The sequence below is a fragment of the Kosakonia pseudosacchari genome, assembly GCF_015167415.1.
GTDB lineage: Bacteria > Pseudomonadota > Gammaproteobacteria > Enterobacterales > Enterobacteriaceae > Kosakonia > Kosakonia pseudosacchari.
The window spans coordinates 346,029-461,371 of record NZ_CP063425.1 but is presented as its reverse complement, the minus strand read 5'-3'; the positions used below and the strand labels follow the sequence as shown (position 1 = coordinate 461,371).

At 53.7% G+C, this 115,343-nt stretch carries 99 protein-coding genes, 4 tRNA genes and 2 pseudogenes (2 of these 105 cut by a window edge); 57 read left to right on the top strand and 48 right to left on the bottom strand.

Annotated elements, in window-relative coordinates; genetic code table 11:
• Positions 1-328, bottom strand: partial view of a tRNA (adenosine(37)-N6)-threonylcarbamoyltransferase complex ATPase subunit type 1 TsaE gene (gene tsaE / locus IP581_RS02110; RefSeq protein WP_017459175.1) — the 5' portion only. Its footprint begins 134 nt before the window's first position; the window shows 328 of its 462 coding nt (coding positions 1-328); it begins with the start codon at positions 326-328; the stop codon falls past the left edge of the window.
• Positions 321-1,847 (bottom strand): bifunctional ADP-dependent NAD(P)H-hydrate dehydratase/NAD(P)H-hydrate epimerase, encoded by a 1,527-nt coding sequence (gene nnr / locus IP581_RS02105; RefSeq protein ID WP_193821644.1) that lies wholly within the window; start codon positions 1,845-1,847, stop codon positions 321-323. The genes tsaE and nnr overlap by 8 nt, the downstream gene beginning before the upstream one ends.
• Here nnr and queG point away from each other — a divergent pair.
• Complete coding sequence (gene queG, locus IP581_RS02100) at positions 1,846-2,985, top strand: tRNA epoxyqueuosine(34) reductase QueG (protein WP_086872998.1); 1,140 nt, start codon at positions 1,846-1,848, stop codon at positions 2,983-2,985. The genes nnr and queG overlap by 2 nt on opposite strands.
• A gap of 269 nt (positions 2,986-3,254) precedes the next feature.
• Here the strand turns inward: queG and IP581_RS02095 are convergent.
• The 4 genes from IP581_RS02095 to orn form a co-directional block, all read right to left on the bottom strand.
• Positions 3,255-3,330, bottom strand: a tRNA-Gly gene (locus IP581_RS02095).
• Positions 3,331-3,403: 73 nt separating this feature from the next.
• A tRNA-Gly gene (locus IP581_RS02090) sits at positions 3,404-3,479 on the bottom strand.
• A 63-nt stretch (positions 3,480-3,542) separates the two neighbouring features.
• Positions 3,543-3,618 (bottom strand) — tRNA-Gly (locus IP581_RS02085).
• Between the two features lie 256 nt (positions 3,619-3,874).
• Entirely contained in the window at positions 3,875-4,420 is a 546-nt protein-coding gene (gene orn, locus IP581_RS02080) for an oligoribonuclease (RefSeq protein ID WP_193821643.1), read from the bottom strand.
• Positions 4,421-4,514: 94 nt separating this feature from the next.
• Between orn and rsgA the strand changes: the two genes are divergently transcribed.
• The 3 genes from rsgA (at position 4,515) to mscM (ending at position 9,996) form a co-directional block, all read left to right on the top strand.
• Entirely contained in the window at positions 4,515-5,570 is a 1,056-nt protein-coding gene (gene rsgA, locus IP581_RS02075; RefSeq protein WP_176519706.1) for a small ribosomal subunit biogenesis GTPase RsgA, read from the top strand.
• Positions 5,571-5,670: 100 nt separating this feature from the next.
• Positions 5,671-6,639 (top strand): archaetidylserine decarboxylase, encoded by a 969-nt coding sequence (asd, locus tag IP581_RS02070; RefSeq protein ID WP_193821642.1) that lies wholly within the window; start codon positions 5,671-5,673, stop codon positions 6,637-6,639.
• Between the two features lie 24 nt (positions 6,640-6,663).
• Positions 6,664-9,996, top strand: coding sequence for a miniconductance mechanosensitive channel MscM (gene mscM, locus IP581_RS02065; RefSeq protein ID WP_193821641.1), 3,333 nt, complete (start codon positions 6,664-6,666; stop codon positions 9,994-9,996).
• Positions 9,997-10,049: 53 nt separating this feature from the next.
• On the opposite strand, the gene epmA is transcribed toward mscM, so the two are convergent.
• Positions 10,050-11,027, bottom strand: coding sequence for an elongation factor P--(R)-beta-lysine ligase (gene epmA / locus IP581_RS02060; protein ID WP_097401610.1), 978 nt, complete (start codon positions 11,025-11,027; stop codon positions 10,050-10,052).
• 307 nt (positions 11,028-11,334) lie between these two features.
• Here epmA and frdA point away from each other — a divergent pair, with 307 nt between their 5' ends.
• From frdA to blc, 5 genes are all read left to right on the top strand, one after another.
• Positions 11,335-13,125 carry a fumarate reductase (quinol) flavoprotein subunit gene (gene frdA, locus IP581_RS02055; protein ID WP_193821640.1) on the top strand — a complete coding sequence of 597 codons (1,791 nt, stop codon included), beginning with the start codon at positions 11,335-11,337 and terminating at the stop codon, positions 13,123-13,125.
• Complete coding sequence (locus IP581_RS02050; RefSeq protein ID WP_086873004.1) at positions 13,118-13,852, top strand: succinate dehydrogenase/fumarate reductase iron-sulfur subunit; 735 nt, start codon at positions 13,118-13,120, stop codon at positions 13,850-13,852. Before frdA ends, IP581_RS02050 begins: the two co-directional genes overlap by 8 nt.
• A 10-nt stretch (positions 13,853-13,862) precedes the next feature.
• On the top strand, positions 13,863-14,258 hold the full coding sequence (frdC, locus tag IP581_RS02045) for a fumarate reductase subunit FrdC (RefSeq protein WP_086873005.1): 396 nt from the start codon (positions 13,863-13,865) through the stop codon (positions 14,256-14,258).
• A gap of 10 nt (positions 14,259-14,268) precedes the next feature.
• Positions 14,269-14,628 (top strand): fumarate reductase subunit FrdD, encoded by a 360-nt coding sequence (frdD, locus tag IP581_RS02040; protein ID WP_193821639.1) that lies wholly within the window; start codon positions 14,269-14,271, stop codon positions 14,626-14,628.
• An 84-nt stretch (positions 14,629-14,712) separates the two neighbouring features.
• Positions 14,713-15,243 (top strand): outer membrane lipoprotein Blc, encoded by a 531-nt coding sequence (gene blc, locus IP581_RS02035; protein ID WP_193821638.1) that lies wholly within the window; start codon positions 14,713-14,715, stop codon positions 15,241-15,243.
• Here blc and sugE read toward each other — a convergent pair.
• Positions 15,240-15,557 carry a quaternary ammonium compound efflux SMR transporter SugE gene (gene sugE / locus IP581_RS02030; protein ID WP_097401612.1) on the bottom strand — a complete coding sequence of 106 codons (318 nt, stop codon included), beginning with the start codon at positions 15,555-15,557 and terminating at the stop codon, positions 15,240-15,242. The two genes, blc and sugE, sit on opposite strands and share 4 nt — an antisense overlap.
• A 266-nt stretch (positions 15,558-15,823) precedes the next feature.
• Here sugE and IP581_RS02025 point away from each other — a divergent pair, with 266 nt between their 5' ends.
• A complete protein-coding gene (locus IP581_RS02025) occupies positions 15,824-16,426 on the top strand; it encodes a helix-turn-helix transcriptional regulator (protein ID WP_086873008.1) in 603 nt (200 codons plus the stop codon).
• Between the two features lie 29 nt (positions 16,427-16,455).
• On the opposite strand, the gene ecnB is transcribed toward IP581_RS02025, so the two are convergent.
• From ecnB to efp, 3 genes are all read right to left on the bottom strand, one after another.
• Complete coding sequence (gene ecnB, locus IP581_RS02020; protein WP_020456213.1) at positions 16,456-16,602, bottom strand: lipoprotein toxin entericidin B; 147 nt, start codon at positions 16,600-16,602, stop codon at positions 16,456-16,458.
• Positions 16,603-16,708: 106 nt separating this feature from the next.
• Entirely contained in the window at positions 16,709-16,840 is a 132-nt protein-coding gene (locus IP581_RS02015) for an entericidin A/B family lipoprotein (RefSeq protein ID WP_017459192.1), read from the bottom strand.
• Between the two features lie 59 nt (positions 16,841-16,899).
• Positions 16,900-17,466, bottom strand: coding sequence for an elongation factor P (gene efp / locus IP581_RS02010; RefSeq protein ID WP_017459193.1), 567 nt, complete (start codon positions 17,464-17,466; stop codon positions 16,900-16,902).
• A gap of 40 nt (positions 17,467-17,506) precedes the next feature.
• Here efp and epmB point away from each other — a divergent pair, with 40 nt between their 5' ends.
• Entirely contained in the window at positions 17,507-18,535 is a 1,029-nt protein-coding gene (gene epmB, locus IP581_RS02005; RefSeq protein ID WP_193821637.1) for an EF-P beta-lysylation protein EpmB, read from the top strand.
• A gap of 72 nt (positions 18,536-18,607) precedes the next feature.
• On the opposite strand, the gene IP581_RS02000 is transcribed toward epmB, so the two are convergent.
• The 4 genes from IP581_RS02000 to IP581_RS01985 form a co-directional block, all read right to left on the bottom strand.
• Positions 18,608-20,245: a methyl-accepting chemotaxis protein gene (locus IP581_RS02000; RefSeq protein ID WP_193821636.1), complete on the bottom strand. Its 1,638-nt coding sequence runs from the start codon at positions 20,243-20,245 to the stop codon at positions 18,608-18,610.
• Between the two features lie 332 nt (positions 20,246-20,577).
• Complete coding sequence (locus IP581_RS01995) at positions 20,578-20,931, bottom strand: DUF4156 domain-containing protein (protein ID WP_086873011.1); 354 nt, start codon at positions 20,929-20,931, stop codon at positions 20,578-20,580.
• Between the two features lie 373 nt (positions 20,932-21,304).
• Positions 21,305-22,951 (bottom strand): chaperonin GroEL, encoded by a 1,647-nt coding sequence (groL, locus tag IP581_RS01990; RefSeq protein WP_193821635.1) that lies wholly within the window; start codon positions 22,949-22,951, stop codon positions 21,305-21,307.
• 44 nt (positions 22,952-22,995) lie between these two features.
• Positions 22,996-23,289, bottom strand: a complete 294-nt coding sequence (locus IP581_RS01985; protein WP_007372708.1) for a co-chaperone GroES — start codon at positions 23,287-23,289, stop codon at positions 22,996-22,998.
• Between the two features lie 241 nt (positions 23,290-23,530).
• On the opposite strand from IP581_RS01985, the gene yjeH reads away from it, so the two are divergent.
• Complete coding sequence (yjeH, locus tag IP581_RS01980) at positions 23,531-24,787, top strand: L-methionine/branched-chain amino acid transporter (RefSeq protein ID WP_193821634.1); 1,257 nt, start codon at positions 23,531-23,533, stop codon at positions 24,785-24,787.
• A 36-nt stretch (positions 24,788-24,823) separates the two neighbouring features.
• On the opposite strand, the gene IP581_RS01975 is transcribed toward yjeH, so the two are convergent.
• Positions 24,824-25,294 carry an FxsA family protein gene (locus IP581_RS01975; protein ID WP_017459199.1) on the bottom strand — a complete coding sequence of 157 codons (471 nt, stop codon included), beginning with the start codon at positions 25,292-25,294 and terminating at the stop codon, positions 24,824-24,826.
• A gap of 337 nt (positions 25,295-25,631) precedes the next feature.
• On the opposite strand from IP581_RS01975, the gene aspA reads away from it, so the two are divergent.
• The 5 genes from aspA (at position 25,632) to IP581_RS01950 (ending at position 31,189) form a co-directional block, all read left to right on the top strand.
• Positions 25,632-27,068: an aspartate ammonia-lyase gene (gene aspA / locus IP581_RS01970; RefSeq protein ID WP_020456206.1), complete on the top strand. Its 1,437-nt coding sequence runs from the start codon at positions 25,632-25,634 to the stop codon at positions 27,066-27,068.
• 112 nt (positions 27,069-27,180) lie between these two features.
• Positions 27,181-28,482: an anaerobic C4-dicarboxylate transporter gene (locus IP581_RS01965; protein ID WP_097401617.1), complete on the top strand. Its 1,302-nt coding sequence runs from the start codon at positions 27,181-27,183 to the stop codon at positions 28,480-28,482.
• Positions 28,483-28,566: 84 nt separating this feature from the next.
• The gene (cutA, locus tag IP581_RS01960) at positions 28,567-28,890 is read left to right on the top strand and encodes a divalent cation tolerance protein CutA (protein ID WP_086873015.1); all 324 of its coding nucleotides are present in this window, start codon (positions 28,567-28,569) and stop codon (positions 28,888-28,890) included.
• The gene (locus IP581_RS01955; protein ID WP_193821633.1) at positions 28,866-30,566 is read left to right on the top strand and encodes a protein-disulfide reductase DsbD; all 1,701 of its coding nucleotides are present in this window, start codon (positions 28,866-28,868) and stop codon (positions 30,564-30,566) included. Before cutA ends, IP581_RS01955 begins: the two co-directional genes overlap by 25 nt.
• A 47-nt stretch (positions 30,567-30,613) precedes the next feature.
• Complete coding sequence (locus IP581_RS01950) at positions 30,614-31,189, top strand: transcriptional regulator (RefSeq protein ID WP_193821632.1); 576 nt, start codon at positions 30,614-30,616, stop codon at positions 31,187-31,189.
• On the opposite strand, the gene IP581_RS01945 is transcribed toward IP581_RS01950, so the two are convergent.
• A complete protein-coding gene (locus IP581_RS01945) occupies positions 31,186-31,791 on the bottom strand; it encodes a LysE family translocator (RefSeq protein WP_193821631.1) in 606 nt (201 codons plus the stop codon). The genes IP581_RS01950 and IP581_RS01945 overlap by 4 nt on opposite strands.
• 38 nt (positions 31,792-31,829) lie before the next feature.
• Positions 31,830-32,675: an AraC family transcriptional regulator gene (locus IP581_RS01940; RefSeq protein ID WP_193821630.1), complete on the bottom strand. Its 846-nt coding sequence runs from the start codon at positions 32,673-32,675 to the stop codon at positions 31,830-31,832.
• A gap of 183 nt (positions 32,676-32,858) precedes the next feature.
• Between IP581_RS01940 and IP581_RS01935 the strand changes: the two genes are divergently transcribed.
• Positions 32,859-32,934, top strand: a tRNA-Phe gene (locus tag IP581_RS01935).
• Between the two features lie 158 nt (positions 32,935-33,092).
• On the opposite strand, the pseudogene IP581_RS01930 reads toward IP581_RS01935, so the two are convergent.
• Positions 33,093-34,192: pseudogene (locus IP581_RS01930) on the bottom strand (IS3 family transposase).
• A gap of 656 nt (positions 34,193-34,848) precedes the next feature.
• Between IP581_RS01930 and IP581_RS01925 the strand changes: the two are divergent.
• The 5 genes from IP581_RS01925 to IP581_RS24075 all read left to right on the top strand — a co-directional run bounded on the left by IP581_RS01925 (position 34,849) and on the right by IP581_RS24075 (position 40,187).
• On the top strand, positions 34,849-36,417 hold the full coding sequence (locus tag IP581_RS01925) for a hypothetical protein (protein ID WP_193821629.1): 1,569 nt from the start codon (positions 34,849-34,851) through the stop codon (positions 36,415-36,417).
• A gap of 388 nt (positions 36,418-36,805) precedes the next feature.
• Positions 36,806-37,921 (top strand): DegT/DnrJ/EryC1/StrS family aminotransferase, encoded by a 1,116-nt coding sequence (locus IP581_RS01920; protein ID WP_193821628.1) that lies wholly within the window; start codon positions 36,806-36,808, stop codon positions 37,919-37,921.
• Positions 37,899-38,867 carry a glycosyltransferase family 2 protein gene (locus IP581_RS01915; RefSeq protein ID WP_228007806.1) on the top strand — a complete coding sequence of 323 codons (969 nt, stop codon included), beginning with the start codon at positions 37,899-37,901 and terminating at the stop codon, positions 38,865-38,867. The genes IP581_RS01920 and IP581_RS01915 overlap by 23 nt, the downstream gene beginning before the upstream one ends.
• Positions 38,857-39,798 (top strand): WxcM-like domain-containing protein, encoded by a 942-nt coding sequence (locus tag IP581_RS24025; RefSeq protein WP_193821627.1) that lies wholly within the window; start codon positions 38,857-38,859, stop codon positions 39,796-39,798. The genes IP581_RS01915 and IP581_RS24025 overlap by 11 nt, the downstream gene beginning before the upstream one ends.
• A 14-nt stretch (positions 39,799-39,812) precedes the next feature.
• Positions 39,813-40,187 carry a GtrA family protein gene (locus tag IP581_RS24075; RefSeq protein WP_193821626.1) on the top strand — a complete coding sequence of 125 codons (375 nt, stop codon included), beginning with the start codon at positions 39,813-39,815 and terminating at the stop codon, positions 40,185-40,187.
• 1,067 nt (positions 40,188-41,254) lie between these two features.
• On the opposite strand, the pseudogene IP581_RS24070 reads toward IP581_RS24075, so the two are convergent.
• A pseudogene (locus IP581_RS24070) lies at positions 41,255-41,537 on the bottom strand (transposase); the annotation flags it as partial.
• A gap of 286 nt (positions 41,538-41,823) precedes the next feature.
• On the opposite strand from IP581_RS24070, the gene IP581_RS01900 reads away from it, so the two are divergent.
• Entirely contained in the window at positions 41,824-42,435 is a 612-nt protein-coding gene (locus IP581_RS01900; protein WP_193821625.1) for a DUF2238 domain-containing protein, read from the top strand.
• A 78-nt stretch (positions 42,436-42,513) separates the two neighbouring features.
• Positions 42,514-43,467 (top strand): nickel/cobalt transporter, encoded by a 954-nt coding sequence (locus IP581_RS01895; RefSeq protein WP_097401621.1) that lies wholly within the window; start codon positions 42,514-42,516, stop codon positions 43,465-43,467.
• Positions 43,468-43,502: 35 nt separating this feature from the next.
• Here the strand turns inward: IP581_RS01895 and proP are convergent, their stop codons facing one another.
• Complete coding sequence (gene proP / locus IP581_RS01890) at positions 43,503-45,005, bottom strand: glycine betaine/L-proline transporter ProP (RefSeq protein ID WP_086873021.1); 1,503 nt, start codon at positions 45,003-45,005, stop codon at positions 43,503-43,505.
• A 654-nt stretch (positions 45,006-45,659) separates the two neighbouring features.
• Here proP and kdgT point away from each other — a divergent pair.
• Positions 45,660-46,658 carry a 2-keto-3-deoxygluconate transporter gene (gene kdgT / locus IP581_RS01885; protein WP_086873022.1) on the top strand — a complete coding sequence of 333 codons (999 nt, stop codon included), beginning with the start codon at positions 45,660-45,662 and terminating at the stop codon, positions 46,656-46,658.
• 211 nt (positions 46,659-46,869) lie between these two features.
• On the opposite strand, the gene IP581_RS01880 is transcribed toward kdgT, so the two are convergent.
• Both IP581_RS01880 and crfC read right to left on the bottom strand, forming a co-directional pair.
• Positions 46,870-47,748, bottom strand: a complete 879-nt coding sequence (locus IP581_RS01880; RefSeq protein ID WP_086873981.1) for a diguanylate cyclase regulator RdcB family protein — start codon at positions 47,746-47,748, stop codon at positions 46,870-46,872.
• The gene (gene crfC, locus IP581_RS01875; protein ID WP_193821624.1) at positions 47,745-50,099 is read right to left on the bottom strand and encodes a clamp-binding protein CrfC; all 2,355 of its coding nucleotides are present in this window, start codon (positions 50,097-50,099) and stop codon (positions 47,745-47,747) included. Before crfC ends, IP581_RS01880 begins: the two co-directional genes overlap by 4 nt.
• A gap of 599 nt (positions 50,100-50,698) precedes the next feature.
• Between crfC and IP581_RS01870 the strand changes: the two genes are divergently transcribed.
• From IP581_RS01870 to IP581_RS01810, 13 genes are all read left to right on the top strand, one after another.
• Complete coding sequence (locus tag IP581_RS01870) at positions 50,699-51,034, top strand: zinc ribbon domain-containing protein YjdM (protein ID WP_017459520.1); 336 nt, start codon at positions 50,699-50,701, stop codon at positions 51,032-51,034.
• 92 nt (positions 51,035-51,126) lie between these two features.
• Positions 51,127-51,573: a VOC family metalloprotein YjdN gene (gene yjdN / locus IP581_RS01865; RefSeq protein ID WP_193821623.1), complete on the top strand. Its 447-nt coding sequence runs from the start codon at positions 51,127-51,129 to the stop codon at positions 51,571-51,573.
• A gap of 169 nt (positions 51,574-51,742) precedes the next feature.
• On the top strand, positions 51,743-52,468 hold the full coding sequence (phnF, locus tag IP581_RS01860; RefSeq protein ID WP_193822629.1) for a phosphonate metabolism transcriptional regulator PhnF: 726 nt from the start codon (positions 51,743-51,745) through the stop codon (positions 52,466-52,468).
• Entirely contained in the window at positions 52,469-52,921 is a 453-nt protein-coding gene (gene phnG, locus IP581_RS01855; RefSeq protein ID WP_193821622.1) for a phosphonate C-P lyase system protein PhnG, read from the top strand. It begins immediately after the preceding gene.
• Positions 52,918-53,502 (top strand): phosphonate C-P lyase system protein PhnH, encoded by a 585-nt coding sequence (gene phnH, locus IP581_RS01850; RefSeq protein WP_193821621.1) that lies wholly within the window; start codon positions 52,918-52,920, stop codon positions 53,500-53,502. Before phnG ends, phnH begins: the two co-directional genes overlap by 4 nt.
• Entirely contained in the window at positions 53,502-54,566 is a 1,065-nt protein-coding gene (locus tag IP581_RS01845) for a carbon-phosphorus lyase complex subunit PhnI (protein ID WP_086873975.1), read from the top strand. Before phnH ends, IP581_RS01845 begins: the two co-directional genes overlap by 1 nt.
• Positions 54,559-55,407, top strand: a complete 849-nt coding sequence (locus IP581_RS01840; RefSeq protein WP_193821620.1) for an alpha-D-ribose 1-methylphosphonate 5-phosphate C-P-lyase PhnJ — start codon at positions 54,559-54,561, stop codon at positions 55,405-55,407. The genes IP581_RS01845 and IP581_RS01840 overlap by 8 nt, the downstream gene beginning before the upstream one ends.
• Entirely contained in the window at positions 55,404-56,162 is a 759-nt protein-coding gene (gene phnK, locus IP581_RS01835; RefSeq protein ID WP_193821619.1) for a phosphonate C-P lyase system protein PhnK, read from the top strand. Before IP581_RS01840 ends, phnK begins: the two co-directional genes overlap by 4 nt.
• A 10-nt stretch (positions 56,163-56,172) precedes the next feature.
• A complete protein-coding gene (gene phnL, locus IP581_RS01830) occupies positions 56,173-56,859 on the top strand; it encodes a phosphonate C-P lyase system protein PhnL (RefSeq protein ID WP_193821618.1) in 687 nt (228 codons plus the stop codon).
• Positions 56,856-57,992, top strand: a complete 1,137-nt coding sequence (phnM, locus tag IP581_RS01825) for an alpha-D-ribose 1-methylphosphonate 5-triphosphate diphosphatase (RefSeq protein ID WP_097401630.1) — start codon at positions 56,856-56,858, stop codon at positions 57,990-57,992. Before phnL ends, phnM begins: the two co-directional genes overlap by 4 nt.
• Complete coding sequence (gene phnN, locus IP581_RS01820; protein WP_193822628.1) at positions 57,989-58,540, top strand: ribose 1,5-bisphosphokinase; 552 nt, start codon at positions 57,989-57,991, stop codon at positions 58,538-58,540. Before phnM ends, phnN begins: the two co-directional genes overlap by 4 nt.
• A 60-nt stretch (positions 58,541-58,600) precedes the next feature.
• Positions 58,601-59,359, top strand: a complete 759-nt coding sequence (phnP, locus tag IP581_RS01815; RefSeq protein WP_193821617.1) for a phosphonate metabolism protein PhnP — start codon at positions 58,601-58,603, stop codon at positions 59,357-59,359.
• 212 nt (positions 59,360-59,571) lie between these two features.
• Complete coding sequence (locus IP581_RS01810) at positions 59,572-59,907, top strand: low molecular weight protein tyrosine phosphatase family protein (RefSeq protein WP_017459508.1); 336 nt, start codon at positions 59,572-59,574, stop codon at positions 59,905-59,907.
• A gap of 5 nt (positions 59,908-59,912) precedes the next feature.
• Here IP581_RS01810 and yjdP read toward each other — a convergent pair whose 3' ends face one another.
• Together yjdP and IP581_RS01800 are read right to left on the bottom strand one after the other, a co-directional pair.
• Complete coding sequence (gene yjdP, locus IP581_RS01805; RefSeq protein ID WP_086873968.1) at positions 59,913-60,227, bottom strand: DDRRRQL repeat protein YjdP; 315 nt, start codon at positions 60,225-60,227, stop codon at positions 59,913-59,915.
• Between the two features lie 80 nt (positions 60,228-60,307).
• Positions 60,308-62,872, bottom strand: a complete 2,565-nt coding sequence (locus tag IP581_RS01800) for an ATP-binding protein (RefSeq protein ID WP_193821616.1) — start codon at positions 62,870-62,872, stop codon at positions 60,308-60,310.
• A gap of 125 nt (positions 62,873-62,997) precedes the next feature.
• Here IP581_RS01800 and IP581_RS01795 point away from each other — a divergent pair, with 125 nt between their 5' ends.
• Genes IP581_RS01795 through IP581_RS01770 form a run of 6 tightly spaced genes read left to right on the top strand, consistent with a single transcriptional unit; the run spans position 62,998 to position 69,111 of the window.
• Positions 62,998-64,521 (top strand): sugar ABC transporter ATP-binding protein, encoded by a 1,524-nt coding sequence (locus tag IP581_RS01795; RefSeq protein ID WP_086873966.1) that lies wholly within the window; start codon positions 62,998-63,000, stop codon positions 64,519-64,521.
• Positions 64,514-65,515, top strand: a complete 1,002-nt coding sequence (locus tag IP581_RS01790; RefSeq protein WP_086873965.1) for an ABC transporter permease subunit — start codon at positions 64,514-64,516, stop codon at positions 65,513-65,515. The genes IP581_RS01795 and IP581_RS01790 overlap by 8 nt, the downstream gene beginning before the upstream one ends.
• A gap of 40 nt (positions 65,516-65,555) precedes the next feature.
• Positions 65,556-66,497, top strand: a complete 942-nt coding sequence (locus IP581_RS01785) for an ABC transporter substrate-binding protein (RefSeq protein WP_086873964.1) — start codon at positions 65,556-65,558, stop codon at positions 66,495-66,497.
• A 51-nt stretch (positions 66,498-66,548) separates the two neighbouring features.
• Positions 66,549-67,235: a D-lyxose/D-mannose isomerase gene (locus tag IP581_RS01780; RefSeq protein WP_086873963.1), complete on the top strand. Its 687-nt coding sequence runs from the start codon at positions 66,549-66,551 to the stop codon at positions 67,233-67,235.
• An 11-nt stretch (positions 67,236-67,246) separates the two neighbouring features.
• Positions 67,247-68,107, top strand: coding sequence for a ketose 1,6-bisphosphate aldolase (locus IP581_RS01775; protein ID WP_193821615.1), 861 nt, complete (start codon positions 67,247-67,249; stop codon positions 68,105-68,107).
• Complete coding sequence (locus tag IP581_RS01770) at positions 68,107-69,111, top strand: carbohydrate kinase family protein (RefSeq protein ID WP_193822627.1); 1,005 nt, start codon at positions 68,107-68,109, stop codon at positions 69,109-69,111. The genes IP581_RS01775 and IP581_RS01770 overlap by 1 nt, the downstream gene beginning before the upstream one ends.
• A gap of 40 nt (positions 69,112-69,151) precedes the next feature.
• On the opposite strand, the gene IP581_RS01765 is transcribed toward IP581_RS01770, so the two are convergent.
• Complete coding sequence (locus IP581_RS01765; RefSeq protein ID WP_097401635.1) at positions 69,152-69,883, bottom strand: response regulator; 732 nt, start codon at positions 69,881-69,883, stop codon at positions 69,152-69,154.
• 256 nt (positions 69,884-70,139) lie between these two features.
• Here IP581_RS01765 and fdhF point away from each other — a divergent pair, with 256 nt between their 5' ends.
• Entirely contained in the window at positions 70,140-72,287 is a 2,148-nt protein-coding gene (fdhF, locus tag IP581_RS01760) for a formate dehydrogenase subunit alpha (RefSeq protein ID WP_086873959.1), read from the top strand.
• A gap of 35 nt (positions 72,288-72,322) precedes the next feature.
• Here fdhF and IP581_RS01755 read toward each other — a convergent pair whose 3' ends face one another.
• Genes IP581_RS01755 through IP581_RS01740 form a run of 4 tightly spaced genes read right to left on the bottom strand, consistent with a single transcriptional unit; the run spans position 72,323 to position 75,617 of the window.
• A complete protein-coding gene (locus IP581_RS01755) occupies positions 72,323-73,057 on the bottom strand; it encodes a class I SAM-dependent methyltransferase (protein ID WP_193821614.1) in 735 nt (244 codons plus the stop codon).
• Positions 73,035-73,745 carry a methyltransferase domain-containing protein gene (locus tag IP581_RS01750; protein ID WP_193821613.1) on the bottom strand — a complete coding sequence of 237 codons (711 nt, stop codon included), beginning with the start codon at positions 73,743-73,745 and terminating at the stop codon, positions 73,035-73,037. The genes IP581_RS01755 and IP581_RS01750 overlap by 23 nt, the downstream gene beginning before the upstream one ends.
• Before the next feature lies 1 nt (position 73,746).
• On the bottom strand, positions 73,747-74,640 hold the full coding sequence (locus tag IP581_RS01745; RefSeq protein WP_228007805.1) for a DMT family transporter: 894 nt from the start codon (positions 74,638-74,640) through the stop codon (positions 73,747-73,749).
• Complete coding sequence (locus IP581_RS01740) at positions 74,637-75,617, bottom strand: sulfite exporter TauE/SafE family protein (RefSeq protein WP_228007804.1); 981 nt, start codon at positions 75,615-75,617, stop codon at positions 74,637-74,639. Before IP581_RS01740 ends, IP581_RS01745 begins: the two co-directional genes overlap by 4 nt.
• Positions 75,618-75,702: 85 nt before the next feature.
• On the opposite strand from IP581_RS01740, the gene IP581_RS01735 reads away from it, so the two are divergent.
• Positions 75,703-76,410, top strand: a complete 708-nt coding sequence (locus tag IP581_RS01735) for an ArsR/SmtB family transcription factor (RefSeq protein ID WP_228007803.1) — start codon at positions 75,703-75,705, stop codon at positions 76,408-76,410.
• Positions 76,411-76,589: 179 nt separating this feature from the next.
• Here IP581_RS01735 and gltP read toward each other — a convergent pair whose 3' ends face one another.
• Positions 76,590-77,903 carry a glutamate/aspartate:proton symporter GltP gene (gene gltP / locus IP581_RS01730; RefSeq protein ID WP_086873953.1) on the bottom strand — a complete coding sequence of 438 codons (1,314 nt, stop codon included), beginning with the start codon at positions 77,901-77,903 and terminating at the stop codon, positions 76,590-76,592.
• Between the two features lie 684 nt (positions 77,904-78,587).
• Between gltP and acs the strand changes: the two genes are divergently transcribed.
• The 4 genes from acs to IP581_RS01710 all read left to right on the top strand — a co-directional run bounded on the left by acs (position 78,588) and on the right by IP581_RS01710 (position 84,202).
• Complete coding sequence (acs, locus tag IP581_RS01725) at positions 78,588-80,546, top strand: acetate--CoA ligase (RefSeq protein ID WP_086873952.1); 1,959 nt, start codon at positions 78,588-78,590, stop codon at positions 80,544-80,546.
• 247 nt (positions 80,547-80,793) lie between these two features.
• Complete coding sequence (locus IP581_RS01720) at positions 80,794-81,108, top strand: DUF485 domain-containing protein (protein ID WP_025263759.1); 315 nt, start codon at positions 80,794-80,796, stop codon at positions 81,106-81,108.
• A complete protein-coding gene (gene actP / locus IP581_RS01715) occupies positions 81,105-82,754 on the top strand; it encodes a cation/acetate symporter ActP (RefSeq protein WP_086873951.1) in 1,650 nt (549 codons plus the stop codon). The genes IP581_RS01720 and actP overlap by 4 nt, the downstream gene beginning before the upstream one ends.
• 152 nt (positions 82,755-82,906) lie before the next feature.
• The gene (locus IP581_RS01710) at positions 82,907-84,202 is read left to right on the top strand and encodes a Gfo/Idh/MocA family protein (protein WP_193821611.1); all 1,296 of its coding nucleotides are present in this window, start codon (positions 82,907-82,909) and stop codon (positions 84,200-84,202) included.
• A gap of 30 nt (positions 84,203-84,232) precedes the next feature.
• Here the strand turns inward: IP581_RS01710 and IP581_RS01705 are convergent, their stop codons facing one another.
• Together IP581_RS01705 and IP581_RS01700 are read right to left on the bottom strand one after the other, a co-directional pair.
• Positions 84,233-84,922 carry an LrgB family protein gene (locus tag IP581_RS01705; protein WP_193821610.1) on the bottom strand — a complete coding sequence of 230 codons (690 nt, stop codon included), beginning with the start codon at positions 84,920-84,922 and terminating at the stop codon, positions 84,233-84,235.
• Positions 84,915-85,325, bottom strand: coding sequence for a CidA/LrgA family protein (locus IP581_RS01700; protein ID WP_193821609.1), 411 nt, complete (start codon positions 85,323-85,325; stop codon positions 84,915-84,917). Before IP581_RS01700 ends, IP581_RS01705 begins: the two co-directional genes overlap by 8 nt.
• Before the next feature lie 100 nt (positions 85,326-85,425).
• Here IP581_RS01700 and IP581_RS01695 point away from each other — a divergent pair, with 100 nt between their 5' ends.
• A complete protein-coding gene (locus tag IP581_RS01695) occupies positions 85,426-86,319 on the top strand; it encodes a LysR family transcriptional regulator (RefSeq protein WP_193821608.1) in 894 nt (297 codons plus the stop codon).
• A gap of 48 nt (positions 86,320-86,367) precedes the next feature.
• Here IP581_RS01695 and IP581_RS01690 read toward each other — a convergent pair whose 3' ends face one another.
• The 4 genes from IP581_RS01690 to soxR all read right to left on the bottom strand — a co-directional run bounded on the left by IP581_RS01690 (position 86,368) and on the right by soxR (position 91,230).
• Entirely contained in the window at positions 86,368-88,014 is a 1,647-nt protein-coding gene (locus IP581_RS01690; RefSeq protein ID WP_065369873.1) for a Na+/H+ antiporter, read from the bottom strand.
• A 172-nt stretch (positions 88,015-88,186) separates the two neighbouring features.
• Positions 88,187-89,536, bottom strand: coding sequence for a guanine/hypoxanthine transporter GhxP (gene ghxP / locus IP581_RS01685; RefSeq protein ID WP_086873947.1), 1,350 nt, complete (start codon positions 89,534-89,536; stop codon positions 88,187-88,189).
• Between the two features lie 299 nt (positions 89,537-89,835).
• Positions 89,836-90,504: a glutathione S-transferase family protein gene (locus tag IP581_RS01680; protein ID WP_193821607.1), complete on the bottom strand. Its 669-nt coding sequence runs from the start codon at positions 90,502-90,504 to the stop codon at positions 89,836-89,838.
• A 267-nt stretch (positions 90,505-90,771) separates the two neighbouring features.
• Entirely contained in the window at positions 90,772-91,230 is a 459-nt protein-coding gene (soxR, locus tag IP581_RS01675) for a redox-sensitive transcriptional activator SoxR (RefSeq protein WP_017459479.1), read from the bottom strand.
• Between the two features lie 81 nt (positions 91,231-91,311).
• On the opposite strand from soxR, the gene soxS reads away from it, so the two are divergent.
• Entirely contained in the window at positions 91,312-91,635 is a 324-nt protein-coding gene (gene soxS, locus IP581_RS01670; protein WP_017459478.1) for a superoxide response transcriptional regulator SoxS, read from the top strand.
• Between the two features lie 7 nt (positions 91,636-91,642).
• Here the strand turns inward: soxS and IP581_RS01665 are convergent, their stop codons facing one another.
• Together IP581_RS01665 and IP581_RS01660 are read right to left on the bottom strand one after the other, a co-directional pair.
• Entirely contained in the window at positions 91,643-93,214 is a 1,572-nt protein-coding gene (locus tag IP581_RS01665) for an EAL domain-containing protein (protein ID WP_097401641.1), read from the bottom strand.
• 346 nt (positions 93,215-93,560) lie between these two features.
• Positions 93,561-94,961 (bottom strand): GGDEF domain-containing protein, encoded by a 1,401-nt coding sequence (locus IP581_RS01660; protein ID WP_193821606.1) that lies wholly within the window; start codon positions 94,959-94,961, stop codon positions 93,561-93,563.
• A gap of 527 nt (positions 94,962-95,488) precedes the next feature.
• Between IP581_RS01660 and IP581_RS01655 the strand changes: the two genes are divergently transcribed.
• Positions 95,489-95,770, top strand: coding sequence for a YjcB family protein (locus IP581_RS01655; RefSeq protein ID WP_086873943.1), 282 nt, complete (start codon positions 95,489-95,491; stop codon positions 95,768-95,770).
• Between the two features lie 304 nt (positions 95,771-96,074).
• Here IP581_RS01655 and IP581_RS01650 read toward each other — a convergent pair whose 3' ends face one another.
• From IP581_RS01650 to IP581_RS01630, 5 genes are all read right to left on the bottom strand, one after another.
• A complete protein-coding gene (locus IP581_RS01650) occupies positions 96,075-97,196 on the bottom strand; it encodes a hypothetical protein (RefSeq protein ID WP_193821605.1) in 1,122 nt (373 codons plus the stop codon).
• Positions 97,197-97,281: 85 nt separating this feature from the next.
• Positions 97,282-98,103 carry an ABC transporter permease gene (locus IP581_RS01645; RefSeq protein WP_086873941.1) on the bottom strand — a complete coding sequence of 274 codons (822 nt, stop codon included), beginning with the start codon at positions 98,101-98,103 and terminating at the stop codon, positions 97,282-97,284.
• Positions 98,103-98,933, bottom strand: coding sequence for an ABC transporter permease (locus tag IP581_RS01640; protein WP_193821604.1), 831 nt, complete (start codon positions 98,931-98,933; stop codon positions 98,103-98,105). Before IP581_RS01640 ends, IP581_RS01645 begins: the two co-directional genes overlap by 1 nt.
• Positions 98,934-98,995: 62 nt before the next feature.
• On the bottom strand, positions 98,996-100,144 hold the full coding sequence (locus IP581_RS01635) for an ABC transporter substrate-binding protein (RefSeq protein WP_228007802.1): 1,149 nt from the start codon (positions 100,142-100,144) through the stop codon (positions 98,996-98,998).
• Positions 100,135-101,166 (bottom strand): ABC transporter ATP-binding protein, encoded by a 1,032-nt coding sequence (locus IP581_RS01630; RefSeq protein ID WP_193821603.1) that lies wholly within the window; start codon positions 101,164-101,166, stop codon positions 100,135-100,137. Before IP581_RS01630 ends, IP581_RS01635 begins: the two co-directional genes overlap by 10 nt.
• A 152-nt stretch (positions 101,167-101,318) precedes the next feature.
• Between IP581_RS01630 and IP581_RS01625 the strand changes: the two genes are divergently transcribed.
• Genes IP581_RS01625 through IP581_RS01615 form a run of 3 tightly spaced genes read left to right on the top strand, consistent with a single transcriptional unit; the run spans position 101,319 to position 103,874 of the window.
• Entirely contained in the window at positions 101,319-102,077 is a 759-nt protein-coding gene (locus IP581_RS01625; RefSeq protein WP_193821602.1) for an MBL fold metallo-hydrolase, read from the top strand.
• Entirely contained in the window at positions 102,074-103,096 is a 1,023-nt protein-coding gene (locus IP581_RS01620; protein WP_193821601.1) for a LacI family DNA-binding transcriptional regulator, read from the top strand. The genes IP581_RS01625 and IP581_RS01620 overlap by 4 nt, the downstream gene beginning before the upstream one ends.
• A 10-nt stretch (positions 103,097-103,106) precedes the next feature.
• On the top strand, positions 103,107-103,874 hold the full coding sequence (locus IP581_RS01615; RefSeq protein ID WP_193821600.1) for an inositol monophosphatase family protein: 768 nt from the start codon (positions 103,107-103,109) through the stop codon (positions 103,872-103,874).
• Between the two features lie 23 nt (positions 103,875-103,897).
• On the opposite strand, the gene IP581_RS01610 is transcribed toward IP581_RS01615, so the two are convergent.
• From IP581_RS01610 to IP581_RS01595, 4 genes are all read right to left on the bottom strand, one after another.
• Complete coding sequence (locus IP581_RS01610; RefSeq protein ID WP_193821599.1) at positions 103,898-104,245, bottom strand: cupin domain-containing protein; 348 nt, start codon at positions 104,243-104,245, stop codon at positions 103,898-103,900.
• Positions 104,246-104,509: 264 nt separating this feature from the next.
• Positions 104,510-108,754, bottom strand: coding sequence for a SpvB/TcaC N-terminal domain-containing protein (locus IP581_RS01605; protein WP_193821598.1), 4,245 nt, complete (start codon positions 108,752-108,754; stop codon positions 104,510-104,512).
• A 51-nt stretch (positions 108,755-108,805) separates the two neighbouring features.
• The gene (locus tag IP581_RS01600) at positions 108,806-110,983 is read right to left on the bottom strand and encodes a Tc toxin subunit A-related protein (RefSeq protein WP_193821597.1); all 2,178 of its coding nucleotides are present in this window, start codon (positions 110,981-110,983) and stop codon (positions 108,806-108,808) included.
• Positions 110,944-115,343: the 3' portion of a neuraminidase-like domain-containing protein gene (locus IP581_RS01595; RefSeq protein WP_193821596.1), read on the bottom strand. 1,003 nt of this gene lie beyond the right edge of the window; only the last 4,400 of its 5,403 coding nucleotides appear in the window; the start codon falls outside the window, past its right edge; it ends in the stop codon at positions 110,944-110,946. The genes IP581_RS01600 and IP581_RS01595 overlap by 40 nt, the downstream gene beginning before the upstream one ends.

Below are 115,343 nucleotides of genomic sequence, written 5' to 3'. Positions count from 1 at the left end.
GCCACTCGACCAGGCAAATCGCATCGTTGGCAAAATAATCACGGATCCCCATAAATTCCAGCTCCTCCGGGTCCGCAAGGCGGTACAAATCGAAGTGGTACACCATTAATTTATCGAGGGTGTAAGGTTCAACCAATGTATACGTTGGGCTTTTGACATTACCGTTATGGCCTAAAGCCTGGAGAAATCCCCGGCTAAAGGTGGTTTTACCTGCACCAAGATCGCCATATAAATAAATCACTGTCGCGCCGTCACAGGCCTGCGCCACACGCTTGCCGAGATCCAGTGTTGATTGCTCGTCAGGTAAAGGAATAACTCGATTAATCATCTTCTGTTTCAATTACATCCGGGTTAACAACACGCAGCAGCGTGCTAAAAAGATCGGTTGCCAGCATGCCTCGCTGGCCGTGCTGCACCGCCAGACGATCCGCCGCCGCGCCGTGTGCGACACACCCGGCACAGGCTGCGTCATACAGGCTCAATTTTTGCCCCAGTAGCGAACCGATAATGCCCGACAGCACATCGCCCATTCCGCCACTTGCCATTCCGGCGTTGCCGGCATCAATAATGCCCGTTTCGCCTTCGTCGCTCGCGATAACCGTACCCGCACCTTTCAGCACGACAATACCTGCGTAACGTTTTACCAGACGCCGGGCGGAAAGTAAGCGGTCGCTTTCAATTTCTGCCACGCTACAGTTAAGCAGGCGAGCGGCTTCGCCGGGGTGCGGCGTCAGAACGCGATTGTGACGTTTATCGGGATTGATTGCCAGAAGGTTCAACGCATCCGCATCCCATAACATCGGTTTGCGAAAATTTTCCACTTTCTGTAGCGCCTTTTTACCCCACTCCTGTTGCCCAAGACCGGGGCCAATCACCACCACGTCCGCCCATGCAAGGCTCTCATCCAGCGACTCGGCGGTGAGTTCGTGCACCATCAATTCCGGGCGCGCGGTAATAATGGGCACGATATTCTCACTACGCGTGAGTACCCGCACCAGGCCGGCTCCTGTGCGCAACGCGGCTTCTCCCGCCATGCGCACCGCGCCTGCCGTTCCGTGATCGCCACCGATAATCACCAGCCGCCCGAAATCGCCTTTATGCGAAGTGGGCCGCCGTGGCGTAAACCACTGTGTAAGTAGGCTGCCATCAAAACGGGAAATTGATGTTTGCTGGCCAGAAAGCCAGGCGTCAAGCCCTAAGGCATGGTGATGTAATTGACCAACTACATCGCGCGCTTTGCCCGTTAGCAAACCCGGTTTAAGGGCGATAAACGTCACCGTATGACGCGCCTGCATCACCGCACCTGCGGCCGCGCCGGTTTGCGCATTCAGGCCAGAGGGAATATCCAGTGCCAGCACAGGAGCCGGGTGCGCATTGGCATGATCAATTAGCGCCGCCACATCATCGCGCGGCGCACTGGTCAGCCCGGTGCCAAGCAGCCCATCAATAATGAGATCAACCTGTTCCGGCCACAGAACATCAGCCGCATGGATCTCGCCGCCGGCGTTGAGCCACGCATCGCGCGCCTGCACTGCCTCTTCCGGCAGCGGTTTGTTGCCTTCCAGCGCCAGCAGCGTCACGGAAAGCCCCGCCGCCGCCGCTAAACGCGCCACCACATAGCCGTCGCCACCGTTATTGCCGTGACCACAAAGCACAAGCCAGCAGCGCGCATCGGGAAAATGTTCTCGCGCAATGTTGAACGCCGCTTCTCCCGCGCGTTGCATCAGTTCATAAAGCGTGATACCAAGGCTATCCGCCGCCTCTTTTTCAGCGCGCTTGAGGTCCTCAGCAGGCCAGACAGAGTGTGGTATACTTGCTGCGATTTTCTTCATTGTATGGTCCGTCATGTCAGAGCCCCTCGATCTCAATCACTTAGCGCAACAAATCAAACAGTGGGGCACTGAACTAGGTTTTCAGCAGGTCGGTATTACTGATACCGATCTCAGCGCCAGCGAACCTGCGTTACAGGCATGGCTGGACAAACAATATCACGGCGAGATGGAGTGGATGGCGCGTCACGGCATGATGCGCGCCCGCCCCCATGAGCTTCTCCCCGGCACACTGCGCGTTATCAGCGTGCGAATGAACTACCTTCCCGCGCAAGCGGCCTTCGCCAGCACGTTGAAAAACCCGGCGCTCGGGTATGTCAGCCGTTATGCGCTGGGCCGCGATTACCATAAGCTGCTGCGCAACCGGTTAAAAAAGCTCGGCGAGTTAATTCAGCAGCAATGTGCTTCGCTGAATTTTAGACCTTTTGTCGATTCCGCGCCCATTCTTGAGCGCCCACTGGCGGAAAAAGCCGGGCTTGGCTGGACAGGTAAGCACTCACTTATCTTGAGCCGCGACGCGGGCTCGTTCTTTTTCCTTGGCGAGTTATTGATCGATCTACCGCTACCCGTCGACCAACCGGTGGAAGAAGGCTGCGGTCGCTGTGTGGCCTGCATGACCATCTGCCCGACCGGCGCGATTGTCGAACCCTATACGGTCGATGCCCGGCGCTGCATTTCTTATCTCACCATTGAGCTGGAAGGCGCTATCCCTGAAGAGTTTCGTGCGCTGATAGGTAACCGGATTTACGGCTGTGACGATTGTCAGTTGATCTGCCCGTGGAACCGTTTCTCTCAGTTGACCGAAGAAGAGGATTTCAGCCCGCGTAAAGCGCTGCACGCGCCAGCGTTGATTGAGCTGTTCGGCTGGACCGAGGCGTATTTTTTGAAAATCACTGAAGGTTCGGCCATACGCCGTATTGGGCACCTGCGCTGGCTGCGGAATATTGCCGTCGCGCTGGGGAATGCGCCGTGGGATATCGCCAATATTCAGGCGCTCGAAAAACGCCTTGGTGAGCACCCACTTCTCGACGAACACATACAGTGGGCGATTGCGCAGCAAATTGAGAAGCGTAATGCCTGCGTCGTGGAAGTCCAAACCTCGAAAAAACAACGGCTGGTGCGGGTGGTTGAAAAAGGTCTGCCGCGCGACGCCTGAGCCATCCACAGCTTGTGAATAAAATTAAAAACACATTACGATTCAACGCGCCCAAAATCGTCAAGCGATCGCGTTAACAGTTTGCAATGTTATTTTCTTTCTATTTTTCAATGCACTAAAAACAAATCATTTACTTACCGAAGTAATGGATGGGTTGCGAATGAAAGGTGAGCCTGTGGATAAGTCTGTTCACAAACGTTTAGCGAAGACAATAAAAAACGTCCCCAACGAGGAAATTCCCTGTGGATAATTTATTGGATTTGAAAATTTGGAGCGGGAAACGAGACTCGAACTCGCGACCCCGACCTTGGCAAGGTCGTGCTCTACCAACTGAGCTATTCCCGCATACTTATCTGGTTTGGCTTGCTTGCCGTCACCAGTAAATCTGGATGGTGCGTGCCTTTCGGCATTTCAAATTTGGAGCGGGAAACGAGACTCGAACTCGCGACCCCGACCTTGGCAAGGTCGTGCTCTACCAACTGAGCTATTCCCGCATATTTATCTGGGTTCAACGTCAATGCCGAAGCCAGTAAATCTGGATGGTGCATTTCAAATTTTGGAGCGGGAAACGAGACTCGAACTCGCGACCCCGACCTTGGCAAGGTCGTGCTCTACCAACTGAGCTATTCCCGCTTATCATCGATTTTTCAGTAACTTGCTTTCGCTTTTCACTAAAATTTCGTGATGCCGTGTTGCACATTTCTGTGTCTTCACGGGAGGCGCATTATACGAGAAATCCTTCCTGCTGCAAGCCCCCGAAAGCAAATTTTCGCTTTTTTTGTTCAAGTGCCGATTTAATCGACAAAACGCGCATTTTTCCGGCAAAATCGCGCCACGAGTGGCTTACAGAGCCGAAGCGAAAAATTTCCGGCTCCGCGTCGCTGACGCATTACAGCTTAATAAAATGTTCGCGATAGTAAGCCAGTTCCGCCACCGATTCGCGAATATCATCCAGTGCCTGATGGGTGTTCTGCTTTTTCAGCCCTTCCAGCACTTCCGGTTTCCAGCGACGCGCCAGCTCTTTCAGCGTGCTGACATCAAGGTAACGATAATGGAAATAGGCTTCGAGTTCCGGCATGTACTTAAACAGAAAGCGGCGATCCTGGCCGATACTGTTACCGCAAATCGGCGATTTCCCCGCTGGTACCCACTCTTTCAGGAACGCAATGGTCGCCAGTTCTGCCGCACGGTCATCCAGTTGGCTGGCCTTCACGCGTTCCACCAGTCCACTGCCGGTGTGCGTACGTACGTTCCAGTCATCCATCAGCGCTAATTGCGCGTCGGATTGGTGGACTGCAATTACCGGGCCTTCCGCCAGAATGTGGAGGTTTGCATCGGTCACCAGCGTCGCGATTTCAATAATGCGATCGCGCTCGGGATCTAACCCCGTCATTTCAAGATCGATCCAAATGAGGTTGTTTTCATTTGCGCTCATGCTATTTTCCACCCTTCTCGCGTAACTATATTCATCTAAAATTGCGTGTATCATAGTCGTTTTGCCCATCCGGGGCGACCAGGAGCCAGCACGATTGAGTAAAAATAAACTCTCCAAAGGCCAGCAGCGCCGCGTCAATGCGAACCACCAGCGCCGACTAAAAACGTCTGCGGAGAAAGCTGACTACGATGACAACCTGTTCGGTGATCCGTCCGAAGGGGTGGTGATCAGCCGCTTTGGCATGCACGCCGATGTGGAATCCGCCGATGGCAAAGTGCATCGCTGCAACATACGCCGAACTATCCGCTCGCTGGTCACCGGTGACCGCGTGGTGTGGCGTCCGGGTAAAGAGGCGGCGGAAGGTGTCACCGTGAAAGGTATCGTTGAAGCGGTCCATGAGCGCACCTCGGTGCTCACGCGCCCCGACTTTTACGATGGCGTCAAACCGATCGCGGCAAATATCGACCAGATCGTCGTGGTTTCCGCCATCCTGCCGGAATTATCGCTCAATATCATCGACCGCTATCTGGTAGCGTGTGAAGCCCTGCAGGTTGAGCCGTTGATTGTGCTGAACAAAATTGATCTGCTGGATGACGAAAGCATGGCCTTCGTTAACGAGCAGATGGATATCTATCGTGGGATTGGCTACAAAGTGCTGATGGTTTCAAGCCATACGCAAGACGGGCTGGCACCGCTTGTCGAAGCGTTGACCGACCGCATAAGCATCTTCGCGGGTCAGTCCGGTGTGGGGAAATCGAGCCTGCTCAATGCGTTGCTTGATTTTCAGGAAGATCAAATTCTCACCAACGACGTTTCTGATGTCTCTGGCCTCGGCCAGCACACCACGACCGCGGCGCGGCTTTATCATTTCCCGCATGGCGGCGATGTGATTGATTCACCGGGCGTTCGCGAGTTTGGCCTCTGGCATCTCGAACCGGAACAAATCACCAACGGTTTTGTCGAATTCCATGACTATCTTGGTCATTGCAAATACCGCGACTGCAAGCATGATACTGATCCAGGTTGCGCCATCCGCGAGGCGGTAGAGAAAGGCGAAATTGCCGAAAGTCGGTTTGAAAACTACCACCGCATTCTTGAGAGCATGGCGCAAGTAAAAACGCGTAAAAGCTTTTCTGAATCTGATGACTGACAACTACGCTAAGCGTCGCTAAAATCGTCCCCCATTTTCAAAGACCCCGGTGCTTGCGCGCCGGGTCAGGAACGACAAAAACAATAGCCTGGAGGCTACCTTGTTAAATTCATTTAAACTTTCGCTTCAATACATTCTGCCGAAACTGTGGCTCACTCGCCTGGCGGGCTGGGGCGCAAGCAAACGCGCAGGCTGGTTGACCAAACTGGTTATCGATCTGTTCGTGAAATACTACAAGGTCGATATGAAAGAAGCGCAGAAGCCGGACACCGCCAGCTACCGCACTTTTAACGACTTTTTCGTCCGCCCACTGCGTGACGAAGTACGCCCGCTCAACACCGATCCGAACGTACTGGTGATGCCGGCAGACGGCGTCGTCAGCCAGCTTGGCACCATCGACAATGACAAAATCCTGCAGGCCAAAGGGCATAATTACAGCCTGGAAGCGCTGCTGGCGGGCAACTATCTGATGGCGGATCTGTTCCGTAACGGTAGCTTTGTCACCACCTATCTCTCGCCGCGCGACTATCACCGCGTGCATATGCCGTGCAACGGCATCCTGCGCGAGATGATTTACGTGCCGGGCGATCTCTTCTCCGTGAACCATCTGACGGCGCAGAACGTGCCGAACTTGTTTGCACGTAACGAACGCGTGATCTGCCTGTTTGATACCGAGTTTGGCCCGATGGCGCAAATTCTGGTCGGCGCAACGATTGTCGGCAGCATCGAAACCGTATGGGCAGGCACCATCACGCCGCCGCGCGAAGGCATTATCAAACGCTGGACCTGGCCTGCTGGTGAAAGTGAAGGTGCGGTTGCGTTGCTGAAAGGTCAGGAGATGGGCCGCTTTAAACTCGGTTCCACGGTAATTAACCTGTTTGCGCCGGGCAAAGTGAATTTGGTCGAGCAGTTACAGAGCCTGTCAGTGACCAAAATTGGCCAGCCGCTGGCGGTTTCCACCGAAGCTTTCGCGCCTGTGGATGCACAACCGGCACCGCTGCCGGAAGCGGAAATTAAAGCCGAGCATGACGCCAGCCCGCTGGTAGACGACAAGCAAGACGAAAGCTAAGCCTTAACCATTCTGGAGACTGATGTGCGCCTGATTATCGTTTTTCTGATGGCCTGGTGCCTCAGCCTGGGGGCTATCGCCGCAACCGCCCCCGATGCCCGACAAATCGCTCAGGAGCTGGAGCAAGCCAAAGCGGCGAAAAACACGCCGGATCAGGCGGAAACCGTCGAGGTGCTCCAGGCCGCGCTAAACGCGCTCGAAGAACGTAAAGGTTCGCTCGAGCGCGCCAGGCAATATCAAGACGTCATTGATAACTTCCCCAAACTCTCCCGAACGCTGCGCGCACAGCTGGATAACCTGCGCGACGAACCGAAACCCGTTCCAGCGGGCATGAGCAGCGATGCGCTAAACCAGGAGATCCTGCAAGTCAGCAGCCAGTTGCTGGAGAAAACCCGTTTAGCGCAGCAGGAGCAGGAGCGCGCCCGGGAAATCAGCGATTCGCTAAGCCAGCTACCGCAGCAGCAAACCGACGCGCGCCGCCAGGTCACCGAAGTTGAACGCCGCCTCGGTGCGCAAAACAGCAATACCCCGCTGGCTCAAGCGCAAAACTTTGGCGCGCAGGCGGAATCCGCGAAACTGAAAGCCCTGGTCGATGAACTGGAATTGGCGCAGCTATCGGCGAATAACCGTCAGGAGCTGGCGCGCATGCGTTCCGAGCTGGCGCAAAAGCAGAGCCAGCAACTCGACGCCTATTTGCAGGCGTTGCGTAATCAACTTAATAGCCAGCGCCAACGCGAAGCGGAACAGGCGCTGGAAAGCACCGAATTACTGGCCGAAAACAGCGCTAATTTACCGGCGGGAATTGTCGAGCAGTTCCGCATTAACCGCGAGTTGTCGCAGGCGCTAAACCAGCAGGCGCAGCGCATGGATCTGGTGGCCTCACAGCAGCGCCAGGCCACCGGGCAGACATTGCAGGTTCGTCAGGCGCTGAATACCCTGCGCGAACAATCGCAATGGCTTGGCGCGTCCAATATGCTCGGTGAAGCGTTACGCGCGCAGGTCGCTCGTCTGCCAGAGATGCCAAAACCGCAGCAGCTTGATACCGAAATGGCGCAGTTGCGTGTGCATCGCATGCGCTATGAAGATCTGTTGAATAAGCAGCCGCAGCTGCGACAAATCCGCCAGGCGGATGGCCAGCCGCTAACGGCTGAGCAAAACCGTATTCTGGAAGCGCAACTGCGCACCCAGCGCGAGCTGCTGAATTCGCTATTGCAGGGCGGCGATACGCTTATCCTTGAACTCACCAAGCTCAAAGTTTCCAATAGCCAACTGGAAGACGCGCTAAAAGAAGTGAATGAAGCGACGCACCGCTATCTGTTCTGGACGGCGGATGTCAGCCCGATCTCCTTCGCCTGGCCAATCGAGATCGTGCAGGATCTGCGTCGCTTGCTGTCGCTCGATACCATCAGTCAGTTGGGCAAAGCCAGCGCCATGATGCTCACCAGCAAAGAGACGCTATTCCCGCTGTTTGGTGCCTTGCTGCTGGTGGGCTTTAGCATTTACTCCCGCCGTCACTTCACACGCTTTCTGGAACGTTCCAGCGCGCGCGTGGGCAAAGTGACGCAGGATCACTTCTGGCTCACCATGCGTACGGTGTTCTGGTCGATTCTGGTCGCGTCGCCGCTGCCGGTATTGTGGAAAACGCTCGGCTATGGCTTGCAGGAAGCCTGGCCCTACCCGCTGGCAGTGGCGATTGGCGATGGCGTGACCGCCACTGTGCCACTGCTGTGGGTGGTGATGATCTGCGCTACGTTCGCCCGTCCGACCGGCTTATTTGTCGCCCACTTCGGCTGGCCGCGTAACCGCGTGGCACGGGGAATGCGTTATTACCTGATGAGCATCGGTTTTATTGTGCCGCTGATCATGGCGCTGATCATGTTTGATAACCTTAACGATCGTGAGTTCTCCGCGTCGCTGGGGCGGCTCTGTTTTATTCTGATTTGCGGGGCGCTGGCGATCGTGACGCTAAGCCTGAAGCGTGCCGGGATCCCGCTGTATGTTGATAAAGCGGGTAACAGTGACAATATGCCCAACCACTTGCTGTGGAACCTGTTACTCAGTGCGCCTCTTGCGGCGATTCTGGCCGCCTGCGTGGGTTATCTGGCCACGGCGCAGGCGCTGCTGGCGCGTCTGGAAACCTCGGTCGCCATCTGGTTCTTGCTGCTGGTGGTCTATCACATCATTCGTCGCTGGATGCTGATCCAGCGCCGCCGACTGGCCTTTGAACGCGCCCGCCACCGCCGCGCGGAGATCCTCGCCCAGCGCGCCCGTGGTGAAGAAGAGGCTCCGCATCACACCAGTACCGAAGGCACTGCCGAGGTGGATGAGCCGGAAGTCGATCTGGATGCTATCAGCGTACAATCGCTGCGCCTGGTGCGTTCGATCCTGATGCTGATCGCTCTGCTGTCGGTGATTGTGCTGTGGTCCGAAATCCATTCCGCGTTTGGCTTTCTGGAAAATATCCCGCTGTGGGATGTCACCTCAACGGTACAAGGCGTGGAAAGCCTGGAGCCCATCACCCTCGGCGCGGTGCTGATCGCCATTCTGGTGTTTATTATCACAACCCAACTGGTGCGTAACCTCCCCGCGTTACTTGAACTGGCGCTGTTACAGCATCTGGATCTGGCGCCGGGTACGGGTTATGCCATCACCACTATCACCAAATACCTGCTGATGCTGTTTGGCGGGCTGGTAGGCTTCTCGATGATCGGCATTGAGTGGTCAAAATTACAGTGGCTGGTGGCAGCACTCGGTGTCGGGCTCGGTTTTGGTTTGCAGGAGATTTTCGCCAACTTTATCTCTGGCCTGATCATCTTGTTTGAAAAGCCGATCCGCATTGGCGATACGGTGACCATCCGCGATTTGACCGGCAGTATCACCAGGATCAATACCCGCGCGACCACCATCAGCGACTGGGATCGCAAAGAGATCATCGTGCCGAACAAAGCGTTTATCACCGAGCAGTTTATTAACTGGTCGTTGTCAGATTCGGTCACGCGTGTTGTGCTGACGGTACCGGCGCCGGCCGACGCCAACAGCGAAGAAGTGACGCAGATTCTTTACACCGCCGCTGAACGCTGTTCGCTGGTGATTGATAACCCGGCGCCGGAAGTGTTCCTTGTAGATTTACAACAGGGGCTGCAACTGTTTGAGCTGCGAATTTATGCGGCGGAAATGGGGCATCGCATGCCGTTACGCCACGAAATCCACCAGCTGATTCTGGCGGGCTTCCGCGAACACGGTATTGATTTGCCGTTCCCACCATTCCAGATGCGTCTGGAGAGTCTTGATGGCAAACGCACGGCAAGAACGCTGACGTCCTCAGGCAAAAGCAGCCGCCCGGCGGGCAGTTTGTAAGCCAACAAAAAAGGCGCCTCAGGCGCCTTTTTTACGGTTTACTCATCGGGTCATCAGGCCCGGTCGACGGTAAACGCAATCACGTCCGCCAGGCTTTCAGCCTGCAGTGCCAGCATTACCAGACGATCAACGCCCAGCGCGACACCAGAGCAATCCGGCAGACCAGCTTTGAGTGCTTCCAGCAGGTTTACATCCACGGGTTGCTGCGGTAAACCGCGCGCGGCACGTTTGCGATTATCCTGCTCGAAACGTTGCTGCTGTTCGCGGGCATCGGTCAGCTCATGGAAACCGTTCGCCAGCTCAATCCCTTTGAAATAAACCTCAAAACGCTCTGCAACGCGGTGATCTTCTGTGCTGATCTGCGCCAGCGCCGCCTGGCTTGCCGGGAAGTGGTACACGAAGGCCGGACGATCTTTACCGATCTGCGGCTCCACGCCCATGGTGAACAGTAATTGCAGCAGCGTGTCCCGGTCTTCTTCTGTATCGGCGATATTGCTCAGATCAAGCTTCGCCGCCGCTTCACGCAGCTGGGTTTTATCGGCGGAGAGTGGGTCGATTTCCAGATAGCGCTGGAAAGCCTGCTGGTAAGAGAGCGATTCCGCAGGCTGGCACTCCAGAACTTGCTGGAGCAAATCATCCACTTCATTCATCAAGCGATACATATCGTAGTGCGGGCGATACCACTCAAGCATGGTGAATTCAGGGTTGTGATGACGGCCCATCTCTTCGTTCCGAAAGCTTCTGCACAGCTGGAAAACCGGACCACAACCCGCTGCCAGCAGGCGTTTCATGTGGTATTCCGGGCTGGTCATCAGATAGAGATTAAGCCCCTGAGAGTGGCCTGGACCAACAAAACGGGTTTCGAACGGGAACAGGTGAATATCTGTCACCGTTGCCTGGCTCATACAGGGCGTTTCCACCTCAAGCACACCGCGATCGGCAAAGAAACGGCGAATTTCCGCCATAATTGCCGCGCGTTTCAATAGATTGGGGATGGATGCGCTCGGCTGCCAGGTTGCCGTCTCGCTCATGGTACTTTCTCCGATTTCAGACAAGGGCACGAAGTCTACCCGCATCGATCCGCAGAGACAAATTTTGCGCAAAATAATTTCATTAATGTCGTCTATAACTAGAAGGGTAAACATTTAATGGTGATATCAATCAAGATCGATGACATATCACCGCATAGAACAGCAAAAAAATCGAACGCATCAAATTTCCCCCGAATCTCTACGGTTATACTGCCCTTACCCAAAAAGGAGCAGTGGAACATATCCGCAACTACCTTGAGCGCTTCTGGCTTATCGTTGCGGAACAACAATAATCTGGAGGAATGTCGTGCATACCTTTCAAGCCGATATCGCTGTGATTGGCGCAGGCGGAGCGGGATTACGCACCGCGATCGCTGCGGCGCAAGCCCACCCCAACGCCAAAATCGCACTGATTTCAAAAGTCTATCCCATGCGCAGCCACACTGTTGCTGCGGAAGGCGGCTCTGCCGCCGTCGCCCAGGATCATGACAGCTTCGAGTACCATTTCCACGATACCGTTGCTGGCGGTGACTGGCTCTGCGAACAGGATGTCGTTGACTATTTTGTGCATCATTGCCCGACAGAGATGACCCAGCTTGAACAGTGGGGCTGTCCGTGGAGCCGCCGTCCTGACGGAACGGTCAATGTGCGCCGCTTCGGCGGGATGAAAATCGAACGCACCTGGTTTGCCGCCGATAAAACCGGCTTCCATATGCTGCATACCCTGTTCCAGACATCCCTTCAGTTCCCACAAATTCAACGTTTCGACGAGCATTTCGTACTAGATATCCTGGTCGATGACAACCATGCCCGTGGGCTGGTGGCCATGAATATGATGGAAGGTACGCTGGTGCAGATCCGCGCCAATGCGGTGGTGATGGCAACGGGCGGCGCGGGTCGCGTTTACCGTTACAACACCAACGGCGGCATTGTCACCGGCGACGGTATGGGCATGGCGCTTGCGCACGGCGTGCCGCTGCGCGATATGGAGTTTGTGCAGTATCACCCGACCGGCCTGCCCGGCTCCGGCATTCTGATGACTGAAGGTTGCCGCGGTGAAGGCGGGATCCTCGTCAACAAGAACGGCTACCGCTATTTGCAGGATTACGGCATGGGCCCGGAAACCCCGCTTGGCGAGCCGAAGAACAAATATATGGAGCTTGGCCCGCGCGACAAAGTGTCGCAGGCTTTCTGGCACGAGTGGCGCAAAGGCAACACCATCTCCACGCCGCGTGGCGATGTGGTGCACCTCGATTTACGTCATCTCGGCGCGAAGAAAATCAACGAACGTTTGCCATTTATCTGCGAGCTGGCGAAAGCCTATGTTGGCGTCGATCCGGTCAAAGAGCCGATTCCGGTACGTCCAACCGCGCACTACACCATGGGCGGTATCGAAACCGATCAAAACTGCGAATCCCGTATCAAGGGTCTGTTTGCCGTGGGTGAGTGCTCTTCTGTCGGCCTGCATGGCGCAAACCGTCTGGGTTCGAACTCGCTGGCGGAACTGGTGGTGTTTGGCCGTCTTGCCGGCGAACGCGCTATGGAACGCGCCGCAACCGCAACCGAGGCCAATGACAGCGCGCTGAACGCACAAGCCGCCGACGTGGAAAAACGCCTGAAAGCGCTGGTGAATCAGGACGGCACCGAAAGCTGGGCGAAAATCCGCGATGAAATGGGTGAATCCATGGAAGAAGGTTGCGGCATCTACCGCACGACGGAGCTGATGCAGAAAACCGTGGATAAGCTGGCGGAGTTGCAGGAGCGCTTTAAACGCGTGCGTATCACCGATACCTCCAGCGTCTTCAACACTGATGTGCTTTACACCATTGAACTGGGCCACGGCCTGAATGTCGCCGAATGTATGGCGCACTCCGCGCTGGCACGTAAAGAGTCTCGCGGTGCGCATCAGCGTCTGGACGAAGGCTGTACCGAGCGCGATGACGTTAACTTCCTCAAGCACACGCTGGCGTTCCGCGGTGCCGATGGCGCGCCCCGTCTGGAGTACAGCGACGTGAAGATCACCACGCTGCCGCCAGCAAAACGCGTCTACGGTGCTGAAGCTGAAGCGACCGAGAAGAAGGAGACGAACAATGGCTGAGTTGAAGAATCTGAAAATCGAGATTGTCCGTTACAACCCGGAAGTGGACAACGCGCCGCACAGCGCTTTTTACGATGTGCCCTACGATGAAGCCACTTCGCTGCTTGATGCGCTGAACTATATCAAAGATAACCTCGCGCCGGACCTGAGCTACCGCTGGTCGTGCCGTATGGCGATTTGCGGCTCTTGTGGCATGATGGTGAACAAAGTGCCGAAACTCGCCTGTAAAACCTTTTTGCGTGATTACGAGAAAGGGCTGAAAGTCGAAGCTCTGGCCAACTTCCCGATAGAGCGCGATTTGGTGGTCGATATGACCCACTTTATCGAAAGCCTCGAAGCGATTAAGCCCTACATTATTGGTAACACGCGCACGCCGGATCAGGGGCCTAACAAGCAAACGCCGGCGCAGATGGCGAAGTATCACCAGTTCTCTGGCTGTATCAACTGCGGTTTGTGTTATGCCGCTTGCCCGCAATTCGGCCTTAACCCGGAGTTTATCGGCCCGGCAGCAATTACGCTGGCGCATCGCTATAACCTCGATAGCCGCGATAAAGGTAAGAAAGAGCGCATGGGGCAACTCAACAGCCAGAACGGCGTGTGGAGCTGTACGTTTGTCGGTTACTGCTCGGAAGTCTGTCCGAAGCATGTCGATCCGGCCGCCGCTATTCAGCAGGGCAAGGTAGAGAGCTCGAAAGACTTTCTTATCGCCACCCTGAAACCACGCTAAGGAGTGCATTATGACGACTAAACGCAAAGCCTGGGTACGTCCCATGCCATCAACCTGGTGGAAAACCCTGCCGTTTTATCGCTTCTATATGCTGCGTGAAGGAACGGCGGTTGCGGCGGTCTGGTTTAGCCTCGAACTGATCTTCGGTCTTTTTTCGCTGAAACATGGGCCGGAAAGCTGGGCAGGGTTTGTGCATTTTCTGCAAAACCCGATTGTGCTGATCCTCAACCTGATCGCGCTGGCGGCAGCACTGCTGCACACCAAAACCTGGTTTGATCTGGCGCCGAAAGCGCAGCTCATTATTGTTAAGGGCGAAAAATTGGGTCCAGAGCCGGTTATTAAAGGGCTTTGGGTGGTAACGGCAGTGGTCACCGTGGTGATCCTGTTTGTCGCACTGTTCTGGTAAGGAGGCCAACGTGATTAACCCGAATCCAAAACGTTCTGACGAACCCGTTTTCTGGGGATTATTTGGCGCTGGCGGTATGTGGGGCGCGATTGTTACACCGGTTATCGTGCTGTTGATTGGCGTGCTGTTGCCGCTGGGATTCTACCCCGGCGACGCACTCGGCTACGATCACGTGCTGGCATTTGCGCAAAGCTTTATTGGCCGCGTTTTTATCTTTTTGATGATTGTATTGCCGGTGTGGTGCGGTCTGCATCGTATACACCACATGATGCATGATTTGAAAATCCATGTTCCCAGCGGTAAATGGGTGTTTTATGGCCTTGCGGCCATTCTCACCGTCGTTACCCTGATCGGTGTTTTATTTCTTTGATACCAGTCGCTCTCCTGCGTAAGCGGGAGAGCAAATTTCCCGCCAGCGTCTATACCCTAAAGAAAGATCTGGAAGGAAAATCTCATGCGCCTGATGCTGCTTGTCGTGACTGTTATCGCTGCGCTGTACATCTCCGGCTGTAGTTCTCCCACTCCTCCTGACGGCGTGACCGTCGTACAGAATTTCAATACGCAACGCTATCTGGGTAAATGGTACGAAATTGCCCGCTTTGACCACACCTTTGAGCGCGGGCTGGAAAGGGTCACCGCCACGTATAGCCTGCGCGACGATGGCGGTTTGACGGTAGTGAATCGTGGTTACAACACAGAACGCGGTATGTGGCAGCAAGCCATCGGCACCGCGTATTTCACCGGCGACCCACGCACCGCCGCGCTGAAAGTCTCCTTCTTCGGCCCCTTCTATGGCGGCTATAACATCCTCGCGCTGGACAATGACTACCGCTACGCGCTGGTTTGCGGGCCGGACCGCGACTATCTCTGGATACTGTCCCGCACGCCAACCCTTCCGGCAGACGTAAAACAGCAGATGCTGGACATCGCGGCCCGGCAGGGGTTTGCCGTGGAAAAACTGCTATGGATTAACCAGCCCCATTAGTGGGCGCTGAGTTTCAATCCGATAATCCCGGCGACAATCAGACAAAGGCTGAGGATACGCGCCAGGCTCGCAGATTCGCCGAGCAGCACAATGCCGGCGACGGCGGCGCCGACTGCGCCAATACCGGTCCAGATGGCATACGCCGTGCCCACCGGTAATGTTTTCATCGCCCATGACAGCAGCACAACGCTTGCGATCATCGCCGTCACGGTAATGATGCTTGGTGTTAACCGGGTAAAACCGTGGGTATATTTCAGGCCGATAGCCCAAACCACTTCAAGAAGACCTGCAATAAGAAGAATTAACCAGGACATTTTTGGCTCCCGTGCGGGGCCGTCCCCATTGTGAATGAGCACAAACGGGTCGTCCCGTTCGGCGTGTGAAGAGAGGCAAATTTTGCCGATTTTGGCTCGTTATTTCAATATTTTTGTTGTAGCTCAATTTCAGGCGCTTTAAAGCGAGAAATAGCCACTGTTCGCAACGGAATTCCGGCATTTATCCACCATATCTACCCCCTATGATAAATCCGCTCTCCTGAATTCAGGACGTTGTGCGCCACTCTCTGACTGCGAAGAAAAATATGTTCAAGATTCTCGTGATTGACCGCTGTTACTTCACCCGCACAGGGATGGAATCCTGGCTCAATCAACCCGATTTGTTCCCCGCTTCCTTCCTGGTAACCGCGTTGCATAACCTGATGCTCGCCAAAGAACATATTGTGCAGTGGCAGCCGGACCTGGTTATTGCCGATCTTCACGGATTCAAGAATGAAATCCATCATATTCAACAACTTGCGTCGTTTTTCTCCGTTTGTAGCGATCCCACGCAAGTGATGTTGTTAGAATCTGGCGAAGATGCGCAATTGTCAGAATTTTGCGCGCAGTTTGCCATTCAGGCGACGCTGTTGAAAACAGAACCGCTGGAAAAGCTGGCGAAAATTATCGACGCAATGGTGCTGGCGCGCCCAATCCGTGCAATACCGAAAATCGCTACCCCGCTGCTGACAAAGCAGGAAGAAAAAGTGCTGACGCTGTGGATGGAAGGGAATAATAACCAGGCGATTGCCAATAATCTCAGCATTAACGGTAAGACCGTTTACACCTACAAGCGCAATATCAGAATGAAACTGGGGATGGGAAACCGCTTTACACCGTTCTTATCACTGCCGGAAAACTCAAACTAACGGTACGGCAAGCGCCGTACCGACAGTGATTACTGTTGCGCTTTTGATGCCGCGCCAGAAATCGCGTTACCGCCATCGGAGATATCTTCTCCCACACCACGCGTGGTGTTACAGGCCGTCAGGACTGAGGAAAGAACCAGAACAGAAAAGATCGCAGCAATTGTCTTCTTAACCATAATATCTTCCTTTTGTAGCCAATATTGTTTGTGTATAGCCACTTAAGCATAGACAAAATCCGGGAAGGTTACCGGAACGGAAGCATTTTTAGGAAGAGAGGAAGTTTTAGTTCGCTGCGCGAGAGATGACATGACCCAGGCTTTGGATATCTTCACCAACGCCACGGGCGGTATTGCAACCGGAAAGCAGTGCGCAACTGATAAGAAGTAGAGAGAGGAATTTCGTCAGACGTTTCATATCATCCCTGCCTGCAAAGTTCGACGGCGTAGCACGGTGCTACGCCGACGTCGTGAGGATTATTTCACGCGAGATACGTATTCGCCAGAGCGAGTATCTACTTTAATCACTTCACCAATCTGCACAAACAGCGGAACTTTAACCACTGCGCCAGTGCTCAGGGTCGCCGGTTTGCCGCCGGTACCTGCGGTGTCACCTTTCAGACCTGGATCGGTTTCAATAACTTCCAGCTCAACGAAGTTCGGCGGCGTAACAGCGATAGGCTGGCCGTTCCACAGCGTTACGATGCACTCAGCCTGATCCAGCAGCCATTTTTCGCTGTCGCCAATGGCTTTCGCATCAGCGGAAAGCTGTTCGAAGGTTTCGTTGTTCATGAAGTGCCAGAACTCACCGTCGTTGTACAGGTAAGTCAGGTTCATATCGACAACATCCGCGCCTTCTGCAGAATCAGTGGATTTGAAGGTTTTTTCTACACGCGTACCGGTCAGCAGACGACGCAGTTTAACGCGTGCGAAAGCCTGGCCTTTGCCTGGTTTAACGAATTCGCTGGCTTCAACCGCATAAGGTTCGCCGTCCATCATGATTTTAAGACCGGCACGAAAATCGTTGCTATAGTAAGTCGCCATAAGGCCCTCTGAAATTGTTAACTGGTAGCTAAGCCACAAAATGGCGCATATTGTAACCCTAAAAACCCCATCCAGAGAAGATTGGTTAATACAACTTGCCGATGTAATCACCGATCCGGATGAACTGTTACGTTTTCTAAAGATAGACACTGATGAAAATTTAATCGCTGGCGGGGCGGCAAAACGCCTGTTTCCGCTGCGTGTCCCCCGCGCATTCGCCGCGCGCATGCAGCCGGGGAATCCTCATGATCCTCTTTTGCGTCAGGTACTTACTTCCCAGGAAGAGTTCATTGCCGCGCCAGGTTTCAGCACCGATCCGCTGGAAGAACAGAGCAGTGTCGTACCCGGTTTACTGCACAAATATCGCAATCGTGCGCTGCTGCTGGTGAAAGGCGGTTGCGCGGTAAATTGTCGTTATTGCTTCCGTCGCCACTTTCCTTATGCCGATAACCAGGGCAACAAACGCAACTGGCAAGGCGCGCTGGACTATATCGCGGTGCACCCGGAACTGGATGAGATCATTTTTTCCGGCGGCGATCCGCTAATGGCAAAAGATCATGAACTGGACTGGCTGCTTAGCCAACTGGAAGCCATCCCGCATATCAAACGTCTGCGCATTCACAGCCGTCTGCCAATTGTGATTCCGGCGCGGATCACCGATACGCTAAGCGCGCGTTTTGCGTGCTCATCGCTGCAAATTTTGCTGGTGAACCACATCAACCACGCACAGGAAATCGGTGATGATTTTCGCCATGCGATGGCGCAACTGCGTCAGGCCAATGTCACGCTGCTGAATCAGAGCGTGCTGTTGCGCGGCGTGAATGATAATGCGCAAACGCTGGCGGATTTAAGCAATGCGTTGTTCGATGCGGGTGTAATGCCCTATTACCTGCATGTGCTGGATAAAGTGCAGGGTGCGGCGCACTTTATGGTCAGTGATGATGAGGCGCGCACGATTATGCGTGAGCTGCTGACATTGGTTTCAGGTTATATGGTGCCGAAACTGGCCCGTGAGATTGGTGGTGAACCCAGTAAAACGCCGCTCGATCTGCAGCTTCGTCAGAGCTAAAAAAAACGGCTACGCGATGAGAGCAAACGTAGCCGCGAAACAGACGAGCCTACAGCGGCTCGTCGCTAAAACTTAAAAGGTTTCCCACCCATCATCTCCGCCACCCGCCACTGCCGGGCGCGGCTGTCTGACGGGCAACACTGAAGACCTCACGACAGCCGGTTGTTGACCGGGCAAACGGAAGACATCAACCAGCTGTTGCAGTTTGGTGGCTTGATCTTCGAGGCTACCGGCCGCCGCAGACGATTCCTGAACTAACGCGGCGTTCTGCTGGGTGGTGGTATCCATTTCGGACATCGCCTGGGCAATCTGCGAAATGCCGCGGTTTTGTTCGTCGGAGGCTGCAGCGATTTCCTGCATCAAATCTTTCACCTGCAGCACCGAGTTTACAATGCCGTTCATGGTTTCACCCGCCAGGTCTACCTGCCGCGAGCCCTCTTCAACAAAGGTGACCGACTCGCTGATCAGCGCTTCAATCTCTTTTGCCGCCTGCGCGCTACGCTGGGCTAATGAGCGCACCTCACCAGCTACCACAGCGAAACCTCGCCCTTGATCCCCGGCTCTTGCCGCTTCAACGGCCGCATTAAGCGCCAGAATGTTGGTCTGAAAAGCGATGCCGTTAATGACCGACGTAATTTCCGAAATACGTTTGGAACTATCCATAATATCTTTCATACGGCTGATGGCAGTCCCAACGACGCTCCCACCTTGCGAAGCGGTATCAGAGGCGGTAAGAGCAAGCTGGCTGGCCTGATGCGCGTTTTCCGCGTTCTGTTTAACCGTGGAGCTTAACTCTTCCATACTGGCGGCAGTTTCAACCACAGCGGCGGATTGCTGCTCGGTACGCGCCGAAAGTTCATTGTTGCCTAAGGCTATCTCATTGGCGGCGGTATTCACGGAGCCGGAAGCGGCACGTACCATTGCCAGCGATTCAGCCACGCGCTCAACAAGATTATTAAATGCACTGACTGCCTGCCCAATTTCGTCCAAACGCCCGGTCGGTAACGCATGGCTGAGATCCAGTTTTTCGCTGATAGTGACCATGCCATCTTTCATACCGTTCAGTCGACGTTTGATATTCAGCACGGTAAACAGTCCGAACAAACCCAGAATGAGGGTAGCGGCAATCGTCGCCGTTAACGAAAGAACCATCGCCCGGGAAATTAAATTGTCACTGTCTTCAACAGCCTTAGCGACTAATGATGAGTTGTACGCCACTTGCTCAGCAAAATCATTAATTAACAGCGCAATATTATCTGCGACAACCCCACCTTTCTGCATTGACTTAATAATGGCAACGCGGTCATTACTTTCTGAGACTTTAAAATACTGGTCCATTACAGAACGGAATTTTTCTAAATCACTTAATGTTTTATTAGATAAATCCTGATCATGTTGGTCAGAAACAAGATCTTTAAGGTAACCCTGGTGCATGGCGTAGAGATCGTCATACAATTTTGTTGCATTCTGTTTTATTTCGGCCATCCCGGCGGGATCGTCCGTCAGACCATGTAAAAAGAGCTGCCCGCGAACTTTTAAGATCTGCATTGTCTCTTTATTCATTGCATCCAGGCTGGGTAAGGTATTTTCCTGAAAATAATTTTGTGACTCACCAATTTTAGAGAGCGAAAGTATAGCGATAACATTAGTGCCGATGAGGCTTAAGATCAGTAACGAGAAAGCAAGTAACAATCTCTTTGTAATATTCATTAGTAACTCCCGACACCATCATGCATAAAATATATTGTTAAATTATACAGTCCCTCGTTTTTTGTCCTGAGATGAGTATCGGCAAGTCGTAATATTACTTTAGTCACCAATGCATTTTTTGGTGAAAAATATATCCAAACCTGTGAATATAATCACATTGGATAAATCTTAAGAAAACTTAATATTCAGGGTGATAGAACAGTTAATTAGCAGAGGAATTATATTCACGCTTATTCATACTTAAATAATTAGAAGCCACCTGTTGAGAATGAAAGCGAGATTATTTTAGATAGTCGTGCCCCGCCATTACTGACGGGGCACAATTAAATATATCAGTTCGGGCATTTATACACTTGTGCATTCATTTCGCTGGCGGTCGGCACGAAGCTCGATAAGAAGCCTTGTGTTGGGCTTGAGACGCTGTACAACACGTTACCGCCCATCGCCGCTGCCTGGTTACGCAATGCATTCGCTGCACCGCGCATTGAACCGCCCTCCTCACCATGCTGACCAGAGAGCCAGTTGCTCTGTGAACCCGTGGCGGTGCCGAGATACTGGCAGGTTGCCGCCGGCTTCTCCTCGACAAAGCGAACGCTCTGCCCGCCGCTAGTCAATTCATTACTGCTGCTACACCCTGCCAGCAACAGCGAGGCGCCAATAATCCCTGCTAAATGTTTTACGTACATGTTATTCCCCATAATCAATGAGCTGGACGCATGTCGCCCGTGTGTAAACCTTATACTAAAAAGATGACCAAAAGAAAAATGCCGCCATCTCAGGCCGCACAAATTGGGGAAAATAGTGAAAAAAGGCGCGGTGCGAAGTGTAATAATCCGACGTCACAGAAAGGGGCAGTGATTACGCCACAAAAAGGCATATCAACCTCCTTAACAGGTGCTGCAGCCCATTCCATTAAAACCAAAGACAATGGCAGAACCATGACCTGATGCTGATCGCATCCGCAAATCGTGGTTTTAAGTTAAAAAAAAGAGCGGGCCGAAGCCCGCTCTTTTTGGTTGAACTCGCGCCAGGTTGCCCTGAACGCGCGTTCGGCAGCAATTACATCATGCCGCCCATACCGCCCATGCCGCCCATACCACCGGCAGCACCTAAGTCCGGCGCATCGCCTTTCGGCAGGTCGGTCACCATGCACTCGGTGGTGATCATCAGGCCAGCGACGGAGGCCGCGTACTGCAGAGCAGAACGGGTCACTTTAGTCGGATCCAGGATACCCATGTCGATCATGTTGCCGTACTCTTCGGTCGCCGCGTTGTAACCGTAGTTACCGTCGCCTGCTTTCACAGAGTTAGCGACGACAGACGGCTCTTCACCGCAGTTCAGCACGATCTGACGCAGCGGAGCTTCCATTGCGCGCAGCGCAACTTTGATACCCACGTTCTGATCTTCGTTCTGGCCTTTCAGCTCGGCAAGTTTGCTGGCTACGCGAATCAGCGCCACGCCACCGCCTGCTACCACGCCTTCTTCAACGGCAGCACGGGTCGCGTGCAGCGCATCTTCAACGCGGGCTTTTTTCTCTTTCATTTCAACTTCAGTTGCTGCGCCAACTTTGATAACGGCAACGCCGCCAGCCAGTTTCGCTACACGCTCCTGCAGTTTTTCACGGTCGTAATCAGAAGTGGCTTCTTCGATCTGCTGACGAATCTGCGTCACACGGCCCTGAATTGCCGCTTCTTCACCCACGCCATCAATGATGGTGGTGGTGTCTTTGTTGATCACAACGCGTTTAGCCTGGCCCAGATCTTCCAGAGTCGCTTTTTCCAGTTCCATACCGATTTCTTCAGAAATCACGGTACCACCGGTCAGGGTTGCGATGTCCTGCAGCATAGCTTTACGGCGGTCGCCGAAGCCAGGTGCTTTAACCGCAGCCACTTTCACGATGCCGCGCATGGTGTTCACCACCAGCGTTGCCAGTGCTTCGCCTTCCACATCTTCAGCGATGATCAGCAGCGGCTTGCCTGCTTTTGCAACGGCTTCCAGAACCGGCAGCATTTCGCGGATGTTGGAAACTTTTTTATCAGCCAGCAGGATGAACGGGCTTTCCAGTTCTACTGCGCCAGTTTCCGGCTTGTTGATGAAGTAAGGAGAGAGGTAACCGCGGTCAAACTGCATACCTTCAACCACGTCCAGTTCGTCCTGCAGACCGGTACCGTCTTCAACGGTGATCACGCCTTCTTTACCGACTTTGTCCATCGCCTCGGCGATCAGTTTACCTACCGTTTCGTCGGAGTTAGCGGAGATAGTACCAACCTGCGCAATCGCTTTAGAGTCAGAGCACGGAACGGACAGTGCTTTCAGCTCTTCAACCGCAGCAGCAACAGCTTTGTCGATACCACGTTTCAGATCCATCGGGTTCATGCCCGCAGCAACGGCTTTCAGGCCTTCGGTGATGATGGACTGCGCCAGTACGGTTGCAGTGGTGGTACCATCGCCCGCAGCGTCGTTCGCTTTGGAAGCGACTTCTTTCACCATCTGCGCCCCCATGTTTTCGAACTTATCTTCCAGTTCGATTTCACGTGCTACAGAAACACCATCTTTGGTGATGGTCGGTGCACCGAAAGATTTATCCAGAACCACGTTACGGCCTTTCGGACCGAGGGTAACTTTCACTGCATCTGCCAGAACATTCACGCCGCGCAGCATTTTTACACGAGCGTCATTACCGAATTTTACGTCTTTAGCTGCCATTTTCTTTATTCCTTAAATTCGTTCAGTTTCGTTCGCGCGCGCTGTTACGCTTCCACAATTGCCAGAATGTCGCTTTCGGACATGATCAGCACTTCTTCGTTGTCGATCTTCTCAGCCTTCACACCGTAACCATCGTTGAAAATCACGATATCACCCACTTTCACGTCCAGCGGTTGCACAGTACCGTTTTCCAGGATGCGGCCCTTACCGACAGCGATGATTTCGCCACGCGTTGATTTACCTGCCGCAGAACCGGTCAGAACGATACCGCCAGCAGATTTAGACTCAACTTCTTTACGTTTGACGATCACACGATCATGTAACGGACGAATACTCATTGATAGCTCTCCTTTGAGAAAGTCTTTATCAGTTATGGATGACGCCGGGCCACAAACGGTTATCCGGCTGGTGACCTGAGAGATGGGGTTGGCTTGTTCCCCCTTCAAGGGGGAACAACAAAAAAAATTTGCGAAAGTCTATCCGCGCATAAGCCACCATTGCTGACAGGGGCTGCGGCAACCATCAGCAAAACTGATTGTGATACCATCGACGCTCCCGACGATAAGCAGACAAAAGACAATGAGCGGATTAAAACAAGAGCTGGGGCTGGCTCAGGGCATTGGGTTACTTTCCACCTCCTTACTGGGCACCGGCGTGTTCGCCGTTCCGGCGCTGGCCGCACTGGCGGCGGGTAACAGCAGCCTGTGGGCATGGCCGTTACTGATTCTGCTCGTGTTCCCGGTCGCCATTGTTTTTGCCGCGCTGGGCCGCCACTTTCCCAGCGCGGGCGGTGTGGCATATTTCGTCGGGATGGCCTTCGGCGCGCGTCTTGAACGGGTAACGGGCTGGCTGTTTCTCTCAGTTATCCCGGTCGGATTGCCCGCCGCGCTGCACATTGCCGCGGGTTTCTGGCAAGGCATGTTTGGCTGGCAGGGGCCACAATTATTGATGACCGAGCTGGGTACGCTGGCGCTGATTTGGCTGCTCGGTACACGAGGCGCAGGTTCCAGCGCGAATCTGCAATCGATTATCGCCGGGCTGATCGTGGCGTTAATTGTGGCTATCTGGTGGCGCGGCGGCATTAGCTTCAACGATATTCCCTTTCCGCCGATCTCACAGGTACCCGTTTCGGCGATGTCGTCCTCGCTGGCGGTGATGTTCTGGTGTTTTGTTGGGCTTGAAGCCTTCGCCCATCTGGCCTCTGAATTCAAAAACCCCGAGCGGGATTTTCCTCGCGCACTGATGATTGGCCTGCTGCTGGCAGGCTCGGTTTACTGGGCGTGTACCGTGGTGGTGTTGCATTTCGATGTCTGGCGCGCCCAGGGGGCAGCGGCGTCGCTGCCGGTGATTGTCGTCGAGTTGTTTGGTAATCACGCGCTGTGGATTGCCTGCATTATTGGCTACCTGGCCTGTTTCGCCAGCCTGAATATCTATATCCAGAGTTTTGCCCGGCTGGTGTGGTCGCAGGCAGCGTACAAACCGGATAGCGCACTGGCGAAGCTCTCAAAACGCCAGTTGCCCTTGAATGCGCTGAACGCGGTAATCATCTGCTGCATGTTCTGCACGCTGGCGATTTACGCCTTCAACATTCATCTCGATACGCTGATCATCTACGCGAACGGCATTTTCATCATGATTTATCTGCTGTGCATGCTGGCGGGCTGCCGCTTGTTGCAAGGGCGATTTAAGGCACTGGCGGTACTCGGCAGTGCGTTATGTTTGCTGCTGTTGATCATTCCCGGCTGGAAGAGTCTTTACGCGGTTTTTATGCTGTTGGCATTGTGGCTGCTGCTGCCAAAACGGCGCACAACGTCGATGCATTCCACTCAGCCATAGCATAAAAAGAAGCCCGGCATCACCGGGCGTCAGAAATTAGCGATCGTCTTTATTATCCAGACGATCGCGCTGATCGTCTTTACGTTGATATTCGCCTTCAAAGGTCTGCCCATCTGAACCGCCTGCGCCAAAGCCGCCGCCCGGCATCCGCGAAAAACGCAAATGCGGCATCAGTTTCAGCGTCAGGTGCTTTTGCACTGGCGGCAGCAGTAACAGCAGACCGAGGAAGTCGGTAAAGAACCCCGGCAGCACCAGCAGCAGGCCAGCGATAATCAGCGAAACGCTTTTGATCATCTCCGCCGCCGGGCTTTCACCCGCCGCCATCTTTTGCTGCATCAGCAAGAAGTTCTTAAATCCCTGGTTGCGCACCAGCGACATGCCAATCACCGAGGTAAAGATCACCAGAATCAGTGTCATCAGTACGCCAAAAACATGCGCGACCTGAATAAAGATCGAGATCTCGATGTAAACGTATAAAAAGATTGCAATAAACGGTATCCAGCGCACTGGCTTCTCCTGTTGATGAACAGCCGCTCCAGAGCGTCTGTCGAAATGGGTTTGCAAATCGCATCCTGATCAGATGGTGGCAAATGCGGAAAATTCAATTTCGCGGCGGTTGTAAATTTTTGTCTGTTACGAAGCGGTGACTTATTTCACATATTATTAATTATGATGCATTCACTGGGATAATAAGTGATCCCGATTACGGCATTTCCTCTCCTTCAGCATATAATTTCAGTCATCCGGCCGATTAAGGGGATAATCGTCGGTCGAAAAAGACACATAACCACATTAATATTGTGTGTTTGGTGTATTCATTCGTAGCTTGAAAAAGAAGGTTCACATGTTAAACAACATTCGTATCGAAGAAGACTTGTTAGGTACCAGGGAAGTGCCAGCGGATGCCTATTACGGCGTGCATACTCTGAGAGCGATTGAAAACTTTTATATCAGCAACAGCAAAATCAGCGACATTCCTGAGTTTGTCCGTGGCATGGTGATGGTCAAAAAGGCGGCAGCGCTGGCGAACAAAGAGCTGCAAACCATCCCGAAAAGTATCGCCAACGCTATCGTTGCCGCATGTGATGAGGTCCTCAACAATGGCAAATGCATGGACCAGTTCCCGGTAGACGTCTATCAGGGCGGCGCGGGTACCTCCGTGAACATGAACACCAACGAAGTGCTGGCGAACATCGGTCTTGAGCTGATGGGCCATCAGAAAGGTGAATACCAGTTCCTTAACCCGAACGATCATGTCAATAAATGCCAGTCCACCAACGACGCCTACCCGACAGGGTTCCGCATCGCGGTGTACGCCTCCATTGTCAAACTGGTTGATGCCATCAAACAGCTCGGCGAAGGCTTCGAAAACAAAGCTGTAGAGTTCAAGGATATCCTGAAAATGGGCCGCACCCAGTTGCAGGACGCGGTGCCAATGACCCTGGGTCAGGAGTTCCACGCTTTCAACGTGCTGCTGAATGAAGAAACCAAAAACCTGCTGCGTACCGCCGAACTGCTGCTGGAAGTGAACCTTGGCGCAACGGCAATCGGTACGCGTCTCAACACCCCGGACGGCTATCAGCAACTGGCCGTGCAAAAACTGGCGGAAGTGAGCAACCTGCCGGTCGTCCCGGCGGAAGACCTGATTGAAGCAACCTCCGATTGCGGCGCCTACGTGATGGTGCACAGTTCGCTGAAACGCCTGGCGGTGAAACTGTCTAAAATCTGTAACGACTTGCGCCTGCTCTCCTCCGGGCCGCGCGCCGGGCTGAATGAAATCAACCTGCCGGAGTTGCAGGCGGGTTCGTCCATCATGCCAGCGAAAGTGAACCCGGTGGTTCCGGAAGTGGTGAACCAGGTGTGCTTTAAAGTGATCGGCAACGACACCACCGTCACCATGGCGTCCGAAGCGGGTCAGTTGCAGTTGAACGTGATGGAGCCGGTAATTGGCCAGGCGATGTTTGAGTCGGTGCATATCCTGACCAACGCCTGCTACAACCTGCTGGAAAAATGCATCAACGGCATTACCGCCAACAAAGCCGTATGTGAAGGCTACGTCTATAACTCCATTGGCATCGTCACCTACCTCAACCCGTTCATCGGCCACCACAACGGCGACATCGTTGGCAAGATTTGCGCCGAAACCGGTAAGAGCGTGCGTGAAGTGGTGCTGGAGCGCGGCCTGCTGACGGAAGCGGAGCTGGACGACATCTTCTCTGCGCAAAACCTGATGCACCCGGCTTATAAAGCGAAGCGTTACACCGATGAAAGCGAACAGTAATTCCGACGGTTAGAAAGACAAAAGGCACGTCCTGAGTGACGTGCCTTTTTCTTTTGGATGGTTACTAAAATATAACAATTCGATATCACTTAGTTAAACAAGGAAGCCAACTATGTTTGCTGCAGAGCTTGTCCTCGTCCTGATTGCTATCTACCTTGGCGCCAGATTAGGCAGCATCGGCATTGGTTTTGCCGGTGGCCTTGGTGTACTGGTTCTCACCCTGTTCTTTCAAATCAAACCAGGGGCGATCCCCTTCGATGTCATAGAAATTATTATGGCGGTCATCGCCGCGATTGCCGCCATGCAGGTAGCGGGTGGTATGGATTACCTGGTGAGCCTGGCGGAAAAAATGCTGCGCCGCCATCCGAAGTACATCACCTTTCTCGCGCCGCTGGTCACCTGGTTTATGACCATTCTCGCCGGTACCGGACACACTGCGTTTTCCACGCTACCGGTAATAACCGAAGTGGCGAAAGAGCAAGGTATTCGCCCGTCGCGTCCGTTGTCGATTGCTGTCGTCGCATCGCAAATTGCTATCACCGCCTCGCCCATCTCCGCTGCGGTAGTCTTTTTTGCTGGCATCCTTGAGCCGCTTGGCGTCAGCTACCTGACGCTGCTGGCGATCTGTATTCCGGTAACGCTGATTGCCGTCATGTTGACGGCGGTGGTCTGTAACTTCCTCGGCTGCGAGCTGAAAGATGATCCGGTCTATCAGGAGCGCCTGGCAAAAGGCGAAGTGAAGTTACGCGGCAGTCAGGTTTTTGAATTAAAACCTCATGCTAAACGTTCAGTACTGCTGTTCCTGATTGGTATTGTCGCCGTGATGCTTTACGCCACCGCCATCAGCCCGACCGTTGGATTAATCACCAACCCGGTGCTGCCGCGTAACGAAGCGATTGTGGTGTTTATGCTGACCATCGCCACGCTGATTTGCCTGACCTGCAAAATCGACACTGGCGAAATCCTGAATGCCAGTACCTTCAAATCCGGTATGAGCGCCTGTATTTGTGTGCTCGGCGTGGCGTGGCTCGGTGACACCTTCGTTAAGCATCATATTGAAGATATCCAGATGGTGGCGGGCGATCTGCTGCACAGTTATCCGTGGCTGCTGGCGGTAGTGCTGTTCTTCGCCGCCACGCTGCTTTATTCACAAGCCGCGACCACCAAAGCGCTGATGCCTGCTGCGCTGCTGCTCGGCGTCACCCCGCTGACGGCAATTGCGTCGTTTGCCGCCGTTTCCGCGCTGTTTGTACTGCCAACTTACCCAACCCTGCTGGCGGCAGTGGAGATGGATGACACCGGCTCAACGCGCATCGGCAAGTTTGTCTTTAACCATGCGTTCCTCGTTCCCGGCGTGATCGCCATCGCCCTGTGCGTCATACTGGGCTTTATCTTCGGCGGTATCTTGTTGTAAAGGTCTTAAAATCGGGTCGCCCGGCGGCCCGATCCTCTCACTTCGCGTGGTATAGTCGTTGCTTTCGCGCTTACGAGGTTGACGATGAACACGCCTGACGCCGTTGTTGTACTCTGCACCGCCCCGGATGAAGCCACCGCCCAGGATCTGGCGGCCAAAGTGCTGGCAGATAAACTCGCTGCCTGTGTCACTATTTTGCCGGGCGCGACTTCGCTCTATTACTGGGAAGGCAAACTCGAACAAGAGTATGAAGTGCAACTGCTGCTCAAAACCGACGTCGCACATCTGGAAGATCTCTTCGCCAGCATCAAAGCGCACCATCCTTACCAGACCCCGGAATTACTGGCTTTACCCGTCACCCACGGAGATTACGATTACCTCACATGGCTCAACGCATCTTTACGCTGATCCTGCTGCTGTGCAGCACAACCGCCTTTGCAGGCTTATTCGACGCGCCCGGTCGCTCCAGTTTTGTACCTGCCGACCAGGCGTTTACCTTTGATTTTCAGCAGCATCAGCATGATTTAACGCTCAACTGGCAGGTGAAAGAGGGTTACTACCTTTATCGCCAGCAAATTCGCGTCACCCCGGCGCAAGCAACCCTTGGCGCGTTAACGCTGCCAAAAGGGGAGATGCATGAAGACGAGTTCTACGGCAAAACAGAAATCTACCGCCAGCGCCTGAACCTGCCGCTCGATATCCACGCGGCGGCAAAAGGCGCGACGCTGACCGTCACTTACCAGGGCTGCGCCGATGCCGGGTTCTGTTACCCGCCGGAAACCAAAGTGGTGCCGCTGATGGAAGTCGCGGCGGCAACGACACAGGCACCGGTAAATGCACCGCCAGCCGCAACGCAGGAAACCACCGCAAACCAGCTTCCCTTCTCTGCACTGTGGGCACTGTTGATCGGTATTGGTATCGCGTTTACGCCGTGTATGCTGCCAATGTACCCGCTGATTTCCGGCATTGTGCTTGGCGGCAAACAGCGCCTTGCCACGCCGCGCGCGCTGCTGCTGGCGTTTGTCTACGTGCAAGGGATGGCGCTCACTTATACGGCGCTGGGTCTGGTAGTCGCAGCGGCGGGTTTATCATTCCAGGCGGCGCTGCAACACCCGTACGTGCTGGTTGGCTTGTCAGCGCTGTTCACGCTGCTGGCGCTGTCGATGTTTGGCCTGTTTACCTTACAGCTTCCTTCTGCGCTGCAAACCCGCTTAACCCTGTGGAGCAATCGCCAGCAGGGCGGCTCCGTGGGCGGGGTGTTTGCCATGGGCGCGATAGCCGGGTTGATTTGTTCGCCCTGCACCACCGCGCCGTTAAGCGCCATTCTGCTCTATATTGCGCAAAGCGGTAATCTGTGGCTCGGCGGCGGCACGCTCTATCTTTACGCACTCGGCATGGGCCTGCCGCTGATCCTCGTGACCGTCTTTGGCAACCGGCTGCTGCCAAAAAGCGGGCCGTGGATGGAGCAGGTCAAAACCGCTTTTGGCTTTGTGATCCTCGCCCTGCCAGTCTTTTTGCTGGAGCGTGTACTCGGTGACGCGTGGGGGCTGCGGCTGTGGTCACTGCTCGGCGTGGCATTTTTCGGCTGGGCGTTTATCACTAGCCTTGGCGCGAAGCGGAGATTTATTCGCGTGCTGCAAATCGCACTGCTCGGCGCGGCGCTGGTCTGCGCACGTCCGTTACAGGATTGGGCGTTTGGCGTCCCCACCGCGCAAACGCACTCGCCGCTGGCGTTCACGTCCATTTCGACCGTCGACGATCTGAACCAGGCGCTGGCGCAGGCCAATGGTCGACCGGTCATGTTAGATCTCTACGCCGACTGGTGCGTGGCCTGTAAAGAGTTTGAGAAGTACACCTTTAGCGACGCCCGCGTGCAGGCGGCGCTGAAAGATACCGTGTTATTGCAGGCCAACGTAACGGCCAACAACGCGCAGGACGCCGCGCTGCTGCGCCAGCTCAATGTGCTGGGTCTGCCAACGATTCTGTTTTTCGACGCGCAAGGCCATGAGCAACCGGCTGCCCGGGTGACCGGGTTTATGGACGCCGCCGCGTTCGCCGCGCATTTGCGCAATCGCGCCCCGTAAACAACACTTGGTGGGGGAATGAGCTTCAGATAACGGAGGATATCACCGTGCAACGCGAAGACGTTTTGAGTCAAACTTTGCAATTACTTGAATTAAGAGGGATTGCGGACACCACTCTTGAAATGGTTGCCGAGCGCATCGACTATCCCATCGATGAGTTCCGCCGTTTCTGGCCAGACAAAGAGGCGCTACTGTATGACGCGCTGCGTTATCTCAGCCAGCAGGTGGATGTCTGGCGCAGGCAACTGCTGTTAGACGAAACGCTCAGCAATGAGCAAAAATTGCTGGCACGCTACGGCGCGCTCACGGAGTGCGTGAGCAATAACCGCTATCCGGGTTGCTTGTTTATTGCCGCCTGCACCTTCTTCTCGGATCCGGCGCACCCCATCCATCAACTGGCGGCTCAGCAAAAGCGCGACGCCCATGACTTCTCGCATCAACTGCTGACGCAGCTTGAAGTGGACGATCCGGCGATGGTGGCGAAACAGATGGAATTGGTGCTGGAAGGTTGCCTGAGCCAGATGATGGTTAACCGCAGCCAGGCCGATGTCGACACCGCCCAACGGCTGGCAGAAGATATTCTGCGTTTTGCCCGCTGCCGCCAGGGCGGCGCGCTGACCTAAGCGCCCAGAAATCCCGCCCAGGCTGAGAACAACAGGCACAGTGCCATCACTCGCTGAAACCAGAGCAGCGAGGTGGTGGTGCGAAACAGCCGGTTGACCGCCTTGCCGAGCAGCGTCCACGCGCTCAGGCACAGCAGTGAAATCAGCAAAAACCACAGCGACAGTAACGACACCTCGCGCAACGGATGCGCGCCGTGTGGGGCAAAGAGGCTTACCACCGCCAGCGCCATCATCCAGGTTTTCGGGTTTATCAATTGCAACAACGCCGCCGCACGGCCGCTAAACGGTCGCTGCGCTTCGCCCTGCAAATCGGCGGCGGGCGCGGTAAATAATTGCCAGCTCAGCCAGCTTAACCACAACGCCCCCGCCCAGCTCATCACCTCACGCACCAGCGGATAGCTGCGCAGCACTTCGCCCGCTCCCGCACCGGAAATAAATACAATCAGGCTGGCCGCCACGCAGGCGCTCACCACCGCAGGCAACGTCGCTTTGATGCCAAAGCGCTGGCTGCTGGTCAGGATCAAAATGTTGGTTGGGCCAGGCGTAATCGACGCCACAAAGGCGAAGAGTAAAAACGGCAGATAGCTATAAAACAGGTTCACAGGCAGGCTCCTTATTTAATGAGCCTTAGACTGTCGCGTTATTTGCCGTCGTCGTCTGGAAGATTTGTGCACAGCCTGCGGTAGTGCGCGGGCGAAAGGCGATACGCGCGCTGGAACCAGCGTCCCAGATGGCTTTGATCGGCAAACCCCAGCGCGGCGGCGACATCGGCTGGCGTCTCCCCTTTCGCCAGTTGCGAACGTGCGGTGGCCAGCCGCAGTTGGATCAGCCAGGCGTGCGGGCTTAAGTGGAACTCGCGTTTAAAGCAGCGTGTCAGCGTAAAACGGTCGGTTCCCGTTTCCCGTGCCAGATCCGAAAGGCCAACGTTATCGCCAATGTGCGCATGCAGATAATCACGCGCACGGTGTGCAATGGCTGTGCTTTGCAATTGCGACGGCAGCCGTTTGCGCCACTGGCAGTGGTGCGTAAGCTGGCTGAGCAGCCCATCCATGGCGCTTTGCTGGACGATGCGCATCTCTTCGCTGTGCAGTGCGTAAAAGGTGTTCGCAATCGCGCGAATCAGTTGCGGTTCCCTGGCGATAGTGTGGGAAAAATGCAGTGAATAACTGGACGGCACCGATTCATACAGGCCGCGTAACGTGTCGCTGAGCCAGCGATCATCAAGGTAAAAGGTCAGATAAGTAAAACCGCCTTCGACCGGTGCGTCGCCGTCATGAATTTCGCCCGGTTCCAGCAGAAAGGCATCGCCCGGCGTACTGCGATGGCGCTCCCGCCGGCAGTGAAACTGCTGAGTACCGGAAAGCGTAATGCCCACCAGGTAGCTGTCGTGCCAGTGCGGATCGTACGCGTGCCCTTCAAAATGGGCGCGGATGGTTTCAATTCCCGTGTCCGCGTGTTGCCGCAGTTCCAGCCAGTCTTTCGCCATATCGCCTCCAAAGTGACACCGGAAATCAGCATTCATCTCCTTAAGGTAAAAGTCTGGAAGATTTGTGCAAGGGTCGATTTGTGCCGCGCAATTGCGCAGATTGCCGTAAAGTTGAGCAACTGGATAGAATTGAAGGAAATAAAGTTGACGCCTTAATACGATTAAGGTTTAATGCGCCCCGTTGCCCGGATAGCTCAGTCGGTAGAGCAGGGGATTGAAAATCCCCGTGTCCTTGGTTCGATTCCGAGTCCGGGCACCACTTATTCAGAGAACCCGCCCAAAAGGCGGGTTTTTGCTTTTTAGTGTCCCAGTAGATTTCTCATCGAGCAGTTCGGAGCGAGATGCATTTAACGTAATGACATGCAACAGACTGCATGACTGTAGGTGACCCTGACCCAAAATCAGTGCAGTGCTAAATCAGAGATCTTGGTCTTTCCGGAGACTTCGGATAAATTCAGCCGGAGTCATGTTATTTAATGATGAATGCGTTCTCTCATGATTATATTCCCTGCGCCAGTTTTCGAGTTTGTCCTGCGCATCTTCCAGTGACAAAAACCAGTGAATGTTCAGGCATTCGTCCCGCAGACTGCCATTAAATGACTCAATAAACGGGTTATCTGTTGGTTTTACGGGGCGGGAGAAGTCCATCGTAACTCCGTGCTCATAAGCCTATTTATCCAGGCTTTTCGAGATAAACTCGCTGCCGTTATCTGTCTGAATGCGAGCCGGCAGACGGTTATCCAGCACCCGAAGTGCTTCCATGACACTGACCACATCGTCACCTTTCAGCGATTTTCCGGCATGGATCGCCAGACATTCCCGACTAAAATTATCCACTACAGTCAGTGCCCGGAATCGCCGCCCGTTAAACAGATTATCCGACACAAAATCCATACTCCAGCACTGGTCGACATGCGTCAGAGACGGACGCTGCTGACGGCGTGCTGCACTGACATGCCTGCGGGGCCGCTTTCTGCGCAGGTTCAGTCCTTCCAGACAATAAATACGGTGGGTTTTCTTGTGGTTAACAGGCCAGCCTTCCCGACGTAACTGGATATGAATGCGTGGACAACCGTAGCGTATCCGGGTTTCTGCTATTTCCCTGATACGCAGGGTTATCGCCCGATCGTCACGCCGGCTCAGCCAGTGGTAAACAGTTCTGCTCTGCATCAGCAGCCCGCAACCCCGCCGGACGCTGATACGGTAAGCCTCCAGCAGGAAATGCACCGCCTGGCGCTTCTGAGCCGGCCTCAGAACTTTTGCTTCAGCACCTCCTGAAGCACCTCCTTATCCAGACTCAGGTCAGCCACTAGTTTCTTCAGCCGCTGATTTTCATCCTCCAGTTGCCGCAGACGCCGCAGTTCCGTCACCCCCTAACCGGCAAATTTCTTTTTCCAGTTGTAAAAGGTGGCCTCAGAAATGCCCATCTTTCTGCAGACTTCCCCGACGCGGGTGCCGGTTTCGGACTGTTTCAGCGCAAATGCAATCTGTTCTTCGGTATAACGGGTCTTTTTCATGGCGATGTGCCTCCCGGCGACATGGAAGAAAGAGCGGAGCCTTCAGTTTAGACTGGCACTGTTTTCAGGGAGGAGATCAGATAATGTGGACAATGCAATATTATACATCAACACACCAAGATTGACGGATATGACGCTGAAGTGGTCGATGGCTTAAAATACGCCTGTGTATGAACTTTATATAAATCACCCGCATTGCAGTAATACATGTGTCTCAACATACTCCCCAACAGAGTTAATATATTCATCAATATCTGTACAGGAATTGACTTTACTATTCCTTATCCCTATAATTTAATACCTTTAACATAAATAATTTCTCATATTGGATTTGAGAATTAAAAACTAAATTTGGAAACAGATGAAAAATGATTGATGCGCCTATTACAACAAAAGGATCTGATGATAAGGGTTTGGTTTTTTTAACAATATACTTTTCATCTGCGATATGGTCCGGATATTCCTTACTGGCATTTCCATTTTTATCCCCATTGAAGTTGATAGTTTACATTATTATTTTCAGTGCCATAATCTGGTTATTCACATACGTGAATTCGAACAAATCACATAAAATTATCCTTAGTCGCCATAATATTTATTACTCTCTTATATTAACATTCTTTTCTCTATTTACAACTGCCAGCTTCGAACCGGGCATGCAGGTATATGCCAGATTTACGCCATGGATTGATGCAGACTTATTGAATACGTGGCATCAGGATACTGCATTTCATACTGCTTTAATTAGAAGCATTATTAATTGGGGATACCCGAGTGTTGGTTTAGACGGACATCCATTAACAACCTATCATTTACTTAGTCATTATATAGATGCAGCTCTTATTTCAATATCCGGAATAGATGCTTATGATGGATATGGTTTTATGGTGTATACAAAGGCCTTAATGCTTAGTCTAACTTGCATATCTTTTGTTTCATCTCTCTCGAAAAATAGAAATTTTACTTTATGGGGCTCCATAATATTCACCCCCGCATTTATAGGTACTTGGCACGCCATCGGTTCCCATGCCCTATGGGCTACAAGTTTTCTGCTAATCATGATTTCGCTGAAAACATATGCGATCTTATTAAAAGAAAAAACCAATATTTTTGACTATTTATTTTTAACTTTTGTCGCCATTTTGCTGTGTGCTGGTAAACTATCTACTGGCTTTGCGTTTATTTGCATTTATTACTCCGTCTTGTTTCTGAAGGACTCCAGAAGCTTAAGGTTTTATATTTCCTGCATTAGCTTGTTGATTTTTCTATTTTTTTATCAGAAATTTTTCAATTACTCTTATGGAATAAACAGCACTATTAACTTCAGCAATATAAATTTTAAGAGCTTTTCAACTTTCATAGCAGAAGATAATAAATATAAAAATTCATTTATAGTATTTTCAGTTGTATATTTTGGTATTTATTTATTAAGTAAAAAAAAGATTGCTATGCAAATGCTATTTTCCACCCTGACAACCATATTCACCATTTATATCATAACTAATATTTTTAGTGGTTTTGGCTATAGTGATAAATATTATTTCGCACAAGGATATTTCTCTGTAATGATAGTTATCGCATTTATGTTGTGTAGCAATTATTATAATAACTTCGCCTTACAATCACCAGAAAAAAATATTGAATCAAAAAAATTATTAGGAACACTTACAGTACTCTCATCTTTATTTATAACTTCATTTTTTTTCTTACCTATATCAACCATTCAAAAGTTAACGCCTGGTAATTTGAATAAAATATTAACTACGGCACTAATTAGTCCATACAAAACAATATCAAACATTTCAGAAAATAAATATAATCTATTTCACGAGCCCAAGAAAGAAGAATACTCGACATTAAAAGAGAGCGGTGAAATTTATAACTTTTATACTCAAATTAAGAAATACATGGATGATAATAAAATAGAAAAAAAAGATGTTGCTATCTTTATTCCTCGCGATACTGCAGAGAAAGAATTTATTTCAAAAATAAATGCAGGACAGAAAAAATTCTACGCTATGAATCTCTATGCCATGACCGGTATCCAAATGATACATTCAATACAAGAAAAAGCACTTGGTTATGGTTTTAAGAATTATGATAGTAATTCAATCATGACGAACAGTGTGGTTTATTCTGATGAGTGCAAACGACTGAAATTGGCTGTCATTTTTGAACTCATACAAACTGAAAAGCTGCATGTTGTACCCCATAAATGTGGATAACTTCTGGCAGTGGAAAAGGTAGATAAAATAGAGGCTTACAACCAATCGTGACAATGGAGCGAAAAAACTGCCCCATGCATCTCGTACAGAATGCAGCGAGTTATTGGGAACATGCATATTTAACTCGCTGAATTTGCAATCGCATTATTGATTTGAGTTTTTTGGAGGGTATCATACCGCAAGAACGCAACTCCAGTTCTTACATGTTGTTACAAAAGCACAGTGCACGGGTAGCTGAAGAGCCTGGGGCGGTAGCGTGGTTTCTTGATACATACCTATTTGATCCCTATATCGACTATTTCCATACAAGAGCACTAAAAAGGAATCCATTTCCTCATATCTAAAGTCAAATCACATCTAAAGATAACGTCTATTGAGGTAAATCATCATGAGTGATAAAAAAAATATTAATGTGCCATTTTTCAGTACTTCACGAGTCAACTCAAAATTTGATTTATCCAGTATTGCTCAGCAAGTTATAGACTCTTATTGGTATATTCTTGGGAATGAAGTCAATGAGTTTGAAAAGGAATTCGCTGATTATTTAAATATAAAACATTGCATTTCTGTCGCGAATGGAACAGATGCGTTAACTATTGCGCTAAAGACTGTTGGCGTAAGCAGGGGTGATAAAGTTATCACTACAGCAAATGCAGGGTTTTATAGTAGTACCGCTATATATGCCGTAGACGCAGAACCAATTTATGTAGATATTGATACTGAGTCATTAACAATGAGTTTTGCCGATTTTGTTGCCGCCTTGGACTGTCAACCCAAAGCTGTGATTGTTACTCATTTATATGGAAAATTATCTCCAGCCATAAAAGAAATTGCAGCACTGGCAAAGGAAAAGGGAATAAAAGTTATTGAGGATTGTGCTCAAGCCCATGGAGCAAAAAATAATAACCGTCATGCTGGAACATTTGGGGATGTAGCTTGCTTTAGCTTTTATCCGACCAAAAATCTCGGCGCACTTGGAGATGGTGGAGCAATTGTAACATCTCATGATGAATTTGCTGTTAATGCAAGACATTTACGTCAGTATGGATGGACAGAAAAATATCATGTTACCGTTAAAGATGGTCAAAATAGCCGCCTGGATGAATTGCAGGCGGCTTTTTTAAGAGCAAAGCTACCATTTCTTGACGAATCAAACGAAGAAAGACGACAAATTGCGCAACGTTATAATAGTGAGTTCAGTAAGTTACCGCTTGTGCTGCCTGCTTTAATAGATGAAGGTTATGTTGCACATTTGTATGTTATCCAATCGGAACAGAGGGATGAGCTAGCCATTTACTTAAAAAATAATGGCGTAAGTTGCGACATACACTATCCAGTACCTGACCATCTGCAGTCGGCCTATAACTATCGAAATCCAATAAAGTTGACAAGGACCGAAAGAGTTTGTGAGAAAATTATATCATTGCCTTGCTATCAGGGAATGGATGAAACACACATTGATAAAGTAATCAGTACAGTCTGTGATTTTTTTAGAAGAGGGTAATGCCTTGTTATCATTGATTATACCAGTTTATTTAAATGCAGGTTCTCTCCCGGAGTTATTACATTCTATTAGTAATATAGATAATGCCCTTGAAGAAGAGCTGGAAGTTGTTTTTGTTGTCGATGGCAGTCCGGATAACTCTTATCAAATATTAAAAAAATCACTTGCCGATAAGCAATTTAAGTCACAACTAATACTCCTGTCCCGTAATTTTGGCTCATTTATCGCCACACGAACTGGTCTTCAGTTAAGTACAGGCGAACGTTTCGCAGTCATGGCAGCAGATCTACAAGAGCCGCCTGAACTTGTGTTAGAAATGAATAAAAAACTTCTTACTGAAGATCTGGATGTTGTTGTTGGTGTCAGAGAATCACGAGCCGATCCTTTGTTATCAAAACTATCTTCCAAAATTTTTTGGTGGGTTTATAAAAAGTATGTTATCCCCGAAATGCCAACAGGCGGAGTTGATATGTTTGCCTGTAATAAACAATTCAGAGACGTTCTTCTTACTCTGGAGGAAAGACATAGTTCGTTAATTTCACAATTATTCTGGATTGGATTTAATCGGGGAGTTGTTTCGTATAAGCGAAGGAAAAGACAACACGGGAAATCAGCATGGACACTACGAAAAAAAATAACTTATTTAATGGATAGCGTGTTTTCTTTTACTGACCTTCCGATTAGATTACTGGTTAGAACTGGGGCTATAGGAACTATTTTAGCTGGGCTATATGGCATATTTGTTTTAATTTCCAGAATACTTGGAGTTATTACACTACCCGGTTATTCTATGACAATCTTTACTATATTATTTTTTTCAAGCCTAAATTTACTTGGCATTGGAATTATAGGATCGTATGCGTGGCGAACTTATGAAAATACAAAGAATCGTCCAATCTCTATTCCTATGAAAATTGATCATTTTAGAGGAAAACATGTCCGATAAGAAATATTTTGTTCATGAAAAAGGAATCTGTGAATCGAATAACATTGGAGAAAACACTCGAATCTGGGCGTTTACCCATGTATTACCTGGCGCACAAATTGGCAGTGAATGTAATATAAGTGATAATGTCTTTATTGAAAATGACGTTATCATTGCGAATCGGGTGACACTGAAATGCGGTGTCCAGATATGGGATGGTATTACTATCGAAGATGATGTATTTATAGGACCTAATGTTACATTTGCTAGCGCTAAATTTCCGCGCAGCAAAATATATCCCGAGCAATTCGTGCGTACAACTATTAAAAAAGGCGCATCGCTGGGTGCAAATTCTACTGTCCTTCATGGAATTACGATAGGCTCAAATGCGATGATAGGTGCAGGTGCTGTAGTGACTCGTTCAGTACCGCCAAACGCCATTGTCATCGGTAGCCCAGCCAAAATTGTTGGTTATGTTGACACCGTTTCAACCAAAGATGCTAAAAAAGAAAATACACTGGTTAACCAAGAGGTCATAGAGACTGCGGTACATGGCGTCACGCTTCATAATCTTCCTGTCGTAACAGATATGCGAGGTTGCCTTTCCGTTGGTGAGTTCTCTCGTTCTATTCCTTTCGAGGCCAAACGCTACTTCATTGTTTACGATGTACCGACAAAAGAAACCCGAGGAGAGCATGCTCACCATGAGTGTCATCAATTCTTGATCGCAATAAAAGGCATTATTCATGTTGTAGCCGATGATGGAATCAATCGCCAAGAATTTGTTCTTAATGCCCCCAATATAGGTATCTACCTCCCTCCTAAAACCTGGGGCATTCAATATCGTTATTCATCTGATGCAATCCTATTGGCTTTCGCCTCGGATTATTATGATGCAAAAGACTACATCCGAGATTATGATGAATTTATTGCTGTCAAAAGGCTAAACTAGTTGATGATCATTTAATGATTGTGAAAAATAACTCCTTTTTCCGATTCCTTCTGTCTGGCGGGATAAATACTGCATTTACATATGCTATTTATTTAATTTTACTTCACTTTGTTAACTATAAGGTAAGTTACAGTATCGCTTATATATCAGGGGTGCTTTTATCTTTTATTCTTAATCGTTTTTTTGTCTTTGCTACGCATAAGGGAATAAAATCGATTGTTCTTTACCCCTTTGTTTATGTATTCCAGTACTGTTTTGGGCTATTTATAGTTTGGCTCTGGGTTTCTGTGCTTAAGCTGGCTTCTGAAATAGCCCCTATAGTATCTATAATTTTGACTATTCCCTTAACATTCATTCTTTCTCGATTTATTTTTGTCGGAAGAAAATAATACTCACTGACATATATATTGATTTAAGTTCAAGGCTGTGTTATCAGGATTATACATCCACGATGCCGCTAGTTTTATTCCGCATATTTCACTTTTATTTTATGAACCCGTCCTAAAGGCGGGTTCTTTGCTTTTAAAGATACGGACCATCCCTCGAATCGCGTAGAACTATTCAATACAAGTGGTTTATAGGGTTACGTAGCGGATTGAATTTTATTTTCATTGATCGCATGATTCGTTCAACAATATCACATATAAATTACTGGAGATTCGCTGATGCACTCATCGTATCTCAGTAATGACCTGACACTATTATCTCCCCAGCTAGCAAGCACCAAGAAAACTGGTTAACCGACTGTAACTAGACCATTTTTGCTCCATACAGCTTTAGAGTTTTCCGGATTTTCGGCCAGTACTTCGTAATGTCCCGTACCTCACGCGGTGTTCTGAATAGGTAAAAAGAGAATGTCCGTACGGCGTGTCCGGTTAAAACACTCTATAGAAGCATTCTGTGCCGGCTTTCCCTGCCTGATAAATCCAGAACCATTCCATGTTCTTTTGCATATGAAACAGATTCTGTGATGCCAGTTCCGGGCAATTATCCATCCACATTTTTAGTAGATAACAGCGCTTTTCCATTATTTTGTCCGACACTCTTAAAACTCACTGTGCGGCATATTCAAATTAAACTCAATCGTCAAGCCTCATGGCTAAAGTTATTCATCATACTGAAGGCCCGGAAATCTCTGATAGACAGCAATGCATAATGCCGACCTCGTTTTGGTTAAGTGCCCGCGGAATCGCCAATGATTCAGGATTACGTACCGCATACAAAGTTTTCCCTTACGTGGAAAATTCAGTTTCAGCAGATAGTAAATCCGGTTAACTTGTTTTTGGTTCCAGACATGTCTCTACATTCACAATACTTCTTAAAGCCGTATCGCGGATAACACTCAACGGCTTCAGTCAGTGTCCGGTGCACCGGTTCGTCGCGCCTGGTATCCTGCTAATAAAATACACGGTCCTGCTCAGCGACTGTGTTCCGCAAGACTAGTGTATATTCATTGAAAGACCTCTTTCAAATAGCTGATAAGGCCACTTTTTATCGTGGGTTCGAAAGTTTTTCCCAATGACGTCTTTTAACGCACGATTTTCCAGGCTCAGGTCGGCAAGCATCTGTTTGAGTTATAGTTTTTCGTCTTCCACATCTTTTGTCTTTTTAATATCAACTAATTCCAGCTCACCATATTTTGGTTTCCAGTTGTCGTACGAGGCTTCAGAGATCCCGAGCTCAAGGAAGTCATATTTGACGGCGCGTCCGGCTTCAATAGACTTCAGAATGGCGATAATATGATACTAGGCAAATCGAGCTTTACACATGGCGCTCTCTTTAACCGACATAATCAGGGTGTCGGAAGATCGGTGAAAGTGAATGGTCCCGTAAAGTAGTGTGCTTACCGTAAGACTAACTTAATGCAAGTCACAGGGATAAGCCTCTGAATCCTGTCAAAGCGAGGCGTGCTGTGGACGCCATATTTTTATGATTTGCGCCACATTGTTCCACTGAAAATCGCAGCGCCTTGTTTTTCCATGCCATCACGCCGATAGTGTCTCTTTTGCCGAAACGGACATTCAAATGGTTAAAAGCGTAAATCGCACTTCGCTATATACAGCGGCATTGGTGCTGTTACTGATCCTGATTTATACCGGTTGGTTTGCCAAAGACCGGGTGACCTGGCTGATGGAAGTGGTGCCGGTAATGATTGTCGTGCCGTTGTTGCTCGTGACCTGGCAGCGTTATCCGCTGACATCGCTGCTGTATGTGCTGATCTTTTTCCACGCCATCATTCTGATGGTCGGCGGCATGTATACCTACGCGAAAGTGCCGATCGGTTTTGATGTGCAACAGCTCTTTGGGCTAAGCCGTAATCCCTATGACAAACTCGGCCACTTCTTTCAGGGGCTGGTGCCCGCGCTTGCGGCCAGAGAAATACTGCTACGCGGGCAGTATGTGCGGGGCGGGAAGATGCTCGACTTTGTCGTCTGCTGTATTGCACTGGCGATTAGCGCCACCTATGAACTCATTGAGTGGTGGGCAGCGCTGGCGATGGGTCAGGGCGCCGACGAGTTTCTCGGCACCCAGGGCGATCCGTGGGATACCCAGTCGGATATGTTCTGCGCCCTGCTCGGCGCGCTGACCACGGTGCTGGTTCTGGGGCGCTGGCACAAACGCCAGCTCAACGTGTAAGACAAAGCGCGGCGAAGACTGGAGCCAACGGTATTCGCCGCCTATACTCCGGTGATCCCTCCCAACGTCCACACACTTATGACTACGCAACTCCTCACCCGAGACTGGCGCTTGCCCGCCGCCGTTGCCCTGCTGGCGGTGGTGCTGGCTGCGGCCTTCGCTTTACATGCCCACTGGGCCGCCTTTTTGCAATGGTGCCTGGCAACGCAAATCACCCTGCACCGCTATCTGGTGATGTATTTGCTGCAACTGAATAACCACCAGTACAGCGGCGGCTTATGGCTGCTGACCGGCGCTTTCTTTTATGGCGTACTGCACGCGATTGGCCCCGGCCACGGCAAGTTTATTGTTACCACCTGGCTTAGCACCAACAACGAAAGCCAGACCGCGACGCGTGTCATTCCCGTGCTGGGCAGCCTGATGCAAGGCGTAAGCGCTATTCTGTTCGTCTTTATTCTGGCGGTCGGTTTCAACCTCGCATCCGGCGATCTCAGTGAAAGCCGCTGGTACGTTGAGAAAATAAGCGCGGTAATGATTGGCGGTTTTGGGGCGTTTGTTGTCTGGAACGCGCTGAAAAGCCTGAAGCCGCGCAAACTGACCATCCACTCGCTTACGCCCGCCCATCAGCATGATGATCTGTGTGGCTGCGGCCACCACGGCGTTGGCGTTAGCACACAAGGTGACTGGAAAACGCGTCTCGGCGTGATCCTCGCTATCGGTGCACGGCCGTGCAGCGGCGCAATCATGATTTTGCTCTTCGCCAACGCACTGGGCATCGTGAGTTGGGGTATTGCGGCGGTGATGACCATGGCGGTCGGCACGGCACTGTCGATCGCCGGATTGTCGCTGGCGGTACGCTATGCGCGCAACAGCACGGCGGCGTTTTTTGGCGGTGAGGCAAGCACGTTACACCGGTTGGTTCCGGTGCTTAAAATCGCCGGTGGCGTGGCGCTGATGCTGTTCGCGCTGGTGCTGTTTTTAACGGTCATTCCGGTGAGTGCGAACGGGGATTATATAGCGGCGGGATGTTAAAAAAGCCCGGATGGCGATGCCATCCGGGATGGGTATTACTCGTTTATTTTTGGATGTTGCTGCACCAGGCGCGCACGTTTTTCCTGCAACTGCGCGATCTCTTCATCGATGTCTTCGATTTTCTGCTCAATATTATCGTGATGTTCCTGCAAGATTTCCCGCGCTTCCTGCAGATCCGACGCCGCCGGGGTCGCCCCTTTCAGCGGTAGGTTCGCCGTCTCTTTCATCGTCAGGCCGGTAATCAGGCCAACCACCGCAACCACCATCAAGTAATAGGCAGGCATCAGCAGGTTGGCTGAGCTTTCCACCAGCCAGGCCGTCAGCGTCGGCGTCAGACCGGCAATCAGGATAGAGATGTTAAACGCGCTCGCCAGCGCACTGTAACGAATATGCGTCGGGAACATCGCGGGCAGCGTCGAGGCCATTACACCGGTAAAGCAGTTCAGCACCACCGCCAGCATCAACAGACCCGCGAAAATCAGGCCAATGATGTTGCTGTTAATCATAATGAAGGCCGGGATAGCCAGCACAAACAGCGCAATACTGCCCAGAATGACAAACGGACGGCGGCCAAAGCGGTCACTCAACAGCCCCATTACCGGCTGCACAAACAACATACCAATCATGATGGCAATGATGATCAGCACGCCGTGGTCTTCGGAATAGTGCAGGTTATGCGACAGGTAGCTTGGCATGTAGGTCAGCAGCATGTAGTAGGTCACGTTGGTGGAAATCACCAGACCAATACAGGCCAGCAGGCTGCGCCAGTGTTTAGTTGCAATCTCTTTAAACGAGACTTTCGGCCCATCCTGCAGCCCCTGACGATCGCCCTGCTCCAGTTTGTCGACGTGCTGCTGGAACGCCGGCGTCTCTTCCAGCGCGTGGCGCAGATAGAGACCAATTAACCCCAGCGGCAGCGCCAGGAAGAACGGGATACGCCAGCCCCAGTCGAGGAAGTTCTCTTCACCGACAATGGTAGAGAGCAGAACGACTACGCCCGCGCCGAGCACAAAACCGGCGATGGAACCAAAATCCAGCCAGCTGCCCATAAAGCCGCGTTTTCGGTCCGGCGAGTATTCGGCGACAAAGATCGATGCCCCGGTATATTCGCCGCCCACCGAAAAGCCCTGCGCCATCTTACACAGCAGCAGTAAAATCGGCGCCCAGATACCAATGGTGGCATACGACGGAATCAGACCAATACAGAAGGTACTGACGGACATGATCACTATCGTTATCGCGAGGATTTTTTGCCGACCGTATTTATCGCCTAACATGCCGAAGAACAGGCCGCCTAACGGACGAATCAAGAACGGAACGGAGAAGGTCCCAAGCGCGGCAATCATCTGCACGCTGGGGTTTGCATCGGGGAAGAACACCTTACCAAGGGCGTAGGCCACAAAGCCATAAACGCCGAAATCAAACCACTCCATGGCGTTGCCTAATGATGCGGCGGTAATCGCTTTACGCAATTTGGCATCATCAATAATGGTCACATCACGCAAGGTGATGGGTTTAATTTTTTTCCTTTTTAGCATGCATCTATTCCTCTTTAGACTTTCGCCCTGAACCGCCCGGCGTACTCTCCCTGCCGGACGTTTTAAATGGCTTTTCAGCCTTCCTGTTCAAGCGTAGCAGGTTTACTTACACGGACTGTTTAAAGCCTGTACAACCGAACCTGTTGACGCCTGCCGGGCAGTGAATGACCTTTTTACCCTAACAGGGTTTAAAAATGTGATCAAATTCACATAGTTTTCCCCCGCAATAATCCCTCTCACAGTTTTAACGCTTTTTCTCTCCTCGGGAATAAGAAACATCTAATGCGCAGCAGGCGGAAAAAACACCGGTAATCACTCTCGTGATTATTACCTTCCTTGCCATCTTCCCCATATATTTCTTCACAACTCATTTACAGCAAAAATAAATAAACAAATATCAGATTATCTTTACGCAAAATATGTGATCGGAGTAACTAAAACATTGTTTCATTCTTATTGAATAGATATTCCATTGATCGGATGATAACGACATAAACCCGCACAATGGCGCAACACAACGTCTTTTGATGCGGCGACCAGCGGCAATCGATAGCGAATGCCCTGCCTGAGAAATTCTTTAATGGATTGAAATTACGCACTTTTAATTTTTAGCTTTCCTCGTTCATGGTGAATGACGAGCAGTGAGGATTTATTATGAAAATCAAGGCCACGATAGAACGCATTCCTGGCGGGATGATGCTGGTTCCGCTGCTGTTAGGCGCAATTTTGAATACGCTGGCGCCGGATACCGGTGCTTATTTCGGTTCATTCACCAAAGGGATGATTACTGGCACGGTACCCATTCTTGCCGTGTGGTTTTTTTGTATCGGCGCATCCATTGATTTACGTGCTACCGGTACTGTTTTACGTAAATCCGGCACATTGGTACTCACCAAAATCGCTGTCGCCTGGGTAGTTGCCATGATCGCCGCGTCGTTTATTCCGGATACCGGCATCCAGACTGGATTCTTCGCCGGGCTTTCCGTGCTGGCGCTGGTGTCAGCGATGGATATGACCAACGGTGGTTTGTACGCGAGCCTGATGAACCAGTACGGCAGTAAAGAGGAGTCCGGTGCATTTGTGTTGATGTCGCTGGAATCCGGCCCGCTGATGACCATGGTGATCCTCGGCTCCGCCGGTCTGGCCTCGTTTGAACCACACCATTTTGTGGGCGCCGTGCTGCCGTTCCTGATTGGTTTCGCGCTGGGTAACCTCGATCACGATTTGCGCGCTTTCTTCAGTAAAGCAACGCCGGTGCTGATCCCGTTCTTCGGTTTCGCGCTGGGTAACACCATCAACCTGAGCGTTATCATGCAAACCGGCCTGCTGGGCATCTTCCTTGGCGTCGCGGTGATTATTATTACCGGTATTCCGTTGATTATCGCCGACCGCGTCATCGGTGGCGGCAACGGAACGGCAGGTGTCGCTGCCTCATCTGCAGCGGGCGCGGCGGTGGCGAACCCGGTGATTATCGCGCAGATTAACCCGGCGTTCGAACCGGTTGCCGCATCCGCAACCGCACTGGTCGCCGCGAGTGTAATCGTGACGGCCATTCTGGTGCCGATTATCACCGCGCTGTATGCGAAACGCTTCGGTGATGTGCCGCAAGCGAAAGAGGAAGCAGAGAACCCCGTCGAGTCGACAGGACACTAAACGATTTTCGAACAAAAAAGCCCCGTCAGGGGCTTTTTTATGGCCCGTTGAAAACCAGATCCGGCGGATGTGATGAGCAAAAGAGGTTGTCTGATATGCACGCACACATGACGGGAAGAAAAGGCCTTTACGGGTTTTGCCCGGCCCTTTCACCGTTAACCCGTGCCGCCTTTATAGATAGAAGGCGGAGGTTTACGCGCGGGAAAGCGGGTTATTCGCCAAACACTTCATCCACCATCGCCGTCGCGATGCGCGTTGCCGAACAGAGCCGCGGCATGCCCAGCGCCACCGTTTGCCAGCTCTGAGTAACAGACCAGCAGATCGGATGGCGTTCAGCATCACACCAGTCGCCAAGCCAGCCAAGTAAATCTTTATAGTCCATCAACCCTGGCGTTGAAGGTGTCGCCAGCCACTGGTGGTAGAAATGTCGGGTCGCCGGCGAAGCATTAATTCCCTGCGCCAGAAAATCGGCAGCCATCGCACGCAGGTTATCTTTCAGCATTTTCGCCACACCTTCATTCGCCAGGCGACAGGCATCACCAAACGCCCCCCAGCGCAACTCTTCCAGCGCGATGTAGCAACGACCGGCCATCGACCAGCCGTTGTAATTCCCGGCGCGCCAGTGTGCAAAAACTTGCTCGCTATGGTTCCCCGCCTGTACGGCCAGCCCGCGCTGGGTCAGCGCTTTCTCTTTCCACGCCGCACGCTGGCTAAAATGGTCAACCAGCTCGTCATATTGCTGCTGCGCGCCAGGCGTCGCGTTGGCAGGACGGCGCTCCGCTTGTTGTAACGCCGCCAGCCGCTCGGTAATGCGGGTTAATGCCAGATACCCAGGATCAAGCATGCTGGCCAGTTTTTCCGCCAGCCCCAGACGCAGCGCGTCGTTCTCATTTAATACGCCAGACATCGCCCACGGGCGCAGCTGCGTTTGCGCCATGATCTCCTGCGTCAGCCGCTCACGAAACAACTGCTGTTGAGGCACAATCGGCGTCTGGCGCGGCGCATCAACGCCCTGCACCAAGTCCACGATAAATTTCGGGTGAATACACTCAAGTACGCGCCCCGGGCCGTCCAGTAGTCGATTTTTCATGGTAGATCTGCCGCGAAGAGGGTTTGTATATCATCGCGTAACAGGCGTGCGTCCTCATGGATCCAATTGGCTGTCCTGATGCTCTGCTGCAACTGCTGGCGCAACGCCAACACTGACGACTCGTTCTGCTGTCGTATCGCCAGGCTGTCACGCAAACTTTCCTGTAGACCCGCAAGACTTAACGAGAATTCGGCAAAAAATGTCGCCATTCCCGCCGTAACAGAAACATCGACCTGCGCGCTCAAAGCTTTACGAATTTGTTCACAAAAATGAGCAACATGGTCGATGAGTTTCTTGTTTAACGCCGTAAGGTCGATCACATAGCGGGTTCGCGTGGCGACATAATCGTCCCACCCCCAACTGGGGTTATTGAGCCAACGCGACACGGTTTCCCGCATGCTGCCAGCGCGCGGCGCCTGCCCGGCCGGCAAATCTTGCGGCGCTATCACATTGGTAAACAACGAACGGGCGTTAAAGTTGAGCGCGCTCGCCTGGAACGCCGGGAAACTGATACGTGCGCGAAAACCGGCGTGCGTAAGTTCCTCTTTAATACGAGTTTCGATGGGGCGCATCGCATCGTTCAACGAACGTGCCAGCGTGTTTTCCAGTTCGTCGAAGCGCTGTGCCAGCTCGCGACTGATGCGCTCCTGCGCCGCGACTAAAATCGTCTCGCACACCGAGCGAATTTTACTGAGCGCGACCTGCGCCTGGCCTTCATTTTCCAGCACCAGTTGTCCCGACGCGAAGCGCTCATCAAAACCTAAGTCAGCATGGCTTTCACTGACCATTGTCATTAACTGACCATCATGGAACCAGGCATCAATGGCTTCGACAATTTCAAATTGCTGACCATGAATATAGATCTCGGCTGCGGCGAGCGCCTCTTCCACTTCGTGTTCAATTTCATCACTCACACCTTCCTGACAGCTACGCAGCAGCGCCATATCCTCTTCCAGCCGGGAGATGTTTTGCTCCAGCTTTTCATAGGCCACGGTTAAACCCTGATAGCGAAAATCGAGGTACTCGCGGGCGCTTTGGGTGTAGTTCAGCAGCTTATGCGACGCCGAGCGCAGCGCATAAAGCGAGGCGTTTGCGTGCGCGGCATGCAGCAGTGTGCGAATCGGTTTTTCAAACAGCGAATCTTCCCACAGCAGATCGGCGGCATGGCGGATATGCTCAATATCCTCTAAATCGGCGTTACGCCAGCGGCGTCCGAGCGCGGCTTCGGCAAAGTCCTGCACCCAGCGCTGCTCTTGCGGGTCCGGCAAACGCCCCTGGTGCTGCAACTCGTGGCGGGCGCGGTTCGCCAGATAGCCCCACATTGAAGAGACCGGGAAAATCTGCGCCGGGTTAATGTTTCCTTTCATTAACGTCCCGGAAATCAGCGCCTTAACCTGATCTTCATCGTCACTGTTACGATCTTTCTGATCGAATTTGTTCACCAGCGCATACAGCGGCACCGAACGGCCAACCGAGGAGATCGCGCGGCGCACCTCCTCATCAGAGATGGATTTAAGCTGTGTGTAGTCCATCACCGCCAGCACCGCCGAAGCGCGCGCCAGTTGCTCGTTGAGCATTTTTTGCAGATGTGGCTGCCCGGCTTCATTCGGCCCGGGGGTATCCAGCAGCGTCAGTTGACCCAGTTGATTATCCAGCCCGGCCAGATGCACAAACTCCACCTCAATCACCGGAATGTGTTCAATCGCCGCATAGGCGGAAAACGGGAAATCCACATCCAGCGCTTTGGAGAGGCGCACCAGATCATTGAGGCTTTTCAGGCAGTGGAAAATCGGCTGTGCGCCCAGGTAGTGCTTATCAAACGCATCGCCTTGCGCAATACGATCCAGCAGCGCGGCCATGTCTTTATCGATTTCAATTTTTTGCGCCAGCTTTTCACGGTTGTAATTAAACAGCCGCGTCTGCAGCTGTTGCGCCAGCGCGTCGATAGGCCCGACGTGAGAAAAGTGCAGCACCGGCTCTTTTTGACCAGGCGTGTGGCGAATAAGGGTGGGCAACGCGGTCATCGGCCGGTTACGGTTGGGCAGCACTTCCGTGCCGACAATCGCGTTGATGGTGGTCGACTTGCCTGCCTTCATGGTACCAACAATCGCCAGCACCATTTCCAGCCGGGTAATTTTCCGTAATTCGTTATGCAGCGTCGCCTGCTGCGCTTCAACGCCGCGCGCGCTGAAATGCAACGGCAAAACATTGGCGTTTTCCGCCTTACCGCTGGCGTGCGACTCATCAAACGTCGCCGTCGGTATTTTTTTTAAAGCCTGGAGATTGTGCAAGGAAAGTTGCAACAATCTTTCTGCTTCCTGGCTTAATTCAAAAATTGTTTGTGTGTGCATGTCAAAAGTCTTTCCTTAACGCAAATTTTCTTACTTTTATTTAGCCGGAATGTTTTATTAGTGAAGTTTCGGCTTTTATAATTACGTGTGGAAAATATCTTCGAAAAGATAAACACCTGATGATACTCAGGAAAATATATATTTTTTTTCTCAAAAAATGACAGCGCCGCAACTCCGGTGATAAAAACCAGAGAGTTTGAGCTTAGCTCATTTTCAGGAACAACCAGGATATATCATCATTTATTTACCCACCCAATTTGAGAGGTAATAACCACCATTGCTGGCAGCGTTGCAGGCATGACAGTTCAGGTTCGAATTACACCAGATACTCCACGCCACCTTATATGAATTAGTAAATGCTGGCAATTTCCACCAGAAAATAATCTAAATAACTGGCGTAAGAATTTACTCATCATGTTTCAGGAATAAGCATCGCTTAACCGAATGACAGGTTATGTCACTACAAACACTTTTTATGTTTTTTCTGAAAAAAATAATAACAACGGCAATAGTACGGTTTTGCTGTATAATCGCAGCCTTTCTGGCGCTGAGCCTTTGTGCGGTTTACCCCGCTTGTATGTACTTTTGAGGAACTCCCTATGCAACTCCCCCACTGCCCAAAATGTAATTCCGAATACACCTATGAAGATAATGGCATGTTCATTTGCCCGGAATGCGCTCACGAGTGGAACGATGCGGAACCTGCTCACGATGCAGATGAATTAATCGTCAAAGATGCTAACGGCAATCTTTTAGCCGATGGTGATAGCGTCACCGTAATTAAAGACTTGAAAGTAAAAGGCAGTTCTTCAATGTTGAAGATCGGCACCAAGGTAAAAAATATTCGTCTGGTCGAAGGCGATCATAATATCGATTGTAAAATCGACGGTTTCGGTCCAATGAAACTCAAATCTGAATTTGTTAAAAAGAATTGATGTTTTGACGGGAAGCATTCGCTTCCCGTCTGGTTTACTTTTTCCCGCAACGGCTACACTTATGGCAGATTTCGTTACCCGAGGTAATGATTATGCCGCTCAGTCCCTACATCTCTTTTTCTGGTCAGTGTCAGCAGGCCATCGAGTTTTACCAGCAGGCACTTCATGCTGAATTAACCTATAAGATTACATTTGGTGAAATGCCCACGTCCTCGCAAGAGCGCAATAACGATGAAGGCTGCGCTGCGGGTCAGGCTTTTGCCAATGACGATATTGCCCACGCGAATTTACGCATTGCCGACAGCGAAATCATGATGAGCGATGGCAGGCAAAACAGCGCAGATTACAGCGGTTTTACCTTAAGCCTCGCCACACAGGATATAGATCAGGGCAAGGCCTGGTTCGACGCGCTTGCCGCCGACGGACGCGTCACCATGCCGTGGCAGGAGACGTTTTGGGCGCACGGCTTTGGCATGGTGACCGATAAATTCGGCATTCCCTGGATGGTGAATGTCGTCAAAGCACCACCTGCCGCTTAATCTCTTCATTTAAAAAGGAGCCAATGGCTCCTTTTTCATTTCTATACCGCCATATGGCTTTTCCTGCTTGCCAAGATTCATCCCCGCGCAATCACCGCATAACCAAAATGCAACATTTGCCCTTCACGATAAGACCACATTTTACCTGGCCCGCGGAGCTACAATGAGCATGCACTTGTCCAGACATCCGACCAGCTACCCCACGCGCTATCAGGAAATCGCCGCACGGTTAGAGCAGGAGCTTCGCAGCAACTATCGCTGCGGCGACTGGCTACCCGCAGAGCAGCAACTGGCTACGCGTTTTGAGGTTAACCGCCACACACTGCGTCGCGCGATCGATCAACTGGTGGAAAAAGGCTGGGTACAGCGCCGCCAGGGCGTCGGCGTGATGGTGCTGATGCGCCCGTTCGATTACCCCCTTAATGCGCAGGCGCGCTTTAGCCAGAACCTACTCGATCAGGGCAGCCATCCCACCAGCGAACGCCTGCTGGCAGTGCTGCGCCCGGCGTCTCAACACGTCGCCGATGCGTTAGGCATCCAGGAGGGCGACAACGTTATTCACCTGCGTACTCGCCGTCGGGTGAATGGCGTAGCGCTGTGCCTTATCGATCACTATTTCTCCGACATGCAGTTATGGCCGCTGTTGCAGCAGTTTGATAGCGGTTCACTGCATGACTTTTTACGCGATCGGGCTGGTGTCAGCCTGAAACGCACCCAGACACGCATCAGCGCCCGCCGCGCGCAAGTTAAAGAGAGCCGCTGGCTGGAGATCCCCACTATGGCGCCGCTGCTCTGCGTGCGCACCCTTAACCATCGTGAAGGCGAGGTCAACGCCACGGAATACTCCGTCAGCCTGACGCGCGCCGACATGATTGAATTCACCATGGAGCACTGAATGCATTTTGATACGCCAACCCGACAGCGCTGGATGGCCGCACTCGCGCACGCCACGCCGGAGATGCTGCGCGGCCGAATGCGCACCCTCGGACTCACCCCGGAATACGAACAGGTGCGCGCCCCGCAGACCGGCCTGGTGCAGATCCAGGCACGCATGGGCGCGACCGGCGAGCGTTTCTTTCCGGGTGACGCCACATTAACACGCGCCGTTATTCGCCTCGAATGCGGCACGCTCGGTTTTAGCTGGGTGCTCGGGCGCGATAAAGGCCACGCCGAGCGCTGCGCCGTGTGTGATGCGCTGTTACAGGACCCTTCCCGTTTCCAGACGTTGATGGAAACCCTTATTACCCCGCTGGAAGCGGACCGCGCCGCGCGACTTACCGCGCGCCAGGCTGAAGTCAACGCCAGCCGGGTCGACTTCTTTACGCTGGTTCGCGGAGATAACGCATGACCTTACAACCCGCTTTCGCCTCGGCGGTTCACGATGCCCAACACTGTTTTCGCCGTCTGTTAAAAGCCATGAGCGAGCCGGGCGTGATTGTCTCGCTGCCGCAGTTAAAACATGGCTGGCCGCCGCTCAACCCGGCCACCACCAGCGTGTTGCTGACGCTTGCCGATAACGACACGCCAATTTGGCTTTCCGCCGCCGTGGATAACGATATCGTGCGCCAGAATCTGCGCTTTCACACTAACGCGCCGCTGGTCGATCAACCGCAACAGTCGCTGTTCGCCATTGCCGATCACACCCTCAGCGCCGGACAACTGAACGCGCTGCCGGGCGGCACCGATATCAGCCCGGAAAGTAGCGCGACCCTGATTTTACAACTACCTGCGCTGAGCGGCGGACGCATGCTGCGCCTGACCGGGCCGGGCATTCTGGAAGAACGCATGATTGCTCCGCAGTTGCCGGAGTGCATTACCGATGAGTTTACCGACCGCCCGCACTCGTTCCCGACAGGCATCGACGTGATCCTGACCTGTGGCGAACGCGCGCTGGCAATCCCCAGAACCACATTGGTGGAGGTGTACTGATGTACGTTGCTGTCAAGGGGGGCGAAAAGGCCATCGCCGCTGCCCACGCACTGCAGGAGCATAAACGCCGTGGCGACGCGGAGCTTGCGGAGCTGAGCGTTGCGCAAATCGCCGACCAGTTGCATCTGGCGGTTGACCGCGTGATGACCGAAGGCGGCATTGCCGATCGGGAACTGGCGGCGCTGGCGTTAAAACAGGCGAGCGGCGATAACGTCGAAGCCATTTTTCTGCTGCGCGCTTACCGCACCACGCTGCCGCGCCTGGCGGTGAGCGAACCTATCGACAGCGCGACAATGCGTTTAGAACGCCGTATCTCGGCGGTTTATAAAGATATTCCTGGCGGTCAGTTGCTTGGCCCCACTTACGATTACACCCACCGCCTGCTCGATTTTACCCTGCTCGCCGAAGGCGAAACGCCGACGCTCACCACGCGTGAAGCGCAGCAGGACGCCGCACCGCACGTGTTTAGTTTGCTGGTCAACGAAGGGCTGGCGAAAGCCGAAGAAGATAGCGGCGCAACCCCGGACGACATTACCCGCAATCCCCCGGTCTACCCCTGCTCACGCTCTGCGCGCCTGCAACAACTGGCGCGCGGCGATGAGGGTTACTTGCTGGCACTGGCCTACTCCACGCAGCGTGGCTACGGGCGCAACCACCCGTTCGCCGGTGAGATCCGCAGCGGCTATATCGACATCGAAATTGTGCCGGAAGAGCTGGGTTTTGCGGTCAACATCGGCGAACTGCTGATAACCGAATGTGAAATGGTCAATGGCTTTGTCGCCCCGCAAGAGGAGATGCCGCACTTCACGCGCGGATACGGGCTGGTGTTCGGCATGAGCGAACGCAAAGCGATGGCGATGGCGCTGGTCGACCGCGCCCTGCAAGCCGCCGACTATGGCGAGCCAATTAAAAGCCCGGCGCAGGACGAAGAGTTTGTGCTGGCGCACGCGGATAACGTTGAAGCCGCAGGCTTTGTCTCGCATCTGAAACTCCCCCACTACGTTGATTTCCAGGCCGAACTGGATTTGCTCAGACAGCTACAACAGGAGAGACACCGTGGCTAACGCGCTGACCGGTTACAACTTTGCTTTTCTGGATGAGCAAACCAAACGCATGATCCGCCGTGCGCTGCTAAAAGCAGTGGCGATCCCCGGTTATCAGGTGCCGTTTGGCGGGCGCGAAATGCCAATGCCTTATGGCTGGGGCACTGGCGGCATTCAGCTTACCGCCAGCGTGATTGGCGAAGAGGACGTGCTGAAAGTGATCGACCAGGGCGCGGATGACACCACCAACGCCGTCTCTATCCGCCAGTTTTTTACCCGTGTTACGGGAGTGGAAACCACCGAACACACCGCCGACGCCACGCTGATTCAGACCCGTCACCGTATTCCCGAAACGCCGCTCAAAGAAGATCAAATTCTGATTTACCAGGTGCCGATCCCGGAACCGCTGCGCTTTATCGAGCCGCGCGAGACAGAAACCCGCACCATGCACGCGCTCGAAGAGTACGGCGTAATGCAGGTGAAGCTGTACGAGGATATTGCCCGTTTTGGCAATTTCACCACCCGCTATGCATGGCCGGTAAAAGTGAATGCCCGTTACGTGATGGACCCGTCGCCCATCCCGGCGTTTGATAACCCGAAAATGCACATGATGCCCGCCCTGCAACTGTTTGGCGCCGGGCGTGAAAAACGCATCTACGCCGTGCCGCCCTACACGCAGGTGGAGAGCCTCGATTTTGAGGATTACCCCTTCGCACCGCAGAAGTGGGATCAGCCGTGCGCCATTTGCGGTTCCACCCATAGTTACCTGGATGAAGTGGTGCTGGATGATACCGGCACGCACATGTTCGTCTGCTCCGACACCGATTTCTGCCGCCAACAGAGCGAGGCTTTACGCAAATGACCCAACCGCTGCTTTCGGTGAATCACCTTTCCCATCTTTATGCGCCAGGCAAGGGTTTTCAGGATGTCTCTTTCGAGTTGTGGCCGGGCGAAGTGCTGGGCATTGTCGGTGAATCTGGCTCAGGCAAAACCACGTTACTGAATGCGATTTCGGCGCGCCTGGTGCCGCAACACGGCACCATCACTTACCAGGCGCGCGACCTCTACACGATGAGCGAAGCTGAACGCCGCCGCTTGTTGCGCACCGAATGGGGCGTAGTCCATCAGCATCCGCTCGATGGCCTGCGCCGCCAGGTTTCCGCCGGCGGCAATATCGGCGAACGTCTGATGGCGACCGGGGCGCGGCATTACGGCGATATCCGTGCCCGCGCTGAGCAGTGGCTCGGTGATGTCGAGATCCCGCCCTCACGCATCGACGACCTGCCAACTACTTTTTCCGGCGGCATGCAGCAGCGTCTGCAAATCGCCCGTAACCTGGTCACGCGCCCGAAACTGGTGTTTATGGATGAGCCCACCGGCGGGCTCGATGTTTCCGTACAGGCGCGTTTGCTCGATCTGCTGCGCGGCCTGGTGGTGGAGATGAACCTTGCTGTAGTGATGGTGACCCATGATTTGGGCGTCGCGCGGCTGCTGGCGAACCGTTTGCTGGTGATGAAACAGGGTCAGGTGGTGGAAAGTGGGTTAACCGATCGGGTGCTCGACGATCCGCACCACCCTTACACCCAATTGCTGGTCTCCTCGGTATTGCAAAATTAAGGAGTGGATGATGACTGTTTTGCGTGTGGAAAATGTCAGCAAGACCTTTGTTCTGCATCATCAAAACGGCGTGCGCCTGCCGGTACTGCGTGAGACATCGCTCAGCGTTGAGGCCGGTGAATGTGTGGTGCTGCACGGGCATTCCGGCAGTGGGAAATCGACCCTGCTGCGCTCGCTATATGCCAATTACCTGCCCGACGCCGGACATATTCATGTCAAACATGGCGACGAATGGGTGGATCTGGTGCAGGCCCCGGCGCGCAAAGTGCTGGAAGTGCGCCGCCACACCATTGGCTGGGTGAGCCAGTTTTTACGCGTGATTCCCCGAGTTAGCGCGCTGGATGTGGTGATGCAGCCGCTGCTGGAACAGGGCGTTGCCCGCGAACAGTGCGTACAAAAAGCGGGCGAGTTGCTCACCCGGCTGAATGTGCCGGAACGTTTGTGGCACCTCGCTCCCGCCACCTTTTCCGGCGGTGAGCAGCAGCGCGTCAATATCGCGCGCGGGTTTATTGTCGACTACCCGATTTTGCTGCTTGATGAACCTACCGCTTCGCTGGATGAGAAAAACAGCGCCGCTGTCGTTGAACTGATCGCGCAAGCCAAAGCGCGCGGCGCAGCGATTGTCGGCATCTTTCACGATGGCGCCGTGCGCGAACATGTCGCCGATCGCCTCTACCCGATGGGGATCTCTGCATGATCATCAACAACGTAAAACTGATCCTCGAAGATGAGGTAATCAACGGCTCGCTGGAAGTGCGTGACGGCGTCATTCGTGCTTTTGCCGAAACCCAAAGCCGCCAGCCCGGCGCGCATGATGGCGACGGCGGCTGGCTGATGCCGGGGCTTATTGAACTGCATACGGATAACCTGGATAAGTTCTTCACCCCGCGCCCGAAAGTGGACTGGCCCGCCCATTCCGCGATGAGCAGCCACGACGCGCTGATGGTCGCCAGCGGGATTACCACGGTGCTGGACGCGGTAGCGATTGGCGATGTGCGCGACGGCGGTGACCGGCTGGAGAATCTGGAAAAGATGATCAACGCCGTGGAAGATTCGCAAAAGCGCGGGTTGAACCGCGCGGAGCACCGCCTGCATCTGCGCTGCGAACTGCCGCACCACACGACGCTGCCGCTGTTTGAAAAACTGGTTGGCCGCGAGCCGGTCGCGCTGGTGTCGCTAATGGACCATTCGCCAGGACAGCGCCAGTACGCCAGCTATGAGAAGTATCGTGAATATTATCAGGGCAAATACCATCTCACCGATGAGCAGATGGATCAGTTCGAGCAGGAACAACTGGCGCTGGCGGCACAGTGGTCGCAGCCAAACCGGTTAGCCATCGCCGCTATATGCAATGCGCGTAACCTGCCGCTGGCCAGCCACGATGACGCAACGCGCGAGCACGTTGTCGAATCGCACCAGTTAGGCAGCGTGATTGCTGAATTCCCGACCACTTTCGCGGCGGCGGAAGCCTCGCGTGAGCATGGATTGCGCGTGCTGATGGGCGCACCCAATATCGTGCGCGGCGGTTCCCACTCCGGCAACGTGGCGGCGCACAAACTGGCGCAGCTTGGCATGCTGGATATTTTGTCGTCCGACTATTATCCCGCCAGCCTGCTGGATGCGGTGTTTCGTGTAGCCAGCGATGAAGAGAATGACTTCAGCCTGGAGAAAGCGCTTCACCTGGTGACCAAAAACCCGGCGCAGGCGCTGAATCTTAACGATCGCGGCGTGATTGCCGAAGGGAAGCGGGCGGATCTGGTGCTGGCGCACCACAAAGGCGACCACGTACGCATTGATCACGTCTGGCGCGAGGGGAAAAGGGTGTTCTGATGGGCAGACTGATCTGGTTAATGGGGCCGTCCGGCGCGGGCAAAGACTCGTTGCTGGCGGCGCTGCGCCAGCGGGAACATCCGCAATTACTGGTTGCGCACCGCTATATCACCCGCCCGGCCAGCGCCGGGAGCGAAAACCATATCGCGTTGAGTGAAAAAGAGTTTTTTACGCGTGCCGAGCAGCATCTGTTTACGCTGAGCTGGCATGCCAACGACTTTTATTACGGCATCGGCGCAGAGATAGACCTCTGGCTACAGGCCGGGTTTGATGTGATGGTAAACGGTTCGCGCGGGCATCTGCAACAGGCGCAAGCGCAATATGGCGACACGCTGATACCGGTGTACGTGCAGGTTTCGCCAGCTATTTTGCGCCAGCGCCTGGAAAAACGCGGGCGAGAGAGCGCCGCAGAGATTGAAGCGCGGCTGGAGCGCGCGGCGCGTTACCAGCCGGGTAATTGCCTGACGCTGAATAACGATGGCAGTTTGCTACAGTCAGTAGAAGGACTGGTCATGCTGATTCGTGCGCAACAAGGGAAAAGCGCGTAATGATGTCGGCGTAGCGTTGCTGCGCCGGTTACGTTGACTCAACCGTTAAAGCGAGGCGCTATGAGCCTGACAATCACCCTTACCGGTACCGGCGGCGCACAACTGGTGCCGGTTTTTGGTTGCGACTGCGCCGCCTGCCGCCGCGCCCGTCAGAATGAAACTTATCGCCGCAAACCCTGTAGCGCAGCCGTGAAGTTTAACGAGGCAGTAACTTTACTCGACGCCGGTATCCCTGACCTGATGGAGAACTTCCCCGCAGGTCACTTTCAACAATTCCTGTTAACTCACTATCACATGGATCACGTGCAGGGTTTGTTTCCGTTGCGCTGGGGCGTGGGCGCTAAAATTCCGGTCTTTGGCCCGCCGGATGAACAGGGCTGCGACGATCTGTTCAAACACCCCGGTCTGCTTGATTTCAGCCATACCGTTGAACCCTTTGTGGTGTTTAATCTGCAAGGTTTACAGGTGACGCCGCTGCCGCTGAATCATTCGAAACTCACGTTCGGTTATCTACTGGAGTCGGCGCACAGCCGGGTGGCGTGGCTATCCGATACGGCGGGTTTGCCGGACAAGTCTCTGAAATTTCTGCTTAATAATCATCCGCACGTTATGTTCATAGATTGTTCTTATGAACCGCGTGCGCAAACGCCGAAAAATCACTGCGATTTGAACACCGTTATCGCCCTGAATGAGGTGATTGGCTGTCCAAGAGTTATCCTAACGCATATCAGTCATGTCTTTGATCAATGGATGATGAAAAACCCGCTGCCGACGGGGTTTGAAGCAGGGTATGATGGCATGCGGATTGTGCTGGATTAGACCGCATAATATGGATATATTCGTCGCATCAATTCCGGTGGAAGCGGAAATAAGCAAACGCAGCCTGTAAAGAGGTCGTTTGAAGGATTAAGCGTACAGACTCGCAGCAAAAACAAAAAAGTTGTTGCGCATAACGCAACGGGGTCTTACTTACCCGCGTGTGACCAGGCAGTTATTAGCACATCGCGGCTTTGAAGAGTATTGAGCTTGCCATGAATGTGCTTTTTATTTGTAGCCGAAACCAGTGGCGCAGCCCCACGGCTGAGCAGGTATTTCGTCGCTATCCCGGGCTGAATGCCCGTTCCGCTGGCACACAACGCCAGGCGAGAAAAACCGTCTCCCCCGCCATTCTCTCCTGGGCGGATGTTATTTGCGTCATGGAAGAGCATCACAAAAGCCGGATTCTGGAAGACTTCAGCCGCCTGGTGCAGCATAAACCGGTTTACGTGCTGGATATTCCTGACCATTACCACTTTATGGACCCGCAACTGGTCGCGTTGCTGGAAGATGTCGTTCCGGCGCGTTTAGGTTTGCGCATCCCTGCGTAGCCGCGTTAGCGATAATAATCGTCGTCTTCCAGCCTGCGCTGTTCATCATCAAGCTGGCGCCGCTCGCGATCGAGCTGGCGCTGGCGGTCATCCAGTTGACGACGCCGATCCTCAAGCTGCTGATAACGATCGTCGTACTGCCTGCGCTGGTCGCGGCTTTGGTAGTCATCATCGCGCCTGTCATCGCGGCTATCTGTGTTATACGCTTCGCCAATCGCCCGCTGGATATTACCAATCGCATCATCAATCATATCCGCGTGGGCAACCTGACCACTGAGTAAGAGAGCGCCGAGCACCAGCGCGTTCGCGTAACGTTTCATAAAGGCCAGCCTCAAATAGGGACGAGGCTTACGTTAATTCAGCCACGCGCGCGCCGGGTAGCGGAGGAATCTCAAATCCACTACGCCGCAATACGCCGCAGCGCCTGAGCAAGTTGTACGCGGGTAAACGGTTTGCGCAAAAGCTCGACATCCGGCAGCGCAGGGTTCTGCGTCGGGCGCAGATCCTGGCCGCTTATCAGCAACAGCGGCAGTTGCGGATAGTGCTGACGCGCAAGGTTAATCACTTCCGCCCCGCTTAGCGCGCCGGGCAACATCAGGTCGCTAATCAGTGCGCCAATCTCCGGCGACGCGCTCAGCAGTTGTAACGCCTGCTCGCCGCTTTCGGCCTCCAGCGTTAAATACCCCAGCTCATGCAACTGTTCACACAAGGTCTGGCGGACATCCGCCTCATCTTCCAGCACCAGAATCAGCGTGTCGCGGGTATCACGTGTTTGCGCCAAATCGGGCTCGGGCTGATTGACCACCTGCACCGCCGCGCGGGGCAGTTGCAAACGCACCGTGGTGCCCTGCCCTGGCGCGCTTTCGATCTCTACCCGCCCGCCGGACTGGCGGACAAAACCGTAAACCATCGACAGCCCTAACCCGCTGCCGCTGCCGGTCTGTTTGGTCGTGAAGAACGGTTCAAACACCTGCGCTTTGACTTCCTGCGACATCCCACAGCCGTGATCCACCACCTCCAGCGCCACCATATCCTGCTTGCGTCCGTCAGTGCGGGTCACGCGCTGATTCCAGGTGCGCACTTTGATAACCCCGCTCTGCCCTTCCATGGCATCGCGGGCGTTCATCACCAGGTTGATGATGGCGTTTTCCAGTTGACCGACATCGATCCACGCGGGCCACGCCGGGTTCTGCGCCTCTATTTCCAGCGACAACGTCGCAGGCAGGGAATGGCGCATCAGCTCGCCGAGGTTTTCCAGCAGCGGCTGCATCTCTACTGCGTGCGGGTGCAGCGACTGCTTACGTGAAAACGCCAGCAGGCGCTGCGTGAGTAACGCGCCGCGCTCGGCGGCTTTCAGCGCCCGCGAAATACGCGGCGCATCCGGTGAATCGGGCGAGACCAGTTCAAGGCTGCCGATAATCACCGCCAGCAGGTTGTTAAAGTCATGCGCCAGCCCGCCGGTTAGCTGCCCGACCGCTTTCATCTTCTGACTGTGCAACAATTCAGCTTCCAACCCCTTCCGCTCGGTTCGGTCCAGCACCACGTTAACCATTCCACGTCCCGGCACCGGGCTGAAGCGCAGCTCAATGGTGCGGTCATCTGCCAGCCGCAGCTCCTGCGGTTTGGGTAGCGGTCGGGCGAGATTCTCCTGCACGTGGCCGGGCAGATCACTCACCTGGTGCAGCAAACGCTGGTAATGCTGGCCGCGCTGGAGCGCATCGGCGGTTAACCCCAGCAGCAGCGGATATTGCGGGTTCCACACCACCAGACAACCCTGGTTATCAAACAGGGCAAAGCCGTCGCGCATCGCATGAAAAGTGGTTTCCAGTTGCGTGCTTTTCTCTTTCAGCAGCTTTGAGGTGTGCTCCAGCGAGGCGGTATTGCGCGCGAAGACGTTAAACGCCCGCGCCAGCTCGCCCAGCTCGTCCCGCCGCTGCAAACCCGGTACGGAAACCTCCTTTTCACCGTGCGCCAGCCGCGACATGGCGCGTGAAATCGCGGTCAAATTGGATCCTAAGTTACGGTAGATATACCAACCGGCAAAGCCGGTGATCACCAGCGCCAGCAGGGCGAAAACGCTGATAAACGCAATGATGGAGCGCATCTCCTGGTGGCTCTGGGTGGTGCGCAGCTCAGAGGCGTTCGCCACTTCCGAAACATACTGGTTAATGTCGCTATTGAGCAGTGCCACCAGCGCTTTGATATGAAACATTGACCAGCTTATCGCCAGATCGCTCTCTTCCAGTTGCAGCGACAGCGGCTCCAGTTTGCGCAACTCGGCGCTGAAATCGGGCAGGATAAACGCCACCTTTGGGCTGGCGCTTTGCAGCGGTAATGTCGCCATCACCTCCGATAACTGTTTGATGGTCGGGCGCGGAGAAGGCGTTTGAATGGCGGCGATGATAAGCCGGTCCATCTCTTCCAGCAGGCGGCTGTCGGGGATCTTTCCCCCTTCCCGCGCATTTATCTCCTGTAAATGACGCAGGTAACTTTGGCTTTGATAGAGCGAGCTGAGCAGCGCATTACGCTCCAGATGGCGGCGCTGTCCGCGTTGCAGCATCTCGGTGACGCTTTGCTGCAACTCATGGCTGCGCCGCGTGATCTGAGCCACCAGTTGCGGCTCCAGTTGCGCAAGCGGCGCGTTCGCCAGTTGGTTAAGCGAGTGTTGCAGCGCACTTTGCGTCGCTTTCAGCCGCTCGGCTTCGCCTTTGTACTCCAGCGCGCCGACCACCTGCGACAAACGCACCGCCGCCGTGGCGACGCTTGCGGTATCGCGCGCCAGGTTCATGCTGCCGGTCATATCGTCCAGCGTCTGCTGCTGCACCTGTTCCTGAATCTGGCTGGCATGGCGAAAGCCGAGCACGGCGACGCCGCACACCATTAAGGTCACTGCCACTACCAGCACATTAAAAAACAGCAGCCGCCCACGGGCGCTGGAAAAGAACGGGTTCGCGCGATACGGCATAGTGGCTCCACAAGAGGCTCAACGCGGTGATGTGGCGTCACTATGACAAATATGAACAGCTTCTGACATTGTGCATTTACGAACGTGTGATGAAGTGCGGATATCGTCCTTCCGAGGAGCCTGACATGAGCACAACGCCCGTTCTGGAGATGCGCAACATTGCCAAAGCGTTTGGCAAGTTTTATGCGCTCAAAGGGGTGGACCTGACGGTCTGGCCCGGCGAGATCCACGCGCTGATGGGGGAAAACGGCGCGGGGAAAAGTACGTTAATGAAAATCCTTGCCGGGGCGTACAGCGCCACCAGCGGCGAGATCCTGATTGACGGCCAACCCTACACAATAAAAGGCCCGAAAGACGCGCTGGCAGCGGGCATCACCTTGATTTATCAGGAGATGCAGCTCGCGCCCAATCTGACCGTCGCCGAAAACATTTTTCTCGGCAGCGAAATCGCCCGTGGCGGGCTGGTGCAGCGCAAAGAGATGGCCGCACAAGCTCAGGCGGTGATCGATCGCCTTGGCGCCAACTTCAAAGCCACTGATCGCGTGATGACGTTAACCATCGCCGAACAGCAGCAGGTGGAGATCGCCCGCGCCCTGCATCGCAACAGCCGTATTCTGGTAATGGATGAACCCACCGCCGCCCTCTCCTCGCGTGAAACTCACCGCCTGTTCGAACTGATCCTGCGCCTGCGCGATCAAGGTATGGCGATTATTTACATCAGCCATCGCATGGCGGAAGTGTATGAGCTTTCCGATCGCGTCAGCGTGCTGCGCGACGGGCAATACGTCGGCAGCCTGACCCGCGACAAACTTAACGCCTCCGAACTGGTACGCATGATGGTCGGGCGGCCGCTCAGCGATCTGTTTAACAAAGAGCGCGATATTCCACTCGGCAGCCCGCGTCTGAGCATTCACCACCTGACCGATAACGAAAAGATCCAGCCGGTTAGCTTGCATGTCCGCGCCGGGGAGATCGTCGGTCTCGCCGGGCTGGTTGGCGCGGGACGATCGGAACTGGCGCAACTGATCTTCGGCGTGCGCAAAGCCACCGGCGGCATGATCGAAGTGGATGGCGAACCGGTAGTGATCCACTCCCCGCGCGCCGCCATCGATTTGGGCATTGGTTTTTTGACCGAAAACCGCAAAGAGCAAGGGCTGTTTCTCGAACTGGCGGCGCAGGAGAACATCACCATGGCGACGCTTGAGCGCGACGCCGCCTGGGGAATGCTCGACCGCAAAAAAGCGCAGTCGATCTCCGATGATGCCATCAAGCTGCTCAACATCCGCGTACCGCACGCGCAGGTACGCGCGGGCGGGCTTTCCGGCGGCAACCAACAGAAACTGCTGATCTCGCGCTGGGTGGCGATCGGCCCGCGCATTTTGATCCTCGACGAGCCAACGCGCGGCGTCGATGTCGGCGCAAAAAGCGAGATCTACCGGATCATGAACCAGATGGCGCGCAAAGGCGTGGCGATCCTGATGATCTCCAGTGAGCTACCGGAAGTGGTCGGCATGAGCGATCGCGTATATGTGATGCGCGAAGGCGACATTGCCGGTGAGTTACTCAACGGCGACATCACCCAGGAAAACATCATGACGCTGGCGACCGGCGTTAACGAATCCCTACACCCGGCGGTACACCATGACTGATTACAAAGAAAATGCAGCCACCGAGGTCGCCAAATCGGCCTCCGCCAAAAAGATGTTAATGGGCGATCTGATGCAAACGGTCGGCATCCTGCCGATTTTGATCCTCATCGTCGCCGTGTTTGGCTTTATCGCGCCGAATTTCTTTACCGAGAGCAACCTGCTGAATATCACCCGCCAGGCGTCGATCAACATTGTGCTGGCGGCGGGGATGACTTTCATCATTCTGACCGGCGGCATCGACCTGTCTGTCGGTTCGATTCTTGGCACCACGGCGGTGGCGGCCATGGTGGTGTCATTGATACCGGAACTCGCCATGCTGTCGGTGCCGGCGGCGCTGATGCTTGGTCTGGTGCTGGGGTTATTTAACGGTGCGCTGGTGGCCTTTGCCGGATTACCGCCGTTTATCGTCACGCTTGGCACTTACACCGCGCTGCGCGGCGCGGCCTATCTGCTGGCCGACGGCACCACGGTGATTAACTCCGACATCAGTTTTGAATGGATCGGCAATAACTATCTTGGCCCGGTACCGTGGCTGGTGGTGATCGCGCTGGCGGTGATTGTGGTGTGCTGGTTTATTCTGCGCCGCACCACGCTTGGCGTTCATATTTACGCGGTGGGCGGCAATATGCAGGCCGCACGCCTGACCGGCATCAAAGTGTGGCTGGTTTTACTGTTCGTCTATGGCATGAGCGGGTTGCTCTCTGGTCTTGGCGGGGTAATGAGCGCCTCGCGCTTGTACAGCGCCAACGGCAACCTCGGCATGGGCTATGAGCTGGACGCCATCGCGGCGGTGATCCTTGGCGGCACCAGCTTTGTCGGCGGGATTGGCACCATCACCGGCACGCTGGTGGGGGCGCTGATTATCGCCACCTTAAACAACGGGATGACGCTGATGGGCGTCTCCTACTTCTGGCAATTGGTGATCAAAGGGGCGGTGATCATCATAGCGGTGCTGATCGACAAATACCGTACCCGGCATCATCAGGCAGCATAACAATACCCTACAAAACAGCAACATAAGCGAGGATTACAGCATGCGTCTTAAACCTCTTGTCACTGCGCTCTGCGCGGGTGCTCTGCTGGCCAGCGCCCCGTTCGCGCAGGCCAAAGAACTGAAGTCCATCGGCGTGACGGTGGGCGATCTGGCGAACCCCTTCTTCGTGCAAATCACCAAAGGCGCGGAGCTGGAAGCGCGCAAACTGGCGGGCGATAAAGTCAAAGTCACGCTGGTTTCCAGCGGCTACGACCTCGGCCAGCAAGTGGCGCAGATTGACAACTTTATCGCCGCCAAAGTCGACATGATCATCCTCAACGCCGCGGATTCCAAAGGCATCGGCCCGGCGGTGAAGCGGGCGAAAGAGGCCGGAATTGTCGTCGTGGCGGTTGACGTAGCAGCGGAAGGCGCTGACGCCACCATCACCTCCGATAACACCCAGGCGGGGGAAATGGCGTGTAAGTACATCACCGACCGCCTGAAAGGCAAAGGCAATGTCGTGATCATCAACGGGCCGCCGGTTTCCGCTGTGCAGAACCGTGTTGAAGGTTGCCAGACCGAGTTTAAACGCCACCCGGACATCAAGGTGCTTTCCGATAACCAGAACGCCAAAGGCAGCCGTGAAGGCGGGCTGGAGGTGATGACCTCACTGCTTGCCGCTAACCCGAAAATCGACGGCGTATTTGCGATTAACGATCCGACGGCGATCGGTGCCGATCTGGCCGCTAAACAGGCGCAACGCAACGAGTTCTTTATCGTTGGCGTCGACGGCAGCCCGGACGGTGAAGAGGCGCTGAAACGTAAGAACTCGCTGTTTGTCGCCACACCGGCGCAGGATCCGCAAGTAATGGCCGCCCGTGCGGTGGAAATTGGCTATGACATCCTGCAAGGCAAGCCTGCGCCTAAAGAACCGGTGCTGATCCCGGTGACCATGATCGATAAGCAGAATGTTGGCAGCTACAAAGGCTGGACGGTGAAATAACGGTTTATCCCTCTCCCGCAGGGGAGAGGGAGTGCCAACACAGGGGATACCATGAAACGCTCCGCCATTAATGAGGTTCTCGGCCATACACGACAGTTCTTCTCAATGCACGATGTGCATCTGCCTCCGTTTGCCAGCTTTCCGCCGACCAAATGGCAACAACTGGACAGAGAGGCCTGGCGCGAAGTATTCGATCTGAAGTTAGGCTGGGATGTCACCGCCTTCGGCAGCGAGAATTTCTACGCCCAGGGACTGACGCTGTTTACGCTGCGCAACGGCTCGCCCAACGGCGCGCCCTATGAAAAATGTTATGCGGAAAAGATCATGCATGTGCGCGACGCACAGGTGACACCGATGCATTTTCACTGGCGTAAGCGCGAGGACATCATTAATCGCGGCGGCGGTAATTTAATTATTGAACTGTGGAACGCCGGGGCGAATGACGAGACGCTGAATACCGACGTTACCGTGGTCATTGATGGCTGCATTCAGACACACGCGGCGGGCAGCCAGCTGCGCCTCTCACCAGGGGAAAGTATTTGCCTGCCACCGGGGCTGTATCACAGCTTCTGGGGCGAACCCGGCTTCGGTGATGTGCTGGTCGGGGAAGTGTCGTCGGTAAACGATGACGAGCACGATAACCACTTCCTGTATGCCCAGGATCGCTACAACACCGTTCTGGAAGATGAACCGGCGCTGCTGGTGCTGTGCAACGAGTATCATCTGTTTCTGAGCTAAAGGAGTTTGCTATGCCGCTGATTTCTCTTGCCGAAGGCCTGGCGCACGCCCGCAAACATCGCTACGCCCTGGGCGCGTTCAACGTGCTCGACTCTCACTTTCTACGCGCCTTGTTCGCCGCCGCGAAGCAGGAGCGATCGCCGTTTATCATCAATATCGCCGAAGTGCATTTTAAGTACATCTCGCTGGACTCGCTTGTTGAAGCGGTGAAATTCGAAGCCGCCCGCTGCGACATTCCGGTGGTGTTAAATCTCGACCACGGCCTGCATTTTGAGTCGGTGGTGCGTGCCCTGCGGCTCGGCTTCAGCTCGGTGATGTTCGATGGCTCGACGCTGGAGTACGAAGAGAATATTCGCCAGACGCGGGAAGTGGTGAAGATGTGCCATGCGGTTGGCGTGTCCGTTGAAGCCGAACTGGGCGCGGTCGGCGGCGATGAAGGCGGCGCGTTGTACGGCCACGCCGATGAAGCCTGTTTCACCGATCCGGCGCTGGCGCGGGATTTTGTGGATCGCACCGGCATCGACACGCTGGCGGTCGCCATCGGCAACGCGCACGGTAAGTATAAAGGCGAGCCGAAACTCGATTTTGAGCGCCTTGACGCCATTCGCCAGCAAACCGGCCTGCCGCTGGTGCTGCACGGTGGCTCCGGCATCAGCGATGAGGATTTCCGCCGCGCTATCTCGCTCGGCATTCATAAAATCAACTTCTACACCGGCATGTCACAAGCCGCACTGGGCGCCATTGAGCAGCGTATGGGCAACCGCCAGCCGCTGTATGATGAGTTCGCGCAGCTATTGCTCAGTGTTGAAGAGGCTATTACCGATACCGTCGCCGGGCAGATGCGTATCTTTGGCAGTGCGGGGCAACTGTGATGGAACGCAAAGGGGTTATCGCCGCCGGAAATATGCTGGTCGATCATGTCCACCAGATTGTGCAATGGCCGGAGCGCGGCTGGCTGGCGGAAATCACCCACAGCGAACGCTCCACCGGCGGTGCGCCACTGAATGTGTTGCTGACACTGGCGAAAATGCACGTTGGCTTACCGCTGCAGGCCGTTGGCCTGGTGGGGGAAGACAGCGACGGCGACTACATTCTGGCGATGCTGGAGCAGTACCACGTCAACCGCCAGCATGTGCAGCGCACCACGTCAGCACCGACATCCATGTCGCAAGTGATGACTGACCCTTCCGGGCAACGCACCTTTTTCCACTCGCCTGGCGCGAACCGCCTGCTGGATCTGCCCGCTTTTGACGGGCTGGACGGCAGCATGAAAATTTTCCATCTCGGCTATTTGCTGCTGCTCGACAGCCTTGATAAGGCTGATGAAGAATTTGGCACCCGCAGCGCACGCCTGCTGGCGCAAATGCGCGAACAGGGCTTTGAAACCTCGCTGGATTTGGTGTCGCGCAAAGGCGATCCGCGTTATCAGCCTCTGGTACTTCCCTGCTTGCCGCATCTTGATTATCTGGTGATCAACGAACTGGAAGCGGGCGAATTCAGCGGGTTAGCGATGCGAACCACCGACGACGAGCCGCATATTGAAAATATTGCCAGCGCGGCAGCAAAACTGCTGGCAGCCGGCGTCAAACAGCGGGTGGTGATCCACTGCCCGGAAGGTGCCTGGGGCGAAGCGCCCGGCGAAACGGGCAACTGGGTGCCGTCGCGGATGCTGAGCCAGGCCGAAATTATTGGCAGCGTGGGGGCGGGAGATGCCTTCTGTGCCGGGTTTTTATATGGCTGCCACGAAAGCTGGCCGCTGCAAAAAAGCATTCAGCTTGCGCATACCTGCGCCCGCGCCAGCCTGCTGTGTGCCAATGCGATTGACGGGGCGAAAACACTGGATGCGCTCCTGCTTGAGTTAGGCACCCCGGCGTGAGACCACGCGCCCGGATGTCTCTTGCGGCGATAAACAGGCGTTATGCGGCTTTATCGCCGTGAGAAACATCTGCGGCAAATACGTAGCCGAGCCCGCGCAACGTTTTGATCAACGCGGGTTGGTGGGGATTGATTTCAATTTTGCGGCGCAGGCGCATAATCAACACGTCAATGGTGCGGTCAAACACATCGACGCTTTCGCTGTGCGTCAGCTCCAGCAACTGTTCGCGATTAAGCACCCGGCGGGCGTTTTGCACCAGCGCCAGCAATAAACTGTACTCCCCTTGCGTCAACGCCACGCTCTGCTGCTGGGGGTTAAACAGCTCGCAGCGCTCGGGATCGAGATGCCAGCCGTTAAACAGGAAACCCGCCGTTTTTACCGCAGAGGTTTCCGCCGCCAGCACGCCGGTACGTCGCAGTACGGCTTTAACACGCGCCACCAGCACACGCGCGTTGAACGGCTTACCAATGTAGTCATCAGCGCCCATTTCCAGACCGACCACCACATCCGATTCGCTACCCAGCCCGGTCAACATCACCACCGGCAGTGACGGGCGCAGTTTTTGTAGCTGCTGTAATACCTGCAAGCCATTGATATCCGGCAACATCATATCCAACAGCACCAGCGAGATATCCGCATGCTGCGCACAGAGATTTACCGCATCGCGCCCGTTATGGCAGGCGTAGACCGTAAAGACATGCTCGTTGAGCACATCTTCCAGCAGTGAACACACCGCCGTATCGTCATCCACAACCAGAATCGCAGGTTTCATTGTCCGCTTCCGCCAGGCTTCGTTTGCTCATTCTGGCTCATTCTGTTGGCAGTGATTGATAATTGCAGCGAATAAATGCCGGATTTTTAATCGGGGTCACATCCCCTCGCCTTTCGACACGTCACTTTTGACGATGACCTGCGTTTCGTCAGTATTTTGACCAAATATCCGCCGTAATATCAGTAAATACCCCCAGCAACACTGTGGCATAGAAGATGCATAATCGGGGGCGATATTCTTAACTGGAGCGAAAGTGATGAAAAAAGTCGTCACGGTTTGCCCGTATTGCGCCTCAGGTTGCAAGATTCACCTGGTGGTCGATAACGGCAAAATCGTTCGGGCGGAGGCAGCGCAGGGCAAGACCAATCAGGGCACGCTCTGCCTGAAAGGTTACTACGGCTGGGATTTTATTAACGATACCCAGATTCTGACGCCCCGCCTGAAAACCCCGATGATCCGCCGCCAGCGCGGCGGCAAACTGGAGTCGGTATCCTGGGATGAAGCGCTCGATTATGTCGCCAGTCGTCTGAGCGCCATTAAAGAGAAGTACGGTCCGGATGCGATCCAGACCACCGGATCTTCCCGCGGTACGGGTAATGAAACCAACTACATAATGCAAAAATTCGCGCGCGCCGTTATTGGTACCAATAACGTCGACTGCTGCGCTCGCGTCTGACACGGCCCATCGGTTGCAGGTCTGCACCAGTCGGTCGGTAATGGCGCGATGAGTAATGCCATTAATGAAATTGATAACACGGACTTAGTGTTTATCTTTGGTTACAACCCGGCGGATTCTCACCCGATCGTCGCTAATCATGTGATTCGCGCGAAACAAAACGGGGCGAAAATCATCGTCTGCGATCCGCGCAAAATCGAAACGGCGCGCATTGCTGATATGCACGTTGCCTTGAAAAACGGGTCGAACATCGCCCTGCTCAACGCGATGGGGCATGTCATTATTGAGGAAAATCTCTACGACCAGGCGTTTGTCGCTAATCGTACCGAAGGGTTTGAAGAGTACCGGAAAATCGTTGAAGGCTATACGCCGGAATCGGTCGAGGAAATTACCGGCGTTAGCGCCCAGGAGATTCGCCAGGCCGCCCGCATGTATGCCGGAGCGAAAACGGCGGCCATTCTGTGGGGCATGGGCGTGACCCAGTTCTACCAGGGTGTGGAAACCGTGCGTTCGCTGACCAGCCTCGCGATGCTGACGGGCAACCTCGGTAAAGCGCATGTTGGGGTGAACCCGGTGCGTGGTCAGAACAACGTGCAGGGTGCCTGCGATATGGGTGCGCTACCGGATACCTACCCCGGTTACCAGTACGTGAAAGAGGAGGCGCACCGCGAGAAATTCGCCAAAGCCTGGGGCGTCGACAGTCTGCCTGCGCACACCGGTTATCGCATTAGCGAGCTACCGCACCGCGTTGAGCACGGCGAAGTCCGCGCCGCTTACATCATGGGTGAAGATCCCCTGCAGACCGATGCCGAACTTTCCGCAGTGCGTAAGGCGTTTGAAGGGCTTGAACTGGTGATTGTGCAGGACATTTTCATGACCAAAACCGCAGCCGCGGCGGACGTTATCCTGCCGTCGACCTCCTGGGGTGAGCACGAAGGTGTGTATACCGCAGCGGATCGCGGCTTCCAGCGCTTCTTTAAAGCGGTGGAACCGAAGTGGGATTTGAAAACGGACTGGCAAATCATCAGCGAAATCGCCACCCGGATGGGTTATCCGATGCATTACAACAACACGCAGGAGATCTGGGATGAATTACGTCATCTGTGCCCGGATTTCTACGGCGCCACCTACGAAAAAATGGGTGAGCTGGGCTACATTCAGTGGCCGTGTCGTGACACGTCGGATGCCGACCAGGGAACGTCGTATCTGTTTAAAGAAAAATTTGATACGCCGAATGGGCTGGCGAAGTTCTTCACCTGCGACTGGGTCGCGCCAATGGATAAGCTCAACGAGGAGTATCCGATGGTGCTTTCCACCGTGCGTGAAGTGGGTCACTACTCCTGCCGTTCAATGACCGGGAACTGCGCCGCGCTCGCCGCGCTGGCGGATGAACCGGGCTATGCGCAAATCAACACCGCCGACGCCGCAAGGCTGGGCATTGAAGATGAAGCGCTGGTGTGGGTGAACTCGCGCAAAGGCAAAATCATCACGCGTGCGCAGGTCAGCGAGCGTCCGAATAAAGGCGCGGTGTATATGACCTACCAGTGGTGGATTGGAGCCTGTAACGAGCTGGTGACGGAAAACCTCAGCCCGATAACCAAAACGCCGGAGTACAAGTATTGCGCCGTGCGCGTGGAGCCGATCGCCGATCAGCGCGCCGCCGAGCAGTATGTGATAGATGAGTACAACAAGCTGAAGACTCGCCTGCGCGAAAGCGCAATGGGTTAAGCGGTTAATGCGGGGTGTTTACCACCCCGCTTTTTTCAGATCTCTTTGGTAAAACAGCCAAACCAGAACCCATTCTCTCGTTCGAACTTTTCATCGCCAAAAGCGCGAGTATGTTCGGAAACCACATCCAGGCAGCACACAGACAACCCCGCCAGATAGCGTTTCAGCTCCTCCGCTGAATAGGCTTTTTCAATCATGTTGTCGAACTTACGTTTAAACAGACCGGGTTCATCCAGCGTTGCATCGACGACTTTATCGTTAAACACCGCCTGACTACTGACTGCGAGGAAGAAGTAAGCGCCGCCCGGTTTCAGCAGCCTGACCACGTTGTTGAAATACGCCACTCGTACCGCTTCATCAGGAATAAAGGTAATGGCGGACATAATATCGAAAATGCAATCGAAGTGAGCATCCGGAAAGGGTAACTCGCCCGCTGCGTTGGCCTTCATAAGTTGTACAATACCTTTTTGTTGATAATCGCTCAGCAACTCCTTTGATTTTCTGATAGCGATATCAGTTTGATCAATGCCGACATAATTATCAGAAAAACCATGCGTAATAAGGTAATGAAGATTACGGCCAAAACCGCAGCCAATTTCCAGCGTATTAACGGTAATCGATTGGGTTTGAATCAACTCCAGGCTTTCATAAATTTGTTTAATGGCGTAACTGGGCGTGGTACGCACATTTTCATCGGCCGATTTTTTATGTAGCGCTTCCCACTTACTTTTATTTTGCTGGCTGCGCTTATTTGATGCAAAGATATCCATGAAACTCCCCGTATTTCATAATCGTAGCAATTTGTTTAAACCCGACTTCCGCAAGGATTTTTCTGTTCTCTCGCTCGGTGCAAGGCCGCATCATTCCTTCCAGGCTAAATTTCTTAGCGATAATCTCATCAACCGAAAAGCCTCGCGACAGCTTGAACTTCAGATAGCAAGACTCGATCATTTCATTTATTTTCGAGTCGTCGATAACTTCTTTTTCAAAAAGTATCAACGCACCTCCAGGAATTAATGCATCATATAATTTTTCATAAGCCGTTATGCGTTTAGTTAGTGGGATAAACTGTAAGCAATAATAAGAAGCGATAAAGTCGCACGCTTCCATATCAATATTTTCAATAGTGTTATGTACATATTCAATGGGTAAATTACCGGTTCTTTTTTTCGCCTGCGCGATCATATTCTGAACCGGTTCAACACCAATAAACCGTGTCGCTGCTTTTTGGCTGTGGCGGGTATATATTTTATGAATCAATGCACCGGTGGAGCAGCCTATTTCATAAAACACTGAGCCGTCTTTAATAAAGAAATCACTTAGAAAACCAATAAGTTCATGCCCTTCTTGATAAACCGGCACCGACATTTGCACATGTTCATCAAAGTGGCTGGCGACATCATTATCAAAAGACCATTGCTGCCCGGTTGATATCGAAATACTGTTACCCACTTCCATGTTAATACTCCCGATTAAGAAGAAAGAGTGAAAGGACAATCAGGCATCCGCCGATAATAAGTTGAATGGAGAGACCATCATGTAATGTGAAAATAGAAAAGATCGTTGAAAAGAGAGGAACGAGAAACAGAAAGCCACTGGCAAGCGTTGCGCCTCCCTGCCGTAGCGCTGAAAACCACAAGCCGAACGAGCCGACGCTGGCCGGTAAAATAAGCCAAATAAACCACACCCAGCCCCAGATTTGTAAATCGCCGATGTTATATTTTTCATCTCTTATCCAGGCGATGATTAACATAAACAGCGCACCGAGAAAAAGCTGCCAGCCGGTAAATACCCAGCTGTCTTTGTCAAAAACAAATCGCTTACTCACGACCGTGCATACCGCCCAGCATATCGATCCTAAAAACGCATAAAATAAACCGGTTCCGCCTTTGACACTCTCAAGCCCCAGACAAACAATCACGCCCGCGACGCCAATAATCAGTGAGATAATTTTTCGCTTATTTAATTTATCGTGCAGCAGATAATGCGCTAATATTGCGAGCCACAAGGGATTGGTAAACAAAATAATAGAAGACATGGATGAGGTAACACTCTCCAGCGCCAGGTTGAGAAAGCCCATGGTCCCTGTCGTCTGCAACGCTCCCACTACCGCGGTTAAAAGTAATCCCTTCGCGACCGATCCTTCACTGGTCGGAATGATAGCCTGAACGCCACGGGTAAAAACCGGAATTAATAGCATAAAAATCCCGGCTGCCATAAACCGCCAACCGCCCATTAAAAACGGCGGCATATTTTCATAAGAGATTAAATATTTCCCGGTTGGAAAAGACGACCCCATACAGAGGGTCGCAATAACAACTTTTAGTAGAAAGTTCATATTTCTCGTGGTCACGCTGCTTTCCTTTTATCAATACAGCCAATGGCAAACAATAAAACGAATGAAAGAGCAATAACGAGCATGGAGAGAAGCACGTAATCCAGCTGTCTGAAAAAAGCCACGGCGGTAAAGAGATATTGAATAATGACCAGCGCCAGCAGAAGTTTTCGGATAAACGCATCCCCATGCCGAACAGAAAAGAGAATACCTAAAGGTGCAAAGATAATGACCACCGGAATCGTTGCACTCAGATATGTTAAGGTCTGCATAGTTACGTTACCGGCACTGATATTTAAAACCGTCGCCAGCAGTGATATCAACGCCATCACAATGACCGCAGAAGGTGTTGCTACGGATTCGGTGCGGGAAAACATTAAAATCAACACGCAGAAAAAGACCACGTCGATACCATTACCGATCCATGAGGTCACAATTCCACCCGCGAAGCAAATAGCGATAAACAACAGCAATCGCCAGCCGTTCACGCGGGTAAGTGCTACGGTTCGCCTAATGGTTTGTTTTCTTCTGACAAGGAAAATCGCCGCGCCAAAGGCGAGCCAGAAAGAGGAGAAAAAAACTTTTAATCCTGCGGATGAAAAGGGATTAGGAATATAAAACAGCGCCAACAAATAACCTACAAAACTGGTTATTACACACCAGGTTATCAGAAATTTATCGACCGGTATCTTGCGGGTAAATATCGCTAAAGAAGATGCTGTCATGCCAAACGATTGCATTGCCAGGCAAAAAACGGCGGCCTCTTTGGCCGGGATCTGTTTGATGAACGTCAGTACTGGAAATGCTACCACACCGCCACCCACTGGCGTCGCACTTCCGACAAACGCCCCCACCATCATGGCGAAACTTAAAATATAATTCTCAGCTATTCCAGCGAAGCCAGTAATATATACCGTCAATAATAACCAGAGGATTAAACAAAAAAATCTGAAAAGATGAAGCGCATCCTTATATAAAGGTCGTTGTAAGAACATTATGACTGCCTTGTCTGTTCTGAATTGCGGTATTCTTTACGAACAAACAGATAAATGTTTAATTCTTTAATGAACTATGAACGTGATGACAGAACAACTTCCTAATTTCAGCCGACTGGCTTGTCTATTAGCCGATGCCAGCCGGGCTCGAATGCTCTGCGCGTTGATGGATAATAACCGGCTTACCGCATCGGAATTAGCGCGTGTTGCCGGGCTTTCGGCGCAATCCGCGAGCAATCATTTGGCGAAATTAACCCACTGCCGGGTAGTTGCCTTCGATAAAGTGGGACGCAACCGTTATTACCGGCTCTATAACGCGCTGATTGCCCAGGCCATTGAATCGATGATGGTGGCAACCTATGCCGATGACGATTTTCAGCAGCGGTTAAAACCCAGCGGGTTTAAGAAAATATGTTATGCCAGAACCTGCTACGACCACGTTGCCGGGCATATCGGCGTCGCTATCTATGAGCATCTTTTACAAACAAACATGCTGGTTGTCACAGACGGACATCTCTCCGTCACTCCGAAGGGACGAGACTGGTTCGCTACGCAACTGGGGATAGATATCGATAACATGCACGCCGGATCGCGCCGGGAGCTGGCAATAATCTGTATGGACTGGAGCGAGCAGCGTTATCACTTATCGGGTGAATTAGGCACCCGTCTCTTCGCGGCGCTGCTTGAGAAGCGGTTTCTTATCAAAGCGCATGAACCGCGTGTGCTGCTGGTTACGCCCACAGGCAAAGCGTTTTTGCAACAGACGCTGGGTATCAATAGTTTTATTGATTAGCGATCTGCCGCTTCCACGCCCTGCCGGGGGATCCTCTCTCGCCTGACAGGCTTGCAGGCGTTAGCGTGGTATCCAGATGAACCGGTCTGAAAGCGAGCCTGCGTTCGCCAGGCGTATCGCAAGGGCAAGGAAATGCCGCCCTTTATGAAAATCCCTCCATAAAGGAGGGATTGATAAACTTACTGATCGGCGGTTTTATCAAATTTGCCCAACATTTCGCGCTCGTAAGCGCGCGCTTTTTTGCGGTCAAACTTGTGTTCCCACTTAGCGATCACCAGCACCGCCAGCGCATTGCCCACCACGTTTAGCGCCGTACGCGCCATATCGAGGATACGGTCCACACCGGCGATAAACGCCAGACCTTCCAGCGGAATACCGACACTACCCAGCGTCGCCAGCAATACCACAAAGGAGACACCCGGCACACCGGCGATACCTTTTGAGGTCACCATCAGCGTCAGCACGAGGATGATTTCCTGCCACAGCGACAGGTCGATGCCATACAACTGCGCAATAAAGATAGCCGCAATGCTCTGGTACAGTGTCGAACCATCAAGGTTAAAGGAGTAACCGGTCGGCACCACGAAACTGGTGATCGACGCCGGCGCGCCATAGGCTTCCATCTTCTCAATAATACGCGGCAACACACTTTCCGAGCTGGCGGTGGAGTACGCCAGAATCAGCTCATCTTTCAGGATGCGGATCAAAATCCAGATGCTCAGCCCGCATACGCGCGCCACAATGCCCAGCACCACCAGCGCAAAGAACAGAATGGCGAAATAGACCAGAATCACCAGCTTTGCCAGCGGCCACAGCGAGGCAAAACCAAAGTTCGCCACCGTGACGGAGATCAGCGCAAACACGCCGACCGGCGCATAGCGCATCACCATATGGGTGACTTTAAACATGGTTTCGGAAATAGAGCGGAACACGGTGACCAGCGGTTCGCGGTGCGAAGCTGGCAGCGAGGAAAGCCCCAAACCAAACAGCACCGAGAAGAAGATGATCGGCAGCATGTCGCCCTTCGCCATTGACGCGACGATATTGGTCGGCACCAGCGATAAGATCGTCCCCATCAGGCCGTGGGCGTGGCTTTGCACATCCGCGGTGGTGCTTTGGTATTTCGAAATATCCACCGTCGCCAGTTGCGACATATCAATGCCCGCGCCCGGCTGGAACACATTCGCCAGCGTGATGCCGAGAATAATCGCCACCGTAGTGATCACTTCGAAATAGATGATGGTCTTGGCGCCGATACGGCCAAGCTGTTTTGCGTCGCCAACGCCTGCAATGCCGACAATCAGCGTCGAGATAACAATCGGCACGACAATCATTTTGATCAAATGGATAAAGATATCGCCCGCCGGAGACAGGAGATTCGCAATCAGCCATTCGCGGCTGTCGCTGTGGTAGTGCAAATAACTACCCAAAAGAATACCCAGCACAAGGGCTAGCAGAATCTGCCAGGCCAGGCTGATTTTCATGTTTTTCATAACTACAGACATCCTCAATGAAGCGCCATTCCAGGCACGGAACGACACATACTGAAAGGGTATGATTCACGTCGCGCAGTATTGCGGGGTTTTTTAACGCGCATTATCAGTATCATTTGCAGGGTGTAACGCGCAACCCTATACCGGGAGGGGGTTTGACTGAATTTTTACTTAAAAGCCGTCTTTTATTCCAGTTATTAAAAATAACTCTTTGTTATGAAAAACTTTTCACTGGCCTTAATTCCAATATTTACGTCTGGAAATTATTACGCACAATTCGTTCATTTGCGCATTTTTTAATCACTAAAAATGCCGTTATGGGCAACGCTAGCCAAAAATTCGTCTGCTATTCGTGGTTAACGCAGTGAATAATTCAGCAGACAAACCATTATCACCCTACTGATTACGTGATGGATTTTCATAGGCTTGCAGCAGCGTGAATTTTTACGCCGGTAGGAAGCGTAATCGAATTGTCACCTTTCATAACTTGCTGTTATGAAGCGCCTTTCTTTTCGTCTCACCCTTTTGCGTTCTTCCGCGCACCAGCACATTTATTTTGCTCGCTTTTTGCACAATTCATTTAATGCGTGATCTATCGCGCAAATAGTAAACAAAGCTGGCAAAGGCCCTACAATTAACGTTCTTGTGACATATTATTAACATCTTACAAGGAGAGCAATCGCCATGAGCCAAATACATAAACACGATATTCCCGCCAATATTGCGGAACGTTGCCTGATAAATCCGGAGCAGTATGAGGCCAAATACCAGCAATCGGTAACTGACCCTGACACATTCTGGGGCGAGCAAGGCAAAATCCTCGACTGGATCAAGCCTTACAAGAAGGTGAAAAACACCTCCTTCGCACCGGGCAATATTTCGATTAAATGGTATGAAGACGGCACGCTGAATCTGGCGGCCAACTGCCTCGACCGCCACCTCGCCGAACGCGGCGATCAAACGGCCATTATTTGGGAAGGTGATGACGCCAGCCAGAGCAGGCTTATCACCTACCGTGAGCTGCACCGCGATGTTTGCCGCTTCGCCAATGTACTGGTTTCACTGGGCATTAAGAAGGGCGACGTAGTGGCTATTTATATGCCGATGGTACCGGAAGCCGCCGTGGCGATGCTCGCCTGTGCGCGTATTGGCGCGGTGCATTCGGTGATTTTCGGCGGCTTCTCGCCGGAAGCGGTCGCCGGACGCATCATTGACTCCAGTTCGCGACTGGTGATCACCGCCGACGAAGGTGTCCGTGCCGGGCGCAACATTCCGCTGAAGAAAAACGTTGATGACGCGCTGAAAAACCCGAACGTCAACAGCGTCGAGCATGTCGTGGTGCTAAAACGTACCGGCGGCAACATCGACTGGCACGAAGGGCGCGATCTGTGGTGGAGCGATCTGACTGCAAACGCCAGCGATCAGCATGAGCCAGTCGAAGTAGGCGCGGAAGATCCGCTATTTATCCTTTACACCTCAGGCTCTACCGGGAAACCGAAAGGCGTGCTGCATACCACCGGTGGTTACCTGGTCTATGCCGCCTCAACCTTTAAATATGTCTTCGATTACCATCCGGGCGATGTCTACTGGTGTACCGCCGATGTCGGTTGGGTCACCGGGCACAGCTACTTGCTCTACGGGCCGCTGGCCTGCGGTGCCATCACGCTGATGTTTGAAGGTGTGCCGAACTGGCCGACCCCGGCACGCATGAGCCAGGTGGTGGACAAACACAACGTCAACATTCTCTATACCGCGCCAACCGCCATTCGTGCGCTGATGGCGGAAGGGGATAAAGCGATTGACGGCACCAGCCGCTCTTCGCTGCGGATCCTCGGTTCCGTGGGCGAGCCGATTAACCCGGAAGCCTGGGAGTGGTACTGGTCGAAAATCGGTAACGGTAAATGCCCGGTCATGGACACATGGTGGCAGACGGAAACCGGCGGCTTTATGATCACCCCGCTGCCTGGTGCTACCCAGTTGAAAGCCGGTTCCGCCACGCGCCCGTTCTTTGGCGTGCAGCCTGCGCTGGTGGATAACGAAGGTAACGCGCTCGATGGCGCGACCGAAGGTAACCTGGTGATCACCGACTCCTGGCCGGGTCAGGCGCGTACGCTGTTTGGCGATCACGAGCGCTTTGAGCAGACCTATTTCTCCACCTTCAAAAACATGTACTTCAGCGGTGACGGCGCACGCCGTGACGAAGATGGCTACTACTGGATCACCGGTCGCGTGGATGACGTGCTGAACGTCTCCGGCCACCGCCTGGGAACGGCGGAGATCGAATCGGCGCTGGTGTCGCACCCGAAAATCGCCGAAGCGGCGGTCGTGGGCATTCCACACAATATTAAAGGCCAGGCCATTTACGCGTACGTCACGCTCAACCACGGCGAAGAACCGTCGCCGGAGTTGTACACCGAAGTGCGTAACTGGGTGCGTAAAGAGATTGGTCCGCTGGCGACGCCGGATGTGCTGCACTGGACAGACTCACTGCCGAAAACCCGCTCCGGCAAAATCATGCGCCGTATTCTGCGCAAAATCGCCGCTGGCGATACCAGCAATCTCGGCGATACCTCAACGCTCGCCGATCCTGGCGTAGTGGAAAAACTGCTCGAAGAGAAGCAGGCCATTACCATGCCATCGTAATACTCGAAAAACCCTGCCGGATAGCGGCGCGAAAGCGTCTTATCCGGCGGCAAACGCAACCATAACGCTCTCCTTGCAAGGAGAGGAAACAATCACCTCACCCTACAATCCCTAATGGATTTCGTGTTGCAGGAAAGCGGCAAACGCGCAGATCCCAGGCGCAACGATAACGATGTGACTGGGGCGGGCGCGTGCGGCCACCTGACCGGCAGCGCGCAGGACAACGGGGAGACCTCTGGAGAATTCTGTGATGAATAACATTTATCAACAGATAGAAAACAGTGCGCATTTCAGGGAGTTAGTCGAAAGACGGCAACGGTTTGCCTTTATGCTTTCCATCATCATGCTGATTATCTACGTCGGCTTTATTTTGCTGATCGCGTTTGCCCCGCACTGGCTCGGTACGCCATTGCATGAAGGCACCAACGTCACGCGCGGCATCCCGATTGGTATCGGTGTGATTGTAATTTCGTTTGTGCTGACCGGCGTATATGTCTGGCGGGCAAACGGCGAGTTTGATCGCCTGACCAAAGCGGTTCTTAGCGAGGTAAAAGCATCATGAAGAGAGTCCTGACGGCGCTGGCCGCCACACTTCCTTTTACGGCTCACGCCGCCGATGCCATTACCGGCGCGGTTCAACGCCAGCCAACCAACTGGCAGGCGATCATTATGTTCGTGATTTTCGTCGCACTGACGTTGTACATCACCTACTGGGCATCCAAACGGGTGCGTTCGCGCAGCGATTACTACACCGCCGGTGGCAATATCACCGGTTTTCAGAACGGGCTGGCAATAGCCGGTGACTTTATGTCAGCAGCCTCGTTTCTGGGGATTTCCGCGCTGGTGTACACCTCCGGCTACGACGGCCTGATCTACTCGCTCGGCTTTCTGGTCGGCTGGCCGATCATCCTGTTTTTGATCGCCGAACGCTTGCGTAACCTGGGGCGTTATACCTTTGCTGATGTGGCCTCTTATCGTCTGAAACAAGGCCCAATCCGCACCCTTTCTGCCTGCGGTTCGCTGGTGGTTGTGGCGCTCTATTTGATTGCGCAGATGGTTGGCGCGGGTAAATTAATTGAGCTGCTGTTTGGCCTGAATTACCACGTCGCCGTGGTGTTGGTTGGCGTGCTGATGGTGCTGTATGTGCTGTTCGGCGGCATGCTCGCCACCACCTGGGTACAAATCATCAAAGCGGTGCTGCTGCTGTTCGGCGCGAGTTTTATGGCCTTTATGGTAATGAAACACGTCGGCTTCAGCTTCAACAACCTGTTCACCGAAGCGATGGCCGTCCACCCGAAAGGCGCGGCGATCATGAGCCCTGGCGGGCTGGTGAAAGATCCGATCTCCGCCCTGTCGCTCGGCCTTGGGTTGATGTTCGGCACCGCCGGTTTACCGCATATTCTGATGCGTTTCTTCACCGTCAGCGATGCGCGTGAAGCGCGCAAGAGCGTGTTCTACGCCACCGGGTTTATGGGTTATTTCTATATTCTGACCTTTATCATCGGCTTCGGCGCCATCATGCTGGTGGGCGCAAACCCGGCGTTTAAAGACGCGGCGGGCGCGCTGATTGGCGGCAACAATATGGCGGCGGTGCATCTGGCAGATGCGGTCGGTGGCAACCTGTTCTTAGGCTTTATCTCCGCCGTGGCGTTCGCCACCATTCTGGCGGTGGTCGCCGGGTTAACGCTGGCGGGTGCCTCGGCGGTTTCCCACGATCTCTACGCCAACGTGTTCCGCAAAGGCGCGACCGAACGCCAAGAACTGAAAGTGTCGAAAATTACCGTGCTGGTGCTGGGGGTTGTCGCCATTCTGCTGGGCATCCTGTTCGAAAAACAGAACATCGCCTTTATGGTCGGGCTGGCCTTCTCGATTGCCGCCAGCTGTAACTTCCCGATCATTCTGCTCTCGATGTACTGGTCGAAGCTGACCACGCGCGGTGCGATGATCGGCGGCTGGCTGGGTCTGTTGACGGCGGTTGTCCTGATGATCCTCGGCCCGACCATCTGGGTGCAGATCCTCGGTCACGCCACCGCGGTGTTCCCGTATGAGTACCCGGCGTTGTTCTCTATCGCTGTGGCGTTTATCGGCATCTGGATCTTCTCCGCCACCGATAACACCGAAGCCGGCAAACTGGAGCGCGAACAGTTCCGTGCGCAGTTTATCCGTTCGCAAACCGGGATCGGTATCGAACAGGGCCGCGCCCATTAATCTTTCTACCCCGGTCAGTAATGGCCGGGGATCACACTTTCCTGCCTTTTCGCTACCCCTCTCGCACCAGCGCGCTACAGTACCTTCAGCTTATTGAAACGGTGTTTTTAATACATCAGCACGTTAATTCATTTATGACTGAAGAGGCTGTGATGAAAAAATATGCTTTAGTGGGAACCGGCGGGCGCGCCGGGCTGTATATTTCCGCCATTGGCGGACAATGGAAAGAGAATGCCCGCATGGTGGCGTTTTGCGACAGCAACCAGACGCGTATGGACTACGCCAACCAGCTCTTACAAAACGAAGACGCACCACGCGTTTCTACGTGGAAAGCAGCGCAGTTTGAAGCGATGATCCGCGAAACCCGCCCAGACGTTGTTATCGTCACCACCATGGACAGAACCCATGACGACTATATTGTGCGGGCATTACACGCAGGCTGCGATGTGATCACTGAAAAGCCCATGACCATCGACGAACAGCGTGCGCTGCGTATTCTCGATGCCATTGAGCAGACCGGCAAAACCGTGCGCGTAGCGTTTAATTACCGCTATGCGCCGCATCACAGTAAAGTGCGCGAGTTGCTGATGAACAACACCATCGGCGACGTCTACTCCGTGCATTTTGAATGGCTGCTGAATACCGAGCATGGCGCCGATTATTTCCGCCGCTGGCACCGGGAAAAGCGCAACAGCGGCGGGCTGCTGGTGCATAAATCGACGCACCATTTTGATCTGATGAACTTCTGGCTCAACAGCTACCCGCAGCGGGTGTATGCCGAAGGCGGGCTGCGTTTTTATGGCAAAGAGAACGCCGAAAAACGCGGCGTCACGCAGTTTTACCCGCGAACACATGGCTATGCCGCCGCTGACGATGATCCGTTTGCCCTCCATATGGCCGACAATCCGCAGTTAAAAGCGCTCTATCTCGATGCGGAACATGAAGATAACTACTGGCGCGACCAGAGCGTATTCAGCGACGGCATTACCATTGAAGATACGTTGTCGGTGCTGGTGAAATACCAGAACCAGTGCCAGTTGAGTTATTCACTCAACACTTACTTGCCGTGGGAAGGATTAAACGTGGTATTTAACGGCAGCCAGGGGCGGCTGGAGATGAAAATCGTCGAGAAATCCTACGTCAACGCCGGCGGCGAGCGCGCCAATGAAGGCAGCCTGGAATCCTGCGACATTACCGTGTTCCCGATGTTTGCCGTACCGTGGAAAGCGGACTTCACCCTTGGCGAAGGCGGCCACGGCGGCGGCGATAACGCCATGCTGGCGGACTTATTTGGTACACAGGGACACGACCCACTGCAACGCGCCGCCGATCATCGCGCCGGTGCGATGTCGATCCTGACCGGCATTGCCGGGAATATTTCAATGCAACAGCAACGCCCGGTAAACTTTAACGAGTTCGAACTGGTTGCAAGGCTGAAAAAGCAGTGACCTTCCGGCTCCCCGTTGCACGGCGGGGAGCTAAAACATCACGCTGGCGATCAAGGGCGCTGCCAGCACCATCACCACACCGGAAAGCATCATCACCAGGCTTGCGACCACGCCTTCCTGCTGACCGAGCTCATAAGAACGTGCGGTGCCCGCGCCGTGTGAGGCTGCGCCAAAGCCCGCGCCTTTCGCCACCCCTTCGCGAATCGATAAGCGCAGAAACAGCACATCGCCAACCGCCATGCCAAACACACCGGTGACCACTACAAACAACGCCACCAGATCCGGCTGGCCACCAATCGGCCCGGCGGCCGCCAGCGCAAAAGGCGTGGTGATCGAACGCACCGCGAGGCTGCGCTGGATCTCATCCGGCAGCGTAAACAGGCGCGCCAGCCAAACCGAGCTGGTCACCGCCACCACCGAAGCGGTGATTACGCCCGCCGAAAGCGACATCCAGTGGCGGCGAATAATCGCCAGGTTGTCATACACCGGTACGGCGAAAGCGATGGTCGCGGGCCCCAACAGCCACATCAGCCAGTGGGATTCACCCATGTAGTCCTGCCAGGAGATATGACCGAACACCAGCATTAACACCAACAGCAGCGGCGTGAATACCAGCGGCATCAGCGGCAATTTTCGAAAACGGCGGTAGAGACGTTTATTGAGGAAATAGCACACCAGCGTCATCGCCAGGCACAGCAGGCTCAAGGCGAAATCACTCATTTTTCAGCCTGCTGAGTTCAAAGCGATAGACGTTATCCACCACCCAGGCAGTGGCGCCGAGCACCAACAGCGTACTCAAACCGATCACCATAAAAATGCGCCAGCCTTCTACCATCAACAATTGCGCGTAATTAACCACGGCGACCACCGCAGGCACAAAGAACAGCAGCATTTCCGCCAGCAGCCAATGCGCACCGGCACGTACCCAACTAAGCGGGATCACCCGACAAAGTATTAACCCCAGCAGCAGTATCATGCCCACCAGGTTGGCGGGAAGCGGCAGATGCAGCCATTGAACCAGGTATTGCGCAAAGATAAACAGCCCGGCATAAAGCACCACCTGAACCGAAACCTGTAAACGACGCACAAGGGCAGGCGTAACACGGCTTAACGCCACGTCCATAATGATTTTCCATCAAATAAGCAGGCGGCCAGTATAGAGAGCCCCAATGCGCTACTGAAATGAATTAAACTCATCGCATACATAGTTCTAAGGAATAATTATGGACATCAGAACGCTGCGCTATTTTGTGGAGGTGGTACGCCAGCAAAGTTTCACCCGCGCGGCGGAGCGCCTGTTTGTGACGCAACCGACCATCAGCAAGATGCTGAAAAACCTCGAAGATGAGCTGAACTGCACCCTGCTTATCCGTGACGGGCGCAAACTCTTACTCACCGATACCGGCCGCGTGGTGTATGAGCGCGGCCTCGCCATCCTCGCGGAGTTTCGCCAGTTAGAAACCGAACTTGGCGACATCAACCACCTGAACAAAGGTGTTTTGCGCCTCGGCATTCCACCGATGGTCGGCATGTTGATGGCCGGGCCGATCAACTTGTTCAGCCAGCGCTACCCCGGTGTGGAACTGAAAATTGCCGAGTTTGGCGGCCTGACCGTACAGCAAGCCGTCAGCAACGGTGAGCTGGATGTGGCGATGACGGCGCTGCCGGTCGAAGAAGAGAGTGGCCTGGCGACCTTGCCGCTGTTTAGCCATGCAATGTGCGTGCTGGTGCCGCGTTCCGGCAGTTGGCTTGAACGTGAAGTGGTCACGCCAGAGGAGCTCGCTGAACATCCGCTGCTGATCTACAACGAAGATTTCGCCTTAAGCCGCCAGCTCATGCTGCTGTTTCAACAGCATGGCGTGAAGCCGCGTATCGCCGTACGCAGCGGTCAGTGGGATTTTCTCGCCGCCATGGTGCAAGCGGGCGTGGGCATTGCCATTCTGCCGGAGCCGGTCTGCCAGCGGCTGGATAAGCAGAATCTGCGCTGGATCCCGCTCCAGAGCGACTTGCGCTGGGAGTTAGGCATGATTTGGCGCGACGGCGTTTACCTTTCACGCAGTGCGCAGGCGTGGCTGCAGTGTTGTGAAGGGTTCTGGCTCAATGAGAAAAGCGAGTAGCGGGGTTAACTGGCCGGGCAGCGCATCAATGTCTGCCCGGCGCGAGGTTTACTTATTCTCTAACAGCAGCGCTTCCAGCAGGTCGAGATCGTGCAGCAGTTTTTGCAGCGTCTCGTTGCTGATCTGCCGGGTGGCACGCAGGTGGTAAAGCTCGGCGCGCTCTGAGCGCAGCGCCGCCAGGCGGAAACGACGTTCCAGATTCTCCTCCTGGAGAGAACTCTCAACGTTATTGCGTCCGTCGGCACGACGGCGCAGGTTACCAATTACCCGCGAACTCACTTCCGTAAGTAACTGGTTATCGATGTTCTCTTCGGTGTCTGCCGCCAGGCGCTCTTCCATCTTCTGAATCGCGACAATCGCCACATCCGCCGTTGCCGCGCGCGCCATCCGCTCCTCTTTGTACTGCTGCGCGTGGTCGCGCACTTCAACATGCTGCAACAGCGCAGGCAGTGCGATAACGCCAACAAACAGCGAGAACAGAATCACCCCGGCGGCGAGAAAGACCAGCTCGTAACGCGCCGGAAAGACATCGCCGCTCGGCAACAACAGTGGAATGGAGAGCACACCGGCAAGCGTTATCGCCCCGCGCACCCCGGCAAAGGTGGCGATCAACAACTCGCGGTCGCTCCACGAGGCGAACTCCATCGGTTTTTTCACCAGGAAACGCTGGCTGAATCTCTTCATCGTCCACAGCCAGCCAAAGCGCACCAGCATCAGCGCGGCGTAAATCAGCACAATATCGGTAAACAGCATCCAGGTTTCGACGTTTGGATCGGCTTCTGCCGCCACCAGCGAAGACTCCAGAATGCCCGGCAACTGCAAGCCTAACAGCAAGAACACCATGCCGTTAAAGACGAACTCCAGCATCGCCCAGGTGCTGTTGGCGCGCAGACGCATCGCCAGCGGCGCGGTGCGCATCACGCCGGAACGGGTAATGGTCATCCCTGCCGCGACCGCCGCGAGGATGCCGGAAAAACCGATATGTTCCGCAATCAAATAGGAAGCAAACGGCAGCAGAAACAGCAATACGATTTGCGTGGCTGGTTCATCGCCGCCCCAGCGGCTGAGAAAACGCAGCGAGCGGCCATACAGCCAGCTCACCACAAACCCGGCGAGCAAACCACCAATCGCTACTTTGAAAAATTCAAACGTTGCTCCGCCCACGGTAAACACCATGGTGCCCATCACGACCGCCACGGCGAATTTCAGCGACACCAGACCCGAAGCGTCATTCATCAGCGCTTCGCCCTGCAAAATGCCCATGATTTTCTTCGGAATGCGCCCTTCCCCGACAATGCCGGAAAGCGCGACTGCATCGGTTGGCGACAGCACCGCCGCCAGCGCAAAGGCGGGCACCAGCGGAATGCCAGGCACCATCCAGTAAATTAAGAAGCCGATCCCGACCACGGTGACCACCACCAGCGCCAGCGCCAGGCCAAAGATTTCGCGGCCATGTTCGAGGAACTCACGCGTGGGCGTTTTCCAGCCATCGGCGAACAGCAGCGGCGGAATAAACAAAACCAGGAACAGTTCCGGGTCGAATTCCACATGCAGGCCAAAGGTGGGAAAGGCCAGCAGCGCGCCGATGGCGATCTGCATCAGCGGAAGCGGGATTTGAAATGGAAGAACACGAGTCACGACGCCAGAAAGCGAGACGACAAGGGTCATGATGAGAATGGTAAAAAATATTTCCATGCGTTCCCTGTTTGCGATGTGTTGTTATAAAAGGCCTCAGACCTTGATGCCAGAGCCTTCAGCTTAACGCAAAGAAACCGGGCTGTGGGCAAAAAAATGGGCAACCGAAGTCGCCCATTGTGTAAAGGTTTACGCTCAACGTCCTCTGCCCACAGGAAGAGGAAACGCGATGTCAGATTGCCCAGCCGCCCGCATAGAAAGCCACCAGCGCGATGGCAATCACCACGGTGCCGATATTCAGCTTGCGCCACTCACCGGACACCACGCGGCCAATCACCAGCGACGCAAAACCGATCATGATGCCGGTTACGATGTTGCAGGTCAGCACGATAAACACGGCAGTAATCAGGCCTGCCATCGCGTCGACGAAGTCGGCAAAATCGATTTTCGCCACGTTGCTCAGCATCAGCAGGCCAACGTACATCAGCGCCGGTGCCGTTGCGTAAGCTGGAACCAGGTAAGAGAGCGGAGAGAGGAACAGGATCAGCAGGAACAGCACGCCCACGGTGATCGCCGTCAGGCCGGTTTTACCGCCTGCCGCCGTACCTGCCGCAGACTCGATATAGACCGCCGCTGGCGCCGCGCCAACTAAACCGGAGAAAACGCTGCTCAGGGAGTCGGTGGTCAGCGCTTTGCCGCCATCGATAATCTGACCATCTTTGCCCAGCAAGTTTGCCTGGCCCGCGACCGCACGGATAGTGCCAGTGGCGTCAAACACCGCCGTCATCACCAGCGCCAGCACGCTTGGCAGCACGACCGGGTTCAGCGCGCCGACGATATCCAGGCTGCCGATCAGCGAGTTGCCTTTGTCATCGCTCAGCGACGGCATGGCGAAAATGCCAGAAAAGTGTACGCTCGGGTCGAAAATCAGACCGACAATCGACACACCGATAATGGTCAGCAGAATGCCACCCGGCACTTTCAGTTTTTCCAGGCCGATAATCACCGCCAGACCAATCAGCGACATGATCACCGGGAAGCTGGCAAAGTGTCCAAGCGTAACCGGCAGGCCGTCCAGCGGGTTCTTGATAACCAGACCCACGCCGTTCGCGGCGATCAGCAGCAGAAACAGACCAATACCGATACCGGTGCCGTGCGCAACGCCCTGCGGCAGGTTGCGCAGGATCCAGCTACGAATGCCGGTGGCAGAGATAACCGTGAACAGCACACCCATCAGGAACACCGCGCCAAGCGCGACCGGTACGCTGATGTGTTGGCCCAGCACCAGGCTGAATGCGGTAAAGGCGGTCAGAGAGATAGCGCAACCGATAGCCAGCGGCAGATTCGCCCACAGGCCCATCACGATAGAACCGACACCAGCCACCAGGCAGGTGGCGACAAACACCGCCGCAGGTGGAAACCCGGCTTTACCCAGCATGCCAGGTACGACGATGACCGAATAGACCATCGCCAAGAAGGTGGTTAAACCGGCAACGATTTCCTGACGAACCGTGCTGCCACGGGCAGAAATTTTAAACAGTGCGTCAAGCGAACCGCCGGTACGCGCAGAAGGCGTAGACATAGAAACATCCCCTGAGAATTTTATTGTGCGTTGGTATGCGTGGTGGACAGTCCACTGCCGGTTAAACGTCATCTCCCTGTGCTGCGTTGTGACAAGGGGCCACAAAAAAGCAAACGTTTAACTCCGCGCATACAACGGTTGGTCGAAAAAAGGCAAACGATTATCCAGCGTTTATATGGCGCTTTTCAACTGAACTTTGCCGCTTTTCGCTAAATTTCGCGCGAAGCGGCGAAGAAGTGGACGGCGGATGCGCAAACGTTATCGTCGATGCGCAACTTTGCAACATTTGCCGATCAATTTTAGCTGCCAGGCAGATCAAATGGCCCGCCCTGCACAATGGCCCGTTGCCATGCCGGGCGCATCTCTACCCGTTTTTTCCACGCACGTAAGTTGGGTAAATTCTCCACGCCGCCGCGAGCCAGCAACGCGAACACCGGGAAGCTCATCTGAATATCAGCCATGCTTAGCTGATCTCCGGCAAACCAGCTTTTCTGCGCCAGTTCGCCTTCGATAAAGCGCGCATGGTTTTCAATTTGCTGTTTCAGGAACGCTTTATCGACACCCTTCGCGAGGAGTTTGCCGACACTGCGTATCCCGAACGGCACCGGGGGTTTACCCAGGCTGTTCATCACCAGTTTCATGAGTAGCACGGGCATGAGCGAGCCTTCGGCATAGTGCAGCCAGAAGCGGTAATCCCGCTTCTGGTTGGTCTCCTGCGGTTTAAAGCGCTGCTCAGGGTCGTACGTTTCCTGCAAATATTCGAGGATCGCTCCGGATTCGGCGAGGATCAGCCCTTCATCCTCCACGACGGGTGACTTGCCGAGCGGGTGCACTTTTTTCAGGGATTCCGGCGCCAGCATCGATTTTTCCCGCTGGTAACGGACAATTTGATACGGCACGCCCAATTCTTCTAACGCCCAGAGTACGCGCTGGGAGCGCGACTGATTAAGGTGATGCACCGTAAGCATGTTTTTCTCCAGAAAATTCAGACACATTAACTATAGAAAACCCCTACTTACAGCGGTGAAAAAAAAGACAAAAATAATTGCTCAAAAAAGTAGCAATTATGCGGCGGTGGCCTACACTAAAAGTGTCGGTACAACCCGGAACCTGTAACATACGCAGGGGTGCCGATGTCGGGGGAAACCCTCCCGTAACCGAGCGGGATAGAGAGAAAGACAAAGACCGGAAAACGACTAAAGCGCCCCAACGGGCGCTTTAGTTTTTTGTACGTTTCAATCGTCTTCCAGCAAGCGCGCGCCGGTGCCCTGCTGCCCAAGCTGGTCGCCGGGGTTACGCAGTGGACAATCGCTGCGTGACAGGCAGCCACAACCGATACAGCCATCCAGTTCATCACGCAGAGCCACCAGCGTATGGATACGCCGGTCCAGTTCTTCGCGCCACTGTGACGACAGCTGTTTCCACTCTTTCTTGCTTAGCGTATGCCCTTCCGGCAGCACACCAAACGCGTCGCCGATGGTCGCCAGCGGAATACCAATGCGCTGAGCAATCTTGATGATCGCCACATAGCGCAGCACATCACGCGTATAGCGCCGTTGATTGCCGGTGTTACGGGTACTTTTGATTAAGCCTTTACTCTCATAAAAGTGCAGCGCAGAGACGGCAACCCCGCTGCGCTTCGCCACTTCACCGGGGCTGAGTAAGGCTTTAATACGTGGCGTTTTCTTTTCCATAAAACCTCTTTACCTCAAGTTAACTTGAGGAATTATACTCGCTTCCAGACAAAACGACGAATCGGGAAATGAGGAAGCCATATGTCCCATCAGCAAATTATTCAGACACTTATTGAATGGATTGATGAACATATCGACCAACCAATGAACATTGATGTAGTCGCCAGAAAGTCAGGTTATTCGAAGTGGTATCTACAGAGGATGTTCCGCACCGTGATGCATCAAACGCTGGGTGACTACATTCGCCAGCGCCGTTTACTGCTGGCAGCGGAAGCGCTGCGAACCACGCAGCGGCCTATTTTTGATATCGCGATGGATTTGGGATATGTCTCGCAACAGACGTTTTCACGTGTCTTTCGCAGGGAGTTTGATCGCACCCCCAGCGATTACCGGCACCAGGCGTGATGCCCTGTCACTTTAATGAAGGCGGCTGCTGTACCCAGCGTTTAAATTCCTGTGACGGCAGCGCCTTTGCAAAGTACCACCCCTGACAGAACTGCACGCCGCGTTTTAACAGCCACGTGACCTGCTCCGCGGTCTCAACGCCTTCCGCAATAATCTTCAGACGCAGACTCTGCGCCATCTCAATGATGTGTTCAGCAATCAGATGGCTGGTGCTGTTGGTCGTCAATGTATCAATAAACGATTTGTCGATTTTCAGGATATCGACGTTCAGCGAGTACAGGTTGTGCAAATTGGAATAACCGGTACCGAAATCATCAATCGCCACCTCATAACCCGCCTGGCGAAACGCCTGAATAACCGGCGTGGTTTTCGGCACATCAATAAACCCGCGTTCGGTCACTTCAATCTTAATCTGCTCGGCGCGTACCGCATGCATCTTGGCTTTATTGGCAATCAATGAAATCAGGCGCGAGGAGTGGAAATCTGCAGCGGAGAGGTTAATCGAGATATAAAGTTGCGGCGCCATTGCCAGGAAATCGCCCAGATCGCTGAACAATTCGTCGACGACATAATCGGTAATACGCTCAATCATGCCCTCTTTTTCTGCCAGCGGAATAAACTCCGCCGGGCTCATGACCGGTCCATTAAACCCCGGCCATCGCAACAGCGCTTCCGCGCCAACGCAAGTGCCGTTTTTGATATCGATAATAGGTTGATAATGAAGGCGAAGCTGGCGTCGGGTTAACGCCCGGTGGAGCATACGGCGTGGAGAGTTAAACTCCTGCCGTGTTCGCGACCATATTAATAGCAAAATAACGCTACCAATCACGCCCAGCGGCAACGTTAATGTGACCTGGTGATAAAGCGCCTGAAAATAGTGGTCACTCGATGTCGAAACAATAATCGCGATCGGACGATTATTCGAACGTGCAATGGTATAAAAGCGCTGATCCTGCTGGAATGTTAAATCATCGGTGCGTAACAGCTTAGCTAACTTATCAATGCGGGCATTCTGGCTAACAGAAAAAAACTGATGCGTCACGGTGTCGTAAATACCGTAAGCCAGATCAGTATTGTCTGATGCCACATCGCTGTAAGTGAGCGGATTAATCACCGCGACATAATTTCCACGCTGCATGTACACCATCTTGTAGCCCGCGTAAAAAGGCGTATCCCGATAGTAATAAATAGCGATATCGGGCGCGCGTTTATAATCCGCTGGTGAAATAGCATACGATTGCGCGGGCGTTATTACGCTCGAACATAAAAAGTGGTCGCCACGGGCATAAATTAAATCCGAAACATACATGCTGCCGCGGACGATATTGAGCATGGCCGTTCGATGTTCCGGCGCGCAAATTTGTCCGCGGTATTTTTCCGCCGCGCTGCGCACCGTATCCACTTGCTGGATAACGCGCTCCGTTTTATTTAGCGCTAATTGAGCAAACGATTGAAGCTGGGCACTCGTTTCTTTCACCGCACGAATATGCGCAAACCATAGCGACAACATCAGCGGCAGAAGAACTACCGTGATGAGCACGACGACGCTGAGCATCTTGCGACGCACGCTATGATTCATATCCGCCTATATCCATGCATTTAAAGTGCCTTTTTTAATGTTTGGCAGGATGCTTTGATAAACAGGTGATTACGTTGCATGAATCAAACGACATTAGCAACTGACTTTTCTCATTAAAAACCTAATATTTGGTTATGACCGAAATACGCGACCATAAAGCAAACTCAGAGTGTGCCCAATGTTTATATTAAGGAAAATATTAATCCATTCGCATGGGGGTGTTTTAACTTAATACAACAGAGTATCGCTGATTAAGCCAAACTGGCCGCAGGATAAAAAAATGGCGCGCCATTCGGGTATTTTTTCATCTGTAGCCGAGCCGCTTTCATCATTTCTTCATTATTTATTAAAAAGCGCCAACCACCACGGTTTGGCTGCGTCCTGCGCGTTTCGCATCGTACAAGGCGTTATCCGCAAGCGTTAGTAAAACTGAAGTATCAGACTCTTCGCCGGTGACGAATACTAAACCAGCGCTAAAGGATAAGGCTATCTTTTCACCATTGCTAAACAATGGATTTCGCGCCAGCGACGCGCGAACCTTTTGGCTAAAACGCAGCGCCATCTTACTGTCGGTATGCGGCATTAAAATCAGAAATTCCTCACCGCCTAAACGACCAAAAATATAGGACGGATCGCAATGTTCACGGATCTGATCGCAAAAGTGGATCAGTGCGGCGTCGCCCGTTAAATGCCCCCAGCGATCGTTAATATTTTTAAAATAATCAAGATCCAGCATCAGAAGGCTAAAGTGGCTGCGCGGCTCGTCTGGCCGACACGCCACCAGCGCCTCTTTTAACTTCCGCAGCATAGCAAAACGATTATAGCAGCCAGTCAGATCGTCAATGGTGGCTTTCATTTCCAGCTGCCGCTCCGCTTTTTTACGTTCGGTAATATCAAGCCCAATACTGAGCACCGAGTGATCCGGCAGTTGAATATTCGACCAGAGCACCGTCAGCACCTGACCATCACGGCGTACCGGGTGCCATTCGTGCATGTCGACGGCTGGCGATGTATTAACCGAAGCGCGAACTTTTTGCCGAACTTCGGGATCGGGGAAAAATAATGCTAATGGATCGGCCTGCTGATTGAGCTCATTAATGCTCCAGCCAAATACACGTTCACACTCCGCGTTCCATAATATGCAGCGATTGGTTTTGTCAAAAGCGTTCATTAAAACCGGTGCGCGTTCAAATAACGCTTTATATTGCGTCACAATGCGCTGCATCTCTTTCGCTGTGCGTTCTCTGGCGACAATTTCAGCAAGATAATTTTTTAATTTTTCGACCAAAACAATAACGACATTTTTCACGATAGATAAAGCGTGCAAGGATTGCGGAAATGCCAAAAAGAAATAACCTTCGAGTCCGGACTCTTTATAATTTAATTTACACAAAATGCCGCTGCGTAATTTACTGGCCGCTATTTGCTGATGAGGAAATAATAAATCACCAGCATGTCGCCGCCAGCAAATGACTCGCCAGGCGCGCTGATGTCGTTGCAGTTGAGACTGTTCAAGAAAAGCGTGCACATCCTGCAATGTGCAGTCCGGCGTACCTGCGCTGACGAGCTGCCACGCATCGTCCTGCCGGATAACCACCCACGCAAGCGTGGAGCCGAGTGCTGCATTGATCGCGCGTAATATCTCTTCCATTGAGCGTTGCGCGGTGAGCCAGGGCATCAGCCTGGCCAGAACCGACAACGCCGCATCAGCGTCCTCAGGCGGCACGGCGGAATTTTCTATTTTCATATTTTTTCATTCGCAGGTTATATGACGCGAAACCAGCTTAAAATGACGTTATCAGGAAAAAAGAAGAGGCGGCCATCAATTCAGTTAGCGCAACTGCACGCACAAATATCTTCATCACGCATAAAGAACGTGATGAAAAAAATATATCGATAAAGATCAAAACCCTGAATCATCATTCACAGGCTAATAAGATTTTCCTCAAAAGCATAATATATGCGACACAACCTGTAAACGTTGTGGCAATTAGGATGCTAAATATCACTCAAATGTATTAGATAGAAAAAGCATTAATTCCCCCGGCATATAGAAATATATTGGCGATATATTGTCGTATGAAACAGCGCTAACACGACGCAAAAAGCACGATTTTTGTACTGGCGAATAAATCAGCAAATGTGATATAGTTCACACATTCTTGAAACGGGAAACGCCGTTTCAATTCGTTGTGTTATTCGCGGACCTCCAGCATTGCCACTCGCGCAGCGTGCTTATCCGCCTGGTATTCGGTTCTTTCTGAGGATGGTTTGATGGCTACCTTTACCGCCAGCGTCGTGCTTCTCCGCTGGCAGTTACTGAGTGCAGTGTTGATGTTTATGGCCAGTACGCTGAACATTCGTTTCCGTCGTGCTGATTATATTGGCCTGGCGGTGATCAGCAGCGGCATGGGCTTAGCGGCGGCATGCTGGTTCGCTACCGGGTTGTTGGGCATTACAGTGATGGATCTCGCCACGACCTGGCACAACCTGGTCGTCGTGATGGAAGAGATCGCGCAAAAAGCGCCACCCGAGTGGCCGATGATCGTAACGTGATTGCTTAAAGCGCCTGCGGGCGCTTTTTTATTTCCTCGGGTGCTCGCTTTTCTACGCCACGCACCTTCGCATAAATATAAACAACAGATCGGCGCCAACCGCCGATCTTTCCCGCCCGCGGTAGCCGCGTAAAGAGACTAGCAGCCTTTCGCTGACAACACTGTTCGGGCGGAGAAGCCGCATTTGATTACCTGCGGGCCCGCTAAGCGGGAACGCCCACTTACCGAGCCAGGGCGTAAAAAATGCAGATGCCCGAAAAGACCCGGCTTAGCGGGCATCGGTGTTTTACGTCAGCACAACGATTTTACTCAAGAATGCGGGCTTCCCATGGTCGCCAGAGCGGGTGGAATTTCTGTGGCTGATAGTGCGTCGTTTCGCGTTCGCCGAAATGGAACAGTGCATCCATCTCATTTTTGATGACGACAATATTGGAGCCATCCGCGCGCCCGCCAATGGTCACCGAACCGTGATAGCCCTTTACCGGCACGCCGGTATAATTCGCCAGTTTTTGTGCGAAAGCATCAATCCCGCCTTCGCCACTGTGGCAGCTTAAACAGCGGATATTTTTAAACTTCACCTCCCCGGCAAGTTCCAGCGTATCCATTGCCACATCAAACGGCGCTTTAACACCACCAGCGACTTGCAGGCCCGTGGTGCTGTCACCCTTTGGCGTAAACACACCGTGACCGATGATATTCAACCGCGGTTCGCCTTTATAGGTATCCGTGAAAAACAGGTACAAATTTTCGTTATTCAACCCCGCATCCCGGCGAACAATATTGATCTCGCCTGACAACGTCACCGCGCCCATTTCTCTCTCGCCGACATCCATGCCGACTTGATAAACCTCCGCTAACCTGGCGCTGTCTGTTTTTGCCGTTGTAGATGTTGCAAAACCCCCTTTCCCTTCCGGCAGAACAACGTGTATCGCATCCGGCCCGGAAACATCAGCAGCGGCATGGCTTAACGACCGTATACCTGGCGTATTTTCCTGCGCAAGGGAGGTGAAGGATTTCGCTGTCGCACTTGCCGGTTCAGCCAGCGCGGTTTTGTTTTGCAGATGCGCATTTTTAAGCGCGCTGGCGGGTCGTTCTGCAAGACGCCCGGCACCAGCACCGGCAAAGGCACGCGACGCACCGGGGAATTCCGGCAGCGGCCCGCCCAACACCGCGCCGAGGAAAATCTCCTGCAAACTTTCGCCCAGCGTGGGCAACGGTATTTTGCCTTCATCTTTGGGTACGCGGGAAAGATCGGCCTGTCTATCACCGGTTCGCCATGAATAATGCCGCTGCTGAAACGCCTGGAAAGTCTCTTTTGCCGGCGTATAGGCAGGCTCCAGCTGCACCGCTCTTAGCGTTTTGTCTGCGTAAGGCGAAATATCATAGGGTTTAAAAACATCAATTGCTGCCGGGCCTTTAATGTCCATGCGCGCTCCTTTAATAGCGGTTGTCTGGCTTCATTGCCGTTGATTAAGTGGCTCGATGGACGACTTTCGCGGCGTTAAGGCGCAATTATTTCCCCAGTTTCGACAACATTTCCGGGCGCATAAATTTATGGATAACCAGCATAAACAGTACCGATGGCACCAGCAGGATCAGCGCGGTGATGGACGACACCTGGTAGTTGCCCGACATACTGGCGGTATAGAGCAAAATGGGCAGCGTGGTGATATCCGGCGCGCCGACAAAAAAGGTGGCGGTAAACTCGTCTAATGATTCCAGAAACACAAAAATGCTGGCGGCAATCAGCCCAGGCGCGGCCTGCGGCAAAATGATATGGAAAAATGTATAGACCGGCCCGGCACCCAGATTGCGCGAAGCGCGCGCCAGCAACGGATCAAGCGCCGAGAACGCCGCCACGCTAATCCAGATCGAGTACATCAGGCCGTGAACGCTATGCACCAGTACCACGCCCGCAATCGTGCCGTTTAGCCCCCACTGATAAAAGAGCCGCGCCACGTTCATATACACCGTCAGGTTGGGAAACGCCTGCGGGATAAGAAACAGCAGCATAAAAAAGGCGCGACAGGGCATGGATCGGTGCGACAGCGCGTAACCCGCCGGAATGGAGATCAGCAGACAGACAATGACCGACAACACCGCAATGAATACGCTGATTGAGAGCGAACCGGAAACATCACTGTAGGGGCTAAACACCTGGCTCCAGTATTTTAATCCCCACTGGCTCGGCAAGGTGTGCGGGAAAAACCAGCTCTCCGCCACCGTCCAGATAATCAGGTTCAACAGCGGGCCAAACAGCGCCAGCACCAGAAAAGTGAGCAACAGGGTTTGCAGCAGAAAACTGCCGTGGAGTTTTTGGCGAAACGAGGTCATCACTGCGCTCCTTTGGCATGCAGGCTGTGACGTAAATAGAACCAGGAGAGCGCCGCGCAAATCAGCCAGGAGATCACCCCCATCGCGTTCGCCACCGGGTAATCGCCGTACGAATTCACGCGAAACGCCATATCGACGGTCATCATGGTTGGCGTGCCGGTGCCAATCATCAGCGGTACGGAGAGCACCGACATCATCGTCACCATGGAGAGCACCATCGCCACACCAATCGTCGGCAGCACCTGCGGCAAAATAATGTCGAACAGGATGCGTAAACGCGACGCACCGAGGTTTTTCGCCGCCAGCATATGCGACGGATCCACCGCCGACATCGCGCCGCAAATCAGTAATGTCGAGAACGCCATCTGCTTCCAGACGAAAGTGATGATGATGCCGCTCCAGCCCAAAAGCGAGGTGGTATCCATCGGTGTTAACAGCCCGCTCGCCACCAGCACATTGTTCATCAGGCCATTTTTGGCGAGGAAGGTGCGCATCATCTGCGCGGTAACAATAAAGGGAATAAACAGCGGCAGGCGGTATAAAAAGGCCAGCGCCTTAACGATGCGGCGAAACGGCGACAGCACAATCATGGCGGAAATCGTTATCGACAGCAGCGCGAGGATCACCAGTGAAACCAGCACGATAAGCACGGTGAAGAGAATATCGTTCGAGTAAAGCGCAAAGACTTTCGCAAAATGCGCAAGTGTAAAAGGCTGCGTATCGCTGGTGAACGCCGAGATCAGCGAAAAGCCGAGCGGCCAGAGAAAAAAGATGGCTATCAGCAGCGTCGCCGGGCCAACCAGTAAGCAGTATTTAAAGGCGTGTCGCATGGTGAACCTGAATAATCACAGCAAAAAAATGCCCGGGCGAAATGCCCAGGCACATCCGTCTGTCAGTTAGAAACCTGGCTCTCATAGCCCTCTTTGATATCGTCAAAGTACGGCGTGATCGGGAAACTTTTGCCATATTTGGCTAAATCATCCGGCGAAATTTCCGCAAACAGTTTCTGCCAGGTGGCCGCGTCCAGCTTCGCTTTCACATATTTCGCGTCGATGCCCGGATACCAGTTGAACTGCTTCACAATGCCCTGCGCCTGCACCTCCGGGCTGGTCGCCAGCGCGATAAACTCCTGCGCCAGTTTGCCCTGCGCAGCGTGTGCCGGAACGACGTAATACATCGGCTGGCCCGGCATCCCCGGGGAGATTAACGCCAGTTTGATCGACGGCGGCACTTTGCCCTGATCTTTCCAGCTATAGAACATATCGACCCACACCGGTCCCATGGTGATTTCGCCCCGGCTCAGCATATCCAGCGTGCCGGCGTTACCCGGCGTGAAGGTGACGTTTTTGTTGAATTCCTTCAGCCTGGCGAACGCCTGGCTCCAGCTTTTTTCCACGCCTTTGTCATACGGCAGCGCGGAAAGACGCGCCGCGTCGGTGCCGTAAGCGTAGATCCAGCCGACCACAAAGCTAACGCCGGACATGCCGTTTTTAATGCCGTTATAGCCAAAGGCTTGCGGGTTTTTCTGCGACCACTGCACCAGCTCGTCGTAGGATTTCGGCGGGGTTTTAATCAGATCGCTGTTATACGCGATAGCGGTCTGGCTTAAAAACATCGGCATCACGTAGCCGTCAACGTTCACGCCAAGCGCGTTTTTGGCGTTCCCGGCCGTCACCATCGAACCGGTGTTAATGGACGAGCGGTATTTCTCCAGTAGCCCTTTTTCCACCAGTTGACCACCGGCCGCCTGGTGCACTACCGCAACGTCGATATCCCAGCTTTTCGCGCCGCTCTGCTGTTGCGCCGTCAGTTTCTCGACAATCTTGTTGGAACCCGCATCACCCGGCCCGGTGCCGACCACCTGCACTTTCACGCCCGGATGGGCGGCTTCAAACTTTGGCCCCAGCCAGGTTTTAACGTAGTCGACCATATTTTGATCGCCCGCCGTCGCCACATTGAGCACCGTTTCGGCGCTGGCGGTCTGGACGCCATAACCCAAACAGAGTGCGGCTATCACAGCAAGTTTCGTGTTTACGGACATGATGTTTCCCCAGAAAAAGAGTGTGTTGGTTGGCTTGATGCAAAAGAGGCAAAAACATGCAGCGCCGTTTCCGGCACATGCAAAATCACCGGCGTTCGGACGGGCCAGAACAGAGTGGAATCCGCGAGAAAAATCTGCCCATCGCAGCGCACGCTGTGACGATACTGATGGCCGAGAAACGCGCTCTCTTCCACCACGCCATTCAGCACCAGGCCCGGCTGCTCCGGCTGCGTTAACGGGCGGTGCATGTTGACGTCAGAACTGCGGAAATAGAGCGTTTCCCCGCCCGCATCAGCCCGCGTCATGCAGTTATCCGCGCCCATAAAATCGGCGACAAACGGCGTTGCCGGGCGGTGATAAATATCTTCCGGCGTGCCCATTTGTTCGATACGCCCGTTGTTCAGCACTGCAATTCTGTCGGCCATCACCAGCGCCTCTTGCTGATCGTGCGTAACGATTAACGAGGTAAAACCGAGTTTTTTCTGTAGCGCTTTGATCTCATGGCGCACATTGAGGCGCACTTTGGCGTCCAGGTTCGACAGCGGCTCATCCAGCACCAGCACATCCGGCTCAATGGCTAATGCGCGCGCCAGCGCCACGCGCTGACGCTGGCCGCCGGAAAGCGCGGTGACTTTGATATCCGCATAATTCTCAAGGTTGACGATTTTTAATAATTCCTGCACCCGCTGCGCGATCGCCTCTTTTTTAACGCGGCGGACTTTTAAGCCATAACCAATATTTTTCGCGACGGTAAAATGCGGCCATAAAGCATAACTCTGAAACACCATGGTAATATTTCGCTGCTCCGGCGTGCTGTGAGTAATATCCCGACCATTCACGGCAATAACGCCGGATCGCACCGGAATAAAACCGCATAACGCGTTGAGTAGCGTGGTTTTTCCGCAGCCAGATGGCCCAAGCAGCGCAATCATTTCGCCCTTTTCCACAGCGAGATGAATATCGTGAAGAACGATATTTTCGCCATAGCCAATTTTCAGTTTTTCAATCTGTAAATAACTCACGGGCGTTCCTTTCTTCAGCGTTTCTTTCTTCGATGAACACGTGTTCATTTATTTGTAAAAAAAATGCAACGTTGCACCGACATTATGTGAGCCTACTTTGTCGGCTATTTGTGACAATTTGATTAAGTCCGCGATAATTTTGGTGAAGCGAAATGAAAATAGATGTTCTGGGCTGTGGTAGCGCGTTCTCGATGCAGCAAAACACCTCGGCGATTCGCGTTATCGACAAGGAAAACCGCCAGTTGCTGATCGACTGTGGCCCGACAATCCCCCGTGCGCTGTGGCAGCGCGGCGGCGACGTGAACGACATCGACGCCATTTACTTCACCCACGTCCACCCGGATCACTGCACCGGGCTGACTGCGCTGCTGAATTACTGGAAAAGTTTTCGGCGTAAAAAACCGCTTATTATCTGGTCGCAGCGCGAACAGCGCCCGGTACTGATAAAACTGGCAAGCCTCGCCAACTGGCCGGAAACCAGCCTCTGTTTTGATATCGACTGGCACGACAGCGAACCCGCCTGGCAGTGGCATGGCTGGCAGATGCGCACCGCGTTTACCCATCATGAACTCGCCAATCTCGCCCTGCGAATCGAAGCAGACGGCTACACTCTGTTCTACAGTGGCGACGGGCGCCCGACGCCGGAAAGCATCGCGCTGATGCACAACGCCTGCCTGGCGTTTCAGGAGTGCGCTTCGGCAACCGCGCTACCTAATGATGCCTCGCACGGCGATTTCCCCGGTTGCCTGGCGCTGTTTGAGCAACTGCGCTTACCGCGCCTGGGTTTATACCACTGCAACGACGCCGCGCTGCCCGCACTTGAACAGGCTTGCGCGCCCTATCCGGGCTTGTTTCTCAGCCACGATGGTTTCGCCACCGATCTCAGCCGTCGTGCGGAGGGGAAAGGGTGAGCCAGAGTTTACGCAAGCAAGCGGTGACCGCCGAAGATGTGGCGAAACGCGCGGGCGTTTCCCGCGCCGTGGTGTCACGTGCGCTCAGCAGCAACGGCAGTATTTCGCCGGCGACCAAAGAGAAAGTGCTGCGTGCCGCGCAGGAGCTCGGCTACCAGGTCAATTTTCTCGCCCAGGGGCTTAATCGCCAACGCAGCCACTTGATTGGCGTGATTGTCGCGCGTATTGGCGACCCGTTTCGCAGCAGCCTGCTGGAAAGTTTGCTGCATGAAATCCAGCGCCGGGGCTACCAGGCGCTGGTCACCGAAATCACCGGCGAACAGGATCTGGTCGCCACCCTGCGCCGGTTTACCCAGTTTCGCGTCTCCGGCGTGATTGTCACCTCAGGCCAACCGCCAGAAGCGATTGTTAACGAGTGCGTCAGCCAGCGCATTCCGGTGGTCGGGATCAACCGCCGCCCGGATATCCCGCTTGTCGATTTTGTCTGCTCCGACAACGTATCTGGCGCACGCCAGGCCGCCGAACAGCTTTATGACTCCGGCTGCCGCCGTTTTGGCTGGCTCAATAACTGCGGATCGACCTGGGCGGGCATTCAGCGCGGCGAGGCGTTTTTTCACGCCTTACAGCAACTCGGCGTTGATACTCAGCAGCAAGTGCGTTGGTTTGACGCGCGTGAAGAGGGTTACGACGGCGGCTTTCAGGTAGCGCTGGCCTGCGACGACACATTACCGGAAGGGATTTTTTGCGCCAATGCGCAGTTAGCCTGCGGTTTTCTCGACGGTATGCGAAAACGCGGCAAATCCGCGCCAGCCGATTTTCATTTGATAGGCTTTGATAACACGCCGCAGAGCGGCCAGTTCAGCTACCAGTTAACCACGCTGCATCAGGATGTGGCGGAAATCGCGAACCGGGCGCTGACGCGCCTGCTGGAGCGGGCGAAAAATCCTTTACAGCCTTCCCGCGTTGAGTGGGTTAAGGTGAAACTGATTTACCGACAAACCTCGCCACAGATTGGCTAAGAGTCCAGATATGAGAGAAGAGTTTACCCACGCCCTGTGTTCATTGATTCGTCGTCTCGGTCAGCAGGCGAAACAGTTGCGTGACAACGGGCTGACCATCGAACAGAAAGGCCGCCAGGATTTTGTCTCCCAGGCGGATGTGTATGTTGAAACCGAATTACGCGCCTGGCTGAAAGCCGAACGCCCGCGGGACGGCCTGCTGGGTGAGGAACGCGGCCTTGAGCCGGGCAGCGACGGCATATGGGTGATCGACCCGATTGATGGCACCACCAATTTTATTCTCGGCATGGATTACTGGTGCATTTCGGTCGCTTATGTGCGCAGTGATGCCATTAAACTGGGAGTGATTTACGCCCCGGATCGCGATGAGTTTTTCTTCGCCGAAAGCGGTAAGGGTGCGTTCTTAAATGATAAACGCTTAACCCTCACCGAACCCGCCGCCGACGCGGTGGTGCTCGGCATTGGTCGCTCCAGCCGCAGACCGCCACGCGAATACACGCACACCATCGAAACCCTGTTTGAACATGGTGTGGAGCACCGCCGTTTCGGCGCAGGGGCATTAATGCTGGCGCACGTAGCCGCCGGCCTGGTGCATGGTTATTTCGAAGCGCACCTGCACAGCTGGGATGCGCTGGCGGGGCTGATCCTTATTAAAGAGGCGGGCGGGATGCATAACGATTTTCTCGCCAACAATGGGCTAACGCAGGGCAATAACACCTGGGCGGCAACGCCGCACGTGTGGCGGCGTCTGCAACCGATTTTGCTGCCAAAGGGTTAAATCCGGTGGCTCAGGAAAACGGCTCATTCGGGCTGTTCTTCTGCCGGGTATTCGTAATGAACCGCTAACCAGATGGTCGGCGGTTCAGCGCGTGTCCAGTTCACCCGGTGACGGCAATGCGCGGGAATATTGACGAAATCCCCCACCTGCAACACCCGCTCTCGCGCTTCGCCTGCGAGGTGCAAACCCGCAGCCCCCTGAAGAATCAGCACCCACTCGCTTTGTGGCTGGCAGTACCAAAAATCGGGTGGGCTGGCCTGCCCGGTAGAGACAATGCGCTCGATTTTAAGATCGGTTCGCAACAGCACATCGTCAAACGTTTCCGCGCCATTTGCGCTGGCGGGGAGATCGCGCAGCAAGTTGCTTAGCATCGGTTCGGCTCCCGTTTTTTGTTTACTTCAGCATGGAAGGGTGCGCCCATGTCCGTGGTGCTACAGGCTAATGCGCCGGAATAGCGCCGAAAACTGTTGCAACGGCGCCGTTTTACGTAATTGCGGGTGGAAGTATTATTACTGACTTCCCCCGCCCCAAAAAAATAGAACCTCAGGAATCCTTTTTATAGGGCGCAATGAGTAAAAGTCAGCTATTCACAAAAATAGAAAACGGCTCCACAGAGCCGTTTTATTAAAGCGCGCTTATTCGCTTAGTGTGTCATTTTCATCTTCGCTGACTATAAACCACGGCGTGTAAAGCGTGCGCCGCAGATAACCTTTGGCAGTAACAACCTCTCTTTCACGCCCGAGAGGATCAAAGTAGTGCGTATCGGCATACAGATCAGTACGCGCGCTATCGTCTTTCACCCACTGCCAGCTATTAAGAAAATAGGGTTGATAAGTGCGAATAGCCTGGCCTTTGTTGTCATACTCCGTGCGCCCGCTTACCGCCCAGCGAGTACTGGTTTGCGCCGTTTCAGTAACCAGCGTTCCATCATCCGAGCGTTGCCAGGCTTCGCCCGCTTCAAAGCGAACAGACGTTTGCAGTTCGCGGCCAAAACCATCGCTGAAAGAGACCGTCTGGCGAATCTGCTGTTCTGCACTGCCGTCGCCCTGATCATAACGATCGGTGGTAAGCGTCAACACATGAGGCGGCATAGCCGAGCTGTTATCACTGACATAAACCAGGCACTGCGCCACCGGTAGCGGTGGTGTCAGCGCCAATGCTTCATCAACCGTCGTTGGCGGGGTGAAATCCGTATCGCTGTAACCGGCCGCCACACCATTTTCGGTGCCGCTAAAGCGTTGGCTGGTTACGCGCCCCAGCCCATCAAGCGTTACCTGATGAATGTTGTTGTTCACATCGGTGATTTTAATCGGCGTTAAAAACCGCCAGTCGTATTCGGCCTGGGTTGTTAGCCCGGCGGCATCCACCACTTTGGTCACCACGCAGTCGTGCGCATCGTGGGTGAGCGTTATCGCCCCCGTTAATTCAGAATCCCGCACGGTTTGCGGCAGCCAGAAATGCTCTGCCGTGCCATAGGTGGTGATATTGCGATGTACGACCCACGCGCCAAGGAACGAGAGCCAGATATAGCCAGCCTGTTGCAGCACACTGTCTGTCAGATCCTCTTTCAACTCGGCCACCATTTCCGCATCCAGTACCGCCGTTTCGGTAAAACCGACACGTGGCGGGAAAGCCGGAAGTTCTGAGGTGGGGTTGTTATTGCCATCCAGATACCATGGCTGGTGCCAGCCTGCGAACGCCTGGCTGGCAGGTGTTCCCAGTGGCGCACCGGAATGGCTAAGATCTTCCAGCGTTAGTCCTGCAGCCGGTGCGGAAGAGTAGAGGTAAACATCGCTCCTTATTGCATCCACCAAGCCGTTTACCCAAATCCCGGATGCCATATCATCAATGCCATACCAATGGTTTTCCTGGCGAGTAATTACCAGTTGCTGCTGTTGATCATCGTAACTGGAGTCAAACAGCGTCTCCGGTAGCGTATCCGGATAGGGGCTGGTCGCTGGTTTAGAACGGCGTGGGTAATTAAGCGTCATCGCAAATAACGGTTGACCATACTGGTCGCTGGTCAACGTTACCTGCTGGCTGCATTGCGGATCGTTGCTTACCCGCTCATAGGTATACGTGCGCGTCTCGGCGCTAAGCGGCAAGACAATCGGGTAACGCCCCTCACCCGCGGCCGCCACCAGGCGAACCTGCGGGCGAGCCTCACTCACTTGATACGGAACTGATTGCGCCTCGCTGCCGTCAAGACCGTAAAGTTCACTGCGCAGCAGCATGCCTTTTGTCGCACGACGCAGCCAAAAATCGTCATCATCATTTGGCGTATAGGGCTGTTCATTGTCGCCGACGCCGGAGGTAAAACGCGTGACAAAATGGCTAAATGCCCCGCTATCACCAGACCACCACGCCTCGGGCATACGATCATCCAGTACCGCCATCCCGGTGGCAAACCAGTTGCGTGTTAATGATGGCTGGCTAATTTCGGTGGTCGTCCCCTGGCTTGTGAGCGTGTCGGTATCCTGAATTTCCACATAACCAAACCCCCGGAACTCTCGCTCTTTCCCATCCCACGCGCCAGCGCGGTAGCGGGCGGTGCTCACCAGGCGATTACCGGTAATTTTATCGGTGACATCGGTGCGGGATAACAAATGAAGCGCAAACGGCAAATAGCTGGCAGGAACGGGAGCGCCAGCCGTCGCCGCCTCCTGTTTTTCATCGAGCCAGAACTGCGCCGAACTGCGGTAGGTGAAATCATGTTCCGCCCCCATATTGTTGAGCATTTGATTCAACAGCCAGGGTTTAACCTCTGATAAATGGCAGACATAATGGCGCACTTTCGGGTGCGGCACGGTTAGTATCAGGCTGGCAATGCCGAGTCCCTGAATATCCGCGACATGAAGTTCGCAAGTATTGTCGTAATGCACCCCATCCGGGAAGGCAATTTCAAAAGGCTGTGTAAAAGTGTTCCCGCTCTGATTGATTTGTATAAGCACACTATCTTTAAGTGCGTAAATCACATCCGAAGTGCCGGAGCCGTCAAGATCGGCCAGAAAACATTGGGTAGGATTAAAGGCAATTGACGAAGGAAAAAACCACCTCATTATCGTAATGGGCTCGCCAAACTGACCATGACCCAGATTAGGCCAATAACGAACGTCCTGTTTTCGTATCTGCACCAGATGTTGCTGCCCGCTGCCCGCCATATCGCTGAACGCGACCAGCACACGCTCATCCGTGCCGGGGACTGGCAGTTGGATACCGGTGGGTTGCAGCACATTCAGCGCTTTTTCCCAGCCATCGCCGGTACCGGCGTAGAGCCGCACGCTTTTCGGCCCAATTAACGCCAGATCCGCCATCCCCGCGCCGGTGATATCCGCCATCATGGAGCGCGGATGTCGGTACTCTATCGGCCAGGCGGAGTGCGGTGTGAAATTCAACCAGCCCCGCTCCGGCGTACGCGAATAGTAGCCATTGACGCCTGCCGAACTGACGACCCATTCCATATAGCCATCGCCATTCAAATCCGCGAGCATACTACCGTCGCGCAAGGAGGGAATAGCCGCCAGGCGGGTGGGTTCGTCCCAGGTAACGGCATCGGCATCATCACCTTGCTGGCGAACCGGCGCGCGGTACCACCACGCGCCGCTATCCTGGTATAAAATGCCTGCCAGCCCCTCGCCATTAAGATCAACCAGTTGGTATGGCTGAGAGCTATTCATGTTTTCCAGATCGTCACGTTCCTGCCATTTGCTCGCTGGCCAAAAGGGTCCATAGGTTAAAGGATCGAAAGTACTCCAGGAAAATTGCACCATTGGTAGCGAAGTGAATGTCCCATCCAGCGCCAGACCCGATTGCTGTACGCCAGTGAGCGTTGTCACCATCGGCGATTCTTCGTAGCTCAGCGCAATACGCGAAACCAGTTGCGGGACGCTCTCGGAGGTACTGCCGCCTAAAGTGCCAGTAAAATGGTAAGTCAATATTTGCCGACACAGGCGGCGGGTACGAAGCTCGAAGCCATACTCCCAGCTTGAGAAACAATCCTGTCGGCTCGCCCAATCGCCGGAACCCGGTGCCACCCAGGCAGGCGCGGTGGCCGCATCGGCGGTGCGCTCGCCATAATCAAACACCACTATAAACAGCCAGTCAGTAAGGGCAGGTGTGGAGGTCAATCCCGCCAAAACACGCCCGGCGACCCGGTTGCCGTAACAGACGGCAGACAAGTAGCGTTGTGCCGTTACGTTGGGGTGCGCGGCGGTTTCTGACGCCTCACAGCCGGTCTCATCTTCCGCGCGATAGATCCAGTAGATCTGCTCACCGGTTGCCGATACCGACGACTCCAGCAACCAGATGCCCGTATTTTCCGGTGTCGCCGGATTGCTGATGCGCGCCAGACTGCTGCCGCCAAAGAGATAGACCTGCCCGTCCGGTGTGTACTGCACCCAGAAATCGCGCCCGCCGGAGCCTGTCTCTACCCAGTATTCCAGCCGGCTAAAATCTGTTTCTACGCGGTAACGGTAGCGGTGAACGGTAAAGTCGCTACCGAGAGTAACGCCCAGCAGAGCGCTGGCGGTACGCGTACTCGCCGTGCCGTCGTCCGCAAGAAACGGGACGAGCACCTCCCCGTTCGGCCCAAGGAACTCATCCGTGTCGTTATAGTTGGGCACCCCTTTTTTCGAGCGCCGACGAATAGCAGGATTATCGACACTCCAGCCCATCCCAAACGGACCATTGCCGGCTCGGCTGTAATAACTCAGCGCCAGTGACGGCGCATACCCCCTACCAGCATTAATCGGCAGCGGTATACTCAGGGTATTTGCCCCGTCCGGCCCCGCGCCCGCGACATCCCCTTTTAACCCGGAGATGGCACCGCCGCCTTTTGGCAACGAGAGAGTTTCAGACCTGACAATATCTGTGTTTTGCATGGCTGCGCTCCCACAGGCTCCCCGCAGGGAGCCTGAAATAAAGACATCGATTTAGCCGGTAATGGTGTAGCGAATATGCAGAATGATATCCGTTAGGCTGAGTAAGAGTTCTTTCTGCTGGTTATCCGCGCTCGGGAAACTGAGGGTCAGCGTGCCGCTGTCATCCACCGGGATCCCTTCAAACGGCAGCCAGCGGGCATCGTTAAAATCAAGCTGGAACTGACCGCTGTCGTTCATACCGTGCGAGACCGCCAGCGCACTGCACCCCTGCGGCAATACCGCGCTGCCGCCGTAGCTCAGTACCGCGCGCACATCCTGATAGGGTCCAAGGAGCATTGGCAACGTGACGCTTATCTGTTTGATACGCCGCCGCGCGCCAAGCTCGGCCGGATAATTGCCCCCGATATTCAGGTCAGCGAGTTTTACGCTGGCCTGCAGTTCACCGCCAGAAAGCTTCAACGTATTACCGCCACTTCCCTCACTCACTGTAGTGGTTTTAATCATTCCGATCGCATCTATAAAGCTGAATGCTCCGCTTGCCAGTCCGCTGTAAACTTTTGCCAGCGAGACGGTTTTACTCACCTCCAGCATCCGCTCATCCTGCTCTATCCACGCCTGCGACATCCGCTCCAGCCCCAGCATCAGCGTTTCACCCGCCATAAAGCCCAGCCAGTTACCCTGCCATGCCCCTGGTCTGATAAACGTGGTCGCCTCGTCAGCAAAATGCAGCTGCCATGCCCGCTGTGCCAGCAGGCAGCGCGCCAGCGCCGCGTCATAAAACTGGTAGTAAATCGACGACAGCGTGCCCCGCAGCCAGCTGTACAGCGCCTGACCGGTGAACTTGCCCTGCAGGTAATCCAGCTGCGCCTGCGTCTGCGCCAGCTGCGTTTCCACCTGCGCTTTCTGCAGCGCCGCCCCTTCACGCCGCACATCCAGCGACGCCAGTTGCGCATCCACCTGTTTTATCTCCGCCTCGGCGTTGTTGCGCTGGATATCCCACTCCTGGCGACGGCGACGGTAGACTTCCGACAGCGAGATTTTATCGGCGGCGATCCGCTGACCATCGGCGGCAATCTGCACCCCGATACCAAACGCCGTCAGCAGGGCACCGTAGCGGCTGCCGCCCACCGCCAGGCCGTAGATATTGGGCACCATATCCAGCGCTGCCGCCCCCATATGCAGGGCATTGCCCGCTTCCGCCGTAATGGAGGAGGAGAGCTGCAGGTTCATCGCCTGCGTCTCCCCGGCGTTGACGTTCTCGTCATACAGTTTGCGGTAGCTGTCCCGCCGCTGCTCGGCCGCCCGGCGGCTCACCTGCAGCGCCGCTTTATCCGCGTCGATTTCGGCCAGGGCATGCTCCTGCACCTGAATGCTCTGGTTCAGCAGCGCCACCCCCTGGGTCTGCAGCAGCACCGACAGCGCCTCCGCATCCTGGCGTTCGGTAATCGCCTGCATGGCATTACCGAACTGGATAAGCTGGCTCACCACGCCACGGGCGCTCTCCAGCAGCGTCGGAAAGCGCAGCAGCGGCAGGGCCACCGACGGCAGCGAATCCCCGCCGCTGGCAGAGGTCACCGCCGCGCTCAGCAGCGCCGACGGACTGGCGGCAGCGGCATACACCGGCAGGTAGAGCGCCTGACCGTCAATCGACAGGTTGTGCCGCAGGTTGTAGAGCCGCTGGCGCAGCGTCTGCCAGTAGCCACTCAGTTTGCTGTTGAGCTGCGGGTAGAACAGCCCCAGCAGCGAGTTTGCCGTGCGGGGTTCTATTGCCGGGACGGACCGGGTGCGGATGTTCAGCAAATCCAGTTGATACGCCTGGTGCAGCGTCTGGCTGGCGGCGGCGCCCAGTACCGGGCTGGACCAGTTCCCCTGGCCGTAGACCAGCGAGTCATAGGGCTCGTCGCCCAGCAGGTTCAGCGCCTGCACGTACCACATTTTGGCTTCGTTGAGGGTGTCGCGCTCCAGCAGCCGGTAGGCCGCGTCGCCGCGGGCAATCAGCAAGTCCAGCACCCGCATAAAGGTGGCGACCTTGTAGTGCATCGGGTCAGACTGCGCCACCGCGTCCGGGTCGACGGAATCAAGCGGGTCCGGGTTCCACGAGGTGTCCTCCTCCAGCGGGCGCACGTTCCACGTCCACGGTACGGGCGTGCCGTCGCTGCTGTAGTAGCCGGCCGGGTTCCAGATGTATTTCATCCAGGTGGTGGCTTCGTCGAATTTGCTCTCCTGCACAGACGCTGGAACACCATCGACGGGACGTAGAAGAACATCTCCCAGAAATAGAGCGCGTTGGCGCCGGCGAAATCCATCGGTTCGCTGTTCTGCTCCGTCAAAACAACAATAGATACATCGCGTGTTGTATCTGCTCCACTATTAGAGGTAAATCCTGTAAGGGAGAGATCGGCCACAGTAATATTTGCAAAAACACCCTGGTAATAGGTGCCTTTCTGGCAAGTAAGAAAAACTGCAAGACCATTATCCCTGTTTTCTGGAAACTGAATGGGATCGCCATAGGCAGTCTGGGATGTCGGCACAAAAATCCGGACAGTCAATGGCAAGCTCTGCAACATACCCGTCCAGAATGTATAGCGGGTTGTATCTGTTGATGAAGATGAAAGTGGTGAAATACTGAGCTGCACATTCGGATTCGAGCCATGAACCGCATCGTTATATGCCGGAAATGTGACGGTCACATAGTTACCCTTGCCCAGTTTCGGTTCCTGCAACAGCTGGGTTTCCATTGACAGTACCGCATCCAGCCCCAGATTCGCCCGCGCCACTAACTGGCGCGCGAAAAGGGTATTAATACGCACCCGATAGGGGCCACGCTGCAAATATTGGACACCAGTATCGGTACGCAAAAGGGACATTTTCCGCGTTGCTAATGACTGATAAATAGTAACGGTAGCAGCCTGCCCTCCCAGCGATTGCCCCAGCGCATTATTTGCGTGAAAGCGAATAGCCAGATCCATTTTCCCGTTCTTAAATTCAGACGTTGAAAAGGTAGTGACACGATTAACGAAACTGTAGGTAGTTTCCCAGCCTGGCGTGGCCATAGCCGACGTACCGCTGTTGTGGGAATAAACTCCACTAGGGCTTGTGACTGTATAACCCACATCCCCCGGATTAACGACGGTGCTATATTCAATGGGGTCACCAGGCTTTTGAAGCATACGAAGATTACTGGAATTATAAATCTCTTTAATGTCCCCTAATTGGTCTGCTCTGGCGGCAAGATACCAAGTGTCGCCATATGTTTCAGATGATGAAGGTGATAACCAAGTCTCAAATCTACTGCCATCATTTGAAATAACAATAAACGTATCAACTGCAGATTCTGTTTTTAAGAAACTTGCCGGTCCAATATTATTACTTCTATCATTAAAATAAACAGCATAACCTTCATAGGATCCGGTCGCTATACTGTATTTAAGCGGCGTTTTAAAAAAAGTATAGCCATGCCCAACACTCTGGACAGACTTAATAAAATCCATCCAGTTCCTTCTGTTAGCGCCGAACGAACCTGAAGCATAGCCATTAAAAGTATAACGAACATGCATATCATATGAAATAGTAAAATATTCTCCCTTCTCATCCAGAGTGATATAATTAATTTTATAACTTCCGCCATACATCAGAGCCAAATATTCATATCCCCATTCGTAACCCAACTCCCCGGCGATAAATGGTAAAGTTGGCGAATATAAAAAATTAACCCGTAGCTCACTCTGCGTATCAAAGTCTCGCCAAATATATTCCTTGTAATCATCCAGCCTGCCCAACACCGCCAGTTTATGCTCTACGGATATAGATACCCCAGATAGCGTCAACGTGTGGTTATCTGCTTCACTGGTTCCTGGGGTGTAAAAGATCACCAGAATTTGAGAATAACTCCCCCCCTGAAAGGAGCAATAAAGATGTTTTGAAGACATCGCACTGATATCCGCAGAGGTCAAATAATCTGACAGCTTTTCGTTAAACGGTGTACTCCAGGTGCCATCATGGCGCAGGTAGGAGAAACTGATAAAATAATCCGTGGCTTCTGTCACCGTGCCGTTATTGTCCGCCGCCACCGGACGCTCTGTCACCCACACCACATACAGCCGGTCATTGAACACCACCGGGTGCACCATGTTGTTGTACGCCGCGATACCCGTGCCTATCTCCAGCCACTCGCTCCACGCCGTCGCCGGGTACTTCCCGTCCGTCAGCATGTTCTGCTGCAGCGTGCGCCAGTAGTACTTCTCCCCGTCCACCATTGATTTGCCGATAAACCAGGTTTTCCCCTCCTCCATACTGGCGTTATCGTGGTAGGCGCTGACAATCTCCAGGTTGGCTATCTTCTCAAACTGCGCCATGTAGCCCTTGAACGCATCGCCCACTGAGTCAGAACTCAGCTCGCTCTGCCCGATGGTCCCGAGCATTGCATCCATCATGCTGGTCTGTCCGGTGCGCACCGTCGGGTCAATGTAGTTTTCCGGGTAGTACACCAGCTCCGACACCCCCGCCCACGTGCTGTAGCGTTTGTTGTACCGGTCCCAGTCCGTGAAGAACTGCCGCGTCAGCACCACGCGATCCACCTCCGCCTCCAGCGCGTTCTGGCAGCGGTTAACGTACAGCTGGATACTGGCAATCGCCTCCGCCACCCGCGTCGTCATCACCTGCGACGACACCTGGCCGTCGATCAGCAGCCACGCGTACAGCTGCTCGCGGTTGGTTACCCCCGAGGTGGTGTCCGTCCGGATGTAGTAACTGCTCAGCGCCGCGCTCGTCAGCTCGTCAAGCTGCCGGTGCAGCGTCACCGTCTGCTCCGTGTCCAGCCCCGCCTGCAGCAGGTTGCTCACCGCCAGCCACGCCTCAAACGACGGCGCGTTACCCGCGCTGATGTTCGTGTATTTCAGCGCCACCACTGCCGCCGCCGTCGACGGCGTGACGTTCAGCGCCGCCGAAAAATCCAGCCACTGCAGCGTCACATCCAGCGTGGTCAGCGAACGGATAACCCCGCCCGCCCCGCTGTCCGCCAGCGCCAGCGCCTGCTCCACCGCCTGCGGCGTCGCCCCCAGCGCCTGCACCAGCAGCGCCGTGGTCAGCGTCCCCGCCTCCAGCGCCGCCAGCAACTCCTGCGCGTAGCTCCCGGTCTGCAGTATCCGCCGGTTCATCCGCCCCAGCAGCCGCAGCGATTCGATATCCAGCGGGATAACACTCACCCCGCTTTCGAACCGCGACGGATCGCTTATCAGCACCGACAGCAGGTAGTCATTGATACTGGTTCTGCGCACCAGCAGCGCAAGCTGCCCCAGCGCCTGGCAGAACGCCACCAGCTGCGCCGTTTCCGCCCCGCTGCGGTCATCCTTCAGCGCCAGCGCGACAAACGTCTTCACGTCCGTCCCGCCCGGCTTTAACGCCTCCAGCCAGCGCAGAACGCTCTGCGCCTTGCCGGTCAGGTCCAGCTGCCCGGCGGCGGCTATCACCGGCGCTATTGCATTAATCAGTGTGTCCGTCTCCGCATCCGCTGTACTCACCGCCCCGCGCACGGAGGCTATCAGACTGCTGATTTCCGGCGTCAGTACCGTGCTGTATTCCGTGGTGGTCATCAGGTACAGGTCACCCGTCGTCCACCCCAGCTCCGTCAGCCAGCGGGTGGTGCTGTAGACAAAATTCACCACCCCGGTGAAGCCGCCGGTATCCAGCGAGGCGAGCGCCGTGTCCCGCCACGGCGACACCGCCAGCAGCAGGGCCAGCTCAGCGGCCGTCAGATGGTGCACCTCCGCCAGCAGGTGCGTGCGGTAGAGCACCGCCAGGTTGTCGGCAGTCGTGGTGAAGGCCGTGCCCTCACCCGCCGCCAGCTGCCACAGTACCTTCAGGTCTGCGCCGCTGACGTGAAAACCGCGCTTGATGGCGCTGACCCGGAACAGGCTGTCCGCATCCTGGGCGTCAAAGTCCACCGCCGTGCCGTCAGCGGTGAACTCACGGTTATTCAGCAGCGGGGTGTTGAACAGCGTGGTGAAGTAGCTGTTCTCACCTTTCACCCCCACCGCGCTGATGCGCCCGCCCGCCAGCACCAGCGCGTCCTCAAAGCGCATGCTGTAGCGCTGCCAGTAGTAGTAGGTGAGGAAGCTCAGCGGCAGCACCGCCGGGTCAAAAATTTCCGTGCCGGGATGGTTATAAATCAGCAGGTACATCTGCTCCGGCGTGAGGTGGCAGGCCTTGTACAGGCGGATGATTTTATTCAGGTACAGCAGGTACTGCTCGGCGGACAGGGTGTACTGCTGGAATCTGGCCTCAGCGTAATAATAACGGCCCGTATCGGGCCTGACCCTTGAAATGCCAATGTTGACACCCGCAGTTAACTGCTCTGCTGAAAGTGTGACCGGAATACTGATATGTTCATTCGACTGCGGCTGAAGCGTTCCATTGTACAGATCGGAAGAATTCCCGCTTTGTGTACCGATATAGAGTATCTCTCCCGGCGTCCACACGGACTTGAAATTAAAATTCACCAGGTAGCTGTCCCCGCCCTGGGGCAGCAGTTCTATATAGTTGAGCTGATCGGTCTGATCGCTTCTGACAATCTGCATGATGCCGCCCACGG

What these genes read in the sequence shown, in the direction of transcription:
- IP581_RS01900 (WP_193821625.1), top strand. Translation starts at nt 41,824, where the DNA reads ATGGTTAAAAGCGTAAATCGCACTTCGCTATATACAGCGGCATTGGTG.
- IP581_RS01740 (WP_228007804.1), bottom strand. Translation starts at nt 75,617, where the DNA reads ATGTTCTTACAACGACCTTTATATAAGGATGCGCTTCATCTTTTCAGA.
- IP581_RS01870 (WP_017459520.1), top strand. Translation starts at nt 50,699, where the DNA reads ATGCAACTCCCCCACTGCCCAAAATGTAATTCCGAATACACCTATGAA.
- epmB (WP_193821637.1), top strand. Translation starts at nt 17,507, where the DNA reads ATGGCGCATATTGTAACCCTAAAAACCCCATCCAGAGAAGATTGGTTA.
- aspA (WP_020456206.1), top strand. Translation starts at nt 25,632, where the DNA reads ATGTTAAACAACATTCGTATCGAAGAAGACTTGTTAGGTACCAGGGAA.
- IP581_RS01710 (WP_193821611.1), top strand. Translation starts at nt 82,907, where the DNA reads ATGAAAAAATATGCTTTAGTGGGAACCGGCGGGCGCGCCGGGCTGTAT.
- IP581_RS01800 (WP_193821616.1), bottom strand. Translation starts at nt 62,872, where the DNA reads ATGCCGTATCGCGCGAACCCGTTCTTTTCCAGCGCCCGTGGGCGGCTG.
- gltP (WP_086873953.1), bottom strand. Translation starts at nt 77,903, where the DNA reads ATGAAAAACATGAAAATCAGCCTGGCCTGGCAGATTCTGCTAGCCCTT.
- IP581_RS01680 (WP_193821607.1), bottom strand. Translation starts at nt 90,504, where the DNA reads ATGCTTACGGTGCATCACCTTAATCAGTCGCGCTCCCAGCGCGTACTC.
- IP581_RS01765 (WP_097401635.1), bottom strand. Translation starts at nt 69,883, where the DNA reads ATGAAACCTGCGATTCTGGTTGTGGATGACGATACGGCGGTGTGTTCA.
- sugE (WP_097401612.1), bottom strand. Translation starts at nt 15,557, where the DNA reads ATGTCCTGGTTAATTCTTCTTATTGCAGGTCTTCTTGAAGTGGTTTGG.
- IP581_RS01770 (WP_193822627.1), top strand. Translation starts at nt 68,107, where the DNA reads ATGGAACGCAAAGGGGTTATCGCCGCCGGAAATATGCTGGTCGATCAT.
- phnK (WP_193821619.1), top strand. Translation starts at nt 55,404, where the DNA reads ATGACCCAACCGCTGCTTTCGGTGAATCACCTTTCCCATCTTTATGCG.
- IP581_RS24075 (WP_193821626.1), top strand. Translation starts at nt 39,813, where the DNA reads ATGATTGTGAAAAATAACTCCTTTTTCCGATTCCTTCTGTCTGGCGGG.
- epmA (WP_097401610.1), bottom strand. Translation starts at nt 11,027, where the DNA reads ATGAGCGAGACGGCAACCTGGCAGCCGAGCGCATCCATCCCCAATCTA.
- acs (WP_086873952.1), top strand. Translation starts at nt 78,588, where the DNA reads ATGAGCCAAATACATAAACACGATATTCCCGCCAATATTGCGGAACGT.
- IP581_RS01780 (WP_086873963.1), top strand. Translation starts at nt 66,549, where the DNA reads ATGAAACGCTCCGCCATTAATGAGGTTCTCGGCCATACACGACAGTTC.
- yjeH (WP_193821634.1), top strand. Translation starts at nt 23,531, where the DNA reads ATGAGCGGATTAAAACAAGAGCTGGGGCTGGCTCAGGGCATTGGGTTA.
- IP581_RS01660 (WP_193821606.1), bottom strand. Translation starts at nt 94,961, where the DNA reads ATGAAAATAGAAAATTCCGCCGTGCCGCCTGAGGACGCTGATGCGGCG.
- phnL (WP_193821618.1), top strand. Translation starts at nt 56,173, where the DNA reads ATGACTGTTTTGCGTGTGGAAAATGTCAGCAAGACCTTTGTTCTGCAT.
- IP581_RS01605 (WP_193821598.1), bottom strand. Translation starts at nt 108,754, where the DNA reads ATGCAAAACACAGATATTGTCAGGTCTGAAACTCTCTCGTTGCCAAAA.
- IP581_RS02015 (WP_017459192.1), bottom strand. Translation starts at nt 16,840, where the DNA reads ATGAAACGTCTGACGAAATTCCTCTCTCTACTTCTTATCAGTTGCGCA.
- IP581_RS01995 (WP_086873011.1), bottom strand. Translation starts at nt 20,931, where the DNA reads ATGTACGTAAAACATTTAGCAGGGATTATTGGCGCCTCGCTGTTGCTG.
- phnH (WP_193821621.1), top strand. Translation starts at nt 52,918, where the DNA reads ATGACCTTACAACCCGCTTTCGCCTCGGCGGTTCACGATGCCCAACAC.
- IP581_RS01785 (WP_086873964.1), top strand. Translation starts at nt 65,556, where the DNA reads ATGCGTCTTAAACCTCTTGTCACTGCGCTCTGCGCGGGTGCTCTGCTG.
- phnG (WP_193821622.1), top strand. Translation starts at nt 52,469, where the DNA reads ATGCATTTTGATACGCCAACCCGACAGCGCTGGATGGCCGCACTCGCG.
- queG (WP_086872998.1), top strand. Translation starts at nt 1,846, where the DNA reads ATGTCAGAGCCCCTCGATCTCAATCACTTAGCGCAACAAATCAAACAG.
- IP581_RS01650 (WP_193821605.1), bottom strand. Translation starts at nt 97,196, where the DNA reads ATGGACATTAAAGGCCCGGCAGCAATTGATGTTTTTAAACCCTATGAT.
- frdC (WP_086873005.1), top strand. Translation starts at nt 13,863, where the DNA reads ATGACGACTAAACGCAAAGCCTGGGTACGTCCCATGCCATCAACCTGG.
- IP581_RS01635 (WP_228007802.1), bottom strand. Translation starts at nt 100,144, where the DNA reads ATGTCCGTAAACACGAAACTTGCTGTGATAGCCGCACTCTGTTTGGGT.
- IP581_RS01955 (WP_193821633.1), top strand. Translation starts at nt 28,866, where the DNA reads ATGGCTCAACGCATCTTTACGCTGATCCTGCTGCTGTGCAGCACAACC.
- crfC (WP_193821624.1), bottom strand. Translation starts at nt 50,099, where the DNA reads ATGCACACACAAACAATTTTTGAATTAAGCCAGGAAGCAGAAAGATTG.
- IP581_RS24025 (WP_193821627.1), top strand. Translation starts at nt 38,857, where the DNA reads ATGTCCGATAAGAAATATTTTGTTCATGAAAAAGGAATCTGTGAATCG.
- IP581_RS01640 (WP_193821604.1), bottom strand. Translation starts at nt 98,933, where the DNA reads ATGCGACACGCCTTTAAATACTGCTTACTGGTTGGCCCGGCGACGCTG.
- IP581_RS01940 (WP_193821630.1), bottom strand. Translation starts at nt 32,675, where the DNA reads ATGGCGAAAGACTGGCTGGAACTGCGGCAACACGCGGACACGGGAATT.
- soxR (WP_017459479.1), bottom strand. Translation starts at nt 91,230, where the DNA reads ATGGAAAAGAAAACGCCACGTATTAAAGCCTTACTCAGCCCCGGTGAA.
- IP581_RS01810 (WP_017459508.1), top strand. Translation starts at nt 59,572, where the DNA reads ATGAATGTGCTTTTTATTTGTAGCCGAAACCAGTGGCGCAGCCCCACG.
- IP581_RS01920 (WP_193821628.1), top strand. Translation starts at nt 36,806, where the DNA reads ATGAGTGATAAAAAAAATATTAATGTGCCATTTTTCAGTACTTCACGA.
- actP (WP_086873951.1), top strand. Translation starts at nt 81,105, where the DNA reads ATGAAGAGAGTCCTGACGGCGCTGGCCGCCACACTTCCTTTTACGGCT.
- soxS (WP_017459478.1), top strand. Translation starts at nt 91,312, where the DNA reads ATGTCCCATCAGCAAATTATTCAGACACTTATTGAATGGATTGATGAA.
- IP581_RS01705 (WP_193821610.1), bottom strand. Translation starts at nt 84,922, where the DNA reads ATGAGTGATTTCGCCTTGAGCCTGCTGTGCCTGGCGATGACGCTGGTG.
- IP581_RS01625 (WP_193821602.1), top strand. Translation starts at nt 101,319, where the DNA reads ATGAAAATAGATGTTCTGGGCTGTGGTAGCGCGTTCTCGATGCAGCAA.
- IP581_RS02025 (WP_086873008.1), top strand. Translation starts at nt 15,824, where the DNA reads ATGTTCAAGATTCTCGTGATTGACCGCTGTTACTTCACCCGCACAGGG.
- IP581_RS01610 (WP_193821599.1), bottom strand. Translation starts at nt 104,245, where the DNA reads ATGCTAAGCAACTTGCTGCGCGATCTCCCCGCCAGCGCAAATGGCGCG.
- phnM (WP_097401630.1), top strand. Translation starts at nt 56,856, where the DNA reads ATGATCATCAACAACGTAAAACTGATCCTCGAAGATGAGGTAATCAAC.
- nnr (WP_193821644.1), bottom strand. Translation starts at nt 1,847, where the DNA reads ATGACGGACCATACAATGAAGAAAATCGCAGCAAGTATACCACACTCT.
- kdgT (WP_086873022.1), top strand. Translation starts at nt 45,660, where the DNA reads ATGAAAATCAAGGCCACGATAGAACGCATTCCTGGCGGGATGATGCTG.
- orn (WP_193821643.1), bottom strand. Translation starts at nt 4,420, where the DNA reads ATGAGCGCAAATGAAAACAACCTCATTTGGATCGATCTTGAAATGACG.
- IP581_RS01985 (WP_007372708.1), bottom strand. Translation starts at nt 23,289, where the DNA reads ATGAGTATTCGTCCGTTACATGATCGTGTGATCGTCAAACGTAAAGAA.
- IP581_RS01755 (WP_193821614.1), bottom strand. Translation starts at nt 73,057, where the DNA reads ATGGATATCTTTGCATCAAATAAGCGCAGCCAGCAAAATAAAAGTAAG.
- IP581_RS01695 (WP_193821608.1), top strand. Translation starts at nt 85,426, where the DNA reads ATGGACATCAGAACGCTGCGCTATTTTGTGGAGGTGGTACGCCAGCAA.
- yjdP (WP_086873968.1), bottom strand. Translation starts at nt 60,227, where the DNA reads ATGAAACGTTACGCGAACGCGCTGGTGCTCGGCGCTCTCTTACTCAGT.
- IP581_RS01655 (WP_086873943.1), top strand. Translation starts at nt 95,489, where the DNA reads ATGGCTACCTTTACCGCCAGCGTCGTGCTTCTCCGCTGGCAGTTACTG.
- phnP (WP_193821617.1), top strand. Translation starts at nt 58,601, where the DNA reads ATGAGCCTGACAATCACCCTTACCGGTACCGGCGGCGCACAACTGGTG.
- IP581_RS01845 (WP_086873975.1), top strand. Translation starts at nt 53,502, where the DNA reads ATGTACGTTGCTGTCAAGGGGGGCGAAAAGGCCATCGCCGCTGCCCAC.
- IP581_RS01645 (WP_086873941.1), bottom strand. Translation starts at nt 98,103, where the DNA reads ATGACCTCGTTTCGCCAAAAACTCCACGGCAGTTTTCTGCTGCAAACC.
- IP581_RS01690 (WP_065369873.1), bottom strand. Translation starts at nt 88,014, where the DNA reads ATGGAAATATTTTTTACCATTCTCATCATGACCCTTGTCGTCTCGCTT.
- IP581_RS01790 (WP_086873965.1), top strand. Translation starts at nt 64,514, where the DNA reads ATGACTGATTACAAAGAAAATGCAGCCACCGAGGTCGCCAAATCGGCC.
- IP581_RS02000 (WP_193821636.1), bottom strand. Translation starts at nt 20,245, where the DNA reads ATGAATATTACAAAGAGATTGTTACTTGCTTTCTCGTTACTGATCTTA.
- IP581_RS01775 (WP_193821615.1), top strand. Translation starts at nt 67,247, where the DNA reads ATGCCGCTGATTTCTCTTGCCGAAGGCCTGGCGCACGCCCGCAAACAT.
- IP581_RS01750 (WP_193821613.1), bottom strand. Translation starts at nt 73,745, where the DNA reads ATGGAAGTGGGTAACAGTATTTCGATATCAACCGGGCAGCAATGGTCT.
- phnF (WP_193822629.1), top strand. Translation starts at nt 51,743, where the DNA reads ATGCACTTGTCCAGACATCCGACCAGCTACCCCACGCGCTATCAGGAA.
- IP581_RS01795 (WP_086873966.1), top strand. Translation starts at nt 62,998, where the DNA reads ATGAGCACAACGCCCGTTCTGGAGATGCGCAACATTGCCAAAGCGTTT.
- IP581_RS01615 (WP_193821600.1), top strand. Translation starts at nt 103,107, where the DNA reads ATGAGAGAAGAGTTTACCCACGCCCTGTGTTCATTGATTCGTCGTCTC.
- IP581_RS01700 (WP_193821609.1), bottom strand. Translation starts at nt 85,325, where the DNA reads ATGGACGTGGCGTTAAGCCGTGTTACGCCTGCCCTTGTGCGTCGTTTA.
- groL (WP_193821635.1), bottom strand. Translation starts at nt 22,951, where the DNA reads ATGGCAGCTAAAGACGTAAAATTCGGTAATGACGCTCGTGTAAAAATG.
- IP581_RS02050 (WP_086873004.1), top strand. Translation starts at nt 13,118, where the DNA reads ATGGCTGAGTTGAAGAATCTGAAAATCGAGATTGTCCGTTACAACCCG.
- ghxP (WP_086873947.1), bottom strand. Translation starts at nt 89,536, where the DNA reads ATGTCTACGCCTTCTGCGCGTACCGGCGGTTCGCTTGACGCACTGTTT.
- ecnB (WP_020456213.1), bottom strand. Translation starts at nt 16,602, where the DNA reads ATGGTTAAGAAGACAATTGCTGCGATCTTTTCTGTTCTGGTTCTTTCC.
- IP581_RS01665 (WP_097401641.1), bottom strand. Translation starts at nt 93,214, where the DNA reads ATGAATCATAGCGTGCGTCGCAAGATGCTCAGCGTCGTCGTGCTCATC.
- cutA (WP_086873015.1), top strand. Translation starts at nt 28,567, where the DNA reads ATGAACACGCCTGACGCCGTTGTTGTACTCTGCACCGCCCCGGATGAA.
- IP581_RS01895 (WP_097401621.1), top strand. Translation starts at nt 42,514, where the DNA reads ATGACTACGCAACTCCTCACCCGAGACTGGCGCTTGCCCGCCGCCGTT.
- IP581_RS01925 (WP_193821629.1), top strand. Translation starts at nt 34,849, where the DNA reads ATGCAGGTATATGCCAGATTTACGCCATGGATTGATGCAGACTTATTG.
- blc (WP_193821638.1), top strand. Translation starts at nt 14,713, where the DNA reads ATGCGCCTGATGCTGCTTGTCGTGACTGTTATCGCTGCGCTGTACATC.
- IP581_RS01735 (WP_228007803.1), top strand. Translation starts at nt 75,703, where the DNA reads ATGACAGAACAACTTCCTAATTTCAGCCGACTGGCTTGTCTATTAGCC.
- yjdN (WP_193821623.1), top strand. Translation starts at nt 51,127, where the DNA reads ATGCCGCTCAGTCCCTACATCTCTTTTTCTGGTCAGTGTCAGCAGGCC.
- IP581_RS01880 (WP_086873981.1), bottom strand. Translation starts at nt 47,748, where the DNA reads ATGAAAAATCGACTACTGGACGGCCCGGGGCGCGTACTTGAGTGTATT.
- proP (WP_086873021.1), bottom strand. Translation starts at nt 45,005, where the DNA reads ATGCTAAAAAGGAAAAAAATTAAACCCATCACCTTGCGTGATGTGACC.
- efp (WP_017459193.1), bottom strand. Translation starts at nt 17,466, where the DNA reads ATGGCGACTTACTATAGCAACGATTTTCGTGCCGGTCTTAAAATCATG.
- IP581_RS01965 (WP_097401617.1), top strand. Translation starts at nt 27,181, where the DNA reads ATGTTTGCTGCAGAGCTTGTCCTCGTCCTGATTGCTATCTACCTTGGC.